This window comes from Streptomyces sp. CNS606, assembly GCF_000426325.1.
Window position 1 is genome coordinate 57340 of record NZ_AUFD01000005.1, and the last position, 114142, is coordinate 171481.

Below are 114142 nucleotides of genomic sequence, written 5' to 3' on the forward strand. Positions count from 1 at the left end.
GCCGAAGCTCGCGCGCGTCCCGTACGCCACCGCGCATCCGGCCGTCTACCTCTGCTCCTCCGCCACCCCGCCGGGACCCGGCGTCCACGGCATGTCCGGTCACCACGCCGCCCGGGCCGTCTGGCGTCGTCTGGCGCTCGGTCGCTGAGAACCGCCCCCGTATCCCGGCCCGGCCCGCACAGCCGCCTCGGCCGCGTCCTCCCGCGGGGCGAGAGGCTGCCACCCGGCGGTGTGCGGGGGTCCCGGGGGCGAGGATCAGGCCACGCAGCCGCGCGGGATGAACGCCCAGGCGATGCCGCCGGCGAAGCGCTCGCCGTGCCACTTGGCCATCACCCACTGGCGGTCCTTCGTGGTGTAGCGGACGTCGATCTGTGCCCCGGCCGGGACCGTGCCGAGGACGTGGCGCGGGGCGGCGGCGCCCGAACCGTACGCGGCGGCCGCGCCGATGTTGCCGTAGACGGTGCAGGCGGCGGTGGAATGGGTGACCTTCAGCCCGCCGCCCTTGTTGGTGCTCCAGACGCCGTACGGACTGCACAGGTGGTCGACCGCGTTCTCCTGGCAGAAGACCCGCTCGGAGTGCCACCAGCGCAGCTGGTCCGGGGTGCCGTCGCCGTGGCTGGAGCCGACCACGTTCGGGCCGCCCGCGCAGCTGCCGGACATGAAGCCGCTGCGCTTGATGGCGAACTTGCTGGTGCCGTACGCGTAGGCGCAGCCGTCGAAGCTGCCGCCGGCGAAGCCCCACGGCCAGCGGTCGATGCCGGGGTTGCCCGCGCTGCCGTCGCCGGTGTCGCGGATGTCCATGTGGTCGGGGCCGGGCTTGATGCTGCCGTCCGCGAAGCGGAAGTCCTCCCCGAACAGGTAGCCGACCATCGGGCCGTTGGCCTTGTAGCTGAGCAGCACCCAGCCGGGTCCCATGCCGGTCTGCGCATGGCTGTCCTCGACGGCGCTCTGCACGCGGTTGACGCCGTAGCCCCACGCCCCGGCGGGGGAGGAGACCAGCAGCGTCAGCAGCGCGGCGAGCGCGAGCGCGACGAGGGGCGGGATCCACGGGGTGGGGCGGGCTCTTCGGGGCATGGGGACTCCTTGTCCGTGTCCGGGGGCCGTCACCTCGGCGACCCCCGGACACGGACTATCCAAGACATGTACGCGTCAAACTGGGGAGGATCCCGGTCCCGGCCCGTCCGAGGACCGAGCCTCAGGCGGCCTTCCCGCCGCGCGCGTCCGCCCGCACCAGGTCGCGCGTCGCCCCCGGTTCGACGCCCAGGCGCTCGAAGAGCTCACGGGTGAGCCGGTCGTCGGAGCGAAGCAGCCCCATCACGATGTGCGCGATGCCGATGTGCTTGTCCTCCGCCGTGATCGCCTCGCGCAGCGACAGCTCCAGCGCCTTCTTGGCGCGCGGCGTGAAGGCGATGTGCCCTGCGGCGTCCGCCGGACGCCCGCGGCGCCGGGTCCGGCCGAGGAGGAAGCCCCGCCGCGGCCGTCCTCCGATCGGATCGGCGGGCCGGTCCAGTGCTCCCTTCCCGAACGCCGCGTCCGTGTGCCGCCGGACGGCCTCCAGGTCGATGCCGAGCGTCCGCAGCGCGTCCGCGTCCTCGGGGCCGAGCGCGTCCGCGTCGCGCACCACGAGTGCGCGCACGGCATGCCGGCACCTCTCGGCCGTCACGCCCATCCGGTTCAGCGTCGCCGCGCCGGGCTCCTGCGGGCGGCGCAGCACGGCGAGCAGCAGGTGCTCGGTGCCGATCCAGTCGTGGTCGAGGTCGCGTGCCTCTTCCTGGGCCCGTACGACCACCTCGCGGGCCTGCCGGGTGAACCTCTCGAACATCTGCCGCCTACCTCCCTGAGTGCTTCTTGTGCACGGCCTGCCTGCTGACGCCGAGGGCGGTCCCGATCTCCTCCCAGGACCAGCCCCGGGTGCGGGCGTTGTCCACCTGGAGCGCCTCCAGGCGCTCCACCAGTCGCCGCAGCGCGGCGACGGCCCGCAGGCCGACGCGCGGGTCGCGGTCGCCCGCGGCCTGTGCCGCGTCGAGCGCGCTGCGGGCCTCCTGCCCTTCGGGCGCGTTCCGCGCCTCCGTTCCCTCGGTCATGGTGTCAACGTAGGGTGACACGGCCTCATCTGTCAATGTCAGTTGACATGCCTGGTCGGCGGAGGGCGGTGCCGGATAGGGTCGGGGACGGCGCGACTGCCCGGTTCGAGAAGCAAGGGACGACACTCAATGGCTGCAACAGGGCGCGTGCTGATCGCTGCCGACAAGTTCAAGGGCTCCCTCACGGCCGTGCAGGTCGCCGAGCACGTCACCGCCGGACTGCGCCGGGCGCGGCCCGGCCTCGAAGTGGAGGCGCTCCCCGTGGCCGACGGAGGCGACGGCACCGTCGCCGCGGCCGTCGCGGGCGGCTTCGCGTGGCGCGAGGTCCGCGTGACCGGGCCGCTCGGCACCCCGGTCACGGCCGCGTACGCGCTGCGCGACGGCACCGCCGTGGTGGAGATGGCCGAGGCGTCCGGCCTGCAACGGCTGCCCGACGGCGTCCTCGCGCCGCTGACCGCCACCACGTACGGCACCGGCGAGATGCTGCTCGCGGCGATCGAGGCCGGTGCGCGGACCGTCGTTCTCGGCGTCGGCGGCTCCGCCACCACGGACGGCGGCGCGGGCATGCTCGAAGCCCTGGGGGCCCGCTTCCTCGACCTGGACGGCGACCCGCTCCCGCACGGCGGCGGGCCGCTGCGGGAACTGGACACCGCCGACCTGTCCCGCCTCGACCCGCGGCTGCGGGACGTCGAGGTGGTGCTCGCCGGTGACGTCGACAACCCGCTCACCGGCCCCGAGGGCGCGGCCGCCGTCTACGGGCCGCAGAAGGGCGCCTCGGAGACCGACGTGGCGGCGCTCGACGCGGGACTGGCCCACCTCGCGCAGGTGCTGGCGGAGGCGGCCGGACCGGAAGCGGGCCCAGACGTCACCGCCGCGGCCCGGGCCCCCGGCGCGGGCGCGGCCGGCGGCATCGGCTTCGCCGCGCTGGTCGGCCTGGGCGCCGCCTTCCGCCCCGGCATCGAGGTCCTGCTGGACGTGCTGGGCTTCGCGCCCGCCCTGGAGCGGGCCGACCTGGTGATCACGGGCGAGGGGTCGCTGGACGCGCAGACCCTGCACGGGAAGGCCCCGGCCGGGGTCGCGGCGGCGGCGCGGGCGGCGGGGAAGCCCGTGGTCGCCGTGTGCGGGCGTCTGGCGATCGACGACGCGGCGCTGCGCGGCGCCGGCATCGAGGCGGCGTACCCGCTCACCGCCCTGGAGCCCGACCCGGCCCGCTGCATGGCGGAGGCGGGCCCCCTGCTCGAACGCGCCGCGGAACGCCTGGCCGCCGACCACCTGTAGGACGTCCGGTCCGCGCCGGGCGCTTCGACATCATGGGCGCTCGGCACCGGAGCCCCTTCCGGCGCGGGAACGCCGCACCGCGACCTCCGCCCGGCGCGACCGCAGCTCCGGGCGGGCACCGCGACGGCGAGCCGGTCCTCGGGTGTGGGCCCGGCGGGTATGTCGCGGCGCGCACCCAGCCGCCCGGGACGTCGGCGCCGGCCCGGCGCCGACCGGCGGTGTCGACGGCGGCAGTCGGGGCCGTCCGGGAGGCCGGAGGCTGGACGACGGCCGCACCCGCCCCACAGCGCCGTGGACAGCGCGAGGGCCCGGGGCTGTGAGCCCCGGGCCCTCGCGGCGCGTGTGTGCCGGCGCGTCCCGAACCGGACAGGCCCTAATTCTGCGCGGCGGCCCGCGCCTCGCGCCGGTTGTCGCGGAAGGCATGCACCCGCCGGGCGGTCGCGAACAGCGGGATCACCGCGCCGAGCACGACCTGGAGGGCGCAGCCGGTCTGGAGCAGCAGCTCGCCTCCCGGGGCGTCGAACGCCCACGCGGCCAGCAGGCCCATGCTGAGCACGATCCAGCTGAGCATCGCCACGGCGAGGCGCCCCCGCGGCTTCGGGTACTCCACGCGGCTCACCATCAGCCACGCCACGCCGAAGATGGCCAGCAGCGTCGGGATGAACGGCAGCCCGAGCAGCACGATGGACACCACCGTCAGCGCCCCGAAGGGGCTGGGCATGCCCTGGAAGATGCCGTCCCGCAGGGTGACGCAGGAGAAGCGGGCGAGCCGCAGTACGACGGCCAGCATCACCACGACCGCGGCCACCACGGAGACCCGTTGGTGCGCGTCGGAGGCGACCATGCCCCAGACGGCGACGAAGTAGGCGGGGGCCAGGCCGAAGCTGATCAGGTCGGAGAGGTTGTCCAGCTCCGCACCCATCGGCGAGCTGCGCAGCTTCCGCGCGACGAGGCCGTCGAAGAGGTCGAAGACCGAGGCCAGCAGCATCAGGATGACGGCGGTCGCGGCCGAGTGGCGGGCCATCCCGCCGTCGTCGTTCCCCATCAGGTGGGGGATGAGCACGCCGGTGGTGGTGAAGTACACCGCGAGGAAGCCGCAGGTGGCGTTCCCCAGCGTCAGCGTGTCCGCTATCGACAGCCGCATCGACAGCGGCATCTCGTCGTCGTCGGCCTCGGGCACCCAGGCGGCCTGGGTGTCGGGATCAATCACGGTCAAGACGTGTCACCCCCGCGGTAGTCGCCTGGCCCACCTCGACGGCGGGCTCGATGCCCTCCGGGAGGTAGACGTCCACCCGCGAACCGAAGCGGATGAGACCGATGCGCTCGCCCTGCTCCACCTTCGTGCCCTCCGGCACGTAGGGGATGATGCGGCGCGCGACCGTGCCGGCGATCTGGATCATCTCGATGTCGCCGATCTCGGTGTCGAAGTGCCAGACGACGCGCTCGTTGTGTTCGCTCTCCTTGTTGAACGCCGGGACGAAGCCGCCGGGTACGTGCTCCACGGAGGTCACCGTGCCGGCCAGTGGTGCACGGTTCACGTGCACGTTGAGCGGGCTCATGAAGATCGCCACTCTGGTGCGGCCGTCCTTCCACGGCATGATGCTCTGCACCACGCCGTCGGCCGGGGAGATCACCCTGCCCTGGGTGATCTCGCGCTCCGGGTCGCGGAAGAACCACAGCATTCCGGCGGCGAGCGCGGTGGCCGGCACGGCGACCGCGCGGGCCCGGCCGGAGCGGCGGGAGCGGAGGAGGCTGACCGCCGCGGTGGCGACGGTCGGCAGGAGCCACGGCGACGCTCCGCGCGCGAGGCGGACTCGACCGCTGGGTGCAGAGGACTGGCTGTGGGGCATGGAAGACCTTCGTAGCTTCTCTAGGTGCCGCGTTCGGTTCGGGGGACGGCGGCTTTCCGGGATGCTACCGGTTACTGGGGGCAACTGGGCAAGCCAGAGCGCCAGTCGGAGCCGGAACCCCTGGTCCGGATACTTCCCCGGGCGTGCCGGACGCACACCCGGGCGTACCCGGACCAGCGGCTCCGTGGACGCGTCAGCCCTGGAGGCGGTACTCCTCCAGCAGCCGGCGTCCGACGATCATCTTCTGGATCTCGGCGGTTCCTTCACCGATCAGGAGCATCGGCGCCTCCCGGTACAGGCGCTCGATCTCGTACTCCTTGGAGAAACCGTACCCGCCATGGATGCGGAAAGCGTCCTCCACGACCTCCTTGCAGTACTCCGAGGCGAGATATTTGGCCATCCCCGCCTCCAGGTCGTTGCGTTCGCCGGAGTCCTTCCTGCGCGCCGCGCCGACCATGAGGGCGTGTGCCGCCTCCACCTTCGTGCCCATTTCGGCAAGTTTGAACTGAATGGCCTGGTGCTGGGCGATCGGCTTGCCGAAGGTGTGCCGCTGCTGCGCGTAGTCGATGCCCAGCTCGAAGGCACGCTGGGCGACCCCGCAGCCACGCGCGGCGACGTTGACGCGGCCGACCTCGACGCCGTCCATCATCTGGTAGAAGCCGCGCCCGGTCTGCCCGCCCAGTACACGATCGGCCGGAATGCGCAGGCCATCCATGATCAACTCGGTGGTGTCGACCCCCTTGTAGCCCATCTTGTCGATCTTGCCCGGGATGGTCAGCCCCGGACGGACCTCGCCGAAGCCGGGCTCCTTCTCCACCAGGAACGTCGTCATCGACCGGTGCGGCGCCGTCCCCTCCGGGTGGCCCTCGTCGGTCCGGCACAGCACCGCGACCAGGGTCGACGAGCCGCCGTTGGTCAGCCACATCTTCTGGCCGGTCAGCACGTAGTCCTCGCCGTCGCGGACCCCCTTGGAGGAGATCGCCGAGACGTCGGAGCCCAGCCCGGGTTCCGACATGGAGAAGGCGCCGCGGACCTCGCCGGTGGCCATCTTCGGCAGGAAGTGGTCCTTCTGCTCCCGGGTGCCGTGCTGCTTGAGCATGTACGCCACGATGAAGTGAGTGTTGATGATGCCGGAGACGCTCATCCAGCCGCGCGCGATCTCCTCCACGCACAGCGCGTAGGTCAGCAGCGACTCGCCGAGCCCGCCGTACTCCTCGGGGATCATCAGGCCGAAGACGCCCAGGTCCTTGAGGCCCTCGACGATCTCGGTCGGGTACTCGTCCCGGTGCTCCAGTTCGGTGGCGACCGGGAGGATCTCCTTGTCGACAAAACCACGGACGGTGGAGACGATCTCCCGTTGGACGTCCGTCAGGCCCTCGGTCTGTGCGAGCCGTCCCATGTCACTTCGCCCCCTTCGGTGCCGGCTCCCGCAGTTCGGGACGTCCGGGCTGTTCGCCGCCGCGCGCCTCGACGTAGGTCGCGGTCGGCACCATCACCTTGCGGCGGAAGGTGCAGACCAGTGTGCCGTCCTGGTTGTGGCCCCTCGTCTCCACGTGCACGATGCCGCGGTCGCTCTTCGACCTCGACGGCGTCTTGTCCAGCACGGTCGTCTCGCCGTAGAGCGTGTCGCCGTGGAACGTCGGCGCGACGTGCCGGAGCGACTCGATCTCCAGGTTGGCGATCGCCTTGCCCGAGACGTCCGGCACGGACATGCCCAGCAGCAGCGAGTAGACGTAGTTGCCGACGACGACGTTCCGGCCGAAGTCGGTGGTCCGCTCCGCGTAGTGGGCGTCCATGTGGAGCGGGTGGTGGTTCATGGTCAGCAGGCAGAAGAGGTGGTCGTCGTACTCGGTGACCGTCTTCCCCGGCCAGTGCTTGTAGACGTCGCCGACCTCGAACTCCTCGTAGGTGCGCCCGAACTGCATGATCAGGCCTCCGGAGGCTGGAAGGCGGACGTACGGGTCATGCCGGCGGCGCGGCCCTTGCCCGCGACGACCAGCGCCATCTTCCGGCTGGCCTCGTCGATCATCTCGTCGCCGAGCATCGCCGAGCCCTTCTTGCCGCCCTCCTCGGAGGTGAACCACTCGTAGGCGTCGAGGATCAGCTCTGCATGGTCGTAGTCGTCCTGGGACGGGGAGAAGATCTCGTTCGACGCCTCCACCTGGCCCGGGTGCAGCACCCACTTGCCGTCGAAGCCCAGGGCCGCCGCACGGCCGGCGACCTCGCGGTAGCCGTCGACGTTCTTGATCTGGAGGTAGGGGCCGTCGATCGCCTGGAGGTCGTTGGCGCGCGCCGCCATCAGGATGCGCATCAGGATGTAGTGGTAGGCGTCGGCCGGGTAGCCGGGCGGCTGCTCGCCCACCACGAGGGACTTCATGTTGATGGACGCCATGAAGTCAGCCGGGCCGAAGATGATCGTCTCCAGCCGTGACGAGGCGGCCGCGATCTCGTCGACGTTCACCAGACCGCGCGCGTTCTCGATCTGCGCCTCGATGCCGATGCGGCCGACTTCCAGGCCGACGGTCCTCTCGATCTGGGTGAGCAGCATGTCCAGCGCCTGCACCTGCTGAGCGTCCTGCACCTTGGGCAGCATGATGCAGTCCAGGTGCGCGCCGGCGCCCTCGACGACCGTGATGACGTCCCGGTAGGTCCAGTGCGTCGTCCAGTCGTTGACCCGCACCACCCGGGTCTTCCCCGTCCAGTCGCCCTCGTTGAGGAATTTCACGATCGTGTGCCGTGCGTCCGGCTTCGCCAGGGGCGCGCAGGCGTCCTCCAGGTCGAGGAAGACCTGGTCGGCGGGGAGGCCCTGGGCCTTCTCCAGGAAGCGCGGGTTGGAGCCCGGCACCGCGAGGCAGGAGCGGCGCGGGCGGAGCGGCTTCGCAGCGGTCTCCGGGGGACCGGCGGGGGCTGTCATGCGGGAACCTCCAGTGGTTCGAGCGTGTTCGCGGACCGGATCTCGTCGACGATACGGCCGATGATCTCCGTGATCCCGAAGTCCTTGGGTGTGAAGACGGCGGCCACTCCGGCGGCCTTCAGAGCGGCGGCGTCGGCCGAGGGGATGATGCCGCCGACGACCACCGGGACGTCGTCGGCGCCGGCCTCGCGCAGCCGCCGGAGCACGTCCGGCACCAGCTCGGCGTGCGAGCCGGAGAGGATGGACAGGCCGACGCAGTGCACGTCCTCGGCGACCGCGGCGGAGACGATCTGCTCCGGGGTGAGCCGGATGCCCTGGTAGACCACCTCGAAGCCGGCGTCCCGGGCGCGTACGGCGATCTGCTCGGCGCCGTTGCTGTGGCCGTCCAGCCCCGGCTTGCCGACCAGCAGCCGCAGCCGCCCGCCGCCCAGGTCGTCGGCCGTGCGGCTCACCCGGCGACGCACCTCGGCGAGCGTCGAGCCCTCCTCGGCGGTGACCGCCACCGGGGCGCCGGACACGCCGGTGGGGGCGCGGAACTCGCCGAAGACCTCGCGCAGCGCGCCGGCCCACTCGCCGGTGGTCACCCCGGCGCGGGCGCACTCCAGGGTCGCCTCCATCAGGTTGGCGTCCGTGGTGGCGGCCTTCTTGAGCAGCTCCAGCGCCTTCGCCGACGGCGGCCCCACGTTCCCCCTCGGCCCGGGGGCCCGGGAGGTGCCCCCAGGCTCGTCCCGCGTCCGCCGCCAGTCCTCGACCGCCTGGACGGTGCGGGCCTCGGTCGCCGGGTCGATGGTGAGGATCGCGGCGTCCAGGTCCGCCGTGAGCGGGGAGGGTTCGGTTCCCTCGTAGCAGTTGACGCCGACGATCCGCTCCTCACCGGACTCGATCTTCGCCCGCCGCTCCGCGTGGGAGGAGACCAGCTGCGACTTCAGGTAGCCGGACTCCACGGCCGCCATCACGCCGCCCATCTCCTCGATGCGCTCCATCTCGGTCAGCGCGTCGGAGACCAGCGACTCCACCTTCGCCTCGACGACGTGCGAACCGGCGAACAGGTCGTCGTACTCCAGCAGGTCGCTCTCGTGGGCGAGGACCTGCTGGATGCGCAGCGACCACTGCTGGTCCCAGGGCCGGGGGAGCCCCAGCGCCTCGTTCCAGGCGGGCAGCTGCACGGCCCGTGCGCGGGCGTCCTTGGAGAGCGTGACGGCGAGCATCTCCAGCACGATCCGCTGCACGTTGTTCTCCGGCTGCGCCTCGGTCAGGCCGAGCGAGTTGACCTGCACGCCGTACCGGAAGCGGCGCTGCTTGGGGTCCTCGATGCCGTACCGCTCGCGGGTGATGCGGTCCCACAGTCGGGTGAAGGCCCGCATCTTGCACATCTCCTCGACGAACCGGACGCCCGCGTTGACGAAGAAGGAGATGCGGCCGACGACGTCCCCGAACCGTTCGGCCGGGATCTGACCGGAGTCGCGCACCGAGTCCAGCACGGCGACCGCGGTGCTCAGCGCGTACGCGACCTCCTGCACCGGCGTGGCCCCGGCCTCCTGCAGGTGGTAGCTGCAGATGTTGATCGGGTTCCACTTCGGCAGGTGGTTGACCGTGTACGCGATCATGTCCGTCGTCAGCCGCAGGCTCGGCACCGGCGGGAACACGTGCGTCCCGCGGGACAGGTACTCCTTGACGATGTCGTTCTGCGTCGTGCCGGACAGTTTCGAGACGTCCGCGCCCTGTTCCTCCGCGACCACCTGGTAGAGCGCCAGCAGCCACATGGCGGTGGCGTTGATGGTCATGGAGGTGTTCATCTGCTCCAGCGGGATGTCCTGGAACAGCCGCCGCATGTCACCGACGTGGGAGACCGGTACGCCGACCCGGCCCACCTCCCCGCGGGCCAGGACGTGGTCCGGGTCGTAGCCGGTCTGCGTCGGCAGGTCGAACGCCACCGACAGGCCGGTCTGTCCCTTGTCCAGGTTGCGGCGGTACAGCTCGTTGGACGCCTCCGCCGTGGAGTGGCCGGCGTAGGTGCGCATCAGCCACGGCCGGTCCTTCTTCCGCTCCGTCATGTGCGGACCTCCGTCACACGTTCCGGCTGCGGCCGTCGGTTCGCCCGCCTTCGGCGTCGCGGAACAGATTGATGGCCTCTTCGTGCCGTGCCCGCTTCTCCTGGTCGCGGACGCCCATGCCCTCCTCGGGTGCCAGGCAGAGCACGCCGACCTTGCCCTGGTGCAGGTTCTTGTGCACGTCGTACGCGGCCTGGCCGGTGTCCTCCAGCGCGTAGCTCCGGGAGAGTGTGGGGTGGATCTTCCCCTTGGCGATCAGCCGGTTGGCCTCCCACGCCTCCCGGTAGTTGGCGAAGTGCGAACCGACGATCCGCTTCAGCGACATCCACAGGTAGCGGTTGTCGTAGGTGTGCTCGTAACCCGAGGTGGAGGCGCAGGTGACGATCGTGCCGCCCTTGCGCGTGACGTAGACGCTCGCGCCGAACGTCTCCCGGCCCGGGTGTTCGAAGACGATGTCCACGTCCTCCCCGCCGGTGAGTTCGCGGATGCGCTTGCCGAAGCGCTTCCACTCGCGCGGGTCCTGGTGGTGCTCGTCCTTCCAGAACCGGTAGCCCTCCGCCTTGCGGTCGATGATCGCCTCGGCGCCCATCTTCCGGCAGATCTCGGCCTTGTCCTCGCTGGAGACGACGCAGATCGGGTTGGCGCCGCCGGCGAGCGCGAACTGGGTGGCGTAGGAGCCCAGACCGCCGCTCGCGCCCCAGATCAGCACGTTGTCGCCCTGCTTCATCCCCGCGCCGTTCTGCGAGACCAGCTGGCGGTAGGCGGTGGAGTTGACCAGGCCCGGCGCGGCGGCCTCCTCCCAGGAGAGGTGGTCCGGCTTGGGCATCAGCTGGTTCGTCTTGACCAGGGCGATCTCGGCCAGTCCGCCGAAGTTGGTCTCGAACCCCCAGATGCGCTGCTCGGGGTCGAGCATCGTGTCGTTGTGGCCGTCCGCGCTCTCCAGCTCGACGGAGAGGCAGTGGGCGACGACCTCGTCGCCGGGGTGCCACTTGTTGACCCCGGGGCCGGTACGCAGCACGACGCCGGCCAGGTCGGAGCCGATGATGTGGTACGGCAGGTCGTGCCGCTCGGTCAGCGGCGACAGGCGCCCGTAGCGCTCGAGGAAGGCGAAGGTGGAGACCGGCTCGAAGATCGAGGTCCACACCGAGTTGTAGTTGACCGAGGACGCCATCACGGCGACCAGGGCCTCGCCCGGACCGAGCTCGGGAACGGGCACCTCGTCGAGGTGGAGGGACTTGCGGGGGTCCTTCTCCCCGCTGGGCAGCCCCTCGAACATCCCTTCGTCCTCCTTGTGCACGGTGACCGCGCGGTAGGACTCCGGGAGCTCGAGTGCGGCGAAGTCTTCGGGCGTCGAGTCGGATGCGAGGATCGCGTCGAGGATCTTGTTCACGGTAATGCCTCCGGCGAAGCGCGTAACGGGAGAACGCTCGAGGGAACGTCGGTGCTGAGGCAGTGCCGTCGGTTCGGCGGATGTTCGGCGGTGCGCCGTGGTGGGCGCGGGGGTGCCTGTGACGCAGGCGTCCGGGAGCGCGTGGCGGGTGCGCCGTACGGGACAGCGCGCCCGGACCCCTTCACCGTATGACACCCAGTGCCAGCACACAAGGCACTAGGTGCCATGATTTTCTCTCACGTGTCACCTCCGGGGCACACCTGAGCGGGCTCTGGGCCGTGCGCCGGAATGTGTCCCCGGTCCCGGCCTCTCCCGAAACCGGGGGCCGTCCGCAGGGGGAGCCGTGGGGAGCGGAGGACTCAGCGGCGGTCGCGCAGCGCCGCCTCGATCGACGTCATGATCTCCGCCGGCGATGCGTCCGTTCGGGCGACGGTGACCAGCACGTCGCCCCGCCCCGGGCCTCCGGCCGCGGGCCGCACCGTCGCCGCCGGGCGGTCCGCCGCGAACCCGGTGCCGAACGTCCGCCGGACGATCGCGAAGGCGTGGTCCAGTTGCGCCTCCACGTCTCCCACGGCCCCGCCCCGCAGCCACCGCCGCAGTACGTGGTTGTGCGCGGTGACGACGGCCGACGCCGCGACCTCGGCCAGCAGCGGCTCGTCGAAACTCGTCGCGCCGTCCCCCGCGTCGCGGTGCGCCGCCTCGTCGAAGTGGCCGAGCAGGTAGCGCGTGAACAGCCGCTCGTACCGCGCCACGGAGGCGATCTCCCGTTCGCGCAGCGCGGGCACCTCGCGCGTCAGCTTGTACCGCTCGACGCTCCCCTGCGGGGAGGCCGCGTACATCTTCATGACCTCCTTGATGCCGCGGCACACCGTGTCCAGCGGGTGCTCGTGCGCCGGCGCGGCCTCCAGCACCGCCTGCGCCCGCACCAGGGTGTCGTCGTGGTCCGGGAAGATCGCCTCTTCCTTGGAGCGGAAGTGCCGGAAGAAAGTCCGCCGGGCGACCCCGGCCGTGGCGGCGATCTCGTCGACGGTCGTCGCCTCGTATCCCTTGGTCGCGAACAGCTCCATCGCCGCTGCGGCGAGTTCACGTCGGATCTTCAGCCGCTGTGTCGACGCGGCGGGGGTGCGGGCGGGCTTCACGGACTCCGGCATGTGGTGCACGTTACACCGTGTGACCTGCGCGGAAGGCGGGCCTCCCGGGGGTTCCAGGAGGCCGCCCCAGCCCGGGCTCACCGTGACGCGTACTCACGGAAGCCGCGGCCGGACTTCCGCCCCAGGCAGCCCGCCGCGACCAGGTGCTCCAGCAGCGGCGCGGGTGCCAGCCCCGGGTCGCGGAACTCGTCGTGCAGCACCCGCTCGATGGCGAGCGAGACGTCCAGCCCGACGACGTCCAGCAGTTCGAACGGTCCCATCGGGTAGCCGCCGCCCAGCCTCATCGCGGCGTCGATGTCGTCCAGCGACGCGTAGTGCTCCTCCAGCATCTTCACCGCGTTGTTCAGGTACGGGAACAGCAGGGCGTTCACGATGAAGCCCGCCCGGTCGCCGCAGTCGACGGGGTGCTTGCGCACCTTCGTGCACACCTCCCGCACGGTCGCGTGGACGTCGTCCGCGGTCAGGACGGTGCGCACGACCTCGACCAGCTTCATCGCCGGGGCCGGGTTGAAGAAGTGCATGCCGACCACGTCCTGCGGGCGTTCGGTGGCCCGTGCGCAGGCGACCACCGGCAGCGACGAGGTGGTCGTCGCCAGCACCGCCCCCGGCTTGCACACCTTGTCCAGGGCGCCGAACAGCTCCCGCTTGACGTCCAGGTCCTCGGCGACGGCCTCCACCGCCAGGTCCACGCCGGCGAGCGCGTCCAGCGTGCCGGCCGGGGTGATGCGGGCCAGCGCCGCGTCGCGGTCCGCCTCGCCGAGCCGCCCCTTGGACACCGAGCGCCCCAGGGACGTGGCGACCCGCGCCTTGGCCCGCTCCGCCTTCTCCTCGCTGCGGGCGGCGAGCACCGTCGGGTACCCGGCCTTGGCGAACACCTCGGCGATGCCGGCCGCCATGGTGCCGGACCCGATCACGCCGACGCCGTGCACCGGCCGGCCGGCGCCCTGACCCGCGCCGGGGTCGGGAGTACGGGCGTCCGGGACGACGGCGGCCGAGCCGGGGGCCTCGTAGGTGTAGAAGCCGGCGCCGGACTTGCGGCCCGTCAGGCCCGCGTCGCTCAGCTGGCGCAGGATCGGCGCCGGGGCGTGCAGGCGGTCGCGGGACTGCGCGTACATGGCGTCCAGCACGGTGCGGGCCGTGTCGATGCCGATCAGGTCCAGCAGCGCGAGCGGCCCCATGGGCAGGCCGCAGCCGAGCCGCATCGCTGCGTCGATGTCCTCGCGACCCGCGTAGTGCGACTCGTACATGGCCGCGGCCTGGTTGAGGTAGCCGAAGAGCAGGCCGTCCGCGACGAACCCGGGACGGTCGCCGACGGCGATCGGGTCCTTGCCCAGGTCCCGGGCGAGCTGGGTGACGGCGGCGACGGCCGCGGGGGACGTCAGCACCGAGGAGACCACCTCGACCAGCTTCATCGCCGGGGCCGGGTTGAAGAAGTGCAGCCCCAGGACGCGTTCGGGCCGGTCGGAGTCCGCCGCCAGCCGTGTCACGGACAGCGCGTTCGTACCGGTCGCCAGGATGGTGTCCGGCCGCACCACGGCATCCAGGGCGGCGAAGACCTGGCACTTGGTGTCGTAGTCCTCGGGCACGACCTCGATGACCAGGTCGGCCTGCGCGGCCGCCTGGAGGTCGGGGAAGGTGCGGAAGCGGGACAGCGCGTCGCGCCGCTCCTCCGCGGTCATGCGTCCGCGCTCGACGGCGCGCGCGGTGGAGGACTCCAGCGCGGCCGCCGCACGGCGGGCGGCCGCCTCGTCGGTGTCGATGCCGACGACCTCGCGGCCCGCGCGGGTCAGCACGTCGGAGATGCCGGTGCCCATGGTTCCCAGGCCGACGACGGCGATGGTGTGCAGAGATGGACGGTCCATGACGGACTCCCAGGTGACGACTGCTGAGGGTGCCGCCGCGCAGGAACGCGCGCGCAGCGGGGGAAGGGAGCCGGCGGCCCTGTCCCGGGGCCGCGCCGGCTGGAAGAAGGTTGCCGAACCGACTGCACTCTCGGCGGCTGCGTCACCAGGCCGCCTGAGCGGGGGTGCCGCTCTGATGAGCAGGCTAACTCGCCGGTAACAAGAACGCCAGAGGGGAACGGCAAAAACTTGGCACTGAGTGCCACCCGGATTCGGCCGGTTCCGGAGGGTTGCCGCGGGTGCCGCCGGTCAAGGCTTCCGGCAGGTCCGCCGGCCCCGGCCTGGACCGCACCGACCGGCGGGAGGAACGGCCGCAGTGACACGTCTCCGGGACGACGCCCCCTTCACCGACCTCGAACGGCGGGCCAGGGCGGAGGCGCGGGGGCCGGACGCGGCCGGCGAGTGCGAACGGCTGCTCCGGCTCGCCCGCGCGGCCGTGCCCGGCGCGCGAGCGGCGGGTACCGGGGCGGCCGGTACCGGGGCGGGCGAAGGGCCACCGGAGGCGGGCGACGCACTCGCTCGGGTCCTCGGCGAGACGGGACGCCCGCTGTGGGCGCTGGAGATCGCCGCCTTCGCCCTCGGCTGCGCACGGGACCGCCGGGCCTTCGAGACGCTCGTCTTCCTGCTCAACTACCGGGACCCGGTGCGCGGCGGCACCGCCGCCCACGCCCTGGTCCGGCTCGGCGACCCCAGGACCGCACGCGCCGCCGCCGCGCTCGCCACGAACGAGCTGCGCACCGCCTACGCGCTGCATCCGGTCCGGTTGCTGGTGGCACTGCGTGCCCCCGAGTCGGTCCCGACGCTGGTCGCGGTGCTGGACCGCCTGCTGGAGCTGCCGGATCCGCACGGGCCGGTGGCGCTGGCCTGTGTCGAGGGACTCGGCCGCATCGGTGACCCCCGTGCCCGGCCCGTCCTCGCTCGCGCCGCCGCGCAGCACCGCCTCCGGCCCGCCGCCGAAGCGGCTCTCGCCCGCACCGGCGGCTGAAGCGCCGTCCCCGTCGTCCGTCCGGGCGTCGTGCACGCAGGCGGCACCGGCCCGCGCCGGGCCCTGCACGGCTGCGCGAGAGGGGTGGGCGCGGCAGGGAAGCCGCCCGCCTCCCCCGGAGGCCCGTGCCGCCCGCCGGTCACCCGCCGGAGGCTAGTACGCGTTCCACTCGTGGCGCTGGTACTCCAGGACGGTGGGGTCCATGAGGGTGCTGGGGCGCACGTCCCGGGAACGGCGGTCGACGGGGAAGACCTCGGACGCCTGGAGCACCGCCTCGTCCAGAAAACGCAGTTCCGGTGCGTCCGGCGCCAGGCGCAACTCCGGCGCCTCGCCGTGCGCCTCGGCGGCCGGCCGGGCGAGCAGGAAGCCCCAGTTGCCGAAGCTCGGTACGTCCACGTTGTACGGCGTGGTGGCGAACCCGGCCGCCTGCAGCGTCTCGTCCACGGCCCAGAAGGTCTTCGGCGCGAAGAACGGCGAGCCGCCCTGCACCACCAGGTTGCCGTGCGGGGCGAGGGCCCGCGAGACCAGGCTGTAGAACTCCACCGAGTACAGCTTCGCCAGCGCCGCGGTGTCCGGGTCGGGGAAGTCGACGACGATCGCGTCGAACCGCTGACGCGCGTCCCGCAGCCAGTTGAAGGCGTCGGCGTTGACCGCCGTGACGCGCGGGTCGGACAGCGACCCGTCGTTGAGGCGGCGCAGCGGCTCGAAGTCGCGCGCCAGGCGCGTCATCGCGCGGTCGAGGTCGACCAGGGTGACCTTCTCCACGTCGTCGTACCGCAGCACCTCGCGCAGGGCGAGCGCGTCACCGCCGCCGAGCACCAGCACGGAGGAACGCTTCCCCGACAGCGCCGGGTGGACCAGCGCCTCGTGGTAGCGGTACTCGTCGACGGAGGAGAACTGCAGGTCGCCGTTGAGGAACAGCCGCATGTCGCCGTCGCCTGCGAGCGTCGGCGACTCGGTCACCACGATCTGTTGGTACGGCGTCCGTTCGGCGTGCACGACCGGGTCGCGGTAGAGCTGCTGCCGGGCCGTCACCTCGATGTCGTCGGCCAGCGCGTACGCGCCGCCGAGCACCGCCAGCACCGCGGCCATGCCGGCCAGCAGGCCCGTCTGCACCACCCGCCGGAGCTGTCTGCGGAAGATCCACAGCACGACCACCATGCCGGCCAGCGCGTTGACGCAGCCGACCACCAGGGCGCCCTTGATCTGCCCGAACGTCGGCAGCAGCAGCAGCGGGAAGCACAGACCGCCGATCAGCGCGCCGATGTAGTCCACGGCGAACATGTCGGCGACCGCACTGCCCGCCTCCTGCCTGCGGATGCGCTGCAGCAGCGTCATCAGCAGCGGGATCTCCGCGCCGATGAGCACGCCGACCACGAAGGCGATGACCACCACGCCCGGCGTGTAGATCCGCAGCCAGGCATAGGCGATGTACAGGATCAGCACCGAGAGCCCGCCGACGAGCGCCAGCAGGCCCTCGACCAGGGCGAAGGCGCCCGCGGCGCGCCGCCGCAGCGGCTTGGCCGCGAGCGAGCCCACGCCCATCGCGAAGACCATGACCGAGAGCACGATCGAGGTCTGGAGCACCGAGTTGCCGATGAGGTAGCTGCCCAGCGCGGTGAGCGCGAGCTCGTACACCAGCCCGCAGGCGGCGCAGAGGAACACCGCGAACAGCAGCAGGAAGCGCGGCAGGCGGGAGGTGGCGACGGGAGGTTGTGCGTTCACGGGCTTCGAATCGGTCGTACGGATCGGGCGGGGCCGGGTCTCGTGCGCGCGCGTCAGGTCAGCGCCGCGCCGATCATCAGGGCGGTCCCGAGATACATGGTCGCCTGCACCCACGCCGCCGGGTGCGGACGGCCGCCTTCGTCGTCGAACACCGTCGCGCCGAGCCTGCCGGGCGTGAGGACGGCGACCATGACGAACACCAGCGTCATCATCACGACGCCCGCGGCGCCGTACAGGAAGGTGCTGAACAGACCCTCGGCGAGACCCGCCTCGGACTCGCTGGCGCCTATCGCCTGCGCGATGACCCAGCCCAGGCCGAGCATCTGGCCGCCGAGCACCACGGCCGCGCCCTTGTTGCGGTCGGTCCACACCACGGCGGCCAGCTTGCCGGGCGTCAGCAGGTCGAGGACGACGAAGCCCGCCACCATGACGACGAAGCCCACCAGGCCGTACAGCAACGCGATACCGGCCGACTCGAAGATGAATCCCACTGTTCTGCTTTCCTTCCGGGTGTCCTACCGGGCGTTTACGGGTGGTGCGGGGTGGTGCGGGGATCTGCGTGCGGGGCGGTCGTGCGCCGCGCGGTCACTTGCCGAGGCCGGGGCCGCCGCCGCGGAAGCTGCCGCTGCCCGGGGCCGGCCACTTGCTGCGCACGTGGCTGCCCCAGCGGTCGTAGCCGTCGTCGTAGTCGTCGATGTCGATGACGCTGCCGGAACCGGAGGTCCGGGGGCTGATCGCGACCATGTCGTCCTCGTAGCGGAGGAACACCATGCCGTCGTCGCTCAGGCGGTCGGCGGCCGCGGTGTGCCCGTCGATCTCGTCGGCGACCTTCCGCGGGGCGTCGGAGGGGTCGACGTAGTCGCCCAGCTCGTACTCGTACGTGCTGGAGATCCACTGGTCCGGCACCTCGTTCGGGGCGCTGCTGGAGCAGCCCGTAGCGAGGATGCCGACGGCCGCCGCCATCGCCACCGAGGCCGGCGCGATCCGCTTCATCTCTTCTCCATCCGGGTGTGCGTGGCCACCACGTGGCCGGTCTGGGGGTACGTGTGCCAGGTGCGCCAGCCGACGCCGGGGCCCCGGTCCATCGCCAGCGCGGTGACCGCGTCGGCGTCGCCGGGGAAGACGCCGCACAGCGCGTCGGCCCGTCCCTGCGCCGTCGCACGCACCTCGGCGACGCGGCGCGCGAACTCCGTCTGCGGGTGGTGCTCGACGCGGGCGGTGAAGTGGTAGACCCAGCCGGGGAACTCCTCGGTCACGGTCTCCGGGAGTCGCCGCGAGCCGCCCGGCAGGCAGGCCACCGTCTCGCGCACCGGTCCGGCGAAGACCTGGTGCGAGGCGCCCAGCAGTCGCAGCTCCACCGTGAGTCCGGCGGTCGTCTCGACTTCGGTGACGGCGAGCGCGTCGTGCGCGGAGAGGCCCAGGGCGAAGGAGAGTTCGTCGGCGCTGGTGTCCAGATACGGTGCCGCGAGGGGTATGCCGGTCACGCGTCGCTGCCCTCGCGAGGTCTCGGTCCGGCCTCGGCTCCCATGACTGCGTGTCCCCGTTTCCCTGCTCGCGATGCGTCGCCGGCGGCGGGCGCTTCCCGGCGGACGTCGGGCGAGTATGGCACAGGCCACAGCGGACGGCGGTGTCGGGGGCGTGCACATGTGCGAGTGATACGGGGGCGGTTCGCGTGCGGGAGCGTGAACGGCGCGACCGCCGTTCCCTTCCGGGAGGGCGGCCGCGCCGGTCGCGGGGCCGGCCGGCGCGCAGGACGCCGGCCGGCCCCGGGTCAGCCGAAGGGCAGGTGCAGCACGGAGCGGTCGCCGGTGCCCAGGGTGCTGGAGCCGTTGCCGATGGCGTTCCACACCTCCACGCGCACCGTGCCGCCGTCCATGTCGCCGTGGGCCCCGCTCGACGACTTCAGCCCGCGGCCCTCGGTGTAGTGCTCGAAGCCGGGAGCCGGATCGGTGGCGAAGTAGTGGTAGGTCTCGCTGCGGTCCCAACTGCCGTCGCCGGTGCGGTCGTAGGAGATCCGGACCTGCTGGCCGTTGCCGACCGCCTCGCCCGCGTCCACGAACAGGTCGAACCGGGTCTCCCCGCCGTCGTAGCTCCCGTCCACGCCTTCGAGGGTGAACGTCTGCTGCCGGTGCGGGTTCCCGTCGTGGTTGCCGCCGCCCGCCGGGTCCAGGGTGACCGTGCCGGGGGAGGTCGTCCCGGAGTTCAGCCCGCCGTCGGCGCCCAGGTAGACGGTGGAGGCGTCACCGCCGGGAGGGTCCGTCGGGTCGCCGGGGTCGCCGCCGTCGCCGCCGCGGGTCCACACCGCGACGTAGTCGACCAGCATCGAGTGCCCCGGCTCGGTCGCCGCGGTCGGGGTGGCGTGACCGGCCACACCGTCCGGGAACGCGCCGCCCATCGCCACGTTCAGCAGGATGAAGTAGCCGGCGTGGCTGGTCATGTCCGACCAGGCCGACGCGCCGATCTGGCCCTCCGTCACGCTGTGGTACTCCTGCCCGTCCACGTACCAGCGCAGCTCCTCCTCGGCGCCGCTGCGGTCCCACTCGAAGCGGTAGGTGTGGAAGTCGGCCTGGCAGGCCGGACCCGGGCAGACCCGGCTGGCGCCGAGGCCGTTGGTCTCGTTGCACGGACCACCGGGGTTCACGCCGCAGTGCAGCACGCCCCACACGCGGTTCATCCCGTTGACGTTCTCCATCACGTCGAACTCGCCGATGGCAGGCCAGTTCCAGTAGTTCCCCCGGTACGGCGCGCCCAGGGCCCAGAAGGCGGGCCAGTACCCCAGGGCCTTCTCGCCCGTCACGTCCGGCATCCGCACGCGTCCCTCGATGCGCAGCGTGCCGCCCTCGGGCGCCTTGAAGTCGGCGCGCTTGGTCTCGATGCGGGCCGAGGTCCAGTTGCCCGCGCCGTCGCGCAGCGGCGTGATGCGCAGGTTGCCGCCGCCGTCCAGGGCGATGTTGTCGGTGGAGTCCGTGTAGTTCTGTATCTCGCCGGTGCCCCAGTTGGCCGGGCCGCCGGGGTAGCCGTGGCCGAGGTCCAGCTGCCAGTTCTGCGACGACGGAAGGGAGCCCGCGGCCCCGTCGAAGTCGTCGCTCCACGCCAGGTCCCAGCCGGGCGCGCCGGGGACGTCGCCCCGGGCGGGTTGTGCGCCGAACGCGGAGGCGAGCAGGGCGCAGACGAGGGCGACGGCGCCGAGCGCGGCGTACAGCGCGGCCCGGGGGCGGCCGGGCCCGGATCTTGCGGAGAGCGGTGGGGCGGTACTGCTGGTCGTGCTCATGAGGGAGCACCTCCTGCGGAGTGGGGGCCATGACGAACGTGAGAGCGCTCTCAGAGTCTTATAGATGGAGCCGGAGAACGCGTCAATGGCCCCGGCCTCGCCACTTCTTGAATGCGTGGGGCAACGATCCGTCGGCCGAGGGCGGCATCCTGGCGCCTCCTCAGCCGGGCGCGCGCACGTACCGCAGGTCGGTCAGGGTCCGGCCGCCCGCGTCGAAGTCCTCCCGCCCGCCGTCCGGGACGAACCCCGCCCGCTCGTAGAAGCGGCGCGCCCGGGCGTTCCCCTCCACCACCCACACGTACAGCCGCGGAGCCGCCGACCTCAGGGCGCGCTCGCGCGCCGCCGAGGTCAGCGCCCGGCCGACTCCCGTGCCGATCACGTCCGGTCGTGCGTACAGGGCGTAGAGCTCCGCGTCGGACGTACGCCGCTCACCGTCCCGGTACGGGCCGCCCGCCGCCCAGCCGACGATCTCGCCCTCGGGGTCCTCGGCGACCAGATCCCACAGACCGGGAGCGGGCGAGGCCAGACGTGCGCGGTGGCGGACGGCGTCCTCGGCCGCGTCCATCGCCGACAGGTGTGCCGGGGGCATCAGTCCCGCGTACGCGTACCGCCAGCCGGCGATCCGCAGGGCCGCCACCGCCCCGGCATCGGCCTGAGCCGTCTCCCGAATCCGCATCGCGCCATGGTCGCACCGCGCACGCCCCGCGTCGCGGGGATCTGTCGGACCCACCGGGCACCATGAGGGGATGACGACGAGTTGGGGAGACTTCGAGGAAGAGGCACCTTCGCTGGCGGCGACGGTGCGGGAGCGTTTCGGCATGTACCGGCACCACGTGCTGGCCACGCTGCGCGCGGACGGCGCGCCGCGCGTGACCGGCCTGGAGGCCGGCTTCGGGCACGGCGAGCTGTGGCTCGGCATGATGCCGAACTCGCGCAAGGCGCTCGACCTGTTGCGCGACCCGCGCTTCGCGCTGCACGCCAACCCGGGGGAGGGAGCGGAGATGGAGCACGGCGACGCGCGCGTCTCCGGACGTGCGGTGGAGGTGACCGACCCGGCGAAGCTCGCCGAGTACGCCGGTGAGCAGCCGGAGGGAGAGGTGCCGGAGGTCTTCCACCTCTTCCGCGTCGACCTGACGGAGGTGGTGCGCACCTACCTCGACGTGCCCGACATGTGCATGGACGTCTGGCGCCCCGGCGTCCCGGTCCGGACGCTCCGGCGCGGCAACGACGACACACCGCCGAGGGAGGAGGAGGTGTAGCCGGCGGCCGGCTGCGACTCCGGGGCCGGTCACGGCAGCGGGCGCAGCGCGGTGCCGTCCGTCAGGCGTGCGGTCACCCGGGTCCCGGAGGGCGTGCCGTCGCCGTCGAGGGGCACGGCGAGGTAGCGCCCGTCCCGTACGGCGCGCACCTCGCCCGTCACGCGCAGGCCGGTCACCTCCCGGCTCCCCGCGACGAGCAGGTAGGGCTCGTCGTCCGGCGCCCGCCACGTCGTCCGGGCCACGAGATGCTGGCCGAAGCGGCTGCACAGCGCGGTGTCCTCGGCCACGGCGACCTCCCGGCCGGGGTCCGACACCTCGCGTGCGGGCGGCAGGAAGCGCACCGAGACCGACGCCCGCCCGGCCCAGGTGTCCGTGCGCCGGCACACCCAGGCCGCTCGTCCCGCTCCCTGCGGCAGCTCCTGACGGCCGAACTCCCAGTTGTTGACGGCCCGCACCCCGCTGTCCCGCAGGTCCGCCAGGGCGCACGCGCTGCGCCCCCACACCCGCCGCGCCTCCGCGCTCACCGCCTCGCGCGGCGCCCGGGCCGGCTGACCGCTCTCCGGCGGCGGCGTGTAGGTGAGATGTGCGGGCGTCACTTCGCCGAGGTCCGTGACCAGGAAGGCGTGGCTCTCGACGATCCGTTCGGAGGACCGCAGCCACAGCACCGGCCGGCGTGTGCACGCGCCGGCCCGGGGCACCGGCAGGGAGCCGGTGACGCCCGCCTCCGAGCGCGCCAGCCGCTCGGGTGCGCCGTCCGGGTCGAGCAGGTCGAGGGTCGCGGTCCCGGCGATCCAGGGCGCGGTGAGGTAGCGCAGCGAGGTCGCCGTGCGGTGGACGACGACGGCCGCGGCGGTCGTGACGTCCGCGTCGTCGGCGCGGGCGACGGTCAGCATCGGACGGGACGCGTCCGGCCCTTCGGTGTAGCGGGCCAGCCGGCGGCCGTCGTGCAGCAGCACCACCGCCGCGCCCTCCACCTCCCCGGCGAAGAGGAGTTGCGGCGGGTCCGGCGGTGCGGCGGCGGACGTGCCGGGCGTGACCGCGACCCGTACGTCTCCGTCCCCGTCGGTCCCCGCCCCCTTGCCGTCGGTCCCCGCCACGGCCCAGGCGTCGAGCGCCCTGCCGAGCAGGGCGGCGTCCCCGGTGCGGTCGCCGCGGGCGGGCCAGGCGCCGAAGTCGACGCGGGAGGTGTCCGCCCAGTACTCCGCCGGCGTCCGCCGCAGGTCCGCCGGTGCGATCCGCGCCCCGGCGGACCCCTCCCGGCCCGGCGCGGCGGGCCCGGCCACCGGCTCCGTGCCCGGCCCGGACGTCCCGTCCCCGGCGAGCGCCACGGCGACGAGCGCGAGCAGCAGCGCCCCGGCCGCCAGCGTCGCGGTGCGCGCGAGCGCGCGGCGGCGCAGCAGATCGGTCGGCCGGGTCTGCACGGCGTGCGAGTCGAACTCCGCGGACGCCAGCAGAGCCGACGCCCCGTCACGTTCCCGGCCGAGGCGGTGCGCGGCGGCACAGGCGGCCCGCGCGTCGGCGTCCCCGGCGGCGTGCAGCAGCGCGCGGACGTCCGGCTCGGACAGTCCCTCCAGGTGACGCAGCACGAACGCCGCCCGGGCACCGGGGGACAGGTCCGCCAGTTCACGGTCCAGCGCGGCCTCCTCGGGCCCCGCCGCCGGGGGGAAGAGCCGCAGCCCCCACACCACCGGCAGGCCCGGCCGGAGCCGCCGTCCGCGCCGTCGGGCCTCCCCGGCGCGGTCGGCCCGGGGCGCCTGCCGGGCCTGCCGGAGCGCACCGCGCAGCACCGCGGCGCGCACCTCGCCGTACGCCGTGTCCGCTGCGCCGCCCCTGGGGCCGGACGGCGGCACCGCCCGCGACCGGCGGCGGCGCCCCCCGCGGGGGAGGGCACGCTGCACGGCACGGTGCGCCGCCAGCACCCGGCGGTGCCGCCCCATCTCGGCGGGCAGCACCAGGTAAGCCAGCCGGACCAGGTGCGGGTAGTGCTCGACGAGCGCCGCCTCGGCGTCGGCCACGGCGACGGCCGGGGCGCCGACCGGCCCAGGCCCCCCGTCGCGCGGTGCGTGCTCGTCGTGGTCGTGGTGCTGCATGGCGGGACCGTCCCCTCGCCCGTACGTGGCGGCCTGCCGGCCTCGTCCTCACGTCAAACGAGTGAATCCTGGGACGGTCACACCCCTGCGCGCCTGCGCGCCCGCGCGTGCGGCCTACGGCCGTGCCGCGCGGCTCCGCCGTACGGGCTCCCCAGGACCCGCGGGGTGCCCCGCCGTTCCCCGGAACGGCCCGCTCCCGCGGCTACCGTGAGACGGTGCACGCTCTTCGCCGTTCCCTGCGGTTGCGCCTGTCGTGGACCGTCGTCGTCCCCCTGCTCGCCCTCGCCGTGCTGGCCCTCACCTGGGGACGCGACCTGCCGGTCTTCTGGGTCGTGGTCGTCGCCGTCATCCTCGCCGGCGCGGTGCTCGCGGCCGTGCACCACGCGGAGGTCGTGGCGCACCGGGTCGGCGAACCGTACGGTTCGCTGGTGCTGGCGGTCGCCGTCACCGTCATCGAGGTCGCCCTGATCGTCACCCTCATGGTCTCCGGCGGCTCCGAGACGGAGACGCTGGCCCGTGACACGGTGTTCGCGGCGGTCATGATCAGCACCAACGGCATCGCGGGCCTGGCGTTCCTGCTGGGGTCGCTGCGCCACGGCCTCGCGCACTTCAACCCCGAGGGAACCGGCGCCGCACTGGCCACCGTCGCCACGCTGGCCACTCTCAGCCTGGTGCTGCCGACCTTCACCAGCGAGCCGGGGCCCCAATTTTCCCCCGCCCAACTGGGGTTCGCCGCGGCCGCGTCCCTCGTGCTCTACGTCCTCTTCGTCTTCACCCAGACCCGCCGTCACCGGGACTTCTTCCTTCCCGTCACCTCCGGGGGACGCGCCGCCGAGGAGGGCGACCACGCGCCCCCGCCCTCGCGCCGGGCGGCGCTCGGCAGTCTCGCCCTGCTGCTGGTGGCGCTCGTGGCAGTGGTCGGCCTGGCCAAGGTCGAGTCACCCGCGATCGAGTCCGGCGTCGAGGCGGCGGGCTTCCCGCACGCGTTCGTCGGCGTGGTCATCGCCCTCCTGGTGCTGCTCCCCGAGACGCTCGCCGCCTCCCGCGCCGCACTCCGCGGGCGCATCCAGATCAGCCTCAACCTCGCCTACGGCTCGGCGATGGCCAGCATCGGGCTGACCATCCCCACCATCGCGGTCGCGTCCCTCTGGCTCGACGGCCCGCTGCTCCTGGGCCTCGGCACCACCCAACTCGTCCTGCTCCTGCTGACCGCCTTCGTCAGCGGCCTCACCGTGGTGCCCGGCCGTGCCACCCGCCTCCAGGGCGGCATCCACCTCGTCCTGCTCGCGGCGTTCCTCTTCCTCGCCATCAACCCCTGACCCGCCGTCAACCCCCGAGACCCTGCGGCGGGGGAGGGGCGAGGTGCCGCTCTCCGCTTGCGTTCCCCTGCGGCTGGGCGGTTACGTTCCCGGACACCCGACGGAGGAGAAGAGGATGACCCCGCAGACCGACGACGTCGACCACGAACTCGTCGAGGCCGCGGCCCACGTGGCCCGCACCCGCTGCCGCGGCGACAACCACACGATGGCGGCGGCGGCACGCGCGCGGGACGGCCGGATCGTCACGGCGGTGAACGCCTACCACTTCACCGGCGGTCCCTGTGCCGAGCTGGTCCTCGTCGGTGCGGCGGCCGCCCAGGGCGTCGACGAGCTGGACACCATCGTCGCCGTGGGGGACCGGGAACGGGGGGTGGTGCCTCCGTGCGGCCGGTGCCGCCAGGTCCTGCTCGACTACTTCCCCGCGCTCCGGGTGATCGTCGGCGGAGGCGGCCGGACCCGCACGGTTCCCGTCACCGACCTGCTGCCGGAGACCTACGTCTGGGCCGACCACCAGCTCGACCCCGAATGACCCACCCGCGCGTCGGCCACCGCCAGCTCCGGTGCGCGTCGATCCCCGTCCGTGGCGGGTGAGTCCGTCGCGGGCGGGTGTGCGAGGGCCCGGTGCCATGGACGGGTCCTCTTGTGCACGGGCCGTGCACTGTCCATGCTCGAACTTGACTGCATGTCAGGGTCATGCCATCAGCGGCCGGGCCGGAGCAGGACACGAAGGAGAAGGACATGTCCACCTCGCGCACACCCCTACGAAGAAGCCCGTCACGACGGAAGGGCCGGCTGGTCGCCGTCCTCGCGGGCCTGCTGGCCGCGCTCACGGTGTGGGCTCCCGGCGCCGTCGCGGAGGCCGGACCCGTACTCGCCGGTGGTGGGCCCGCCGGGACGACGGCTGCCGACGCGGCCACCCCGCAGGGCGACCGGGGCCGGGACGCGTCGTCGCAGACCATCTCGCCGGGGGACCCGATCTTCAGCGGCGGAGCCCGCTGCACGGCGGGCTTCAACGTCACCGACGGCACGGACGTCTTCATCGTGACCGCGGGCCACTGCACCTCGGTGGGCTCCACCTGGTACGCGGACCCGCAGCTCACCATTCCGATCGGCCCGACGGTCTCCTCGTCGTTCCCGGGCAACGACTACGGCCTCATCCGCTACGACAATCCCGATCTGACCCCCGAGGGCGGATACAGCCTCGGTTCCCCGTCCGTGGGCCAGCAGGTGTACATCAGAACGCCGCAGACCGGTATCCACAGCGGCACCATCACCGCCCTCAACGCCACCATCGACTACGGCCCCGACGGCATCATCTACGGCCTCATCCGGACGAACATCTGCCTCCCCGTCGGCGCCGGGGGCGGCACTCCGCTGTTCGGCCAGAACGACCAGGCGCTGGGCATCGCTTCCGGCGGCTCGGGCTCGTGCTCCTCCGGCGGCACGAGCTACTTCCAGCCCCTGAACGAGGTGCTGTCGACGTTCGGTCTCACGCTGTACTGACCGTCCCGCACCACAGCGCGCCGGGCGGGCTCGGCGCCCCCTCGGGCCCGCCCGACCGAGCGTCGAAGCCGTCGCCGCCAAGTTCGGCGTGCCGACGGTGACCGGCGGGGGCCGGGAAAACCGGGTGCGCGGCCCGGGCGTCGCATGCCACCCTCCCGCCGTGGACGACCTCCTGACGGAACGCCTCGTACTGCATCCGCTCAGCCCCGCCGAAGCCGGACGCGTCTCCTCCGGTGCCGCGGTGCGGCAGGCGCACTGGGCTCCCGAGTACCCGGGCCCGGGCGACGCCGCCGGCGCGCGGCTCTACCTGGAGAACCGCGCCGCGTCCGGTGATCCGTCTCCCTTCGGCACGTACGAGATACGGCGCCGCGCGGACGGCCTCGCCGTGGGGAGCCTCGGCTTTCACGGCGCACCGGACGAGACCGCCGCGGTCAGCATCGGCTACGGCCTGGTCCCCTCCGCCCGCGGCAACGGCTACGCGGCCGAAGCGCTGCGCGCCCTGCTGGCGATGGCCCGCGCCCGTGGCGTGGCCGTCGTCAGGGGCGACGCCGACCTGGACAACACCGCCTCCCACCGCGTGATGACGGCCGTAGGCATGCGGCACGTCTCCACCGACGACGGGCAGCTTCACTTCGAGAGCGTCTGGCCCACCCCCTGACGGCGCGGTGTGCCCCACGCGGTGCGTGCGGGTGGCGTCAGCTCGTCAGGAGGTGGGGCGCGTGGTCGCGGACGGTGGCCAGCAGGCGACGCTTGGAGGGGTTGACCAAGGGGTGGCCCGCGACGTCGACGGTCGGGACCGTCTCGTTGCCGTCGGCGACGGACCGCACGTAGGCGGCGGCCTCGGGGTTCTGCCAGATGTTCACCTCGCGGTACGTCAGCCGGGTGCGGCGCAGCCGCAGCCGCAGGGCGATGCAGAACGGGCATCCGGGCCGCCAGTAGACGACCACCTCGTCGCGCGTGTCGGTCATGCCTCCCGGCTACCCGACGGCCCGGACGCGTGAACACCCGGGAGGGAGGGATCGCCGCCCCCGATGAGTTTCGCCGGCCGGGGCGGTCTACCCGTACGACAGCGTCCGCACGGGTAGGCAGGAGCCGCAGCCATGCAGAAGATCACCACTTTCCTCTGGTTCGACACCGAGGCCGAGGAGGCCGCGCGGCACTACGTGTCCGTCTTCGGGAACGGCTCGCGCGTCGTCGACGTGCAGCGCTACACCGAGGCGGGGCCGCGGGAGCCGGGGTCGGTCATGACCGTCACCTTCGAGCTCGCCGGGCAGCGCTTCATCGCGCTCAACGGCGGCCCGGAGTTCACCTTCAGCGAGGCGATCTCGCTGCAGATCGACTGCGACACGCAGGACGAGGTGGACCACTACTGGTACAAGCTCGGCGAGGGCGGTCAGGAGGTGCAGTGCGGCTGGCTCAAGGACCGCTACGGCCTCTCCTGGCAGGTCGTGCCCCGGCAGCTGACCGAGCTGACGGGCGATCCGGACCCGGCGAAGGCGAAGGCCGTGTTCGCGGCGATGCTCGAGATGAAGAAGCTCGACATCAAGGGCCTGCAGGCCGCCTACGCCGCGGCCGGCTGACGGGGCGTGCCGTCGGGCAGGACAGGGCGGCGGGTCAGACGATCGCGAACGCCTCGATCTCCAGCAGCAGGTCGGGCCGGACCAGCGCGGCCACCTGGACCGCCGAACTCGCCGGCGGGCGCCGGCCGGCCCCCAGCGCCTCGTCCCGCGCCTCCCGGACGGCCGGCAGATGTGCGACGTCGGTCACGAAGTACGTCAGCTTCACCACGTCGTCGAAGGTCGCCCCAGCGGCAGCCAGGCAGCGGCGCAGGTTCTCGAACACCTGCCGCGCCTGCGCGGCGGGGTCGCCCGCGCCGACGAGCGCCCCGTGTGCGTCGAGCGCGATCTGCCCGGAGACGGCGACGAACCGCCCGGCGCCCCACACCACGTGGTCGTAGCCGGAGGCGGGGGCGACGCCCTCGGGCGCGGCGATGTGCGTGAGTTCGGCCATGCCCGCATGGTGCGGCACACGCCGGCGCCCGCGCGATGCGATTACGGGCCGGTCCGCCGCACCAGGTCGAGGGACTCCTCGTGCAGCGCCGCCAGCGCCAGCTCGACCAGCGGGTGGGTGCGGCTGCCGCGCCGCACCGCGGCGAACACCCGGCGCGTGGGCCGGTCGCCCTCCAGGGGCCGGATCACCGCACCGCCCAGGTCGATGCCGCGCAGCGCCGTGCGGGGCACCAGCGCGACCCCCGCCCCGTTGGCGACGAGGGCGCTCACCGCGCGGAAGTCGTCGGACAGCGAGTCGACACGTGGCCGGAAACCGGCCTGCACGCAGGCGTGCAGCACCACGTCGTGCACCGGGTTGCCGGGCCAGGGGGTGATCCAGGGATCGTCGGCCAGCTCGGTGAGCGGCACCCGGTCCGCACCGAGGAGTCGGTGCCCCGGCGGCAGCACCGCGTCGAACGGCTCGGCGTACAGGGGTTCGCGCAGCAGCCTGCCGTCCCCGGCGGCGGCGCCGTCGCTGAGCGTCTCCCGGTGCTCCACCGCGACCGCGACGTCCGCGTCGCCGTCGCTCAGCAGGCGCAGGCTCGCATGGCCCTCGGCGTCCTTGACCTGGAACGCGACCTGCGGCGTCCGCCGCCGGAGCACGGCGACCGCGGGGGCGACGATCTCGGTGATCGCGGTCGGGTAGGCCGCGAGCACCACCTCGCCGACCAGCCCCGCCGCGCAGGCGGCCAGGTCCGCCTCGGCCCGTTCCAGCTGTGCGGCGATCGTGGTGGCGTGCGCGGCGAGCACGGCGCCGGGCGCGGTCAGGCGCACGTTCCGGCCGTGCCGTTCCAGCAGTGGCTGGCCCGCCTCCGTCTCCAGTGCGGCGAGCTGCTGGGAGACGGCGGAGGGGGAGAGGTACAGGGCCTGCGCGGCGGCGGTGACCGTACCGTGGTCGGCCAGTGCCCGGAGCACCCGCAACCTGCGCGGATCGATGGTCACACGGCCAGTGTCGCACGATCGTGAAGCTCGCCTTCACGATCAACCTCCGAAATCGCTGATGGACTGCACAGCCCTCGGCGAGGGACAGTATTCGGCCATGAGGGCATTGGTGAAGACGGCCGCCGCACCCGGCCTGGAGCTGACCGACGTGCCGACCCCGGAGGCGGGGGACGGCCAGGTGCTGATCAAGGTGCTGCGCACCGGCATCTGCGGCACCGACCTGCACATCGACGGCTGGGACGCGTGGGCGGCCCGCTCCGTCGAGCCGCCCCGCGTGCTGGGCCACGAGTTCGTCGGCGAGGTCGCCGCGCTCGGCGCGGGCGTGACCGGCGTGCAGGTGGGCGACCTGGTCAGCGGAGAGGGCCACCTGGTGTGCGGCACCTGCCGCAACTGCATGGCCGGCCGCCGCCACCTGTGCATCCGCACCATCGGCCTCGGCGTGCACACGGACGGCGCGTTCGCCGAGTACGTGGTGCTGCCGGAGGAGAACGTCTGGGTGCACCGGCACGAGGTCGACCTCGACATCGCCGCGATCTTCGACCCGTTCGGCAACGCCGTGCACACCGCCCTCGCCTTTCCCGTGCTCGGCGAGGACGTGCTCATCACCGGCGCCGGCCCGATCGGCATCATGGCCGCCGCCGTCGCCCGGCACGCCGGTGCCCGCAGCGTCGTCATCACCGACGTCAGCGAGTACCGCCTCCAGCTCGCGCGGAAGATCGGCGCGACGCTCGCGCTCGACGTGAGCACCGCGTCGATCAAGGACGTCATGCCCGAACTGTCCATGACCGAGGGCTTCGACATCGGCCTGGAGATGTCGGGCCGCACCGAGGCGCTGCGAGACATGATCGCCGCGATGCGGCCCGGCGGCCGGATCGCGGTGCTGGGCCTGCCCACCGGCAGCGGCGACGTGCCGGTCGACATGGCCACCATCGTGCAGCGCATGCTCACTCTGCGCGGCATCTACGGCCGCGAGATGTACGAGACCTGGTACTCCATGTCCGTCCTGCTCCAGGGCGGTCTCGACATCGGCCCGGTCGTCACCCACCGGTTCGGCTACGAGGAGCACGCGGACGCGTTCGCCGCCGCCCGTTCCGGCCAGTGCGGCAAGGTCGTCATCGACTGGACCCAGCCCCTCGCGGGGCAGTCCGCCGGCCGCCGGCCGCTGACCGCTGACCGCTGACCGCTGACCGCTGCCCCCGGCCGCCGACCCGCCACGAACCCCAGGAGGACACCGAAGTGTTCGGAACCATGCGCGACGACCTGCGCAGGACGCTCGACGAGATCCGCGAAGCGGGCCTGTACAAGTCGGAGCGGGTGATCGCGAGCCCGCAGTCGTCCGGCATTCGCGTCGGCGACGAGCAGGTCGTCAACTTCTGCTCCAACAACTACCTCGACCTCGCCGACCACCCGGACGTCATCGCCGCCGCCAAGCAGGCGCTGGACGACTGGGGCTTCGGCATGGCGTCCGTCCGGTTCATCTGCGGCACCCAGGAGCCGCACACGGTGCTCGAGCGCCGCATCTCGCAGTTCCTGGGGACCGAGGACACCATCCTCTACAGCTCCTGCTTCGACGCCAACGGCGGCGTGTTCGAGACCCTGCTGACCGCCGAGGACGCGGTCATCTCCGACGAGCTCAACCACGCGAGCATCATCGACGGCATCCGGCTGTCCAAGGCCGCCCGCCACCGGTACCGGAACCGCGACATGGCGGACCTGGAGCGCTGCCTGAAGGAGTCGGCGAGCGCCCGGCACCGCCTCATCGTCACCGACGGCGTGTTCTCCATGGACGGATACGTCGCGCCGCTGGACGAGATCTGCGACCTCGCCGAGCGCTACGACGCCCTGGTCATGGTCGACGACTCGCACGCCGTGGGCTTCATGGGCGACGGCGGCCGCGGCACGCCCGAACTCTTCGGCGTCGCCGACCGGATCGACATCGTCACCGGAACGCTCGGCAAGGCGCTCGGCGGCGCCAGCGGCGGCTACGTCGCCGCGCGCGCCGAGATCGTGGAGCTGCTCCGGCAGCGTTCCCGCCCGTACCTGTTCTCCAACTCCCTCGCGCCGTCCATCGTCGGCGCCTCGCTGCGCATCCTGGACCTGCTCGAGACCTCGGGCGACCGGCGTCGCACGCTGCGGGAGAACACCGCGCTGTTCCGCTCCGAGATGACCGCGGCCGGATTCGACATCCTGCCGGGCGACCACCCCATCACCCCGGTGATGGTCGGCGACGCCGCGCTCGCCGCCGAGATGGCCGCCGCGCTGCTGGAGAAGGGGATCTATGTGATCGCGTTCTCCTACCCGGTGGTGCCGCAGGGCAAGGCCCGCATCCGGGTCCAGCTCTCCGCCGCGCATTCCACCGAGGACGTGCGGCGCGCCGTCCGCGCCTTCACCGAGGTCCGCGACGCCGCGCAGGCGGCCGGCTAGCGCCGGCCGGGCGGCACCCGCCGCGAGAAACGCCCGCCGGCGCATTCCCCCTCCTGTCCGGTGGTCACAGCAGCGTGAGCTGCGTGGCCTCCGGGCCCGGCGCCGGCGGGTCCTCCTCGGCGTGCTCCGGTGGCAGCCGGTGCGCGCCGGGGGAGGAGGGGCCTATTCCGTACTCCGCGGCCAGTTCGTGCACCTGTCCGGTGATGCGGCGCTGGTACCACTTCGGCGCGTAGGCGCCCGCCGCGTACAGCGCCTCGTAGTGCCGCACCAGCTGCGGGTGGTGGGCCTGCAGCCACTGCAGGAACCACTCGCGGGCGCCCGGCCGCAGGTGCAGCGTGAGGGGCGTGACGGACGTGGCGCCGGCTGCGGCGATCGCCCGCACGGTGGTGCGCAGCTGTGCCGGGGAGTCGCCCAGGAACGGGATCACCGGCGCCATCAGCACGCCGCACGGGATGCCGTGCTCGCTCAGCGCGCGCACCACGTCCAGCCGGCGCTGCGGGGCGGGCGTGCCGGGTTCGACGGTGCGCCACAGCTCCTCGTCGGTGAAGCCGACGGAGACCGAGACGCCGACGTCGGAGACGGCCGCAGCGGACCGCAGGAGTTCCAGGTCGCGCAGGATCAGCGTGCCCTTGGTGAGGATCGAGAACGGGTTCGCGTAGTCGCGCAGGGCGGTGAGGATGCCCGGCATCAGCCGGTAGCGGCCCTCGGCGCGCTGGTAGCAGTCGACGTTCGTGCCCATCGCGATGTGCTCGCCGTGCCAGCGGCGTCCGCCCAGCTCGCGGCGCAGCAGCTCCGGGGCGTTGACCTTGACGACGATCTGGGTGTCGAAGCCGGTCCCGGTGTCCAGGTCGAGGTAGCTGTGCGTCTTGCGGGCGAAGCAGTACACGCAGGCGTGCGTGCAGCCGCGGTAGGGGTTCACCGTCCATTCGAACGGCATCCGGGACGCCCCGGGCACCCGGTTGACGATCGAGCGCGCCCGCACCTCGTGGAACGTCACCCCCCGGAACTCGGGCGTGTCGAACGTCCTGGTCACGACGTCGGTACCGAAGAGGCCGGCCGGACCGTCCCCGTTCAGATTCTCCCACCGCATGAAGTCCTCCTCCGTCGCGCCGCCGTGCCGGGAGCTCGCGTCCCCTAGGAATAGAACACCTGTTCCCTTCTGTTCTGTCAACCTGGATTTGGGCCCCCGGCGCGAGGGTGGTTGGCTGGCCGTGGAGACCGCCGCGGCGCCCGCGGACGGCTCCTCGAAGCGACCGAAGTGCACACCACAGGAGGACCCATGGCGCAGGTCGAGGCCGTGACGCGGCGAGAGGTCGCCGCGAAGCCGGACGACGTGTTCGACGCGCTCGCCGACTACAGCGGCACCCGGCAGAAGCTGCTGCCCGAGCACTTCAGTGAGTACGAGGTCCGCGAGGGCGGGGACGGCGAGGGCACGCTGGTCCACTGGAAGCTCCAGGCGACCAGCAAGCGGGTCCGCGACTGCCTGCTGGACGTCACGGAGCCCGCCGACGACGAGCTGGTCGAAACGGACCGCAACTCCTCCATGGTCACCACCTGGAAGGTCACCCCCGGCGGCCGTGAGGACACCGCCGTCGTCGTGGTGCGCACCGTGTGGAACGGTGCGGGCGGCATCGGGGGCTTCTTCGAGAAGACGTTCGCCCCCAAGGGCCTCGGCCGGATCTACGACGCGATGCTCGCCAACCTCGCCGCCGCGACGGAGAAGTAGCCGCCGCACTCTCACCGGAAAGAGTGGACTTCGAGGCCCGCCAGGATGTGCCCGGCGGGCCTCGGGTATGGCGTCCCCGGGGCCGAATCTCCTGATGGGGCGCCGACGAACGCCCCGGGCAACGGAGTTGAGCGGCCCCGGTGCTTCGCCGTGTGCGCGTGGCGCCGACTTGCCCACCCTTGTCGCCGAATGCACAGAATGCTCCCCATGAGACGTCCGGGCCGTGCCAACGGCCGGAACGCGGGCGGCGCAACGGGGCGAGAGGCGGACGGGATGAGCGGGTCGACGCTGAGCGGCGTCCGTCGGGGCGGCGCGCCCGCCGGGGTCGAAGTCACCGTCGAGATCCCGTCGTTCGCCGCCGAAGCCGCTCCCGCCCTGGCCACCGCAGCCACCGCCACCACGGCGACCGCCGAGGCCGTGGAGCCGCCCGCACCGCCCGCCGACGGGGCGCCGCCTCCTCCCGGAGCACCCGGTTCCGGGGCACCCGGCACGGGGCAGGCGCCGCTCGGCCCCGCACGCGTCCGCCTGGTGTTCACCGGCCTGATGCTGGCACTGCTGCTCGCGGCGCTGGAGCAGACCATCGTCGCCACGGCGCTCCCCGAGATCGTCGGCGACCTGCACGGCCTGGACCGCATGGCCTGGGCCGTGACCTCCTACCTGCTCGCCGCCACCATCGGGCTCCCCGTCTACGGCAAACTCGGCGACCTCTACGGCCGCAAGAGCGTCTTCCTCTTCGCCATCATCGTCTTCGTCGCCGGCTCGGCACTCGCCGGCTGGTCGCGCTCGATGGACGAACTCATCGCCTTCCGCGCCCTCCAGGGCCTCGGTGCGGGCGGACTGATGATCGGCGTTCAGGCGATCATCGCCGACCTCGTCCCGGCCCGCGAACGCGGCCGGTACATGGGGCTGATCGGGGCCTCGTTCGGCCTCGCCTCGGTCGCGGGGCCGCTGCTCGGCGGCTGGTTCACCGACGCGCTGTCCTGGCGCTGGTGCTTCTGGATCAACGTCCCGTTCGGCCTGCTGACCCTGCTGGTCACCGCGTTCGTCCTGCGCCTGCCCCCACCGCCGCGCCGCCGCCGGCGGCTCGACGTGCTCGGGGCGCTGCTGCTCACCGCCTTCTCCACCTGCCTGGTGCTCCTCACGACCTGGGGCGGCACCACGTACGACTGGGACGACCCGGTCGTGCTCGCCCTCGGCGCCGCCTCGGCCGCCTCGGCCGTGCTCTTCCTGGTGGTCGAACGGTTCGCCGTCGAGCCGCTGATGCCGCTGCACCTCTTCCGCGACTCCGTCTTCAACGTCACCGGCCTGGTCGGGGCCGTCGTCGGCGTCGCCCTCTTCGGCGCCGCGAGCTACCTGCCGAGCTTCCTCCAGATGGTCGACGGGGCGACCGCGACCGAGTCCGGTCTCCTGATGCTGCCGATGATGGGCGGCATCGTCTGCGCCTCCGTCGCCTGCGGCCAACTCGTCTCCCGCACCGGCCGGTACAAGGCGTACCCGGTGCTCGGCTGCCTGGTCTCCGCCGTCGGCATGTGGCTGCTCTCCCTCCTGGACGCCGGCACCGCCCGGACGACGTACAGCGTCTGGATGGCCGTGCTCGGGGCGGGCATCGGCATGGTGCTGCCGGTGCTGATCGTCGCCGTGCAGAACTCCGTGCGCCCCGCCGACCTCGGCACCGCCACCAGCGCCGGGAACTACTTCCGGCAGATCGGCGGCAGCGTCGGCGCCGCCGTGTTCGGCACCCTGTTCACCCACCGGCTCGCCGACGCGCTGGCCCGCGAGGTTCCCGAACCGCCCCCCGGCGTGCGGCTGCCGCCGCCCGAGGCGATCACCCCCGACGCCGTGCACGCGCTGCCCGCCGCGCTCCGCGACGGCTACGTGCTGGCGTACGCCGACGCCATGCCGCGGATCTTCCTCTACCTCGTGCCGGTGCTGGCCCTCGGCTTCCTGCTCGCCCTGCTCCTCAAGGAGAAACCCCTGGTGACCCCCGAGCTCTCCGTCCCCGAAGCCCGCACCGCCGAGGCGCCCGCCCGCGCCACGGGTACCGCCGACCCGCTGCCGCACCCCGCGGGGGTACCGGTGTGCGGCAGCGTGCGTCACCCCGACGGCAGCACCGTGCCGCGCGCCGCCCTCACCCTCATCGACACCACCGGGCGGCAGATCGGGCGCGGCGCCACCGGTGAGGACGGCCGCTACGCGCTGAGCACGCCCGGCGCGGGGGCGTACGTGCTGATCGCCGCCGCCGGCGGGCATCAGCCGCAGGCCGTCAGCGTCGCGGTCGGCGAACGCGCCGTGGAACTCGACCTGGTCCTCGGGGGTGCCGGGCGGCTCGTCGGCACGGTGCTCACGGCCGACGGCACCCCGGTACGGGACGCCGCGGTCACCCTCACCGACGCGCGCGGGGAGGTCGTCGCGGCCTGCCGCAGCGACCGCGAGGGCCGGTACGCGATGCCCGACCTCGTGGCGGGCGAGTACACCCTCGCGGTGAGCGCCCCCGCGTACCGCCCGGTCGCGCTGCCGCTGACGGTCCAGGCGTCCCGCGAGACCTGCCAGGACGTGGAGCTGGCCGGCGGCGCCGTGCTGCGCGGGACGGTGCGCGCCGGAGGCGGCCGTGCCGTGGAGGACGCCCGGGTGACGCTGATGGACGCGGCCGGAAACGTCGTCGACACCGCGGTCACCGGCCCGGACGGCGTCTTCCGGTTCGTCGACCTCGCGTCGGGCGAGTACACGGTCGTCGCCGCGGGCTACCCGCCCGTCGCCACCGTCCTGCGGGTCGCCCCCGGCACCCGCACCGACCGCGACCTCCAGCTCTGCCACGGCGACTGACGCCCGTCCGGGTGGCCACGGACGAGCCTTCCACCGGCGGAAATCCGTTGCCCGTGCGCGGCGCCGCTGACACGCTGCCGCCATGCCCGCCTTCGCCGCTCCCGACGGAACCGCACTCGTGCACCACGTGTCCGGGGCGGGCGCGCCCCTGGTCTGCCTGCCCGGCGGTCCGATGCAGGACTCCGCCTACCTCGGCGGCCTCGGCTCACTCGCCGCCCACCGGACGCTGATCCGGCCGGACCTGCGCGGCACCGGCGCGTCCGCTGTGCCGGAGGACCCCGCGTCCTACCGTTGCGACCGGCTCGTGGGCGACGTCGAGGCGCTGCGGGAACACCTCGGCCTGGACCGGATGGACCTGCTCGCGCATTCCGCGGGCGCCAACCTCGCGGCCCTGTACACCACCCGCCATCCCGAACGCGTCTCCCGGCTGGCGCTCGTCACACCGAGCGTCGTGGCCCCCGCCGTCGCCGTGACGGGAGAGATGCGGCTGGAGCGGGCGCGGCTGCGCCGTGACGAGCCCTGGTTCCCCGCGGCGTACGCCGCGCTGGAAGCCGTCGTCGCGGGCAGGGCGACCGACGAGACCTGGCAGGCCATCGCCCCGTTCGCCTACGGGCGCTGGGACGAGACGGCCCGTGCCCACGCCGCGGCCGCCGACCGGCAGCGGAACCGGGAGGCCGCGGCCGTCCACAACGAGGCGGGCGCGTTCGATCCCGACGCCACCCGCGCGGCGTTCGCCGCCCTCACCGCACCGGTGCTGGTGCTCGCCGGGGAGTTCGACCTGAACTCCCCGGCACCCGCCATGGCCGAACTCGCCGCGCTGTTCCCCCGGGCGGAGTGCGTGGTGCAACCCGGAGCAGCCCACTTCCCGTGGCTGGACGACCCGGAGCGGTTCACCGCCGTCGTCACCGCGTTCCTGCGGTGACGTGACGACCGCACGTCAGCCGGCCCGCCGGCCGGCCCGGAAGCGGCGCAGGCGCAGGCTGTTGCCGACGACGAAGACCGAGGAGAAGGCCATCGCCGCACCGGCGATCATCGGGCTGAGCATGCCCGCCGCGGCCAGCGGGAGCGCCGCGACGTTGTAGGCGAACGCCCAGAAGAGGTTGCCCTTGATGGTCGCCAGGGTGCGGCGGGACAGGCGGATCGCGTCCGCCGCCACTCGGAGGTCGCCGCGCACCAGGGTGAGGTCGCCCGCCTCCATGGCGGCGTCCGTGCCCGTGCCCATGGCCAGCCCCAGGTCGGCCTGCGCGAGTGCTGCCGCGTCGTTCACCCCGTCGCCGACCATCGCCACCGAACGCCCCTCGGCCTGAAGCCGCTTGACGACGTCGACCTTGCCTTCGGGCAGGACCTCCGCGACGACCTCGTCGATGCCCACCTCGGCCGCGACCGCCTCGGCGACCGCCGTGTTGTCACCGGTGAGGAGTACCGGGGTCAGCCCCAGGCCCCGGAGCCTGCGGACCGCCTCGGCGCTGGTGTCACGGACCGCGTCCGCCACTTCGAGCAGCGCGCGCGCCCGGCCGTCCCAGGCGACCGCCACGACCGTACGGCCCGCCCTCTCGGCCTCGTCCCGGGCGGCGGCGAGTTCGGCCGGCAGCGCCACCGACCGGTCGCGGAGCAGCCGCGCGCGGCCGACGAGCACGGCACGGCCGTCCACGACGCCCCGCACGCCGAGTCCGGGGATGTTGGCGAACTCCGCGGGAGCCGGGAGGTCGCCCACCCGTGCGGCCGCGCCGGCCGCGACGGCGCGGGCGACGGGGTGCTCGGAGGCGTGCTCCAGCCCGCCGGCCAGCCGCAGCACCTCCTCCTCGTCCTCGCCCCCGGCCGTCCGCACGGCCAGCAGGGTCATCCGGCCGGTGGTCACGGTGCCGGTCTTGTCGAGCACGACCGTGTCCGCACGGCGGGTGTTCTCCAGCACCTCGGGCCCCTTGATGAGGATGCCGAGCTGCGCGCCGCGCCCGGTGCCGACCATCAGCGCGGTCGGGGTCGCCAGTCCCAGCGCGCAGGGGCAGGCGATGATGAGGACCGCCACCCCGGCGGTGAACGCCGCCGTCACCGACCCGCCGACGGCCAGCCAGACGCCCAGTGTCGCGAGGGCGAGAAGGATCACCGCGGGCACGAACACGGCGGAGATGCGGTCGGCGAGCCGCTGCGCGGCCGCTTTGCCGTTCTGCGCGTCCTCCACCAGCTTCGCCATGCGTGCGAGCTGCGTCTCGGAGCCGACGCGGGTGGCTTCGACCACCAGCCGCCCGCCCGCGTTGAGGGTCGCACCGGTCACCGGGTCGCCCGCGGCGACCTCCACCGGCACCGACTCGCCGGTGAGCAGGGAGGCGTCGACGGCCGAGGAGCCCTCGACCACCGTGCCGTCGGTGGCGATCTTCTCGCCGGGGCGCACCGTGAAACGGTCGCCGACGGCCAGTTCGCCGACGGGCACGCGCTGTTCACGGCCGTCCCGCAGGACGGTGACCTCCCGCGCGCCCAGCTCCATCAGCGCGCGCAGCGCCGCGCCGGCCCGCCGCTTGGCGCGGGCCTCGAAGTAGCGGCCCGCGAGGAGGAAGGCGGTGACGCCCGCCGCGGCCTCGAGGTAGATGGTGCCGGCGCCGTCCGTGCGGGAGACGGTGAACTCGAAGGGGTGCGTCATGCCCGGCATGCCGGCCGTCCCGAGGAACAGCGCCCACACCGACCACAGGAAGGCCGCGCCCGTACCGACCGACACCAGCGTGTCCATGGTGGCCGCGCCGTGCCGCAGGTTCGTCCAGGCGGCGCGGTGGAATGGCCATCCGGCGTAGACGACCACGGGCGCGGCGAGGGTGAGCGAGAGCCACTGCCAGAAGGTGAACTGCAGTGCCGGCACCATCGCCATCACGACGACCGGCACCGCGAGGACCACGGCGGTGAGCAGCCGCAGGCGCAGCGGACGCAGCTCGTCCCGCTCCGCCTCCGCCGGTGCGCCGGGCTCCCGAGCGGACGGGGAGCGCGGCGGAGGAGGCGGAGCGGCGGTGTAGCCGGTGGCCTCGACGGTGGCGATCAGGTCGGCCACGGCCAGGTCCTCGGTGTAGCTGACCCGCGCCTTCTCGGTGGCGTAGTTGACGCTCGCCTGCACGCCGTCCATGCGGTTGAGCTTCTTCTCGACACGCGCGGCGCACGCGGCGCAGGTCATTCCGCCGATGGCGAGTTCGACCTCGGCGGTGCGCGGCGTGGGCGTGGTGGTGGTCATCTGCGTGCTCCTCGGGCGCATGGTATCCGGGGCGGCCGGCCCTCCCGGAGTCTATACCCATAGGGGGTATCTCACGTTCTCCTTTATACCCCCATGGGGTAAGAGGGGCAAGTGTGGCCCGGGTGTCGCGGAGTCCGGTCGAGTGGTGTAGACCACTGGCTGTCCACAGGGCTTTCTCCGCTGTTCGCGACGGCGTAACGTGACGCTTCATGAAGATCTTGATCAGCGCGGACATGGAAGGCGCGACCGGCGTCACCTGGCCTGCGGACGTGCTTCCGGGCACCCCCCAGTGGGAGCGCTGCCGGCCGATGTTCACCTCCGACGTGAACGCCGCGGTCACCGGATTCCTCGAAGGGGGCGCTGACGAGGTCCTCATCAACGAGGCCCACTGGACCATGCGCAACCTGCTGCTGGAACGACTCGACGACCGGGCCCAGATGCTCACCGGGCGCCACAAGTCCCTCAGCATGGTCGAGGGCGTGCAGCACGGCGACGTCGACGGCATCGCCTTCGTCGGCTACCACACCGGCGCCGGCGCCGAGGGCGTCCTCGCCCACACCTACCTCGCCAACTCGCTCACCGGCGTGTGGGTCGACGGCACCCGCGCGAGCGAGGGTCTGCTCAACGCCCTGGTCGTCGCCGAGTACGGCGTGCCCGTCGTGCTGGTCACCGGCGACGACCGCACCTGCGAGGACGCCAAGGGCTACGCCCCGCAGGCCCGTACGGTCGCCGTGAAGGACTACGTCTCCCGCTACGCCGCCGTCTGCCGCACGCCCGCCCGCACCGCCCGGGACATCCACGCGGCGGCGCGCGAGGCCGTGGAGCTGGCCGTGCGCCACGAGCCGCTCACCGCCGGGCCGCACGAGGTGGCGCTCGAGTTCGACGCAGAGCACCTGGCCGGTGCCGCGACCGTCGTGCCCGGTGTCGAGCAGACCGGCGAACGGCGCGTCGCCTACACCGCGCCGACCATGTACGAGGGCATCCGCTGCTTCAAAGCGGTCACCACCGTCGTCTCGTCAGCAGTGGAGGAGCAGTATGGCTGAGGCACACATCGACACCAGGGCGCTGGACGAGGCGGTCACGTTCACCTCCCAGCTCATCCGCATCGACACCACCAACCACGGCGGCGGCGACGGCGTGGAGCGCCCGGCCGCCGAGTACGTCGGGGAGCGGCTGAGCGAGGCCGGGCTGGAGCCGGTCTTCCTGGAGAAGGCCCCCGACCGGACGAACGTCGTGGCCCGCATCGAGGGCACCGACCCCTCCGCCGACGCCCTGCTCGTCCACGGCCACCTGGACGTCGTGCCCGCCCGGCCCGACGACTGGACCGTGCACCCGTTCTCCGGCGAGGTGCGGGACGGCGTGGTGTGGGGCCGCGGCGCCATCGACATGAAGAACATGGACGCGATGGTGCTGTCCGTCGTACGGGCGTGGGCGCGGGCCGGCGTCCGGCCGCGGCGGGACATCGTGCTGGCCTTCACCGCCGACGAGGAGGACAGCGCCGAGTACGGCGCCGACTACCTCACCGAGAAGCACGCCGAACTGTTCGACGGCTGCACCGAAGGCATCAGCGAATCCGGCGCCTTCACCTTCCACGCCGGCGACGGCCTGCGGCTCTACCCGGTCGCGGCGGGCGAGCGGGGCACCGCGTGGATGCGCCTCACCGCCCGCGGGCGCGCCGGCCACGGCTCCAAGGTGAACCGGGAGAACGCGGTGAGCCGGCTCGCCGCCGCCGTGCACCGGATCGGCGAGTACGCCTGGCCGGTGCGGCTGACCCCGACCGTGCGCGCGGCGCTGATCGAACTCTCCCTCGCCGCCGGAGTGGAGCCCCCGGACCTGGACGCCGCCGACTTCGACGTCGACGCGCTGCTGGAACGGCTCGGCCGGTCCGCCGCCCTGGTCGCCCCGACCGTCCGCAACAGCGCCAACCCGACGATGCTGAACGCCGGTTACAAGGTCAACGTCATCCCGGAGCAGGCCACCGCACAGGTCGACGGCCGGATGCTGCCCGGCGCGGAGGACGAGTTCACCGCCACGATGGACCGGCTCACCGGCCCGCACGTCGACTGGGAGTTCCAGCACCGCGAGGTGCCGCTCCAGGCCCCGGTCGACGCGCCCGCCTTCGCCGTGCTGCGCGAGTCCCTGGAGCACTTCGACCCCACCGCCCGGGTGGTGCCGTACTGCATGTCCGGCGGCACCGACGCCAAGCAGTTCTCCCGGCTGGGCATCCAGGGCTACGGCTTCTCGCCGCTGAAACTGCCGGAGGGCTTCGACTACCAGGCCATGTTCCACGGCGTGGACGAGCGGGTGCCCGTCGAGGCGCTCCACTTCGGCGTCCACGTCCTCGACCGCGCCCTGCGCGCCCTGTAGAGGCGCCCGGCCGGAGCTCCCGACTCCGTTTGCGCCCCTCGGCCCGGCCGGGGGACGTCCCCACGACCACCCACCCCGCCCCACGCACCCCGGACCGCGACGCGCCGCGCCAGACACCCCCCGACCCACGGAAGGCCGCTGCTCATGCCGCACCGCACCGCCCCCTACGGCAGCTGGCCGTCCCCCGTGGACGCGCGCCTCGTCGCCGCCCACGACGGACGCCCCGAATACCTCGGCGCCGTGGGCGACGAACTGTGGTGGACCGCTCCCCGCCCCGAGGAGGGCGGCCGTCGCGCGCTGATCCGGCAGCGCCCCGGCGCCGAGCCGGAGTCCGTCCTCCCGCCGCCGTGGAACGTCCGCAACCGGGTCATCGAGTACGGCGGCCGGCCATGGGCCGGCGCTCCCGGCGCCGAAGGCCCGCTCGTGGTCTTCACCCACTTCCCCGACCAGCGCCTCTACCTGCTGCGCCCCGACTCGGCCCCCGACGGCGACGCCACCGGCGCGGCCGGCCCCGGCGCACGTGCGGAGCCGGTGCCGCTGACGCCCGTCTCGGGAGCGGGCGGCGGCCTGCGCTGGTGCGACCCCGTCGTCCGGCCCGCCCACGGGGACGTGGTCTGTGTGCTCGAGGAGTTCACCGGCGACGGCCCCACCGACGTCCGCCGCACGCTGGCCTCCGTCCCGCTGGACGGCTCGGCCGCCGACGACCGGACCCGCGTGCGCGAACTCACCGACGACGCACACCGTTTCCTCACCGGCGCCCGCTTCTCCCCGGACGGCCGCCGGGTCGCCTGGCTCGCCTGGGACCACCCCGCCATGCCCTGGGACGGCACCCTGGTCCGCGTCGCCGACGTCACCGGCGACGGCGCCTTCACCGGAGCCCGCACGCTCCTCGGCGGCTCCGAGGAATCCGTGGCGCAGGTCGAGTGGGCGGCCGACGGGCGGACCCTGCTGGCGGCCACCGACCGCACCGGCTGGTGGAACCTGCACCGTGTGGACCCCGCCACCGGCGAGGCGGTCAACCTCTGCCCGCGCGAGGAGGAGTTCGGCGGCGGCCTGTGGAAGATCGGCCTCCGCTGGTTCGCACCGCTCCCCGGCGGACTCGTCGCCGTCCTGCACGGCCGGGGCGGCCAGGCGCTCGGCCTGCTCGACCCCGCCACCGGCGAACTCGCCGACGCACCCGGGCCGTGGACGGAGTGGGCGCCCGCGCTCGCCGTCGCGGACACCCGCGTCGTGGGCATCGCCGCCGGCGCGCACAGCGCGTACGAGATCGTCGAACTGGACACCGGCAGCGGGCACGCCCGGGTCGTCGCCGAGGAGCACCGGCCCGCCGTCGACCCCGCCCACCTCCCGCAGCCGCAGGCGCGCACCTTCACCGGACCCGGCGGGCGGGACGTGCACGCCCACGTCTACCCGCCCCGGCACCCCGACCACCAGGGCCCGCCCGGCGAACTGCCGCCGTACGTGATCTGGGTGCACGGCGGCCCCACCAGCCGCGTCCCCATGGTCCTCGACCTGGAGATCGCCTACTTCACCTCGCGCGGCATCGGCGTCGCCGAGGTCGACTACGGCGGCTCCACCGGGTACGGGCGCGCGTACCGGAACCGGCTGCGCGGCCAGTGGGGCGTGGTGGACGTCGAGGACTGCGCCGCCGTCGCCCGTGCGCTGGCCGACGAGGGCACGGCCGACCCGGCACGGCTGGCGATCCGCGGCGGCAGCGCCGGCGGCTGGACCAGCGCCGCCTCGCTCACCTCGCCGGCCGGCGAGGTCTACGCCTGCGCCACCATCACCTACCCGATCCTCGACCTGGAGGGCTGGGCCACCGGCGAGACCCACGACTTCGAGTCGCAGTACCTGCGTTCTCTCGTCGGCGACCCGGAGGCCGACGCCGACCGCTACCACGACCGCTCGCCCGTCCACCACGCCGACCGCGTCGACCGTCCGTTCCTGCTGCTCCAGGGGCTGGACGACGTGATCTGCCCGCCCGTGCAGTGCGAGCGCCTCCTGGAGCGGATCGCCGGCCGCGGCGTCCCGCACGCCTACCTCGCCTTCGAGGGCGAGGGCCACGGCTTCCGCCGCGCCGACACCATCGTCCGCGCGGTCGAGGCGGAACTCTCCCTGTACGCCCAGACGTTCGGCATCGAGCGGGACGACGTGCCCACGCTCGCCCTGAAGGAGGACACGTGACGGACGCCCCCGGCCGCGCCGAACCGTCGCACCGCCTCGCCGACCCGCGGGAACTGCTCGCCGGCCAGCTCGACTACTACCGGGCCACGCTGCTGCACAAGCTCGACGGCATGCCGGACGCGGAGCTGCGCGCCGCCCGGCTCCCCTCCGGCTGGACGCCGCTGGAGCTGCTGCGCCACCTCACGCACGTCGAACGGCGCTGGCTGTGCTGGGGTTTCGCCGCCGAGCAGGTCCCCGACCCCTGGGCCGACGACGGCCCCGACGGCCGCTGGCACGTGCCGGACGGCGTCACCGCAGAGCAGCTGCGGGCGGAGTTCACCGCCCAGTGCGCACGGTCAACGGCGATCGCCGCGGGGGCGGGGCTGGAGGACCGGGCCGCCGTCGGCGGCCGTTTTCCGACGGCGGAGGACGCGCCGACGCTCGGCTGGATCCTGCTGCACCTGCTCCAGGAGTACGCTCGCCACGTCGGCCAGCTGGATGTCGTCCGCGAACTGGCTGACGGAGCCGTGGGGGAGTGACGGCGGTCCCGCCCACGCGGCACCACCGCCCAGCGCCGGACAGAGGACCCAGCGCCGGACAGGAACTAGCTGTGGGCGTAGACGTTCTCCACGAACGTCGCGATCTGGTCGTCGGTCAGGTGATGTGCGAGATCCGCCTCGCTGATCATGCCGACCAGCCGCTTGTTCTCCACGACCGGGAGCCGGCGGATCCGGTGGCTCTGCATCTCCTCCAGCACCTGCGACACGTCGGCGCTCGCCTCGATCCAGCGCGGTGTGCCGCGCGCCATGTCGCCGGCCGTCACGCGCGACGGGTCCCGGCCCTCGGCGACGCAGCCGATGACGATGTCCCGGTCGGTCAGAATGCCGCACATCCGCTCGTCGGCGTCGCTGATCGGCAACGCGCCGACGTCCAGGCGGCGCATCAGCTGGGCCGCGCGGTCCAGTGTCTCGGTGGCGGGAATCCACTCCGCGCCGGGGTGCATGATCTCTGCAGCCGTGGTCATGGCGACCTCCCGAACAGGGGGACGGGGTTCGTTCCACCGTCGCGGGTCACCGCCGCACGACGGGGGAAACCACTCCGTCCTCCCACCCCGTCCGCCCCTCCCGCAGCGCACGCCGCGGGTCGCCGCAGGCCATGGCAGGCCGTCGAAGGGCCCCGTCGGCGACCGCCGGTCACCGCACCCTCACAGGCCGGCGAGGCCGGCCAGCAGCCGGGCCTGCCGCATCAGGTCGACGCTGCGACCGAGGTCCTCGTCCTCGACCACTGACCACAGCACGTACTCCACGTGCCGGGCCACCGCCCACGCCCGCACCCGCTGCGGGTCGAGCCCCAGCTCCCCGGCGACCAGCGCCGTGCGGTGCGCCAGCACCCCGGCAGGGTCCGCCGCGGCGAACGGGTCGTCGACCTGCTCGACGAGCGGCCACAGGTCGTACGCCGGGTCGCCGCGCATCGGCTTCGGGTCGATGGCCAGCCACGGCCGCCGCCGCGCGGTCAGCACGTTGCCCGGGTTGAAGTCGCCGTGCAGCAGCACCTCCCGGCCGGCGCTCCCGGGCAGTTCGCGCAGCAGCCCGGCGCCCAGCGCGAACAGGCCGGTGTCGATGCCCGCCGGCCACCGGCGCGCGGCCCGCTCCTCGGCCAGGTCCGCCCATCGGGCCGTCACGTCCGCCAGCCCCGGCAGCACGGGCCCCTCCGTGCCGGCGGCGGGCAGCGGTGCGGCCCACAGGTCCCGCAACACGTCCGCCCCGTGCACCAGCCGCTCGTCCGCGGGCAGACCGTGCGACCGGCCCAGCTCGCTGCCCGGCACGCAGCGTTCCAGCAGCAACGCCTGCCGTTCCGCGTCGTAGGCGTGCAGGCGCGCCGCCCCGCGGCCGTCCCACAGCGCCAGCCCCGGTGCCTCGGCGAGCGCCTCGGGATGCGGCCACGTCACCTTCAGCACCAGCGGCTCCCCCGCGCCGGGGCCGGCTTCCCGCCGGACCGGTGCCGCCCACGAGCAGCTTCCGCCGTGAAACGGCTCCTCCAGCCGCAGCTCCCACATCTCCCGGAGTGCGCCGAGCATCCCCGGCAGCGCCTCCAGCCATTTCCGGCCGCTCTCGTGCTGCCCCATCCCGGCCACACACGGCAGGGAGGCCGGTACCCGCACGCTTCGCACCATGCCGGAATCCTCGCACCCTCGGGCAGAATGCGGTCATGTCCCGCAGCCTCGTCCTGATCGACGCCCCCTCCAACCTCGGTCTGCGCGCCCCGGTGCCGGGGGCCGTTCCCGGCTGCCACAAGCTGGCCGGCGCGCTGCGCGAGCAAGGGCTGCTGCGGCGCCTCGGCGCCCGGGAGGGCGGCGTCGTCGTGGCGCCGCGGTACGACCCGGGCGACTGGCGGCCGGGGGACGGGGTGTTCCACGCCGACCGGATCGCGGCCTACTCGCGCCGGCTCGCGGACCGCCTGGAGCAGCACGTGCGGGCGGGCGAGTTCCCCGTGGTGCTCGGCGGCGACTGCTCCATCGCCCTGGGAACCGCCCTGGCGCTGCGCCGCATCGGACGCTTCGGGCTCGCCTACTTCGACGGACACGACGACTTCCGCCACCCCGGCAACGCCCCGGCGGGCGTGGGCGCGGCGGGCGGCGAGGACGTCGCCCTGGTCACGGGCCGCGGCCAGCGCGACCTCACCGACCTGGAAGGGCTCGGTCCGTCCCTCGCCGACGAGGACGTGTGGCTGCTCGGCCTGCGCGACCCGGCGAACGAGCCGGACAGCGCCCAACCCGAGCTGGACCGCCTCGGCATCGGGTACGCCGCGGTGGCCGACGTCCGGCGCGACGGCCCGCAGGCCGTCGCCCGCGCCGCTCTCGCCCGGCTCGCCGACCACGAACTCGACGGCTTCTGGCTGCACATCGACGCCGACGTCCTCGATCCCTCGGTGATGCCCGCCGTCGACAGCCCCGACCCCGGCGGTCTCACCCTCGACGAACTGCGCGCCCTGCTGGGGCCGTTGGCCCGCTCGCCGCGGTGCGCGGGCTTCCAGCTCACCATCTACGACCCCGACCTGGACCCGGACGGGCGCTGCGCGGCCCTGCTGGCCGACCTGGTCGTGGACACCCTCGCCGGCTGAGTACCCCTGCTGCCCCAGGGGAGACCGCCGCCGAGGCGCCCCGATCCCCGCGAGCCCCGGGGGGGCGCCCCGCGAACCCCCGCGCCGCCCGAACGGGCGGAGAACGGGCACGCCTCTGCCCGAAACGGGCGCCATCCGGGCAGCGCTCCCCGCATCCGCCCCGGTAGAGCGCTCTCAGCGCCGCCCCCGAACGGGCGAAACCGGTCAGCATCCCTCCCGTGCCGAGCCTGGTTGCGGCCCGTCCGGACCGGTAGAACTCTTCCCACAGGCCCGAACGGTCACCTCGATGCCCGTTCGGCAACCCCACGGGAGAGGGGCGCGGAGCCCGATGAGCGCGGAGGAACGGCAGCGGGAGATCGTCGGTACGGCCCGCCGTACCGGTTCGGTCGAGGTCGGCGCGCTCGCCGCCTCCCTCGGGGTGGCACGCGAGACCGTGCGCCGCGACCTGCGCGTCCTGGAGTCCCACGGTCTCCTCCGGCGTACGCACGGCGGTGCGTACCCGGTGGAGAGCGCGGGCTTCGAGACCACCCTCGCCTTCCGCGGCACCCTGCACGTGCCAGAGAAGCGGCGGATCGCCGCGGCGGCGGCCGACCTGCTGGGCGACGCGGAGACGGTCTTCGTCGACGAGGGCTTCACCCCGCAGCTCATCGCCGAGGCCCTGCCGCGGGACCGGCAGCTGACCGTCGTCACCGCCTCGCTCGCCGCCGCCGGAGTCCTGGCCGACGTGGACACCTTCACCGTGCTCCTCCTCGGCGGCCGGCTGCGCGGCGGCACCCTGGCCACGGTCGACCACTGGACCACGGCCATGCTCTCCGGATTCGTCATCGACCTGGCGTTCATCGGAGCCAACGGCGTCTCCCGCGAGCACGGCCTGACCACCCCCGACCCGGCCGTCAGCGAGGTGAAGACCCAGGCCATCCGCAGTGCCCGGCGGAGAATCTGCGTCGGCGTGCACACCAAGTTCGGCGCGGTGAGCTTCTGCCGCTTCGCGCAGATCGGAGACTTCGAGTCCATCGTCACCTCCACCGGCCTGCCCGCGCCCGAAGCCCACCGCTACTCGCTGCTCGGACCCCAGGTCATCCGGGTCTGACCGAGAACCCCCGACCGACCGCCCCGCATCCCCGGCACGACGAACCGGAGCCCCGCATGCGCACCCGCATACCCTTTTCCGCCTCGAAGCCCCTTGTGTCCCCCACGTCCCCTGTGCCCCGGTCCCGGCGCGGTGCCGCCCGCGCGGCCGTGGCCGCCGTCTCGGCGGCCGCCCTCCTCGCCGGCTGCGCCGGGGCGGGCGGCGGAAGCGAAGACGACCGTTCCATCAACGTCCTCATGGTGAACAACCCGCCGATGAAGACGCTGCAGAAGCTGACCGCCGAGCACTTCACAGAGAAGACCGGCATCACGGTCAACTTCACGGTGCTCCCGGAGAACCAGGTCCGCGACAAGATCAGCCAGGACTTCGCCAGCCAGGCCGGGCAGTACGACGTCGCCACCCTCAGCAACTACGAGACCCCGATCTACGCCGAGCGCGACTGGCTCTACGCCCTCGACCCGTACGTGCAGAAGGACGAGAAGTACGACCAGGACGACATCCTGACGTCCATGCAGCTCTCGCTCACGGGCGAGGACGGCAAGATCTACGCGGAGCCGTTCTACGGCGAGTCGTCGTTCCTGATGTACCGCAAGGACGTCTTCGCGAAGCACGGCCTGGAGATGCCCGAGAAGCCCACCTGGGACCAGGTCGCGGACCTGGCCGCCGACGTGGACGAGGCCGAGGCCGGGATGAAGGGCATCTGCCTGCGCGGACTGCCCGGATGGGGGCAGGTCATCGCCCCGCTGACCACGGTCGTCAACACCTTCGGCGGCACCTGGTTCGACGAGAACTGGGAGGCGCAGCTGGACTCGCCGGAGTTCACCGAGGCCACGAAGTTCTACGTCGACCTGGTGCGCGAGCACGGTCAGGCGGGCCCCGCACAGGCCGGGTTCGCCGAGTGCCTCAACAGCATGACGCAGGGCAAGACCGCCATGTGGTACGACGCCACCGCCGGTGCCGGTGAACTGGAACGCGACGACTCCCCGGTCAAGGGCAAGGTCGGCTACGCCCCGGCCCCGGTGAAGGAGACCGAGAACTCGGGCTGGCTCTACACCTGGGCCCTCGGCATGCAGAAGGCGTCCGACAACCCCGACGACGCCTGGGAGTTCATCTCCTGGGCCACCGGCAAGGAGTACGAGCAGCTCGTCGGCGAGCAGGTCGGCTGGACCAGCGTCCCCGCCGGCAAGCGCACGTCGACCTACGACGACCCGCGCTACCAGAAGGAGGCCGGCGCCTTCGGCGACGACGTCTTCCAGGCCATCGAGAACGCCGACCCCCGCGACCCGGGCGTGAAGAAGCGGCCCTACTCCGGCATCCAGTTCGTCGGCATACCCGAGTTCACCTCCCTCGGCACCGACGTCTCCCAGGAGATCAGCGCCGCGATCGCCGGCCGCCAGTCCGTCGAACAGGCCCTCGCCGACTCGCAGAAGCTGGCGGAGAAGGTCGGGGAGGAGTACCGGAACCGATGACCGCCACCCCGGCGACCGAGTCCCCGTCGGACGCCGCCACCCGCGCCCCCCGGCCGGCCGGATCACCGGCCGGGGGCGCCCGGCGGCTGCGCGACTGGGCGACCCGCGCCCCCCTGATGCCCGCCCTCGTCTTCCTCGTCGTCGTCACCCAGCTCCCGTTCGCGGCGACCCTCGTGATCTCCCTCTTCGACTGGAACTCCCTCTATCCCGAGGACCGCGAGTTCGCCGGCCTGTCCAACTTCGGGACCGTGCTCAGCACCCCCGAGCTGCGGGACGCCGTGCTGACCACGGCGGTGCTGACCGCCGCCGTCGTCCTGGTGAGTCTCGCGCTGGGCCTGGCCGTCGCCCTGCTGCTGGACCGCTCCTTCCGCGGCCGCGCGCTGGTGCGCACCATGCTCATCGCACCGTTCCTGCTGGTGCCGGTCGCGGCGGCGCTGCTGTGGAAGCACATGCTGCTCAACCCGGAGTACGGCCTGGTCAACGGCGTGATCAACGCACTCGCAGGACTTTTCGGCGTGGACGACCCGCCGCAGCCGGTGTGGATCTCCGAGATGCCGCTGATCGCCGTCGAGGCGGCGCTGATCTGGCAGTGGACGCCGTTCATGATGCTGATCCTGCTGGCCGGGCTGCAGAGCCGCCCGCTCGACGTCATCGAGGCCGCGCGCATCGACGGCGCGGGAAGCTGGCAGATCTTCCGTCACATCACGCTGCCGCACCTGCGGCGCTACCTGGAACTCGGCGCCCTGCTCGGCTCGATCTTCATCGTGCAGAACTTCGACGCCGTCTACACCCTCACCTCCGGCGGACTGGGCACCGCCAACCTGCCGTACGCCATCTACCAGACCTTCTACAAGTCCCACGAGTACGGTCTCGCGTCCGCCGCGGGCGTCCTCGTCGTCATCGGCTCCATCGCGCTGGCGACCTTCGCGCTGCGCGTGGTGTCGTCCCTGTTCAGCGAGGAGGTGTCCCGCGGATGAGCACACTCACCGCCCCCGCGCGCACCCGCCGTCCGAGGACGCCGGTCCCTGCGCCGGTGCGCCGGGCGCGCCGGCGCGGCTCCGCCCTGGCCCTGCTGGCCTGGGCGACCGGCATCCTGTTCTTCCTGCCGCTGGCGTGGATGGTGCTCACCTCCTTCCACTCCGAGCCGGACGCCGCGACCAACCCGCCGTCCCTCGCAGCGCCGCTGACGCTGGACGCCTACCGCACCTTCTTCTCCGCGGGCGGCGCCGACGGGCCCTGGCCGCCGCTGATCAACTCCATGACGGCGGCGCTGTGTTCGACACTCCTGGTGTTGCTGCTGGCCCTTCCCGCGGCGTACGCGCTGTCCATCCGGCCGGTGCGCAAGTGGCGCGACGTGATGTTCTTCTTCCTGTCCACCAAGATGCTGCCGCTGGTCGCCGGCCTGCTGCCGGTCTACCTGTTCGCGAGCAACGCCGGACTGCTGGACAACATCTGGCTGCTGGTCGTCCTCTACACGGCCATGAACCTTCCCATCGCCGTGTGGATGCTCCAGTCCTTCCTCGCCGAGATCCCGGTCTCGGTCATCGAGGCCGCGCAGATCGACGGCGCCCGGCTGCCCACCGTGCTGCGTCGGGTGATCGCCCCCATCGCGGGGCCCGGCATGGCGGCAACCGCGCTGATCTGCTTCATCTTCAGCTGGAACGAGCTGCTGTTCGCCCTTGTGCTCACCGGCGTGCGGGCGGAGACCGCGCCGGTCTTCCTGACCAGCTTCATCACCAGCCAGGGACTGTTCCTGGCCAAGGTGTCCGCCGCATCCCTCGCCATCTCCCTTCCGGTGCTCGTCGCCGGGTTCGCCGCCCAGGACAAGCTGGTCCAGGGCCTGTCGCTAGGAGCCGTGAAATGAAGGCCGCCCTCGTCGAAGCCCCCGGCAAGGTCTCCCTGACCACGGTGCCCGACCCCGCGCCCGGGCCCCGGCAGGTCGTGGTCGACGTCGCCGCGTGCGGGCTGTGCGGGACGGACCTGCACATCCTCCAGGGCGAGTTCGCCCCCACACTGCCGGTGGTGCCCGGCCACGAGTTCGCCGGCGAGGTCGTCGGCGTCGGGAGCGAGGTGACCGAGCTGGCGGTCGGCGACCGGGTCGCCGTCGACCCCTCGCTGTACTGCTACGAGTGCCGCTACTGCCGGGCCGGTCACAACAACCTCTGCGACCGCTGGGCCGCGATCGGCGTCACCACGGCCGGCGGCGCCGCCGAGTACGCCGTCGCCCCCGTCGCCAACTGCGTGAAGCTCCCGGACCACGTCCGCACGCAGGACGCCGCACTCATCGAGCCGCTGTCCTGCGCCGTGCGCGGCTACGACGTGCTGCGCAGCAGCCTCGGCTCCCACGTGCTGATCTACGGCTCCGGCACGATGGGCCTGATGATGCTGGAACTGGCCAAGCGCACCGGTGCCGCCAGCGTCGACGTCCTCGACCTCAACCCGGCACGGCTGGCCACCGCGCAGCAGCTCGGCTGCACGGCCGCCGCCGCCCGCGCGGAGGAGCTGGACCGCCCGCAGGGCTGGGACCTCGTCATCGACGCGACGGGCAACGCGGCGGCCATCCAGGACGGCCTCGGCCGCGTCGCCAAGGCCGGCACCTTCCTCCAGTTCGGCGTCGCGGACTACGCGACCACGGCCACCATCGACCCGTACCGCATCTACAACCAGGAGATCACCATCACCGGCTCCATGGCCGTCCTGCACAGCTACGAGCGGGCCGCCGAACTCTTCGCCGCCGGAGTTCTCGACCCCGACGTCTTCGTCTCCGACCGCATGCCCCTGGCCGACTATCCCGCCGCCCTCGACCGCTTCGCCGCCGGCCAGGGGCGCAAGATCCTCGTCGTCCCGTAGCCCCACCCGCTAGCCCCACCCGCGGCGCCCGACTGCCGGGCCCGGGGAACCCGGGCGCCGTCAGCGGCCGTGGCGGCCCTCGCCCGCGGCGAAGCGGGCGGCGCCCGCGAGGGCGCCGGGGAGGACCGCCACGCCGTGGGCGAACTCGCGGGCCAGAGCGGCCTCCTCGGCCTCGGCGGCGCCTTCGGCGCCTTCGGCGCCTTCGGCGTCGAGGAGGGCGGCGCGGTCGCTGCGCAGACACGCCTGGGGGAGGGCGGCGAGCTCGTGGGCCAGCCGTTCGGCGGCGGCGCGCGCCCCGCCGGTCGGCACGACGCGGTCGGCGAGGCCGATGGCGTGCGCCTCCGGTGCCGCGACCGGGCGTCCGGTCAGCACCATGTCGCGCGCCCGGCCCGCCCCCACCACGCGCGGCAGCCGCACCGTGCCGCCGTCGATCAGCGGCACGCCCCAGCGGCGGCAGAAGACGCCGAACACCGCGTCCTCCTCGGCCACGCGCAGATCGCACCAGAGCGCGAGTTCCAGGCCGCCCGCGACCGCGTGGCCGGCGACCGCGGCGATCACCGGCTTGCCGAGCCGCATCCGGGTCGGCCCCATCGGGCCGTCGCCGTCGGCGGCGACCCGGTTGCCGCGCGGCGTACCCATGGCCTTGAGGTCCGCGCCGGAGCAGAACGTGCCGCCCTCGCCCCACAGCACCGCCACCGACGCCGACGCGTCCGCGTCGAAGGCGCGGAACGCCTCCGCGAGCGCCGCCGCCGTCGGCCCGTCGACCGCGTTGCGCGTCCGGGGCCGGGCCAGCACGACCGTGGTGACCGGCCCGTCCCGTTCGACGCGGACGCTCACGCCCGCGCCCGTTCCAGTACGCCGCCCAGGTCGGTGCCCGGTGGCAGCGTGCCGTAGGCGTGGCCCCACTCGCCGCCCAGCCGGGAGGCGCAGAACGCGTCCGCCACCGCCGGCGTGCTGTGGCGCACCAGCAGCGAGCCCTGCAGCACCAGCGTCAGCCGCTCCGCCAGCCGCCGGGCGGCGAGTTGCGCGGCGGCCGGGTCGGACAGCACCGCCAGGTCCTTGCGCAGGTCCGCGACCGCCGCGTCCAGGTGCCGGTCGGCGCCCGCGGCCGCGTCCACCTCGGCCAGCAGGGCGTCCAGCGTGGCGGGGTCCTTGGCCACGGCCCGCAGCACGTCGAGCGCGGCGACGTTCCCGGAGCCCTCCCAGAGGGACAGCAGCGGTGCCTCGCGGTACAGCCGCGGCATCCCCGACTCCTCCACGTAGCCGTTGCCGCCCAGGCATTCCAGGGCCTCCCCGACGTGTGCCGAACCCCGTTTGCACACGTGGTACTTGCCCGCCGCCAGGCCCAGCCGCCGCAACGCGGCCTCCCGTTCGTCGCCCCCCAGCGAACGGTCCAGCGCGGCCGCCAGCCGCAGCCCCAGCACCGTCGCGGCCTCCGACTCGACGGCCAGGTCGGCCAGCACGTTCCGCATCAGCGGCTGCTCCAGGAGCGGCGCGCCGAACGCCCGGCGGTGCCGGGCGTGGTGCAGCGCCTGCCGCAGTCCGGCGCGCATGGCCGCCGCCGAGCCGAGGACACAGTCCAGCCGGGTCATGTTGACCATCTCCACGATGGTCCGTACGCCGCGTCCCGCCTCGCCGACCCGCCACCCCACCGCGTCCTCGTACTCGATCTCCGAGGAGGCGTTGGAACGGTTGCCCAGCTTGTCCTTGAGGCGTTGCAGCCGCAGCGCGTTGCGGCTGCCGTCGGGGAGCACGCGGGGGAGGAGGAAGCAGGTCACCCCCTCCTCGGTCTGCGCGAGCGTCAGGAAGAGGTCGCTCATCGGCGCGGAGGTGAACCACTTGTGCCCGGTGAGCCGGTACGTGCCGTCGTCGCCGCCGTCCGGCACCGCGCGCGTGGTGTTGGCGCGCACGTCCGACCCGCCCTGCTTCTCGGTCATCGACATGCCCGCGATGAGCCCGGCCTTGCCCAGCGGCGGGCGCAGGCCGAAGTCGTAGACGCGCGAGGCGAGCAGCGGCTCGTACAGCGCGGCCAGTTCCGGTGCGGCACGCAGCGCGGGCACGGCCGCGTACGTCATGGAGACCGGGCAGCCGTGCCCGGCCTCGGCCTGCGACCACACGTAGAACTTCGCGGCCCGCAGCAGGTGTGCGCCCGCACCCGGTTCCGCCCAGGGCGCGGCGTGCAGTCCGTGGCGCACGGCGGTCGTCATCAGGCTGTGCCACGCCGGGTGGAACTCGACCTCGTCGATCCGGTGGCCGTACCGGTCGTGGGTGCGCAGCCGCGGCGGGTTCTCCTCGGCCTGCCGCGCCAGCTCCTGAGTCCCCGCGGACCCGGCGAGCTCTCCGAGCTCCCGCAGCTCCGCCTCTCCCGCGCCCGCGCCGTCCCGCCGCACGGCGTCCAGCAGGGCCGGCTCGTCCGCCGCGGTGAAGCCGGTCAGGGGCGGCGCCTGGTTGAAGACCTCGTGGGTAGCCATACCCCTGACATTACGCCTGTCGTGCACGTGGCGAGAAGAGGTAACCCGGTGCGTCCGCGCCCGATAGACTTCAGCAGCCGATGAACGACACCGCACCTGCGCACACGACCCTCGGGCTCCGTCCGCTGACGGCCCGCTCGATCGTCCTGAGCACCCTGCTCGGGCATCACCCGCCCCGGCTGCCCGCCCGCGTCCTGGTGCGGGTCGGGGAACTCTTCGGGGTCGCCGAGGGCACCGTGCGCGTCGCCCTGTCCCGCATGGTCGCCGCCGGAGACCTCGACCAGGACGGCCAGGGCTACGGTCTCACCGCCCGCCTGCTGCGCCGCCAGGCGCGCCAGGACGACAGCCGCGCGCCCCGGCTGCGGACGTGGGACGGCGACTGGGAGATCGCCGTGGTCACCGCCGACCGCCGCCCCGCTGCCGAACGGGCCGCGCTGCGCCGCACCATGGCCCGCCTGCGTCTCGGCGAGCTCCGCGAGGGCACCTGGGTGCGGCCCGCGAACCTGGACCGCGCGCTCGACGCGGACGTCCTCGGCCCCTGCACGGTCTTCACCGGTGCCGCCCCGGCCGGGGAGGACCCCGTCGCGCTCGCGGCCCGCCTGTGGGACCTGCCCGGCTGGGCCCGCCGCGCCGGCGAGCTCGCCGCCGCCCTCGACCGTGCGGAGGACCTCGCCGACCGGTTCACGGTCTCGGCCGCGGCGCTGCGTCACCTCCTCGCGGACCCGGTGCTCCCCGCCGCCCTGCTGCCCGGGGACTGGCCGGGCGCCGGTCTGCGGCTGCGCTACGACACCTTCGAAGGCGAACTGTGCGAGGTGCTGCGCCGCCACGTCACCTCCGCGGCGGACACCCGGGGAATGAGCGCCGCGCCCCGGGTCGTTCCCCGGGCATGAAGGCAATCGTCACGAACGGCTACGACGGACCCGACGGCCTGGAGCTCAGCGAGCAGCCCGACCCGAAGGTCGCCCCCGACCACGTTCTCGTCCGGGTGAAGGCCGCGGGAGTCAACCCCGTCGACTGGAAGGTCGCCTCCGGCGGCCTCGACGCGCTCTACGAGACCCGGTTCCCGCTGATCCCCGGCTGGGACGTCTCCGGCGTGGTGGAGGCGCTCGGTGTCGACGCCACCGAGTTCGAGGTCGGCGACGAGGTCATCGGCTACCTGCGCAAGGACGAGATCGGACACGGCACGTACGCCGAACTCGTCGCCGCGCCGGTCCGGGCACTCGCCCGCAAGCCGTCCTCGCTGAGCTGGGAGCAGGCGGCCGGTCTGCCGCTCGCCGGCCTGACGGCCCACCAGGCGCTGCACCGCCTGGGGGTCACCGGCGGCGACACGGTCCTCGTGCACGCCGCGGCCGGCGGCGTGGGCTCCATGGCCGTGCAGATCGCCGTCGCCCTCGGTGCCCGGGTCATCGGCACCGCGAGCGAGCGGAACCACGACTACCTGCGGAGTCTGGGCGCCGAACCCGTCGCCTACGGCGACGGACTCGCGGAACGGGTGCGCGCCCTCGCCCCGGGGGGCGTCGACGCGGCGGTCGACTTCGTCGGCGGCGACGCCGTGGAGGTCTCCCGGCAGGTGCTGAAGAAGGCCGAACGGGTGCTGTCCATCGTGGATCCGCAGGTGCGCCAGGATGGCGGCCAATACCTGTTCGTTCGGCCCGACGCCGCCGGTCTCACCGCGCTGGGCGACCTCGCCGACGCCGGGCGCCTCGCCGTCCACGTGGACCGGGCCCTTCCCCTCGCCCAGGCCGCCGAGGCGTGGCGGGCGAGCCGGGAGGGGCGCACCCGCGGCAAGATCGTCCTCCAGGTCTCCTGACCGGTGGCGGTCCCCTGCCCCGGAGGCGCTCACCCCGGGGCGCGGGCCCGGGCGGCGGCCGGGGAGCGGGCCCGGGGGACCGGCCCGCTCCCCGCGCGGCGTCAGATCCCGACGATGCGCCAGGAGGTGTTGAAGTGGCACTGGCCCGACATCGGGTTCGTCTGGTCGATGACGAAACCGGTGAGCGCGTCGCCGTTCCAGCCGCAGATCCACTGACCGCTCTGCGGAGCGGCGACCAGGTGGCCGGGGTAGTTGCCGCCGCACCGGTACGGGTCGATCTGGAGGGACACGTACCCCGCGGGGATGCCGCTGCACGACCAGGTGGCCTGCATCCCGATGCTCTCCGGGGCCGCCGCCGGCGCGGCCTGGGCGACACCGCCCGGAAGGACGACCGCCAGTGCGGTCACCGCAGCTGCTGCGAAGGCCCGCGTACCGAATCTCGCCATTGCTCTCTCCTTGTGGTTGGCGTGTACGCGACGAACGCTACGGGCGGCCGCACCCCGGCGTGCAGTACCCGCCTGTCTCACACCGCTCTCATCCGGTCGCGGCGAGATGTGCGGCGAGGCGCTCCACCGCTTCCGTCAGACGCCGGAAGTAGGTGGCCTTGCTGATCGCCAGCGACCGGGAGATCGCGGCGGACGTGGCGCCCGGTTCGAGGTACCGCTGCGCCAGAACGGTCCGGAGCTGCTCCTCGCGCCGCCCCTCGCCGAACGCCGCGGCCACGCCGTCCCGCAGCACCGTGCGCACCGACTCCGCGCGCTCCTCCACCCCGGCGCCGGAGGCGAGCGGGTGCCGGGCCAGCTCGGCCGCCACGGTGTAGTGCTCCAGCGCCGTCCGCACCTCGTCCACGGTCGGGGCCGGCCGCGGGGCGGAGGCCCGGCCGAGCTCGCGCAGGACCAGGGCGCGCTGGTGCCCGTGCAGCCCTCCCGGCCCGTAGTCGATCCAGTAGGCGCACACCGGCCTGCCGTCCACGACCGTGTCCAGCTCGGGCACCAGCGTGCCGCCCGCCGCGAGGCAGAACGCGTGCAGCCGCTGGTGATGCTGGAACAACGGCACGACGGCGTGCCGCGGGTTCGCCACGTCGGCGCGCAGCGCCACCGCGATGTTGAGCATCGCCAGCGCGCTGCCGGTCTCCGGAGCCTCGCCGGTCAGGTCGACGCTGTCCCGCCACACGACCACCGCCCCGGACCCGCAGGCCAGCTCGGCGAACCGCAGGCACCCGCGCCCGAAGGCGTCGTCCGCGAGCACCGAGGACGGCGCCGACCCCGGAGTCAGCCAGATCGCGTACCCCACGGGCGCGCCCCCGGCGTCCCGCGCGACCACCACGTTGCGCGGCGACAGCCGGTGGTACGGCTCGCTGGCCGCCCACCACTCCCGGTAGCCCCGTCCGGCGAGAGCGGCGCCGAGCACCTCCGCGTCGCCCGCACGGATCCGGTCCGCGTGGTAGCGGGAACTGCCGTCCCAGCAGTACGCCCACCGCAGCTCCGGGCTCCGCAGCAGATGCGCCAGGTCGGTGATGACCGTCCGGTCTCCCAGCAGCGCCCGCCGGTGCAGGTGCTCGGCCACCCGGCCGCGCAGCGCCCGTTCCCTGGCCGGCCGGGCGCCGAGCAGGCTGTCCCGCATGGGTTCCCGGACGGCGTCGTGCAGCGTCACCGTGTCGCCGACCCGGTCGACGAAGGGCAGCCCCGCCAGCCATCCGAACGAGCCTTCGGCGTCGCCGCCCTCGTCCAGGGTGTCCGCGAGCAGTTCCACCGTCGTCCGCCTTGCGATGGAGCAGGCGGCGAGCGCGTCGTAGTGTGTGGTGTCCCACTCGACGGCGGTCGTCAGCCGGACCAGCGTGGTCACCAGGCCCGGCTCGGGAGCCACCTGGCCGTGCCGGTGGTAGGCGCCCGCCGCCAGCACGAGGGCGAGCGGCGAGCCCGCCGTCCACCGCGTGATCTCCCATGCCGGCACGGCCGGAACGCCGTGCTCGGTGAGCAGTTCGACGGAGGCCTCGGCGCTCAGTTCGGCCAGTTCCACCACGAGGGCGACCTGCGCCCAGCCCCCGCCGAACCAGCCCGGGTCCGGGCTGCTGCGCCCGGCGATCACCACGACGACGTCGCCGGGCAGCCGGGGCAGCACCTCCTCGCGCAGCTCCTTCGCCCCGGCGGCGATGCGTTCGAACCCGTCGAGGAACACCACCGTGCCGGGGGCGACGTCGTGCAGCACGGCCGCCAGCGCGGCGGGAAGAGGGTCGATGGTCCGGGCGTCGACCCATCGGGTCGCCCGCCCGTCGGCGCGGGCGGCGACCGCCACCGCGTGCAGGAGCGTCGTCTTGCCGATCCCGCCGGGGCCGTGCACCAGGAGCACGTTGCGGTCGAGCGTCCCCGCCAGCACCCGGCCGAACAGCTCCAGTTCGCGGCCGCGCCCGACCAGGCGGCCGGCCCGCCGGGCCACGCGGTCACCGATCGTCCTACCGTCCATCCCCACCCGTTCCCCGTCACCCGGTTCCCTGTGTCCGGGGCTCGGGAGAAACGGTACGGAAGGCGCCCCGCCGTGGGTACCGCCGGCGGCGGGGGGGCCGGGCTACGGGCGGGCCACCGGTGCGCGGTCGACGTACTCGAAGACGGCGCCGTCGGGGTGGCGGGCGACGACGTTGCGGCCGGCGGGGGTGGACTGGGGACCGGCGATGATCTCCGCGCCCACGGCGCCGAGGTCGGCCAGCGCCTCGTCGACGTCCGCGACGGCGATCGTCGCGGCGATCTTCCGCAGCACCTCCAGGTGGCCCTCGGGCCCGCTCATCAGGAAGAAGGGCCCCACGGCGGCGACCGACACCGGCCCGGTGGTGAAGCGGTGGGCCTCGGCCCCGGTGAGCTTCTCGTACACCGGAATGGCGGCGTCCAGGTCGTCGACGCAGATCCGAAGCGAGGTCCCGTGAATCTCCATGCACGGCAGCCTAGTTGTTCCCGGTCAGCACCGACACCGCCCCGGCCCGCAGCGTGCGGACCGGGGCGGTTCGGTGGCCGGGAACCGTTGGGCGGCCGACGGTCAGGCGGCGCCGGGCTCCTGGTCCTGGCCGGTCGGCGGGCCGCCGTAGGGCCAGCGCAGCAGGGCGCCGAGACCCCCGACGGGCAGGCCGTCCGGGACGTCGGGCTCCAGGTCGCCGCTGCGCACGCACAGCACCTCCGCGCCGGTGGCCGCGGCCGAACGCAGCAGTGCGTCGTCGGCGCGGGCCGCCGACGGCTGCGGGTCGCCCAGATACCGGCTGTCCGCGCGGCGTACGGCGATCTGGTCCGGCGCGTCCCCGACCCAGACCTCGCGGTGCCGTTCCGCGCCGTCCGGGCGGATCAGCAGCACTCCGATGCGGTGCTCGCGCGCCGCCTCGACCAGCGTGGGAACGCCTTCGGTGGCGGAGGTGCGGCCCTCGCCGTCCGGGACGCGCCCGGCGCGGAAGCGGTCCATGGCCCGGGCGACCTCCTGCTGTGCGTGCCGCTGCCGGGCACGGTCGGTCTCCTCGGCGAGGAGCTGCTGTCCCTTCTCCGCGTCGCCGCCCTGGTCGTGGTCCTCCCGTCCGCCGTGCTCCGCCTCCACGGCGCGCTCGCCCAGGTGCTCCGGCAGCGCGTCGTGCACGGCACGCACCATGCGGCGGTCGCCGGCGAGGACGACCAGCTCGGCGCCGGACCGTTCGTAGCTCTCGCGCACCTCCTCGGCGACCGCCGAGGCGTTCTGCTCCCAGGTGTTCTCCACGGAGTTCTGGAACTTCCGCTCGGACCAGTCACCCGACGCCGTGCGGTGCACGGGCCAGTCCCGGCCGTGCACGCGCCCGGCGTCCCCGCGGCCGCCGAAGGAGTCCTGCAGCCGCAGTTCGGCGCCCGTGCGGTCGACGCGTGCGACCAGCGCGGCCGGCAGCCCGGCCGCCAGTTCCGGCAGTGGCCCCACGTGCGGCAGCGCCGACCAGCACACCTGGGGCCCGCCCGGCGGGACCGAGGCCAGCGGCACACGCAGGACGACCTCTCCGTCCGCGGCGAACACGGCGTGGCCGGGCGGGGCGGCCGACCGGGGCAGCGCGTCGAGCGCGCCGTGGACCGCCCGGCAGGTGGCGGCGTCGGCGCCCTGCTCGTGCAGCCGGTCGGAGACGGCGCGGGCGTTCAGCTCCTGGCGTGTCGCGGCGTCCTCCGTGGCGACGTCGGTGCCGACGTGGACGGACGCCCACGGGCCGGGACGGTCGTACAGGGGGTCCAGGAATGCGAGCTTCATGTCTCCCTCCTTGTAACGGCGCGGAACGGGTACCCGTGGGCCGCCGGACGACACGGGACCGGTGTGCACGAGGAGGGTGCCATGGGTATCGATCCGCGGGAGCTGTCGGACGCCCAGCTGCTGAAGGAGCTGGAGACGATCCACCGGACCCGTCACGACGCGCTGCTGCACGGTTCCCCGGACGCGCTGAGCGCCCACAACGCGCGCATGGCGGAGCTGGAGGGCGAGTACCTGCGCCGCAACCCGCAGCGGCCGGTCGCCGCGGGCCGTACGCGCAAGGGCGCACGGGAACGGGGGCGGGAGGACTGCTGAGCGGCCGTCCTCCCGCCCGCCGCCCGGCTCACCCGGCCCCGTCCCCCACCCGGGCCGGCGCCGGCGGAGCGCCCGTCACAGCGGCTGGACCCGGATGTCGCGGAAGGTGACGACGTCCGAGGTGCCGTGCGTCTGGAGCCCGAGATGCCCCGTCGGGTGCTGCCGCCCGTCCGTGCCCGGGTCGTCGCCGCGCGGCGGGGAGAAGAGCTGCCCCGGCGCGTTCTCGAACGTGTTGATCAGGCGCCCGTTGCGGTGGACGGTCCAGTGCCGGCCGACGACCCGGATCTCGTAGTCGTTCCAGACGCCCTTCGGCATCACGTTCGACTCGCCCCGGGTGACGAGGTCGAAGCCGTAGACGGACCCGGTCTTGTACTGGTCGCCGCCGGCCGCGTCGTTGATCTGCACCTCGTGCCCGTACCTGATGGCCACCCACTCCGGCCGCGGCTCCTCCGGGTGGTCGTGCACGCCGGGGAAGCGGACGAAGACGCCGCTGTTGGCCCTCCGGTCGCCGGGTGCGTCGTCGCGGAACTGGAGCTTCAGCGAGAAGTCGCCGTACGGCTGCTCGGGGAACCACAGCATGCCCATCCCGGGGACGCTGCCGCTGGAGGTGATCGAGCCGTCGGAGTTCCGCGTGAAGGCGCCGCCGCCGACGTGCTCCCACCGCTCGAACGACTCCCGGCTGCCGTCGAGGAGCGCCCGGTAGCCGTGCGCCCCCTCGCGGCCGACGCCGGAGCGCCGCGCGGCCTCCATGATCGCCGCGCGTTCCTCCCGGTCGATCACGCCGTCCTCGCGGAGCTGCGCGAGGACTTCGCGGACGTGGGTCCGGAAGGCCTTGCGCCCGTCCCAGTGGGCCTCGTCCTCGATCAGCTCGTTGACGGTGCAGCCGCCGGGGGCCTCGCGGTTGGGCACGCCGGTGAAGCCGCTCGCCTCCGCCCCGACCACCACCAGCGGACGGTCGTCGCGCTCCGGGCAGCCGGGGTCCGGTTCGCCGCCGTCGTCGCCGACCACGGTGAAGGTGACGGTCGAGGTCTGCGAGGTGTTCCCGGCGTGGTCGGTGGCGCGGTAGGCGACCGAGTGCTCACCCTCCGCGTGGAACATCACCGGTTCGGTGTACGGGCCGAACGCGCCGCCGCCCACGGCGTACTCCACGCCCGCCACACCCGAGTCCTCGTCCTGAGCCCGGAGGGAGAGGGTGGCCAGGGCGAGGTAGTCGCCGTCGGGGTTCTGTTCGCCGTCCACGGTGGCCGTGACCTCGGGCGGGGTGGTGTCGCCCGGCGGCGGCCCGGCGACGGTGAACGTCACGGACCGCTCCTGCGAGACGTTGCCGGCCTTGTCGGTGGCCCGGTACCGGACGGTGTGCTCGCCGGGGGCGTCCACCAGCACCGGCGCCTCGTACGCCGCCCAGCCGGCGCCGTCGACGGCGTAGTCGACGCGGTCGACGCCGGAGGAGTCGTCGGTGGCGGCGAGGGTGACCGTGGCGCCGCCGAGGTAGTCGCCGTCGGCGTTCTGCTCGCCGTCCACGTCGGCGGTCGCCTCCGGCGGCGTGGTGTCCTCGCCGCCGCCCCCGGTGACGACCAGCTCGCCCTGCATCTGCCCGTGGCCCGGTATCGCGCAGTAGTAGTGGTAGACGCCGGGGGAGAGGTCGACCGTCACCTCGTGCCGGCCGCCGTTCGCGTCGCCGGGGTTGGCGAGGATGTTCACCGGCACGTCGGAGTTGTAGTCCGGGTCGGACGTGGTGAAGGTGAGCGTGTGCGGCATGCCGGTGGTGTTGCCCGTGGCGGCGCTGTTCTCGAACACCAGCGTCGCCTCCCCGGCCACCGCCCGGGCGGGCGCCGAGGCGTAGGCGGTGATGTCGTCGCCGGCGGTCCAGGTGAGCACCTGCGCGGCCGCCCGGTCCCCGCCGCCGGGCCCGGCCGCGGGCGCCGGGGGCTGCGCCTGCGCGGCCGGCAGCACGGTCAGCGACAGCACCGCGGCGAGCAGCGCCACCAGCAGGGCGAACGGCCGTCCGCGTCCCCGGGCGCGGATGTGTGCGGGTCGGTGCATGGCGTTACCCCTCCTGTGCGTGACGGTCGCCGACGAGGTCGCCGGGCAGCGGGGTGGGCGGACCGCCCTCGTAGGTCACGCGCCACAGCGCGGACTTCTCGTGCGCGGTGAAGAAGCCGCGGCCGTAGTCGAGGACGTACAGGGCCCCGTCCGGGCCGAACTTCCAGTCCATGAGGTTGCGGATGCCGTCCTCGCCCTCGGGGACGATCCGCTCCAGGCTCTCCGCGTGCACCGGCAGACCGCCGCCGCCGGCGTTCGCCGGGTCCATCACCAGGGCGTGCCGCGGCTGCTCGCCGTCGTAGAAGTCGCCGACGAACCACTTGCCGTCCCAGTACGCGGGCCACCTGGTCCCACTGTTGCTCCCGGCGTCGTAGCGGTAGACCGGGCCGGTCATGGCCGCCTGGCCGCCGCCCTTGAGCCAGGGCAGCCGGAAGGTCTGGTCGTCCGTGCGGTAGGTGGGAACGCCCGCGTCGTTGCGCGGGTAGTCCGGGGCACCGCCCTGCGGCGCGTACCACACGTTGTTGTTCCGGGCGGGCGGGATGTCGACCAGGCCGGTGTTGTTGGGCGAGGTGTTCCTCAACGCGTCGCAGTCGTACCAGTCCTGCGGCTGGGCGGGGTCGGGCAGCGTGCGGTCGCGGTACGGCTGTTTGTTGCCCATGCAGTACGGCCAGCCCTGGTTCCCCGCCGAAGTGATGACGGCGAAGGTGTCGTACTTCGCCGGGCCCCACACCGGGCTCGGCTCGGCGGCGTCCGGGCCGACCCAGCCGGCGTACAGCCAGTCGGTCTCCTGGTCGACGAAGATCCGTGCCGGATTGCGGACGCCCATGACGTAGATCTCCGGACGGGTCTTGCCGCCGCCGGCCTCGTCGCCGGTGAAGAGGTTGCCCTCCGGGACGCTGTAGGTCCCGTCGTCCTCCGGCCGGATGCGCAGGATCTTGCCGTTGAGGTCGTTGGTGTTGCCCGCGGTGCGGCGCGCGTCGGCGAACGAGACGCCGCCGAAGTCCGGCTCGGGGTTGTTGCCCGAGTAACCATCGCTGAACCGGGAGGAGTTGGTGTCGCCGGTGGCGACGTAGAGATTGCCCTCGCTGTCGAAGTCCATGCCGCCGCCGGCGTGGCAGCAGCTGTGGATCTGCACCGGCCAGCTCAGCAGCACCTTCTCCGAGGACAGGTCGAGCGTGCCGCTCGTCCGGTCGAGGGTGAAGCGGGAGACGCGCCGCTGCGCCATGTGCCTCTCGCGGTCGATCCCGGAGTGCGGCGTCCAGTGCAGGTAGACCCGGCCGTTGGTGAGGAAGTCCGGGTCGAGCGCGATGCCGAGCAGGCCCTCCTCGTTCTTGACCAGTTCGTCGCCGCCGCCCTTGTTGCCGAACACCTCCAGCGTCCCGGCGCGGGTGACCTCCCCGGTGTCCGGGTCCCACACGTGCACGGTGCCCTCGCCCAGGCCGATGCGCGGGTCGTCCCAGTCGGTCACCACCGGCGAACCGGGCATGCCGCCGCCGCGGCCGATGGAGAAGACCCGCCCGTCCTCGGCGATGTCCAGGCCGTGCGGTTCGCCGATCCGGTCCAGCGCGTCGGGCCGGTTGGGCTCGGTCAGCCGGGTGGCCTCGTAGTTGCCGGTGACGGTGGCCCCGCAGTCGGCGCGCACCAGCCGGGTGGCCCACAGCAGCGCGCCGCGCAGGTGCTTGCGGAAGTTGGCGCCGTCGTAGCCGGCGGCGGTGCCGCCGAGACCGGTGTAGAACGAGCGGCCGCCGTCGTAGTCGCGGCACCAGGAGACCGGGTGGTCCCATCCGTTCGCGCTCTCACCCGGTGCGTAGGACCGTTCCCGGACGCGGGCGACGGTGTGCACCCGCCCGCTGGGGTTCTCCCGCCAGTTCAGCCACACGTCCTCGCGCGCCCACTCCAGCGGCAGCCCGTCGGTGGCGGGGTGCACCCGGTCGCCGACCTCCACCACCGCGCGCTGCGCCGCCCCCGGGCTCTGCGCGGCCGGCCGGGCGCCGATCAGGCCGGTGAACCAGGCCGACTCCGGCTCGGCGCGGGCCGCGTCGTGCAGCCCGACGAAGCCGCCGCCGGACCGGACGTAGGCGCGGAAGGCCGCCTCCTGGGCGTCGGTCAGCAGATCGCCGCCCGACGACAGGAACACCACCGCGTTGTACCGGCGCAGCGACGCGCCGCTGAACACCGCGGCGTCGTCGGTGACCCGGGTGCGGAAGCGGGTCTGCGCGGGCGCCTCCCGGCCGATCCGCCGTACGGCCCGCGCGCCGGCCGCGGCCAGGTCCTCGGGCGCGTCGGGGGCGTGGAAGACGAGCACCCGCACGTCGTCCCCGCCCGGCATCGGGTCCGCGGCGTCCCGGGCGTCGCGCGCGCTCGCCTGCGTGCCCGCCAGCAGCGAGACGGTGAGCGCGGCGGCCAGCGCGAAGACGTGCGGGCGGCGGAAGGTGACGGGCCGCCGGCCCCCCGGGCGGCGTGGTCTGCGTCGCATGGTCGTACACCTCTCGCGTAGGTGACAGCAACGCCCAGGGAAGCTAGACGACTTTGCCCGGTCCGCCAATGGCTATGACCGAAAGAGGCGGAACTTTGTCCAGGGGGTGGGCAAACTCCCCGCGGGTTCCTAGCATGAACGGCCGTCAGCTCGTGACAGCTCGTGAACGACGACCCGTGAACGGTGACCGAGAAAGGCATCCGCATGTCGCGATCACGTTTCTCCCGGCGGACCTTCACCAGCGGAGCCGCCCTCGCGGCGCTCGCTCCCACCGGCCTCGCCGCCGCCGCGAGCACCGCGGCCGCCGCACCGCGCCGCGACGACGCGGAGGGCGGCTCGGTCCGGCTGATCACCCTCTACATGGAACGGCTCGCGGACGGGCGGATGGGCTACGGACTCGAACCGGGCAAGGCCACCGTCCCCGGACCGCTGCTGGAGATGTACGAGGGCGACACCCTGCACATCGAGGTCGTCAACATGATGGACGTCGCCGCCAGCCTGCACGTGCACGGCGTGGACTACGCCATCGACAGCGACGGCACGCACCTGAGCGACAGCGTCGTGCCGCCGCAGAAGACCCGGCTGTACACCTGGACGTCGCACCGGCCGGGCCGGCGCGGGGACGGCACGTTCCGGCCCGGCAGCGCGGGCTACTGGCACTACCACGACCACGCGGTGGGCACCCATCACGGCACCGGCGGCGTCCGGAACGGGCTGTACGGCGGGCTGATCGTCCGCCGGGCGGGCGACGTGCTGCCCGACCGCACCTTCACCGTCGTCTTCAACGACATGACGATCAACAACCGGACGGGACAACCCGGCGACGAGGCCCCCGACTTCACGGCCCGGGCCGGCGACCGCTGCGAGTTCGTCATGATCACGCACGGCGAGTTCTACCACACGTTCCACGTGCACGGTCACCGCTGGGCGGACAACCGTACCGGCCTGCTCGCCGACGAGAACGACCCCAGCCGGATCGTCGACAACAAGATCTGCGGTCCCGGCGACTCGTTCGGCTTCCAGGTGATCGCGGGGGAGGGCGTCGGACCGGGCGCGTGGATGTACCACTGCCACGTCCAGAGCCACGCGGACAGGGGCATGGCGGGCCTGTTCAAGGTCACCGACAAGCACGGCGACCTCCCCTGACCTGCCGGTTCCGCCCGTGCCTCGATCCGCCGGGCGTCACCGGTTTGGCTCCCGGCGTGCCGGGCACGCGGACAGAAGTGCTTCGGACCCGTAGGCACATCCGCGGAAGCGCGACCCACTGTGCGTCGCCCCGCCCGTGCCTCGCAGCTCCCGCGGTGACCGCCCGTCCCGCCCACTCAGGGAGCGCCGCAGGTATGACCAGCACGCAGCACGCACGGGAGCCCCGCGACCGGCCAGCCCGCCGGTTCCACGACGACGCGCCCGACACCGCCGCCGCCTTCCGCCGCATGCTGGAGCTGGCGGACGGCCCCGAGCGGGACGAGATCCGGCAGCGCATCGTCACCGCCTGGATGCCCATGGCCCACCGGCTGGCCCGCCGGTTCCGCAACCGCGGCGAGGCGCTCGAAGACCTCCAGCAGGTCGCGGACCTGGGTCTCTTCAAGGCGGTCACCCGCTACGACCCGGACCGCGGCCACGCCTTCGAGAGCTTCGCCGTGCCCACCATCGTCGGCGAGATCAAGCGCCACTTCCGCGACCACATGTGGGACCTGCACGTCCCGCGCCGGGTCCAGGAACTCCGCAACAAGGTGCGCACCAGCAGGCGCGAACTCGCCCTCGCCACCGAGGGGCCCGCGCCGACCGTCGCCGAGATCGCCGAGCACAGCGGCCTCAGCGAGGAGGACGTCCTGGTCGGCATGGAGGCCCTGGAGAGCTACCGCACCCTCTCCCTCGACGCCGAACTCCCCGGCTCCGACGACGGGTACGCCCTGGTCGACACCCTCGGCGACTCCGAGCCCGGCTTCGACCTGGTGCTCTACCGGGAGGCGGTCAAGCCCGAGCTGGAACGCCTGCCCGAGCGCGAACGCCGCATCCTCTACCTGCGCTTCTTCCAGGACATGACGCAGAGCAGGATCGCCGAGCAGCTCGGCATCTCGCAGATGCACGTCTCCCGGCTCATCAGCCGCTCCTGCCACCGCATCCACGACCACCTCGAGGAAGAGGAGGCGAAAGCGGACGCGGACGCGGACCGCCTGCGCGCACCCGCGCACGCGTAACCGCGCACGCCGCCCGGTGTGGCGTCGCCCCCGCCCCCGCCCGCCGCGCTCGCGCGCCCGGGCGACGACCGCGCCGGTGTCTGTGAGAGTGGAGGCCATGCGCCACACCGACGGGCACGGCGGCCCGCACCTGACCGCGCTGCGCGACGCCGCCTGCGCGTACTGGCACCGACGCGGCCTGCACACCGGCCCCGGCCAGGTCGTCGCCGCGCCCGGCGCCCCGCTGCTGCTCCTCGCCCTGCTCTCCGCGGGCGACCCGGCGGGCGGCGGGGTGCTGCTGTCCCGGCCCGCCGCCGACTGGCACGCCGTTCCCGCCCGGCTGCTGGGGCGCCCCGTCCACCGGGTGTCCGCCCCCGCCGACTGCGGCGGCGTCCCCGACCCGTTCGTCCTGCTGGAGACCGTCCGGCGCGCCCGGTCCGCCGGGGACGACCCGCGGACGCTGGTCCTCTCCGTCGCGGACGACCCCACGGGTACGGCCGTCCCGCCAGAACTGCTGCACGAGGTGTGCGAGGCCGCCTCCGGCGAGGGCCTCCTCGTCGTCAGCGACGAGAGCGAGCGCGACACCTCCCACGACCCGCACGGCACGGTGGTCGTCAGCCCCGCGGAGATGCTCGGCGCCGCCCACTCCGGCTCCGTCGTCGTCCTCACCGGTACGCCGTCCGTCGCCCTGGGCCGCTTCCCCGACACCGCGCGCGGCCACGGCCTGGCCCGCGAGGTCCGCGCCGTCCTCACCGCGCTGCACGCCCGGGTCTCCGAGGAGGCCGCGCTGGGCGGGGCCCAGTGGTTCGCGGAGCCCCCCGAACGGCGCGAACGGCGTGCCGCGGAGGCCGTACGGCAGGGCGTGCTGGCTCGGGCGCTGCACGACGCGGTGACGGAGGCCGGCGCACTGTGCCGGCCTCCGCAGGTTGGGCGGCACGTGTACGTGGACCTCGAACCGGCCCGCGGCGCGCTGGCCGCGCACGGCGTCGAGAACGCCGCGGAGCTCGAGGCGGAGCTGGTGCGGCGGCTCGGGGCCGGGGCCGACGGCGGCCACCGCTACGGCGACGAGCCGGGTGCGCTGCGGGTGCGTCTGTCGACGCTGCTGCTGACCGGCGCCGACCATCCCGAGGCCCCCGACCCCCTGCGCGCGCCGCACACCGCCCACGCGCTGCGCGTCCTCCGCTCCACGCTCGCCGCCCTCACCGCCACACCCTGATCCCTCTCCCGGCCCCGGGCACACCGCCGCGGCGAAGGCTTACGCGTCGCGCACGCGGGGCCCGCGGAAGCGGCGCCACACCGAGGGCACGAAGCTGACCAGCAGCGCCAGTCCCACGGCCGCCGCCACGCCCTCCCACGGCTCCGGGAACAACGACCCGCCCGCCACCCCCACCAGCTGGTACGTCGCCGCCCAGGCCAGGCACGCCGGGAGGTTCCCGCGCACGAACGTCCGCAGCCGCATGTGCGCCAGCAGGCACGCCAGCATCACCGGTATCCGCCCCGCCGGGACGAGCCGGGAGACGACCAGCACGGCCACGCCGTGGCGTTCCAGACCCCGCCGTGCCCGTTCCAGCCGGTCCGGCGGCGCCTTCTGCCGCAGCCGTTCCAGCCACACCGAGCCGCCCTTGGAGCGCAGACCACGGCTGCCGAGCCAGTACAGCGCGACGTCCCCGGCGAACGCGCCGAGCGAGGCCACGGCGAAGACGAAGAACAGCGGCACCACCGGCATGGCCTGGTGGAAGGCGACCACGGCCACGCTGCTCACCAGCGCGCCGGTCGGCACCACGGGGACCAGCGCGCCGAAGGCGATCAGCACGAAGAGCGTCGGGTAGGCGATGATCCGCTGGGTGTCCAGCGGCAGCGTGCTCGCCGCCGAGGCGAGCTGTCCGAGCCCGGAGACCGCATCCGTCGTCATCGGTGCGCCCCCAGCCGAGCCGTCTCCCCGTGCCGCAGGCGGTGCACGGCGACGCCGGGCGCGAGCCGCCCGGCCAGCCGGGCGAACTCGTCGCCCGGCGCGTGGAACTCGTGCGGCCGCACGGCGTCCATGCCGATCGGCCAGTACGTGCCGTAGTGCACCGGCACCGCACTGGCCGGGGACAGCCGCTTCAGGGCCTGCGCCGCGCGCCGCGCGTCGAGGTGGCCGTCGCCCAGGAACGGCCCCCAGCCTCCGACCGGCAGCAGCGCCACGTCCACCGGCCCGACCGCGTCGGCCATGCCGGCGAAGAGGCCGGTGTCGCCGGCGAAGTAGGTGCGGGCCTCGCCCTCCACCACGTAGCCCAGGGCACGGATCTGCTGCGGCCCGTAGGGCAGGCGGCGGCCGTCGTGGGCGGCCGGGACGGCGCGGACCCGCACCCGTCCGGCGGGCACCTCGTCCCCGGCCGCGACCTCGACCAGATCGAGCCAGGAGGAGCCGAGCCTGCGCAGGCCGGCCACCGCGTCGGGCGCGCCGCGCGGCACCACGACCCGTGTCCCGGCCGGGAGCCGGGACAGCGAGCCCAGATGCAGATGGTCGGCGTGCAGATGGGACACCAGCACCACGTCCACCGTCGTCACCGAGGGCGGCGGCAGCGCTCCGCGGCGCCGCCGCAGGTGTGCGAGCCGCTGCACGAGCACCGGGTCGGTGAGCACCGAGACACCGGAGTCCCGCACCGTCGCCGTGGCATGGCCCCACCACGTCACGTCGACCGGCACTGGCGCTCCTCCCACTGGGCTGACTCGGCTGAGTCGTGGGTACCCGGTGCGGCGACGCCGCACCCCTCCGAGCGTATGTCCGGCGACGGCATCCCTGCCCGGTCGGGAGCGCACTGTGAAAAAGTGGAGAATGTCGTGCACGCGCAGGGGGCGGTGCGCGGCGGCGAAGTGAGGAGGGGACGGCGTGCGGGTTGTGTTGCCCCCGTGGCGCGGGCTGGGCGCCGCGGCACTGCGGGTCCTCGCGGTGTGGGCGGTCAGCACCGTCACCATGCTGATCCTCGCGGGAGGTCTCCCCGACTTCCGCATCCAGCAGCCCGGCGGCGACAGCGCCACCCGTACCGCGGTCACCGCCGCGCTCGGTGCGGGGGTGTTCGGCCTGCTGAGCGCCCTGGTCTGGCCGTTGCTGGTGCGGGCGCTGCTGCTGGTGCCGGCCCTGGTGCTGGGAATCCTGGTCTTCTTCCTCAACGGTTCGCTCCTGTGGCTCGCGCTGGTGCTCATTCCCGAGCGGGGGGACGCGGATCCGGAGACCGCGGTTGTCGTCGCGGCGGCCATGTCCGCGGCCTCGTCCGCGACCAGCGGTTTCCTCGCCGTCCGGGACGACGGCGCCTACCGCCGCCGGCTGGCGCGGCTCGCCGACCGACGGCGCCGGCGTGCGGGCGCCCGGCCGCCCGGCACCCCGGGGATCGTGTTCGTGCAACTGGACGGGCTGGGCCACGACGTGCTGCACGAGGCGACGACCGGCCCGGAGCCGGTGATGCCCACGGTCGCCGCCATGGCCCGCACCACGCACCGGCTCACCCCCTGGCAGACCGACTGGTCCAGCCAGACCGGCGCCAGCCAGCTCGGCATCCTGCACGGCAGCAACGACGACGTCCCCGCCTTCCGCTGGTACGAGAAGGAGACCGGCGAGGTGATGGTCACCAACCGGCCGACCGGCGCCGCGGAACTCCAGCGCCGCGCGGTGGAACGCACGGGCGACCACGGCCTGCTCGCCTCCGACGGCGCCAGCCGCGGCAACCTCTTCAGCGGCGGGGCGCGCCAGCTCGCCCTGGTGCTGTCGGTCGCCGCCCGGCGCGGCCGGGACACCCGCTCCCGCGCCGGGTACTTCGCGTACTTCTCCGACCCCGCCAACGCCACCCGCACCGCCGTCTCGTTCTTCGCGGAGCTGTTCCGGGAGGTGGGCCAGTCCGTACGGGCCCGGGTGCGCGGCGACCGGCCGCGGGTGGGGCGCGGCGGCCTCTATCCGTTCATCCGCGCCTTCGCGACCGTCGTCGAGCGCGACGTCGTCGTCGCCGCCGTCATCGGCGACGTGCTCAACGGGCGGGCCGCCGTCTACGCGGACCTGGTCGGATACGACGAGGTGGCGCACCACAGCGGACCGCGCGGCGGGGACACCCGGCAGGTGCTCCGCGCCCTGGACCGGGCGATCGCGCTGATCGCGAAGGCCGCCGACCATGCGCCGCGCCCGTACCGGCTGGTGCTCCTCTCCGACCACGGGCAGAGCGGTGGAGAGCCGTTCCGCAGCGCCTACGGGCTGACGCTGGAGGACCTGGTGCGGGCGGGCTGCGGCGTGCCGGTGTCCCGCAGTGCCCGTGCCACGCGCAGCGGTGCGGAGGCGCGCGCCGCGGCCCGTGCGGCGCTGCACCGTCCCGAGGACGGGTCCACACCGGACGGCGGAGAGCTGCCGCGCAAGGCCGCCGAGCCGGTCGTGCTCGCCTCGGGCAACCTCGGCCTGGTCTCCTTCCCCGACGTTCCGGGCCGGATGAGCCGGGAGGCGATCGACGCACGCCACCCGGCGCTGCTGCGCGCGCTCGCCGACCACCCGGGCATCGGCTTCCTGCTGGTCCACAGCGAGGAGCACGGCCCGGTGGTGCTCGGCCCCGGTGCCTGCGAACACCGGCTGGACACGGGCGACGTGGTCGGCGAGCGTGACCCGCTGGCGCCGTTCGGCCCGAACGCGGCGGACGTGGTGCTGCGCTCCTCGCGCTTCCCGCACACCGCCGACATCATGGTCAACTCCTGCGTCGCACCCGACACCGGGGATGTGCACGCCTTCGAGGAGCAGATCGGTTCGCACGGCGGCCTCGGCGGCGAGCAGAGCCGGGCGTTCCTGCTCTCCCCGCTCGCCCTGACGGCGCCGGTCACCTCGGACGAGGACGACCTGGTCGGCGCCGAGCAGGTGCACCTGGTGCTGCGGCGCTGGCTCCGGGAGACCCGGACGCTGGGCGAGCGCTGGTCCGCCGTGCCGACGGGTACCGGCGCGACCGCCGTGCGGGCCGCCGGTGACGCGGCGGCGGACGGCGACGGCAGGCGCCTGCGCGGCCCGGGCGGGCCCCGCCGTTCCCGTCCCGGCCGGCCGGACCGCGCACCCCGCCCCGATCCCGCCCGGGAGGCCGGGGCGGGGGAGCCGGTGGGCGACACCACCTCCTGAGCCCGCCGCCCCGCCCGTCCGAGGTGCCGCTCCGCACCTATCCGTCGGTCCGCGCCGAGGCGTCCCCCGCGCGCAGCGGCACGCCCACGTCCCGCAGGTGCCGCAGCGCCTCCCGCCAGGACTGCACCAGGCCGGTCTCGTGGTACGGAACGCCCAGCTCCGCGCAGTGCTCCCGGACCAGCGTCCGGGCCCGGCGCAGGTTCGGGGCGGGCATGCTGGGGAAGAGGTGGTGCTCGATCTGGTGGTTGAGCCCGCCCAGCGCGACGTCCGTGAACCGCCCGCCACGCACGTTGCGGGAGGTGAGCACCTGCCGCCGCAGGAAGTCGGGGCGTTCGGAGCCGCGCAGCGTGGGCATGCCCTTGTGGTTGGGGGCGAAGATGCAGCCCAGGTACACGCCGAAGACCGCCTGGTGCACGAAGAGGAACGCCAGCGCCGTGCCGGGCGGCAGCATCAGGAACAGCGCCGCGAGATAGCCGCCGAGATGGGTGAGGAGCAGCGCGCCCTCCAGCACCGGCCGCTTGGTCTCCGGCCGGCGCAGCGCCCGCACGCTCGACACGTGCAGGTTGAAGCCCTCCAGCGTCAGCAGGGGGAAGAACAGCGCCGCCTGGTGCCGTCCGACGAAGCGGGGCAGCCCGCGGGCCGCCCGCGCCTGGTCGCGGGACCACACCAGGATGTCCGGCGCCACGTCGGGGTCGAGTTCCTCGTGGTTGGGGTTGGCGTGGTGCCGGGTGTGCTTGGTCATCCACCAGCCGTACGACATGCCGATGCCGAGGTTCCCGACCAGTCGCCCCGCGGTCTCGCTCGCCCTCCGGCCGGTGAACACCTGCCGGTGCGCCAGGTCGTGTGCGGCCAGCGCCAGTTGGCCGAAGACCAGGCCGAGGAACGCGGCGACGGCCAGCTGCCACCAGGACGCGCCGAGCGCGGCGAAGGCGGTCCAGCCGCCCACCAGGGCGGCACCGACCAGGACGAACCGCAGGGCGTAGTGACCGGGTCGGCGTTCCAGCAGTCCGGCTGCGGAGACCTTGCGCGCCAGCCGGGCGAAGTCGCTGCCGCCCACCCCGGCGGTCTGCTCGGAGCGGGAGTGTGCGGGAGGCGGTACGGCGACCGCGGAAGTGGGTGTCGTCATGCGTCGAGCCTCGTCCGGCGGGGCTCCCGCGGACAGCCGCGCAGGCGGTGTCCCGCAGGAGGGGCGCGCCCGCCCCTCGGGGTGGGGCCGGCCACACCCGCGCGGGGTGGGGCGCCCCCGCGCGACGTGCCGGGGGTGCGGCGTTCGCACGGCAAGGCGTGGCACGCTGGAACCGGCGGCTCCGTGCGGACCGCCGTCACGGCCCTCGCCACCGACGAAGGGAACGCCCGCCATGGCACCCGAGGCCCTCTCCCGGCAGCAGATCGACGAGGCGCTGTCCGGGCTTCCCGGCTGGCAGGCCGACGGCGACACTCTCGCCCGCACCTACGCGTTCGACACGCACCTGCCCGCCGCCGCCATGGCCCTGCACGTCGCGATGATCCAGGACGAGCTGAACCATCACGCCGAACTGACCCTCGGGTACAACCGGCTGGGCATCGCGGTGAACACGCACAGCGCCGGCGGGCGGATCACGGAGCTCGACACGGCACTGGCCCGCCGGATCACGGAGATCGCGGCGGGCCACGGCGCGCGCTGACCGGCCGGCCCCGTCGGGGCTGGCCGGTCGCGGGGGTCACATCTTCGGCATCAGCACGCCGTCGATGATGTAGACGGTCGCGTTGGCGGTCTGCACGTTGCCGCAGACGACGCCGGCGCTGTCGTTGACGGTGAAGTCCTCACCCGAGCCGGAGACGGTGAGCTTCTCCTTGGCCAGGGTGTCGTAGCTGCCGTCCTCCAGGTCCGCCGGGGTCAGCTTCTCGCCGACCACGTGGTAGGTGAGGACCTTGGTGAGGGCCTCCTTGTCGTTGAGCAGCGCGTTGAGGTCCTCCTCCGGGACGGCCTCGAAGGCGGCGTTGGCCGGCGCGAACACCGTGATGTTCTCGGCGTTGTTGAGCGTGTCGACCAGTCCGGCCTTCTTCACGGCCGTGACCAGCGTCGACAGCGCCGGGTTGTTCGACGCCGCGGTGGCGACCGGGTCCTTCGCCATGCCGTCGAAGGAGCCGGCGCCGTCCTTCGGCACCGACTGGCAGGCCGGGCCGAACGGGCCGTCGGCCTGGGTCGCGCCGCCGGTCTCCTCGTCCTTCTGGCCCTGGTCCTGCTTCTTCTCCTCGGAGGAGGACGAGCCGGAGCCGGAGCCGCTGTCCCCGCCGTCGCTGCCGCAGGCGGTGATGCTCAGGGGCAGGACGGCGGCGGCGACGGCGGCGATGGCGGCGCGGCGTACACGGGTGGCGTTCATGAGGGATGCTCCTTCTTCGAGGGTGACAACTGCGTACACATGTGGAGAAATAGTTGTTCGGTGGGCGCACGAGGTTCCGGTGCGCGGTGTCGAGGTCGGGCGGCCGGTGGCCGGCCCGCCCCGGTCAGCTCACGTCGACCACCACCGAGTGCCATCCGGTCGCGCCGTCGGGTACGGTCCCGGCGCGCTCACCGGTCTGTACCTCGCCGTCGCCGTCCGTGGCGCGGACCTCGAGGGTGTGCGACCCGGAGGTGGCGGGCCACTCCCACACCCACTGGCGCCAGGTGTCGACGCCGGCCTGCTCGGCCAGCCGCGCCTCCCGCCACGGGCCTCCGTCGACGCGGACCTCCACCCGGCTGATGCCGCGGTGCTGGGCCCAGGCGACACCGGCCACCGGCACGGTGCCCGCCTCCGGTGAGGCGAACGGCTTGGGGGTGTCGATGCGCGACTGGGTCTTGATCGGCGCCTTCGCCGCCCAGTTCCTGCGCACCCAGTAGGCGTCGTAGGCGTCGAACGTCGTGAGTTCGATGTCCTCGATCCATTTGCAGGCGGACACGTAGCCGTACAGGCCGGGCACCAGCATCCGCACGGGGAAACCGTTGTCGAACGGCAGCGGCTGTCCGTTCATGCCGACCGCCAGCATCGCGTCTCGGCCGTCCATCACGGTCTCCACCGGGGTGCCGATGGTCATGCCGTCGACCGAGCGGGCGACGATCTGGTCGGCCCGGCCGCCCTCGGACGGCGGCCGCACGCCGGCCTCCCGCAGCAGCGGCGCCAGGGGGACGCCGATCCACCGTGCGGTGCCCACGTAGCTGCCGCCCACCGGGTTGGAGACGCAGGTCATGGTGATGTCCCGCTCGATCAGGCGCCGCTTCAGCAGGTCCCGGAAGCGGTACGTGACCGGCTCGCGAACTCCGCGGCCGTGCAGTCGCAGACGCCACGTCGTGGCGTCGACCTTCGGCACCACCAGGGCGGTGTCGACGCGGTAGAACTCGCCGTTCGGCGTGGTGAACCGGCTCACCCCCGGCACCTTCAGGTCGGCGCCGGCGGGGATCGGCCGCGCCGCGTCGTCCGGGCGCGGCAGGCGCACCCGGCGCCGGGACGCGGCGGCCGAGGAACTGCCGCCCAGTTCGAGTCCCGCTGCGCCCGCGCCCGCGGAGGCCACCGCCGCGGTCGTCGCGGCGATCACGAAGCCACGCCGGTCGAAGTCCCACCGGCCTGCGCCCGAGGGGCGCATCACCGCGGGCTGCTCCGCCTCCTCCTCGGCCTCCTCGGGCGCCGTGCCCGGCCCGGAGGCCGCGGTACGGCCACCCGCAGCAGCCTCGGTCGCGTCGGTCGCGTCGGTCGCGTCGGCCGCCTCGGTGCCGAGGCGACCACTGAGCAGGTACAGCACTCCTGCCCCGGCGAGTCCGCCCAGCACCGACGGCAGCGCGTCGAGCGCGGCGGCGTCCGTCCTGCTGAGGGCCGCCGCGACCCCGACCACGCCGAAGAGCAGCACTCCCGCGGAGGCGAGCCGCCGGTGCCGCAGCGCCAGCAGGCCGAGTCCGACGGCGAACAGCCCGATCAGCGTGAGCGTGCCGATCTCCAGCACCAGCTTGTTGTTCGAGCCGAACGTGTCCAGGCCGAACTGGGTCACCGCCGGCGGCGACAGCTCGATCACCGCGTCGCCCACCGCGTTCAGCGGTGCCGCCTCCGGGCGCACGAACACGGCGGTGAACTGCGCCACGGCCAGGGCTGCGAATCCGGCCAGTAGGCCGCTCAGCGCGCCCAGCGCCGGACGCACGGTCCGCGGGGTGTCTCGATCTTCGCTCACGTCCGCCATTCGGCGCGGGGCCGCCCGGCGGATTGGTCCCTCATTCGAAAGAGTGGAATCCGGTCCTGTCTCCGGCGTTTTGCCGTCGCCGACCAATCCGCGGGCTCCTCTGCGCCGAACGCATCCGAGAGCGGTTCGAGCGCCGAACCGTCGGTGGAGGCGACGCCCCACCGCGAGGAAAGGAGCCAGATGGCGGAGCAACGGCGACGGACGGCCGTGGTCGGCAGCGGGGTGGCGGGACTCACCGCCGCGTACGTGCTCCGGCGGGAACACGAGGTGACGCTCTACGAGGCGGACGACCGGCTCGGAGGCCACGCCCACACCCACGAGCTCGCGGGAGGGGACGGCCGGCTCCACCACGTCGACTCGGGCTTCATCGTGCACAACCGGCGCACCTATCCGCATCTCCTCCGGCTCTTCGCCGAACTCGACGTGCCCACGCAGGAGTCGGAGATGAGCATGTCCGTGCGGTGCGAGGGCTGCGGGCTGGAGTACGCGGGAGCGCGCGGCGCACGCGGCGTCCTCGCGCAGCCGCGCAACGTCCTGCGCCCCGCCTACCTGCGCATGCTCGGGGAGGTGAAGCGCTTCCACCGGCGCGCCCGGGCCCTGCTCGCCCGTGAGGAACGCCCCGGCGACGACCCGGCCGAGCAGACCCCGCAGACCCTCGGCGAGTTCCTCGACGAGGGCGGCTTCTCCCGCTACTTCGTCGCCCACTTCATGACGCCCGTGGTGTCCTGCGTGTGGTCCTGCGCTCCCGGGACCGCGCTGCGCTACCCGGCCCGCTACCTGTTCCGCTTCCTCGCCCACCACGGCATGCTTTCCGTCTCGGGATCGCCGGTGTGGCGGACGGTGAGCGGAGGTTCCCGTACCTATGTGGAGCGGATCGCCAAGCAGGTGGAGGCGGTGCACACCGCCACTCCCGTCCGCGCGGTGCGGCGGCACGCCGACGGCGTGCGGATCACCACCGAGGACGGCGGCACCGCCGGGTACGACTCCGTCGTGCTCGCCACGCACCCCGACCAGGCGCTGCGCCTCCTCGCCGACCCGAGCGACGACGAGCGGCGCGTCCTCGGCGCCTTCCGCTACTCGCGCAACGAGACGCTGCTGCACACCGACGCGAGGCTGCTGCCGCGCAGCTCCGGCGCCCGCGCCTCCTGGAACTACCTGATGCCGTCCTGCCACACCCCCGCCGACCGGGTGCAGGTCAGCTACCACATGAACCGCCTGCAACGCCTGGACGCCGCCGACGACTACGTCGTCACCCTCGGCGCCGACGACCGCGTCGACCCCGGCCGGGTACTGGCCCGCATGGTGTACGAACACCCCGTCTACACACCGGAGTCGGTCACCGCGCAGGCCGGCCTGCCCGCCCTCAGCGGCCCCGTCACGGCCTACGCCGGCGCCTACCACGGCTGGGGCTTCCACGAGGACGGCTGCCGGTCCGGAGTGGAGGCAGCCCGCGCGCTGGGGGTGACGTGGTGACGCCTCACCTCCCCGCGCTCTATCCGTGCACGGTCGCGCACACCCGCACCCGGCCGTTCCGGTACGCCTTCCGCCACCGCACCTACCTGTGGCTGGTCGACGTCGACGACCTGCCGCGGCTGCCGCGTGCGCTGCGCCCGCTCGCCCGCTTCGACGCCCGCGACCACTTCGCCGGCACCGCGGGGGAGATACGGGACGGTCTGGAGCGCTTCCTGGCCGGCCAGGGCCTCGCCCCGCCCGCCGGGCGGGTGCTGATGCTGACTCACGCCCGCGTCCTGGGCTGGGTCTTCAACCCCCTCACGCTCTACTGGTGCCACGACGCCGACGACACCCTCCAGTACGTCGTCGCCGAGGTCCACAACACGTACGGCGAGCGGCACGGTTACGTGCTGCTGCCCGACGAGACGGGCGCCGCCAGAGTGCCCAAGGAGTTCTACGTCTCCCCGTTCTTCCCCGTCGACGGCTCCTACCGGATGCGGCTCCCCGAACCCGGCGCGGACCTCGACCTGACCGTCCAGCTGGAGCGGGAGGGAGGACGTCCGTTCACCGCGACCGTGCGGGGCCGGCGCCGTCCCGCCACCGCCGCCGCCCTGCTGTGCGCCGCGCTGCGGCACCGCTGGTCCACCCTGGCCGTCTCGGCCGCCATCCGGATGCACGGCATCCGTCTGTACCTGCGCGGTCTGCCCGTGCAGCCCCGTCCCCGACACCGTCCCCAGGAGGGCGTTGAGTGAGCGTGTCCACCTCGAGCTCGATCCCCGCGACCGACCCGGAGCGATGGCCCGACGTCGCCAGGGTGCCGCGCGTCTCCGGTCTCCGCAGCGCGATCGCCGCCCGCATCGTCCGCCAGGCCCTGGCCCGGCTGCCGTTGCGCGTGCGGTTTCCCGACGGCGAGAGCCTCGGACTCGGCGGTCCGCTGCTGGACCTCCACGACCCGGAGGCGTTCGTCGCGCGCATCGGCCACAGCGGGCTGATCGGCTTCGGCGAGTCCTACATGGCCGGGGAGTGGGACGCCCCCGACCTGGTCGGCGTGCTCGACGTGCTGGCCGGCAACGTCCAGACGCTCGTCCCCGCCGGACTCCAGCGGCTGCGCCGCGTGTGGGAGCTGCGCCGGCCCTCCGCGCAGCGCAACACCCCCGAAGGGTCCCGGGAGAACATCCACCGGCACTACGACCTGTCCAACGACCTGTTCGCGCTGTTCCTCGACGCCACGATGTCCTACTCCTCCGGCGTCTTCGAGGGCTTCCCCGCGTCCTGGCCGCAGCTCGCCGACGCCCAGCGCCGCAAGATCGACCGGCTGCTGGACCTCGCCGAGGTCGGGCCCGGCACCCGGCTGCTGGAGATCGGCACCGGTTGGGGCGAACTCGCCCTGCGCGCAGCCGAACGCGGCGCCCTGGTGGACAGCGTCACGCTGTCCCGGGAACAGCAGGAACTCGCCCGGCAGCGGATACGGGAAGCCGGGCACGAGGGCCGCGTCCAGGTGCGGTTGTGCGACTACCGCGAGGTCGAGGGCACCTACGACGCCGTCGTCAGCGTCGAGATGATCGAAGCGGTCGGCGCCGAGTTCTGGCCGCGGTTCTTCACCACCCTCGACGACCGGCTGGAACCGGGCGGCAGGGTCGCGCTCCAGGCCATCACCATGCCGCACGACCGGATGCTGGCCACCCGCAACAGCTACACCTGGATCCACAAGTACATCTTTCCCGGCGGCATGCTGCCCTCGGTCGAGATCATGTCCCGCATCACCGAGCAGCGCACCGCGATGCGGGTCGCCCGCTCCGACGGCTTCGGCCCGCACTACGCCGAGACGCTCCGCCTGTGGCGCGAACGTTTCTGCGACCGCGCCGACGAGGTCGGCGCCCTCGGCTTCGACGACACCTTCCGCCGCATGTGGACCTTCTACCTCGCCTACTCCGAGGCCGGGTTCCGTTCCGGCTACCTCGACGTACGGCAGCTGCTGCTCACCAAGGACGGCGGGCGTCCCCGCACCACGAACGACAAGGAGACCGCGCACATGGCCACCGCCCCCACGGAGGACGCGGCGTGAACCGCCCCGCCCCCGGACAGGCCGCCCACCTGCTGACCGACCTGGCGACCGAGATGCTCGGCGGCCCGCCCCCGGTGAGGCTGCGCGCCTGGGACGGCAGCCTCGCCGGCCCCGCCGGCGCCCCAGTCGTCCACCTGCGGTCCCGCCGCGCACTGCGGCGCCTGCTGTGGCAGCCCGACGAACTCGGTCTCGCCCAGGCGTACATCAGCGGCGAGCTGGAGATCGAGGGAGACCTCACCGGGGCGCTGCGCACCGTGTGGCAGGCGGCCCGCGACACCGGCATGCGCCCGCCGAAGGCCGGCCTCGCCGACCGGGCGCGCGCCGCCGCCGTGCTGCTGAAGCTCGGCGCCGTCGGCCCCCGCCCACCCGAGCCCTCCGCCCCCTCCGCGCGGCTCGGCGGCAAGCTGCACAGCCGCAGCCGCGACCGGGCCGCCATCAGCCACCACTACGACCTGTCCAACGACTTCTACGAGCTGCTGCTCGACCCGTCGATGGCCTACTCGTGCGGCGTGTGGACCCGCCCGGACGATCCGGAGTACGGCCTCGCCGACGCCCAGCACGACAAGCTGGAGATCATCTGCCGCAAGCTCGCGCTGCGTCCCGGCGCCCGGCACCTGGACGTCGGCTGCGGCTGGGGCTCGCTGACCCTGCACGCCGCCGAGCACTTCAAGGCACAGGTCACGGCCGTGACCCTGGCTCGCCGTCAGGCCGAGTTCGTCCGCGCCCGGGTGAAGGAGCGCGGCCTGGAGGACCTGGTCGAGGTGCGGCTGTGCGACTACCGCGACATCGACGGCGGCGGCTACGACGCCGTCTCCACCGTCGAGATGGGCGAGCACGTCGGCGACGCCGAGTACCCCGCCTTCGCGCGGACGCTGCACGGGAAGCTGCGGCCGGGAGGCCGGGTCCTGGTGCAGCAGATGTCCCGCGGCTCCCACGCCCCCGGCGGCGGCGCCTTCATCGAGTCCTACATCGCCCCGGACATGCACATGCGGCCGCTGGGCCGGACGCTGGCGCTGCTGGAGGACGCGGGCCTCGAAGTCCGGCACACAGAGTCGATCCGCGAGCACTACGTCCGCACCATCCGGGCCTGGCACGACACCCTCGAAGAGCGGTGGAGCACCTTCACCGGCCTGGTCGGCGAGCACACCGCGCGGGTGTGGCGGCTGTACCTGGCCGGGGGCGCCCTGGCGTTCGAGGAGCGCCGGATGGGCGTCGACCAGCTGCTCGCCGTCCGGCCCACGACGGAGGGGGACGCCGACATGCCGACCACGCCGCGCGCCTGGTACGCCGCCGAAGGGCTGAGGTGAGGCGAGAGGTGAACGACTTCCCCTGGGACGCCTTCGCCGTCAACCTCGCGGTCGCGGCGGGAGCCTCACTCGCCGTCCTCCTCGCGACCTTCGCCCTGGCCCTGGTCAAGGGCGTGCACCGGATCGTGGACGTCGCCTGGGGCGCCGCCTTCGCCGCGGTCGCCGTCGCCTCCTTCGCGACGGCGGCCGCCGGCGGCCACGGCGACACGGGACGGCAACTGCTGCTGACCGCGCTGACCGTGGTGTGGGGGCTGCGGCTGGCCGTGCACATCGGGCGCCGGGGCGCCGGGCACGGCGAGGACCCCCGCTACGCGAAGATGCTCGCCAAGGCGCCCGGCGACCCGGCGCTGTACGCGCTGCGCATGGTGTACCTGCTCCAGGCCGCCCTGGTGTGGCTGGTCTCGCTGCCCGTCCAGGCCGGCCAGTACGTGCCCGCCGGTCCCGGATGGCTCGCCGCCGCCGGCGTCGCCCTGTGGGCGACCGGCATGTTCTTCGAGGCGGTGGGGGACGCCCAACTGCACCGCTTCAAGTCCGACCCGGCGAACAAGGGCCGGCTGATGGACCGCGGCCTGTGGTCCTGGACCCGGCATCCCAACTACTTCGGGGACTTCTGCGTGTGGTGGGGGATCTTCCTGGTCGCCGCGGGCGACCCGGGCGTCGCCGCGCTGTGCGCGATCGCCCCGCTGGTGATGAGCTACCTGCTGATCTGGGGGAGCGGCAAGCGCCTGCTGGAACGCCACATGGCCGAACGCCCCGGCTACGCGGCGTACGCCCGTCGCGTCAGCGGCTTCTTCCCCCGCCCCCCGCGCCGGTCCGAGCGCTAGGACCTGCCCGGCGCGTCATCGTGCCCCGGGCCCGTGCCCCGTGCCCCGGGCCGGGGGCTCCGTCGGCCCGCCTCCGTCGCTCCCGTGGCCGCTAGGGCTCCCTGCAACGACGGAGGCGGGGCGGACGGCTCCCCCGAAGAGGTCGTCCGCCCCGCCCCGTCCGGGAGGGCCGTCAGGCCGGCAGCTCCATCAGTGCCACCGGTTCCGACGTGGGCTGCTCGGAGCCCCCCGCGGGCTCCACCGTGATGCCCATCCCGGTCGCGTCCCCGACCGGGCCCTCCATCAGCACGGCACCGGTCCGTTCACCGGACTCCATGAGGCCGGCCGGCCGCATCGTGCCGTGGTCGCTGAACCAGAGCTGGTAGACCTTGCCCTGGGGCGCCTCCGGCATCCCGGAGGCGAAGAACGCGGCCTTGTCCTCGCTGTGCGAGACCACGACCGAGCCGCTGGCGCCGTCGGGCAGCTTTCCGACCGCGACCCGGGCGTCCTCGGCCGCCAGCACCCGGGCGATGCTCTCACCGCGCTGTTCGGCCTGCTCGGCTCGTTCCTGCGCGTCCTGTGCGAGCTGGTACTGCCAGACGGAGACACCGCCGAGCGCCGCCGCCGCGGCGATCGACGCCGCGAGGGCGAACCGCGGCAGCCGCCGCACCCGGCTGGAACTCCCGCCCCCGGACCGCCGGTGCGACCGGGGGACCTCCGGCGGCTCCTGCCGCACGTTGGCGATCTCGGAGAGCACCCGCTCACGCAGCGCCGGCGGCGGTGTGAGCGCGGAGGCGAGGCCCAGCTTGGCGGCCGTCGCGCTCAGCTCCCGTACCTCCTGCGTGCAGGACTCGCACGCCCCGAGGTGCCGCTCGAACTCCTCGCGCTCGGCGTCCGGCAACGCATGAACGCTGTAGGCGCCCGTCAGCGTGTGCAGATCGGCCGTGGTCATACGCTCACCCCCAAGCAGTCGCGCAGGCGGATCAGTCCGTCCCGCAGACGTGTCTTCACCGTTCCCAGCGGCAGCGCCAGCAGCTCCGCCACCTCGCGGTAGGTATGGCCGCGGTAGTAGGCCAGGGTCACCGACTCGCGCTGGACCTCGGTCAGGGTCCGCATGCAGCGGCGCACCTGCTCGCGTTCCAGTCGCGCCTCCACCTGCTCGGTGACCTCGTCGAACTCGGGCGTACGGTCCAGCAGGGCCGCACGATGCTCCCGGTTGCTCGCCGCCTGCGCGGACCGTACGCGGTCCACGGCCCGGCGGTGTGCCAGCGTCATCACCCAGGACATGGCGCTGCCGCGTTCGGGCTGGTAGCGCGCGGCGCACCGCCAGACCTCCACCAGCACCTCCTGCGCGACCTCCTCGGACTGCGCCGGATCCCGCAGAATGCTGCGGACCAGGCCCAACACGGGCCCGGCCACGGCCTCGTAGACGGTGGCGAACGCCTTCTGGTCGCCCCGCGCCACCTGTCCCAGCAGCTCGGGCAGGTCGGGACCCGGCTCCCGGGGGGCGTCGGTGAGCCGCGCGTCGTGCCTCATGAAGTCCCGCCTTCCGGCCTGGCCGGTCGCGGCGGTCGGGGCGGAGCGGCAGCTGCCATGTTTTCCTCCGGGTTGCCGGCGGCCCTGGAGGGCGCCGAGTCCTGCGCGGTGACGTGCTTGATTCGTCGCCGCCGCCTGCGTGGATTGGTCGTCGCGGCAGCACGACGGCACGACCGCCGAGCGTAGCGGCGGCCGTGCCGCGAAGCAGGACCCGGGCCGGGGCGGGGCGGGCCGGCGGGGGTGGAGTCAGCCCAGCCAGTTCATGGTGTCCGGGTCCGGCCCCAGGCGGGCCCCCGCGTCCAGGGCGGCGATCCGCTCCCTGTCCTCCGCGTCCAGCTCGAACCCGAACACGTCGATGTTCTCCCGGATGCGGGAGGGGGTGACCGACTTCGGGATCACCACGTTGCCCGTCTGGAGATGCCAGCGCAGCACGACCTGCGCGACCGTGACGCCGTGCTTCTCCGCGATCCCGCCGAGCACCGGGTCCTGCAGCAGGTCCTTCCCCTGGCCCAGCGGCGACCAGGCCTCGGTGGCGATGCCGTGGTCGGCGTGGAAGGCGCGGGGAACGGGCTGCTGGAGCCGCGGGTGCAGCTCGATCTGGTTGAGCGCCGGCACGGTGGCGGTCTCGTCGATCACCCGCTGGAGGTGGGCCGGGTTGAAGTTCGACACGCCGACGGCGCGGGCCCGGCCGTCGGCCAGAATGCGCTCGAAGGCCTTCCAGGTGTCGACGTACCGGTCCTGCTCGGGCACCGGCCAGTGGATGAGGTACAGGTCGACGTGGTCCAGGCCGAGGCGGGCCAGGGAGGCGTCGAAGGCCCGGAGCGTCGCGTCGTAGCCCTGCTCGCTGTTCCACAGCTTGGTGGTGACGAACAGCTCCGCACGCGGAATGCCGGAGGCGGCCAGCGCGCGCCCGGTGCCCTTCTCGTTCTCGTAGATCGCGGCGGTGTCGATGCTGCGGTACCCGGCCTCGAGCGCGGCGCCGACCGCGTCGGCCGCCTCGTCGTCGGGCACCTGCCACACGCCGAAGCCGAGCTGGGGCATCTCGACGCCGTTGTTCAGGGTGAGAGTGGGGACGGTGGGGGTGGTCACCGGTTGCGTCCTAACGAGTCGGCTGTGCGTTCTCCTGGGGCCAACGATCACCGGCCGCCGCACATTCCCGCGCCCCGCACCCGTCACCCGCCGGCCCTCCGCCCGCACCGGGCGTGAGGTCACCCGTGGTACAGGGCCTCGATCTCGACCGCGTACGCCTTCTCGATCGCGTTCCGCCTCAGCTTCAGGGACGGCGTCAGCATGCCCTCCTCCTCGGTGAACTGCGCCGCCAGGATGCGGAAGGTGCGGATCGACTCGGGCTTGGAAACCTGCGTGTTGGCCGCCACCACGGCCCGCCGGATCTCCGTCTCCAGATCGGGGTCGCGCACCAGCTCCGCCGGGCCCATCAGCGGCTTGTGCCGCATGGCGAGCCAGTGCTCCACGGCCTCCGCGTCCAGGGTGACCAGCGCCGACACGTACGGCCGGTCGTTGCCCACCACGATGCACTGCCCGACCAGCGGGTGCGCGCGCACCCGGTCCTCCAGCGCGACCGGTGAGACGGTCTTGCCGCCGGAGGTCACCAGCACCTCCTTCTTCCGGCCGGTGATCGTCAGGTACCCGTCCTCGTCCAGGTGCCCGAGGTCGCCGCTGGCCAGCCATCCGTCGCGCAGCGTCGCGGCGGTGGCCTGCGGGTTGTTCAGGTAGCCACCGAAGACCTGGCCGCCGCGGAGCCACACCTCGCCGTCGTCCGCGACGCGCACGGTGGTGCCGGGAACCGGCCTGCCCACCGTCCCGAACCGGGTCTGCTCGGGCGGGTTCGCCGTCGCCGCGGCCGTGGTCTCGGTCAGGCCGTACCCCTCGAAGATGCGCACCCCCGCTCCGTCGAAGAACAGCCCCAGCCGCCTCTCCATCGCGCTGCCGCCCGACATCGCGTGCACGCACCTGCCGCCCAGCGCGGCCCGCAGCTTGGCGTACACGACCTTGTCGAAGAACTGGTGCTGCACCCGCAGCCCGGCGCCGGGCCCCGGCCCCTTGCCGAACGCGCGCTGCTCGGCCGCCTCCGCGTACCGGACGGCCACGTCGACGGCCTTGTCGAACGCCGTGGCCCTGCCCTCCAACTCCGCCTTCCGCCGGGCCGCTCCGAAGACCCGTTCGAAGATGTAGGGGACGGCGAGGATGAACGTCGGGCGGAACGCCTCCAGGTCGGGCAGCAGCGCGGCCGCGTTCAGGTTCGGCTGGTGGCCGAGCCGCACCCGCCCGCGGATCGCCGCCACCTCCACCATCCTGCCGAAGACGTGCGCGAGCGGCAGGAAGAGCAGGGTCGCCGCCTCGTCGCCCGGCCGGGAGCGGAACACCGGCTCGTAGCGGGTGACGATGTTGTCCGTCTCGGCCATGAAGTTGGCGTGCGTGAGCACGCACCCCTTGGGCCGTCCCGTGGTGCCCGAGGTGTAGATGACGGTTGCCACGGTGTCCGGGGTGAGCGCCAGCCGGTGCCGGTGCACCACCTCGTCGTCCAGATGCGCGCCGGCGGCCGTCAGCTCCGCCTCGGCGCCCGCGTCCAGCTGCCACAGCCGGCCCAGGCCCGGCAGCCGGTCCACCACCGACCCGATCGTCATGGCGTGGTCCTCGTGCTCCACGACCGCCGCGGACACGCCCGCGTCGTGCAGCATCCAGTACACCTGCTCCGCGGAGGACGTCGGGTACACCGGCACGGGCTGCGCACCGACCGTCCACAGCGCGAAGTCGAAGAGCGTCCACTCGTACCGCGTGCGCGACATGACCGCGACCCGGTCGCCGAACCGCACCCCCTGTGCCAGGAGGCCCTTCGCGAGCGCGAGCACCTGGTCGCGGAACGCGCCCGCGGTCACCTCGCGCCACACCCCGTCCTCGTCCTTGCGGGCCAGGGCGACCCGGTCCGGGTCCGTCGCGGCGTTGTCGAAGACGGCGTCCGCCAGTCCGCCGACCTGCGGTTCCGTCACCACGGCGGGGACGGTGATCTCGCGCAAGGGTTCCGCTCCTCCAAAGGGCAGGGCAGCACAGGCGTGGCGACCGTATCCGATACCCGACGCTCCGCGGGAGGAGCCGCGGAGCAGGGGGGTGGGGCAATTCTGGTCACTTCGGCCGGTGCACTGCCAGGGCGTTGCCGCTCCCCGACCACATCTGCACCGAACCTCCTCCATGCGGTCCGGACCAGCGATGCATCCCGGCCACCCGGGCTCGGGGAGGGGCGCGCCCGCCGTCCCGGGACCGGCCGGTGCCGGGCCGTCGCGGGGCGGACGGCTGCGGGACGCCGTACGGCCGTCTCTCCGACACCGTCCGTTCGCCCGCATGCCGTGGGATGGCGGGCACGAGGGGTCCCACGGCCAGGAGGGCCGCGGAGAGGGACGCCGAGCCCCCGAAGGCGGGGCCCGGCCCCGTCCCCGGCAGGACGTTCACTCCAGGAAGGCGCCAGCAGCATGCGGGACCCGCGCACACAGATGGTCGGCAAGGGACTGCGGCGCCGGGGCCGGCTGCTCGCCGAGGCGCTGCGGCCCCCGGCCGGGGCAGCCGTACGGCCCCGGCCCCCCGCCGCCCCCGCCCGCCCCGACCGCGAGGAGAAGGGGTACGTCGCGCCGCACGCCGGCCGGCTGGTCCCGTCGCCGGTCTTCCTGCTCTCCCCGGTGCGTTCGGGCTCCACCCTGCTGCGGGTCCTGCTCAACAGCCACTCGCGGATCCGCGCCCCGCACGAGATGCACCTGCGCACCGTGCACGTGCGGATGGGCCGCGACTTCACCCCGGGCGCGATGCGCGAACTGGAACTGGACAAGGAGGAGCTGGAGCACCTGCTGTGGGACCGCGTGCTGCATCTGGAGCTGGAGCGCAGCGGCAAGAGCCTGATCGTCGACAAGACCCCGCCCAACACGCTGATCTGGCCCCGACTGGACCGTTGCTGGCCGCAGGCGCGCTACCTGTTCCTGCTGCGCCACCCGGCGGCGATCGTCAGCTCGCTGGTCAACCGCCGCCAGGACCCGGACCCGGCACAGATCCACGACGAGGTCCTCGCGTACGCGGAACGGCTGGAGGAGGCCCGGCAGAGCCTCACCGGCCTGACCGTGCGCTACGAGGAGCTCACCGCGGAGCCGGAGAAGGTCACCCGGGAGATCTGCCGGCACCTCGGCGTCGAGTGGGAGGCGGGCATGCTCGACTACGGAAGCCGCGACCACGGCGCGTTCCGTCCGCACATCGGCGACTGGAGCAGCAACATCCGGTCCGGGCGGATCCAGCCCGCGCGCGGCGGCGCCACCCTCGACGGCCTGCCGCCGCGGCTGGCCCGCCTCGCCGAGACCTGGGGCTACGGGCCCGGCGACTGAACCGGCAGCGGCTCCAGGCGTCCGGCACCGGCGTACACGTTCATCGAGCTGCCGCGCAGGAAGCCGACGAGGGTCATGCCCGTCTCGTCCGCCAGCTCCACGGCCAGCGACGAGGGTGCGGAGACGGCCGCCAGCGCCGGGATGCCCGCCATCACGGCCTTCTGCACCAGCTCGAACGACGCCCGCCCGGACACCATCAGCACTGCTCCCGCCAGCGGCAGGAGCCCTTCGCGCAGTGCGCGGCCGACCAGCTTGTCCACCGCGTTGTGCCGGCCCACGTCCTCCCGCAGGTCCAGCAGCTCACCGGCGGGGGAGAACAGCGCGGCCGCGTGCAGCCCGCCGGTGCGGTCGAAGACGCGCTGCGCGGAACGCAGGGTGTCCGGCAGGCCGCTGAGGACCGCGGGCGTGAGGTGCAGCGGCGCCGCCGAGCCCTGCTCGGGCCGCCAGCGCGCGGTGGTGCGCACGGCCTCCAGGCTCGCCTTCCCGCACAGGCCGCAGGAGGAGGTGGTGTAGACGTTCCGTTCCAGCGAGACCTCCGGCACCGGGACGCCGTCCGCCAGCCGTACGTCGACGACGTTGTAGGTGTTCGCGCCGTCCTCGGTCGCGCCCGCGCAGTAGCGGATGTGCGCGACCTCGCCCGCGGCGGCGACCACGCCCTCGCTGACCAGGAAGCCCGCCGCCAGCGCGAAGTCGTCGCCGGGGGTGCGCATGGTCACCGCCAGCCGCCGCCCGTTCAGCCGGATCTCGAGCGGCTCCTCGACCACCAGCGTGTCCGGCCGTTCCGAGACGGCGCCGTCCCGGATGCGGACGACGCGGTGTCGTGCGGTGACCCGTCCCATGCGGCGGTCCTCCTCCTCGTGCGGCCTGCGGTCATTCTCCCGCACGGGTGCCCGCGCCCGCCCCGCGGCGAACCGGAACGCCCCGGTTCGCGCGGTGCGCCGGACCGCCGCGGTGGACCGGGGCGCGGTGGACGGGGGCGGCGGCTAGTCTGGCCCGATGACGGAGAAGCGGCCGCTCGCGGTGTTCGACCTGGACGGCACCCTGTCCGACACCCGGCACCGGCTGCACCACGTCGCCTCCGCGCCGCGCGACTGGGACGCCTTCTTCCGCGCCGCCGTGGACGACCCTCCGCTGCCCGACGGCATCGCGCTCGCCCGGGACTGGGCCGAGCGCTGCGACCTCGGGTACGTCACCGGACGGCCCGAGCGCTGCCGCCGGGACACCGAGGACTGGCTCGCCGCGCAGGGGCTGCCCGCCGGCGAGCTGTGGATGCGCGACGACACCGACCGCCGCCCGGCCCGCGTCACCAAGCCGCGGCTTCTCCAGCGGGTGGCGCGCCGCCGCACCGTCGAGATCGTCGTCGACGACGACCGGCTGGTCTGCGACGCGTACCGCCGCGCCGGGTTCACCGTCGTCCTCGCCGACTGGATGCCGCCCTCGGAGGCTCTGGAGGAGGCCCAGGAGGACACCGGCCGCACCTGAGCCGCCCCGCGCGCCCCGTCCGGGCCACCGCGTCACGCGACGGCCCCCACCTCCCCCACCTCCCCCGACTCCCTCGGCTCTCCCGGCCGGAGCGCGTCCCGCAGGCGACGCGCCTCCCGCACCCGGCGCGACGACCCGCCGGCGGAGGCGACCGCGTCCAGCCCCACCACGGTGTCGCCCGCCGGACGACAGCGCTCGGCGCAGTCCGCCGCCACCTCCAGCAGCTCGCCCGCACCGCGGTGCGGCACCTCGCCCGCCAGCACCACCGGCAGCACGGGCCGCAGCACCGACCACGCCGTGCGGTAGGCGCCCGTCTCCGCCAGCGAACGCAGCGCCGACGTCAGCCGGTTGCCCTTCACCGCCCCGATCCCGACCAGCGTGCCCAGCTCGCCGCCCAGCGTCTCCGGGTCCAACTGTCGCCGTGCGGCCAGGACGAGCAGCGCGTCCACCGCCGCGAGGCGGTCCTCCGCATGCCGCGCGCCCAGGCCGTAGGCCAGCGCGAGGTGCAGCGCGACCCCCGCCGTACCCTCGGGGGCCGCCTCCGCCTCGGCGAGGGCCGGCAGGTCCCGGGCGGTCGTACGGGCGCCGCTGTCGGCGCATGCGGCCAGCGTGGCGAGCCGCCGGGCGGCGACGGCCTCGCGATGCCACGGCAGGACGCCGAGCCACGCCGCCGACTCCGCCCCGTGCCCGTAGTGGCCCGCGGCCGAGGGGGTCGCGGCGCCGATCCGGCCGAAGACCTCGTGGAAACCGTCGCCGCGCCCGGTCGGCAGGCCCTCGTCCCGGACGAGGATGCGGCGCGGACTCACCTCCGTGTACCACTTGGTGCGCCAGTGCGCCCGTTCCGGCTCGTCGACGCGTGCGCCCACCGGCGCCGGGAGCCCGCCGTTCGCCAGCCAGGCGGCCAGCCGTCTGCCGGGCCGCCCGCCCAGCTCGGCGGCGGGCGCCGCCCACCGGGTGTCCGGACGCACCCGCAGCAGCGCCTGGTCGAAGTCCGCGGCGCCGGGCCGCAGGCCGAGCCGCCGGTACGTCCGCAGCCGTTCCAGCAGGGTCTCCGGTTCCAGGACGCCGTTCTCCCCGTCGGGAGCGGCCAGGAGCATCGGCATCCCTCCCGTGAGGATGCCGGCGGCGGCCTCGCGCACCCGCACGGCCCGTACTGCGGTGGGGGCGTCGTAGTGCCCCGCTCCGGTGGCGGGTTTGCGCAGGTCCCGGCGGGAGAGTTCGCCGACGACGGCGGCGACCGCGTCCGCGACGCCCCAGCTCCCGCCATGCCGCAGCAGCCATTCGCGGGCGATCGGCTGCCTCGCCCAGACCGGACGCAGCGCCTCCGCCAGCCCCGCCCGGTCCCGGTGGGCGTGCCGCACGAGGCCGTCCAGCACGCGCTCGAACGCGGGGACGCCGGCCGGCGTCCAGCCGCGGTTCGACGCGGCCGCGACCTCCTCGACCAGTTCGTCCACCGTCTCCGGCGCGGGGGCCGCGCGGGCGGGTTCCGGCGCGGGCGGCAGCAGCTCCTCGTACGGTTCCTCCTCCGGTGCCGCCGCGACCCCGCCGAACTGCTCGGCGGCGCGGCGGCGGAGCGACGGGCCCAGCAGCGCGGCGGCGGACGCCACCTCGGACCGTGCAGCCTGGTCGGCCTTCCGCCAGTGCCGGGCGGCCAGCCCCAGCGCCCGCTCCTGCACCTCGGCGTCCGGGTGGCCGAACGCCTCGGCGGTGACGGGGAGCAGTACGTGCACGGCCTCCGGGTCCCGGCTCATCGCCTTGCCCAGCAGCACCAACTGGGCGCGCACCAGCTTCCGTTCGCTGCGGAAGAGCACCCCGCGGGACGCCTCCGCCAGCGGCTCCGCCGCCAGCCGGCCGGCTTCCCACAGCCGCCGCAGCGTCCGCTGCGCGTCGTCCGCCACGGCGGCCGGCGCGTCGGCCGCGAGCCGCACCCAGTCCCGTTCGCGCGCGGCCAGTTCGTCGTCGTCCGGGGCCATCGCGGTGAGCAGGTCGCGGAAGAACCGCAGGTTCCCCGGCCGGTCCCCGCGCAGCAGGCGGGCCACCGCCCCGTCCAGCAGGGCCGCACGGTCCAGCACGCCCTCACCCGCCAGCGCGGCGAGCGGCTCGGACCATCCGAACTGCGCCAGTACGGCGCCCGCGTCCTGCGCCTCGAACAGCCGGGGCACCAGCACGGTGAGGAACGGGTCGAGGCGCAGGCGTGCCGTCAGCGTGTCCCCGGTGTCGCGGCGGCGCACCGACGACCGGCCCCGTACCCAGCCGCGGACGAACCCGTCCGACGTCGGCGGCGGGCCGCCGGACAGCCGGGTCAGTTCCGCGACGAGGGGGAACAGCTCCTCGGCGCGCGAGGGGCGGTCGGCGAGGCGGTGGGCGACGTCGGCGTACCAGGCGGCTTCGCGGCCCCGCATCGCCGCGACCAGATGCTCGGAGCAGCCCCGTCCGCTCCACGCGAAGTCGCGTGACAGCAGCCATGCCGTCGCGCCGGAGGCCGCCGAGTGGCAGCCGGTGCCGGCGACGTAGAGCGCCGTGCGGCGCTGCCACTGTCGGAAGTCCCCGCGCATCGCGCCGCGCAGCGCCTTGAGTTCCGGCAGGCACGCGCGGCGTGCCGCGTCGTCCAGCGGCTCCAGCACGGCGAGCACCTCGTCGACGGGACGGCCCTCGCGCACCGCGTCGAGCAGTTTCTCCGCGGTCATCGCGTTCCCCGTGGTCATCGCGCGCCTCCGCCCGTCCGCACGGCCGGGGCGGCGTCCGCCGCGCTCGCGCCGCGGCGCACCATCCGCACGGCCAGCGCGTGCTTGCACGGTCCGCGCCCGCCCCGGTACTTCGCCCACCAGGGGCAGGTGCAGCTCGGCACGCCGGCCGCCTGGCGCACCCGGTACGGGTGCCCGTCGGACAGCACGGTCGCCGTCTCGCCGTCGCCCGGGTCCAGGGCCACGGCTCCGGACGCCACCAGGGCGCGTGCCGCGCGCAGCCTGGGGTTGTGCTGTTCGGCGCGGTCGGCGTCGTAGGGGAGTTCACGATGGAAGTAGGCGGCCTCGGCGGTGTCGTAGCCGATCCGGCCGGCGGTGCCCAGCCGGGTCAGAGCAGCGCGTGTCCGCTCGGGCGGCAGCCCCGCCTGGTCGGCCAGGTCGGCCACGTCGATCCGCGGCTCCCACGCCAGCAGCACCGCGACCAGCTCCGCGTCGGCCGCCGCTTCGTCGGTGGCGAGGGCGTCCAGCACGGCGCCCTCGCCCGAGAAGCCGCGGGAGGCGTCGGGGGAGAGGGTGAGGGTCAGCCGCATCCCCGGCAGCACGACCTCCCACGCGGCGGCGAGCGGTCCGGTGCCCGCCGCGACCGGCGGCCCGTAGACACGCAGCGCCTCGGCGTGCCGCAGCACCCGCTGGAGCGCCACCAGCCGCTCCGGGCCCGGCAGGCAGACCGCGCCGGGCACCGGCCGGGTGGTGGGCCGCAGCGTCCGCCCCGCCGGCACCACCCAGCGGGGCGGTGCCGCGCGCCCGGCGCCGCCGCGCGGCAGCGACCGCAGGAACCGTACGGCCTCGCCCGCCGGCAGCTCGGCCCGCAGGTCGAAGCCGGCCGCTATCACCTGCGTCTCGGCGAAGCCGCGCAGCCAGCGTTCCGGCAGCGGCACCTTCTTCTCCAGCACCGGGCCGTCCAGCGTGGTGACCGCCAGCTCCTCCGGCCCCACGCGCAGGTGCAGCGGGTCGCCGGAGCCGGTGCGGGACAGCGCCTCCCGCAGCGGGTTGTTGACATCCACGTTGGTCGTGCCGTGGCCGGTCTCGCCACCGTCCAGGCCCTCCCGCAGCACGTCCAGCCGGGCGTAGACGCCGCAGCACCCGGAGAAGGACTCGAAGCGCAGCCGGTCGCCGTTCCCCGTCACCACCGGATCGAGTGACGCCGGCGACAGGCGCTGGTAGTAGCGGGCGGCCGCGACGTCGGCGACGGCCAGCAGCGCGTGCGCGGCGGCCTGGGGATGCGTCAGGAAGCCGCGGAAGAAGCCCGGATGGGCCTCGGCGCCGCGCGGGGTCAGCCCGCCGGAGGTCTCCAGCCCCAACAGGCCGCCGGCCGGGCCGGATCGCACGGACGAAGCTCGAAGATAGGCGTACGCCTGGGTCGTTCGCGTCATGATCGGAACGCTAGGGCCCGGGACTGACAACGCCCCTTTGTCCATTCGGGGGAGAAAGTCTGACGGATTTCTGCACGACTTCTTCCCTCCCCGGGGAGCCGCTGCTACGTTTCCTGGGAAATCCGGCCCCGAGGCCCGCTCGCGGAGCGGGAGGGCCACCGAGTGACCGGAGTTCCCCATGCCGGAGACCAGGGGAGGGAGAGGCAGCGTGAGGCGCATGACCGCTCGACCGGGCAACGCCCATCAGGCGCGGCTGCTCGGCCTGCTGCGCGACGGCGGCCCCAGCTCCCGGGCGCAGCTCGGGGACGAGGTGGAACTCTCCCGCTCCAAGCTGGCCGTCGAGGTCGACCGGCTGCTGGAGACGGGCCTGGTCGTCGCCGACGGTCTCGCCGCCTCGCGCGGGGGCCGCCGGTCGCACAACATCCGCCTCGCGCCCGGACTCCGCTTCCTCGGCATCGACATCGGCGCCACCTCCGTCGACGTCGCCGTGACCAACCCGGAGCTGGAGATCCTCGGCCACCTCAACCACCCGATGGACGTGCGGGAAGGGCCGGTGGCCGTCTTCGAGCAGGTGCTGACGATGGTCGGCAAGCTGAAGGACTCCGGGGTCGCGGAGGGCTTCGACGGCGCCGGCATCGGCGTTCCGGGGCCGGTCCGCTTCCCCGAGGGAGTGCCGGTCGCCCCGCCGATCATGCCCGGCTGGGACGGCTTCCCGGTCCGGGAGGCGCTGAGTCAGGAACTCGGCTGCCCGGTCATGGTCGACAACGACGTGAACCTGATGGCCATGGGCGAGCAGCAGGCCGGAGTCGCCCGCCACGTACCGGACTTCATCTGCGTGAAGATCGGCACCGGCATCGGCTGCGGCATCGTCGCGGGCGGCACGGTCCACCGCGGCACCACCGGCAGCGCCGGGGACATCGGCCACATCCAGGTCGAACCCCGCGGCCGGCAGTGCGCCTGCGGCAACCGCGGCTGCCTGGAGGCGTACTTCGGCGGCTCCGCCCTCGCCCGCGATGCCGAGTCGGCGGCCCGGGAGGGCCGTTCGGCCGAACTCGCCAGCAGGCTGGAGACGTCGGGCAGGCTGACGGGAGCCGACGTGGCCGCCGCCGCGGCCGCCGGCGACGGCGCCTCGCTGGACCTCATCCGGGACGGCGGAGCCCGCACCGGTCAGGTCATCGCCGGCCTGGTCAGCTTCTTCAACCCCGGCCTGGTCGTCATCGGCGGCGGGGTCACCGGCCTCGGCCACACGCTGCTCGCCAGCATCCGCACTCAGGTCTACCACCAGTCCCTGCCTCTGGCGACCGGCAACCTCCCCATCGTCCTGGGCGAACTCGGCCAGGTCGCGGGCGTCACCGGCGCCGCACGGCTCATCAGCGACCACCTGTTCTCCCCGGCCTGACGGCCGGGCCGCACGTACAGCGCCACCGGAAACCACCCGCCCGACCCGGCACCGCCCTCGCGGAGCGCACGCCTCCGCGAACCCGTGAACCGTGAACCCGTGAGAGCGCTCGCACCCGCGGCGCCGCCCCGCGTGGCGCCGTACCCGCCCGGCACGCACGTCCCGTACGGCTCCCTGCCCGCACGCACGTAAGGCCCGCGCATGGCACCCCTGCTGACGATGTCCGGCATCACCAAGACCTTCCCCGGCGTCCGCGCCCTGGACGGCGTCGACCTCGACGTCGAAGCCGGCGAGGTGCACTGCCTCCTGGGCCAGAACGGCGCCGGCAAGTCCACCCTGATCAAGGTCCTGGCCGGGGCCCACCAGCCCGACGCGGGCCGGATCACCTGGCGCGGCGAGACCGTACGGCTGCCCACCCCGGTCGCCGCGATGCGCCTGGGCATCGCCACCATCTACCAGGAACTCGACCTGGTGGAGCACCTCTCCGTCACCGAGAACGTCTTCCTCGGCCACGAGATCACCCGCGGCGGCCTGGTGCGCCCCCGCGAGGCACGCGCCCGCACCGCCGACCTCCTCTCCCGCCTCGGCCACCCGGAGATCGACCCCGGCACCCTGGTCGGCCGGCTCCCCGCCGCCGGGCAGCAGATCGTCTCCATGGCGCGGGCCCTGTCCCACGAGGTGCGGCTGATCGTCATGGACGAGCCCTCGGCCGCCCTCGACCCGGACGAGGTCGAGAACCTCTTCCGCATCGTCGGAGCCATGACCTCCGCAGGCGTCGCCGTCGTCTACATCTCGCACCGGCTGGAGGAGATCCGGCGCATCGGCGACCGCCTCACCGTCCTCAAGGACGGCTCCACCGTCGCCCGCGACCTGCCCGCCCGGACCACCGCCACCGCCACGGTCGTGTCGCTGATGACCGGCCGCGACTTCGCGTACGCCTTCCCCGCCCGCCCCGACGTCCCCCCGGCGCCGGCGAAGGACGCACCGCCCCCGCTGCTGCGCGTCGAATCCCTCTCCCGCGCGGGGGAGTTCGCGCCCCTGGACCTGGAGGTGCGCCCCGGAGAGATCGTCGGACTCGCCGGGCTCGTCGGCTCCGGACGCTCCGAGATCCTGGAGACGGTGTACGGCGCCCGCCGCCCCACCACCGGCCGCGTACGGGTCGGGGGACGGCCGCTGCGCCCCGGGTCGGTCCGTTCCGCCGTCCGCGCGGGCATCGGCCTGGCGCCCGAGGAACGCAAGGCGCAGGGCCTGCTGATGCTGGAGTCCGTCACCCGCAACGTGTCCGTCTCCACGCTCTCCCGCTTCGCCCGCGGCGGCTGGCTGGACCGCCGCCGCGAACGCGAGGCGGCCCGCGCCCGCACCCGCGAACTGTCGCTCGCCCCCGACGACCCCGACCGGCCGGTGCGCACCCTGTCCGGCGGCAACCAGCAGAAGGTCGTCCTCGCGCGCTGGCTGCTCCGCGAATGCCGGGTCCTGCTGCTGGACGAACCCACCCGCGGCGTCGACGTCGGCGCCCGCTCCGAGCTGTACGCCCTGATCCGCCGCCTCGCCGACGCGGGCGTGGCCGTCCTGCTGGTCTCCAGCGAGGTTCCCGAAGTCCTCGGCCTCGCCGACCGCGTCCTCGTCCTGCGCGAGGGCCGCGTCGTCCACACCGCGCCCGCGCGGGAGCTCGACGAGCACCGCGTCCTCGACCTCGTCATGGAAGGAAGCCCGACGTGCTGAGCACCGTGTCCAAGGGGGGACCGGCCCCCGCACCCCCGGAACCGGCCCCGTCCCGGACGCGTGCGGCGGCCGGACGCGTCGACATGCTGCACGTGTCCCTGCTCGCCGTCCTGGGCGTGCTCGTCCTGGTCGGCGGCATCACCCGGCCCGAACAGTTCCTCAGCCTGGACAACGTCGAACTGATCCTCACGCAGGCGTCCGTGATCGGCGTCGTGACGGTGGGCGTCACCTTCGTCATCATCGGGGGCGGCATCGACCTGTCCGTCGGCGCGATCGTCGCCCTCGCCTCCGTGTGGGCGACGACCGTCGCCACCCAGTCCTACGGCCTGGCCGGCATCCTGTTCTGCGCCGTCGTCGTGGGCGTCGGCTGCGGCCTGGTCAACGGCCTCCTGATCGCCTACGGGCCGATGGTGCCGTTCATCGCCACCCTGGCCATGCTCGCCTCCGCCCGCGGCCTCGCCCTCCAGATCAGCGAGGGCCGCACGCAGATCGTCGAGGTGCAGTCCGTCCTCGACCTGGGCCTGCCCGACAGCCACGTGCTCGGCGTCCCGCCGCTGGTGCTCGTCTTCCTGACCGTCAGCGTCGTCGGCTGGCTGGTGCTCACCCGCACCACCTTCGGACGGCGCACCGTCGCCGTCGGCGGCAACCCGGAGGCCTCCCGGCTCGCCGGCATCGACGTGCGGCGTCAGCGCCTGATGCTCTACCTGCTCTCCGGCCTGTGCTGCGGCATCGCCGCCTTCATGCTCATCGTGCTCACCGGCTCCGGCCAGAACACCAACGGCAACCTCTACGAACTCGACGCCATCGCGGCGGCGATCATCGGCGGCACGCTGCTCAGCGGCGGCCGCGGCACGATCACCGGCTCGGTCCTCGGCGTCCTCGTCTTCACCACGATCACCAACCTGTTCGCTCTGAACAACCTCCAGAGCGACGTCCAGCAGATCGCCAAGGGCGCCATCATCGTCGCCGCAGTCCTGGTCCAGAAGGGTCGGTCCACCTCATGAGAAAGCTCCCCCGCGTCCCCGCCGGCACCGACGCGCCGCCGCTGGCCTCCCGCCGCGGCGTCCTGCTCGGCACCGCCGCGGCCGGCGCCCTGTTCGCCGCCGGCTGCACCAGCAACCAGAACAACGAGGACCCGGACACCGGACGGCAGCCCGCCGGTTCGGCCGACGACGAGCCCGGCAAGGAGGTGACCATCGGCTTCGCCGGCCCGCAGGCCGACCACGGCTGGCTGAACGCCATCAACGAACAGGCCCGGAGTCGCGCCGAAGCCTACGAGGACGTCACCCTCGTCACCACCGAGGGCTCCAACGACATCGCCCAGCAGAGCGGCCAGATCGAGACCCTCATCAACAAGAAGGTCGATGTCCTGGTCATCCTCCCCGCCGACGGCAAGGCACTGACCCGCATCGGTCTCAAGGCCATGCGCCAGGACATTCCGGTGGTCAACCTCGACCGCGTCTTCAACACCCCGCAGGCGTACCGCTGCTGGATCGGCGGCGACAACTACGGCATGGGCCTGAACGCCGGCCGGTTCATCGGCGAGCGACTGAAGGGCAAGAAGAACGCCAAGGTCGTCGAGCTCGCCGGGATGGACAACCTCGAACTCACCCAGGAGCGCACCCGCGGCTTCGACGACGCGCTGAAGAACTACCCCGGCATCGAGAAGGTCGCCCGCCAGGCCGCCGAGTTCACGGTGGAGTCGGGGCAGAAGAAGATGTCCGCGCTGCTCCAGGCCGTCCCCGAGTTCGACGCCCTGTGGAACCACGACGACGACCAGGGCGTCGGCGCGGAGCGTGCCATCGAGCAGGCCGGCCGCGACGAGTTCCTGATGGTCGGCGGCGCCGGCTCGCGGCACGCGATGGACGCCATCCAGGCCGACGACTCCGTACTCAAGGCCACCGTGCTGTACCCGCCGACGATGGCCGCCTCCGCCATCGACCTCGCCCGCGCCCTCGGGCAGTCACGCGGCGTCGGCGGCCTCGCGGGCCTGGAGATCCCGGCGTCCCTCACGTGCTACTCGGCGGTCGTGACCAAGGACAACGTCGAGGAGTACCTGCCCACCGGCTTCAACTGACCGGTTCCGCCACCCCGACAGGAGGCCATCCATGTCGCACGACACCGCCGCGCCCGCCGCAGCACCGCAGGCAGACGCCGTGCCCGAGCCGGCCGGTACGCCCCCGGCGGGCGCCCGGCCGCTGCCCACCCTCGGCGTGGGCATGGTCGGTTACGCCTTCATGGGCGCCGCCCACTCACAGGGCTGGCGCACCGTGGGCCGCGTGTTCGACCTGCCGCTGAACCCGGCCATGGCTGCCGTGTGCGGACGCGACCCGGCCGCCGTACGGGCGGCCGCCGGGCGGCTGGGCTGGGCGGCGGCCGAGACGGACTGGCGGGCGCTCGTCGCCCGCGACGACGTCCAGCTCGTCGACATCTGCACCCCCGGTGCCAGCCACGCCGAGATCGCGATCGCGGCGCTGGAGGCCGGCAAGCACGTGCTGTGCGAGAAGCCGCTCGCCAACACCGTGGCCGAGGCGGAGGCCATGGTGCGGGCGGCCGCCGAGGCCCGCAGCCGCGGGCAGGTCGCCATGGTGGGCTTCAACTACCGCCGCACCCCCGCCCTTGCCCTCGCCCGCGACATGATCGCCCGCGGGCGGGTCGGCACGGTGCGGCACGTACGCGTCGCCTACCTGCAGGACTGGCTGGTCGACCCCGGCTTCCCGCTCGCCTGGCGGCTGCGCCGGGACCAGGCCGGCTCCGGTGCGCTCGGCGACCTCGGTGCGCACGCCGTGGACCTGGCGCAGCACCTCGCGGGGGAGCCGCTGGTGCAGGTCACCGCGCAGACGGAGACCTTCACCACGCGCCGGCCGGTGCCGGGGGAGGGGCCGGGCGTGCTCGGCGAGGTCACCGTCGACGACGCCGCGCTGTTCGGCGGCCGGCTGGCGTCCGGAGCCCTCGCCGCCTTCGAGGTCAGCCGCGTCGCCGCAGGCCGCAAGAACGCCCTGCGGGTCGAGGTCAACGGCACCGCCGGCTCCCTGGCGTTCGACCTGGAACGGCTCAACGAACTCCAGTTCCACGACCACACGCAGGACGCCGCAGAAGCCGGTTTCCGGCGCATCCTCGTCACCGAGGACACCCACCCGTACCTGGACGCCTGGTGGCCGCCGGGCCACGGCCTGGGCTACGAGCACACCTTCGTCCACCAGGCCCGGGACCTCCTCCGGGCGGTCGCGGACGGCACCGACCCGGCACCCTCCTTCGAGGACGGCCTGCGGGTGCAGCGCGTGCTCGCCGCCGTCGAGGAGAGCGCCGGCAAGAGCAGCGTCCTCATCCCCGTTCCCCAGACCTGAGACCCGACGTCCCGCGAGGAGTGCACGATGCCGCGATCCTTCACCCTCTTCACCGGGCAGTGGGCCGACCTTCCGCTGGAGGAGGTCTGCCGCCTCGCCCGCGACTTCGGCTACGACGGCCTGGAACTGGCCTGCTGGGGCGACCACTTCGAGGTGGACCGGGCCCTGAACGAGCCGGGCTACCTCGCGGGCCGCCACGCCCTGCTCGAAAAACACGGACTCCGGTGCTGGGCCGTCTCCAACCACCTCGTCGGCCAGGCCGTCTGCGACGCCCCCATCGACGAACGCCACCAGGCCATCCTGCCCGCCCGCATCTGGGGCGACGGGGAGGCGGAGGGCGTACGGCGGCGGGCCGCCGCGGAGATGGCCGACACCGCCCGCGCGGCCGCCGCGTTCGGTGTCCGTACGGTGGTCGGCTTCACCGGCTCCTCCATCTGGCACCTGGTCGCCATGTTCCCGCCCGTACCGCCGCACATGGTCGAGCGCGGCTACGAGGACTTCGCCGAACGCTGGAACCCGGTCCTCGACGTCTTCGACGCCGAGGGAGTGCGGTTCGCCCACGAGGTGCACCCGAGCGAGATCGCCTACGACTACTGGACCACCCACCGGGCGCTGGAGGCCATCGGCCACCGTCCCGCCTTCGGCCTGAACTTCGACCCCAGCCACTTCGTCTGGCAGGACCTCGACCCGGTCGGCTTCCTCTACGACTTCCGCGACCGCATCTACCACGTGGACTGCAAGGAGGCCCGCCGCCGCCTGGACGGCCGCAACGGCCGTCTCGGCTCCCACCTTCCCTGGGGCGACCCCCGCCGCGGCTGGGACTTCGTCTCCGCCGGGCACGGCGACGTCGCCTGGGAGGACGTGTTCCGCATGCTGCGCTCCATCGGCTACGACGGGCCGGTCTCCGTCGAGTGGGAGGACGCGGGCATGGACCGGCTCCAGGGAGCGCCCGAGGCGCTGCGCCGCCTCAAGGCGTACGACTACGAGCCGCCGCAGGCGTCGTTCGACGCGGCCTTCGGCGGCGGCGACGACGGAAGCTGACACCTCGTCATTCTTTGTCCTGACAGGGGACGAAGACGGGCGATTTCTGTCGTCAAGGTCTTCCCAACCGGGCGGAAGGTGACTACGGTTCCTGACGTGTACGGACCAGCCTGACCCCTTGGCTCCCTTGGGTGGAAGCGCTCCCGGACACCCCTCGGGCCCCTTTCCCCCGGCCCTCGCAGCGCAGGCCCCGACAGCGCACGACCGTTACCGCCAGAGCGCCCCCGACGGTTCAGCGAAACCCGCGCCCCACCCGTGCCCCACTCACGCCCAGCCGCGCCCGGCCGTCCCGCGGCGACGCCCGCACGGCGTCGCCGTCGCCCTTCCGACCCGTCGCCCGCGATCCGAGGGGGGTCGCGGACGGCGCCAGGCGACGGACGGGGAGAACGCCGACTCCCCGTCCGTCGCCGCCACCCGAACCCCACCCCAGGGAGGCACCCGTGACCGCGCACGCGCACGACGAACGCACCGGTGTCTGGCTGATCGGAGCCCGCGGCTCCGTCGGCACCACCACCATCACGGGCTGCGCCGCGGTCGCCGCGGGCCTCGCCCCGCCGACCGGCATGGTCACCGAGAGCGCCGCCTTCCCCGACTGCGGCCTGCCACCGCTGCGCCGGCTGGTCTTCGGCGGACACGACACCGCCACCACCCTCCTGCCCAAACGCGCCGAGGCCCTCGTCGCCTCCGGAGTCCTCCCGCACGGCCTCCCCACCGCCGTGCTCGACGAACTCGCCGCCGCCGACGCCGCGATACGGCCCGGAGGCACACCCACCGCGGACGCCCGCGGTGAGGAGCAGCTCGTCGCCGCCTTCGCGGCCGACCTGCGCGCCTTCACCCGCACCCACGGCCTGGCGCGCACCGTCGTCGTCAACGTCGCCAGCACCGAACCCGCCCCCGTCGGCGAGGCGTTCCCCGCCAGCTCCCTCTACGCGGCCGCCGCGCTCCGCGCCGGCTGCCCGTACGTCAACTTCACCCCGTCCGCGGGCCTGCACCATCCGAGACTGCGGCCCGCCGCCGCGCGGTCCGGCCTCCCGCACGCGGGCCGGGACGGGAAGACCGGTCAGACCCTGCTGCGGTCCGTGCTCGCCCCGATGTTCGCGCAGCGCGCCCTCGACGTCCGCGCCTGGTCCGGCACCAACCTGCTCGGCGGCGGCGACGGCGCCTCCCTCACCGAACCCGGCGCCGCCGCCGCGAAGAACGCGGGCAAGGCCCGCGTCCTCGCCGACACCCTCGGCGAACTCCCCGACGGGGCGCTGCACATCGACGACGTCCCCGCCATGGGCGACTGGAAGACCGCCTGGGACCACGTCGCCTTCGACGGCTTCCTCGGCTCCCGGATGTACCTCCAGACCATCTGGCAGGGATGCGACTCCGCCCTCGCCGCCCCCCTGGTGCTCGACCTCGCCCGCCTCCTCGCCCGCGCCCACGCGGCCGGCCTCACCGGCCCGGTCGACGGCCTCGGCTTCTACTTCAAGGACCCCGACACCGGCCCCGGCGGCCTCCCCGAGCAGTGGCGCGCGCTCCTCACACTCGCCGAGCGGCTGCGGGTCGCCCCGTGACCCCCGGCGCCGCGCCACGCAGCGCCCGCAGCACCGCGCCGCGGCTCCGCACGGCGAGGGCGGCAAGGGCGGCCCGGACGGCCGGTGCGGTCCGCACGCCCCGCTCCGCCGCGCGCCTGCGCGCCTGGGCGGAACTCCTGCGCGTCTCCGCCCTCTTCAGCGTCCCCGGGGACGCGCTCGCGGGTGCCGCCGTCACCGGCCGCCGCCCCGGCCGCGGCACCGTGCTCGCCGTGGGGACGTCCCTGTGCCTGTACGAGGCGGGCATGGCGCTCAACGACTGGTCCGACCGCGAGGAGGACGCCCGCGAGCGCCCCGGACGGCCCCTGCCCTCCGGACGCGTCACCCCGCGCGCCGCCCTCACAGCGGCCGCCGCCCTCACGGGCACCGGCCTCGGCCTCGTCGCCCTCGCCGGGCGCCCCGCGCTGACCACGGCCACCGCCCTCGCCGGCACCGTCTGGGCGTACGACCTGGGGCTGAAGCACACCCGTGCCGCCCCCGCCACCATGGCCACCGCCCGCGCCCTGGACCTCTTCCTCGGCGCCCTCGCCGCCGGCCGGACGCCGGCCGGACGCGGCAGACGCACCCCGCTGCGCGAGGCGCTCGGTCCCGCGCTCGCACTCGGCACGCACACCCTCGCCGTCACCGCCGTCTCCCGCCACGAGACGACCGGCGGCTCCAGCGCCCCCGCGCTGCGCGCCCTCGCCACCGTCGCCGTGCTCGCCGGCGGCATCCCGGGCCGCCGCGCGCGCGGTCCCCGGGTGACGCCACGCCCGCACGACCGCGTGCTCGTCGCGACGGCGACCGCCGCCTACCTCGCCACCGCCGGCCGCCCCCTCGCCCACGCCGCCCTCAACCCCTCCCCGCCGCTCCTCCAGCGCGCCGTCGGCGGCGGCATCCGCGCCCTGATCCCGCTCCAGGCCGCACTGATCGCCCGCGCCTCCGGCCGGCACGGCGCCTCCGGCACCGCCACCGCCACCGGCGTACTCGCCCTGCTGCCCCTCGCCCGGCACTTCTCCCGAAAGGTCAGCCCCACGTGACGTCCCACGTGACACCCCACGGGAGCGCGAAGCCGCCCCTCCGCTACGCCTACGGCAGCAACGGCCTCACCGACCTGCGGCTCGCCGACGCCCTCGCGCTGCTCGCCGACCTCGGCTACGACGGCGTCGGCCTGACGCTCGACCACATGCACCTCGACCCCCTCGCCCCCGGGCTCGCCGCCCGCACCGCCGCCGTCGCCCGGCTCCTGGCCCGCCACGGCCTGACCGCCACCGTCGAGACCGGCGCCCGCTACGTCCTGGACCCGCGCCGCAAACACGGCCCCACGCTGCTGGACGACGCCCCCGAGGACCGCGCCGCCCGCCTCCGCCTGCTCCACACGGCGGTGCGCGTCGCGGCGGACCTCGGCGCACACGCCGTCCACTGCTTCAGCGGCGTCACCCCGCCCGGCGTGCCGGAGGAGACGGCCTGGCGACGCCTCACCGCAGCCCTGCCCGGACTCCTCGACACGGCGTCGGCCACCGGCGTACCGCTGGCGGTGGAACCCGAACCCGGCCACCTGCTCGGCGACCTGGCGGGCTTCCACCGCCTGCGCCGCGCCCTGGACGACCCGCCCGCCCTCGGCCTGACCCTCGACATCGGCCACTGCCTGTGCCTGGAGGCGGACCCGCCCGCGGACTGCGTGCGCGCGGCCGCGCCCTGGCTGCGGCACGTGCAGATCGAGGACATGCGCCGAGGCGTCCACGAGCACCTGCCGTTCGGCGACGGGGAACTCGACGCCCCACCCGTCCTCGCCGCCCTCCGCGACGCCGGATACGCCGGGCTCGTCACCGTCGAACTGCCCCGCCACTCCCACGCGGGACCCGAACAGGCCGCCGCCGCCCTGCCGTTCCTGCTAGCCGCCGAACGCGCGAGCGCGGCGCACTCCCCGGCGGGGGCCCGCCCGTGAACGGCGGCGGCGCCGACACCCGCGCCCTGCGCAGCACTCTCACCGGCCACCTCGCCCCCGCATCCGCCGCCTGGCTCGCCACCGCCCTCTGCGATGCCGAAGCGACGACGACGTCCCCCGGCGGCCTCCCCGCCTGGGAACAACACTTCGCCTCCGCCGGCCGCCACTGCCGCCCCGGCCCCGGGCCCGTCGGCGCAGGCGACGTCGCCGAGGCGGCACGCGTCCTGATCCTGCAGGCGGCCCGGCCCGGCGCACCCGCCCTGACCCGCCTCTACACCCGCGGCAGCGCCGCCGAACGCCGCGCCGTGCTGCTCGCCCTCCCGCTCCTGCCCCACCTGGGACCCGACGCCGTGCCGCTCGTCCAGGACGCACTGCGGGCCAACGACACCCGCCTGACCGCCGCCGCGCTCGGACCGTACGCCGCCACGCACCTTCCGCCCGACGCCTGGCGGCAGGCACTGCTCAAGTGCCTCTTCACCGGAGTCCCCCTCGCGGCAGTGGCCTCCCTCGCCGAACGTGCCGCAGGCGACGCCGAACTCGCCCGCATGCTGACCGACTACGCCGCCGAACGCACCGCCGCCGGCCGTCCCGTTCCCGGCGACCTGCACCACGCCCTCGCCCTCACCGGCGCCGCCGCGCCTCCGGCCCCGCCCGCGAAGGAGCCCTGAACGCCATGCGCATCTTCGACCCCCACATCCACATGACCTCGCGCACCACCGACGACTACACCGCCATGTACGAGGCGGGCGTACGCGCCGTCGTCGAGCCCTCGTTCTGGCTCGGGCAGCCCCGTACCGCACCGGAGAGCTTCTACGACTACTTCGACTCCCTCCTCGGCTGGGAGCCCTTCCGGGCCGCCCAGCACGGCATCGCCCACCACTGCACGCTGGCCCTCAACCCCAAGGAGGCCAACGACCCGCGCTGCACACCCGTGCTGGACGCGCTGCCGCACTACCTGCTGAAGGACTCCGTGGTCGCCGTCGGCGAGATCGGCTACGACTCCATGACCCCCGCCGAGGACACCGCGCTGGCCGCCCAGCTCCAACTCGCCGCCGACCACGAACTGCCCGCACTCGTCCACACCCCGCACCGCGACAAGGCCGCCGGCCTCGCCCGCACCCTCGACGTCGTCCGCGAGTCGGCGCTCCCCGCCGAACGCGTCCTCGTCGACCACCTCAACGAGACCACCGTCGACGCCGCCCTCGACAGCGGCTGCTGGCTCGGCTTCTCCCTCTACCCCGACACCAAGATGGACGAGGCCCGCATGGTCCGCATCCTCGCCGACCGCGGCCCGGACTGCCTGCGCCGCACCCTGGTCAACTCCGCCGCCGACTGGGGCCACAGCGACCCCCTGACCCCCCGCCGCTTCGGCGACGCCCTGCTCGCCGCCGGTTTCACCCCCGACGACGCCGACCAGGTCCTGTGGCGCAACCCCGTCGCCTTCTACGGCCTCAGCGGACGCCTCGACCTCGACGTCGCCCCGCCCGCCGCGACCCACGAGGGCAACTCCCTCCTCCGGGGCGGTGACTGACGGTGCGCTTCCGCCACCCCGACGGCTCCACCGTCCACCTCTCCTACTGCACCAACGTGCACGCCGCGGAGAACCTCGACGGCGTGATCCGGCAACTCCGCGACCACGCCGAGCCGGTCCGCCGCCGCCTGCACCGCGACCGCCTCGGCATCGGCCTGTGGCTGGCCCACGAAGCCGCCCGCGCACTGACCGAGGACCCCGCCGCACTCCGCCGCCTCCGCCGGGCCCTCGACGCCCGCGGCCTGGAGGTCGTCACCCTCAACGGCTTCCCCTACCAGGGATTCGGCGCACAGCGCGTCAAATACCGCGTCTACCGCCCCGACTGGACCGACCCCGCACGGCTGGACCACACCGCCGACCTGGCCCGCCTGCTCGCCGCGCTCCTCCCCGACGACGTCGACGAGGGCACCGTCTCCACCCTGCCGCTCGCCTGGCGCACCGGTTTCGACCAGGCCGCCCGCCACACCGCCCTCGCCGCCCTGACCACCCTCGCCCACCGGCTGGACGCCCTGCAGGAGACCACCGGCCGCTCCCTGCGCATCGGCCTGGAACCCGAACCCGGCTGCACCGTCGAAACCACCGCCGACGCCGTCGACGCCCTCACCGGCGGCGGAGCCCCACCCGCCCACCGCATCGGCGTGTGCCTCGACACCTGCCACCTCGCCACCGCCTTCGAGGACCCCGGCCAGGCCGTCGACTCCCTCGCCGCGGCCGGCATCCCCGTCGTCAAGTCCCAGCTCTCCGCCGCCCTGCACGCCGCCGACCCCGCCCGCCCCGCCGTACGGGCCTCGCTCGCCGACTTCGCCGAGCCGCGCTTCCTGCACCAGACCCGCACCCCCGGCCCGGACGGCGCCCTCCTGGCCACCGACGACCTCGACGAGGCCCTGGCCCCCGGCGCCCTGCCCACCACCGCACCCTGGCGCGCCCACTTCCACGTCCCGCTGCACGCGCCGCTCGCGCCGCCGCTCACCGCCACCCTCGACGTGCTGCACGCGGCCCTGGCCCGCCTCGTCGGCGGCCCCGCACCCCTCACCCACCACCTGGAGGTCGAGACGTACACCTGGCAGGCGCTCCCGCCCGGCCTGCGCCCCCGCACCCGTGCACAGCTCGCGGCCGGCATCGCCGCCGAACTCGACGTCGCCCGCGACCTCCTCACCGACCTGGGTCTCAAGGAGCTGCCATGACGGCCCCCGCCCCGGCACGCCCCCGGCCCCTGCTCGTCCTCGACGTCGTCGGCCTCACCCCGCGCCTGCTCGCCCACATGCCGCGCCTGAAGGCGCTGGCGGACGGCGGCTCCCGAGCCGCCCTGGAGACCGTCCTGCCCGCCGTCACCTGTGCCGCGCAGTCCACCTTCCTCACCGGCACCCTCCCGGCCGTGCACGGCATCGTCGGCAACGGCTGGTACTTCCGCGAACTCGGGGAGGTCCTGCTGTGGCGGCAGCACAACGCGCTGGTCGCCGGGGAGAAGCTGTGGCACGCCGCCCGCGACCGGCACCCCGGCTACACCGTCGCCAACATCTGCTGGTGGTACGCCATGGGCGCCGACGTCGACTGGACCGTCACCCCGCGTCCCGTCTACTACGCCGACGGACGCAAGGAACCCGACTGCTACACCCGTCCCCCCGCCCTGCACGACGAACTCACCGCCGAACTGGGCACCTTCCCCCTCTTCCGCTTCTGGGGACCCGGCGCCTCGCTGCCCTCCTCGCAGTGGATCGTCGACGCCACCCGCCACATCCTGCGCACCCGCCGCCCCGACCTCGCCCTCGCCTACGTTCCCCACCTCGACTACGACCTGCAGCGCCACGGCCCCGACGACCCCCCGGCCCACGCGGCCGCCCGCGACGCCGACCGCGTCCTCGCGCCGCTCCTCGACGACGCCGCGGCGGAGGACCGTACGGTCGTCGTGCTCTCCGAATACGGCATCACGCCCGTCTCCCGTCCCGTCGACGTCAACCGGGCCCTGCGCCGCGCCGGGCTGCTGGAGGTCCACACCCAGGACGGCATGGAGTACCTGGACCCCACCACCTCCCGCGCGTTCGCGGTCGCCGACCACCAGCTCGCCCACGTCTACGTGCGCCGCCCCGGCGACCTGCCCGCCGTCCGCGACCTGCTCGCCGGCCTGCCGGGCGTCGCCCTGCTCCTGGACGACGACGGCAAGAAGGCCCACGGACTCGACCACCCCCGCTCGGGCGAGCTGGTGGCCGTCGCCGCACCGGACGCCTGGTTCACCTACTACTACTGGCTCGACGACGACCGCGCCCCCGACTTCGCCCGCCTGGTCGAGATCCACCGCAAACCGGGCTACGACCCGGCCGAGCTGTTCCTGGACCCGCTCGACCCCTACGTGAGGCTGCGGGCCGCGGCCGCACTCGCGCGCAAGAAGACCGGCATGCGGTACCGGATGTCCGTCGTCCCGCTGGACCCCTCACCCGTGCGGGGCAGCCACGGCCGGCTGCCCGAGGACCCCGCGCACGGGCCCGTGCTGCTGTGCGACCGCCCCGGCGCCCTCCCCGGGCACGGAACCGTCGCGGCCACCGACGTCAAGGGCCTCCTCCTCGACCTCGCCCTGCCCCCGACCCCGCGCCCCGCCCTGCATCCCACCCCGCAGCCCGCGCCGCCTCCCACCCCGCCCTCCAGGCCGACGACAGGAGACTCCTGATGCCCCACCAGCCCGACCCCGGCCCCCTCGCCCGCCGCCTCCGGCGGCGCGGCCTCCTCGGCGTCGCCGCCGGCACGGCCGCCACCGCGCTGCTCGGCACCGCGACCACCCCGGCCGCCGCGGCGGGCGCCCGCGGACGGGGACGCCCGGTGCTGCCCCCCGGAAGGCTCGGCATCCAGCTCTACACCGTCCGCGACCAGGTCCAGGAGATCGGCTTCGCCCGCCTCTTCGAACGCCTCGCCCGCCACGGCTACAGCGAAGTCGAGTTCGCCGGCTACACCCAGGGCACCGGCGACCTCTCGCTCCCCGCCCTGCGCCGTCTGCTGCGCGACAACGGACTGCGCGGCGTCGGCAGCCACGTCGCCTACCACGCCGACGGCGGCGACCCGGACGCGTACAGCTTCGCCACCAGCCTGGAACGCGTGCTCGACGACGCCGAGGCCCTCGGCCTGCCCGCCGTCGGCACCCCCTGGGCCCCGAACCGCTACGGCGACACGGTCGACGCGTGGAAGCGCGCCGCAGACGACTTCCACACCTACGGCGCCGCCGCCCGCGCCCGCAGCCTGATGTTCTACCAGCACAACCACGCCGAGGAGTTCGGCTTCGCCGAGGACCGCCCGGACGTGCGCCTCTACGACCTGCTGCTCGCCGAGACCGAACCGGACCTGGTCCACTTCGAGATGGACGTCTACTGGGCGTACGTCGGGCAGTACCGCTTCAGCGTCCGCCCCGACGGCACGCCCGCCCCGTTCGAGCCGCTGGACTACGTACGGGCCGCCCCCGACCGCTTCCCGCTCTTCCACGTCAAGGACGGCGAGCGCGAGGACGGCACCCGCGACGGGTACCGCATGACCGACGTCGGCGACGGCGACCTCGACTACCGCCACTTCATCGACACGGTCGGGAGCCTCCCCCGGCAGCGGCGCCGCCACCACTGGCTGGTCGAGCGCGACGACGCCCCCGACCCCGTCGCCAACCCCGCCGGTTCGCTCAGCACGGCCCGCCGCTCCAGCCGCCACCTCCGTTCCCTCCGCTCCCGCGGAGACTGCAGCTGAGGCCCGCACACCACCCGGGCGGCCGGACCCGGTCCTCCCTTCCACTACGCCGCACGGGTGGACACGTCGATATCGACCCGGTAAACACACGAATGCGCCCTGTTGATGCGGTATATCCGTTGCTCACTTAGCGTCGTGGGGGCATCACCCCTCCGATCACACAGGAGCATCGACATGCGCGTTGTATCCCTCGCTGCGGCGGCCGCCCTGGGCGCCTCGGTCCTGCTGACCACCGTGGCCGCACCGGCCGGCGCCGACGCGATGGGCGGCGGCAAGCACAAGGTCACCGGCTGGGCCCACCTCGACGGCCGGCAGGAGGTCCCCGGCCCCGGCGACCGGAACGGCGAAGGCCGCTTCCGCTACAAGATCGAGAACGGCACCCTCTGCTACAAGCTGAGCGTCCGCCGCGTCGCCACCCCGACCGCCGCCCACATCCACTTCGGCCCCCGCGGCGAGGCCGGCCCGATCGCCGTCACCCTCAAGACCCCGCCGCGCAACGGCACCGTCTCGGACTGCATCCGCGCCCGCAGCTGGCAGAACCCGAACAACGCCGCCCGCGTCCTGACCTTCTGGGAGCTCGAGGGCATCAAGAAGGACCCGTTCTTCTTCTACGTCAACGTCCACAACGAGCGCTTCCCGGCCGGCGCCGTGCGCGGCCAGCTGATGAAGAGCCACCGCTGACGCCGAACCCGCGAACCACGGAGGAGGGCCCCCGCCCGGGGCTCTCCTCCGTCCCGGTTTACCCAGGTGAGGAGCACCGGGGATCCTTGGTATGGTGTTCCCCGTCAGCACGGCGCACGCCGTGCGGGACACCCTGTCCGGGTGGCGGAATGGCAGACGCGCTAGCTTGAGGTGCTAGTGCCCTTTATCGGGCGTGGGGGTTCAAGTCCCCCCTCGGACACCACGCGAACCCCAGGTCGGTGACCTGGGGTTTTCTGCTTGGGCTCCCTCGCGCACGAACGGTGCCGACCAGGGGGGAGCGCCGGTCACAGACTCGCCAGGAGGTCGTCGAGGGGCGCGGGCGTCCGGCCGCCGTCGAGGGCTCCGACCAGGAGTGTGCCGTAGCGGATCTTGCGGCCCTTCTTCGTGCCCAGGAAGCGCCGCAGCTGCTGCTCGGGCGACTGGCTGCGCTGGGCGGGCTGGCGGACGAAGGTCCGCCAGGCCCGCAGGTCGCCCTCGTCCTCCACGATCTCCTCGACCCTCGCCACGCCCAGCGCGCGGATCAGTTCCTCCTCCAGGTCCCGGACGCACACGAAGATCCCGTCGCGCGGCGCGCGGGCCCGGTCCAGCGCACGGTCGTAGTAGCCCCGCTCCCGCTCGTCGCACAGGCCGGTCAGCCGCAGCCCCAGCCCGGTGCGCCCGAGGATGCCTGCGTAGCGGCCGACGCTCATCGCCCCGCCCATCGGCACCACGCACACGCCCTCGTCCGCCAGGTCGCGGCCGCGGAGTGCGGCCAGCGTCTCGACGGCCGCGAGGTCGCTCGGCCCTTCCAGCAGCACCGCGGTCCGCACCTCCAGCTGCGCGGCCAGTGCGTGTGCGGGTTCGTCGGCGCCGCCCGCCGCCCAGTCGGTGACCGCGTCCCGGAACGCTCGCATGTCCGCCATGGGCCCGATTCTGCTCCGGAGCGGGGCGTCGGCGCACGGCCATTTCGTCCGGCGGGTGTGTATTGCTCGCTCCATGCTCCCGGTCCACGCCCCTGGAGCGGGAGCCCGGAGCGGTGGCGCCGGGGCGGACTGATGAAGTCCTCAGACATCCCCCGGGGCGGCACCCGTGCGGTGCGTGCGCTGGCATGCTGCGGCCATGTCGGCGTACCACGTGGCTTTCATGCCGCTTCCCGAGTTCGGACACGTCAGCCCGACGCTCCCCATCGTCGAGGAGCTCGTACGGCGCGGGCACCGCGTCACCTTCGCGACCACCCGCAGGTTCGAGGAGAAGGTGACCGCCGCCGGAGCCCGGGCCCTGTGCTACGAGTCGTGGCTGACGTCCCGGAAGCTGCCGGACACGATGGACGCCGAGTACATGGTCCACGAGCCCGTCCGGTCGATCGACGAGGGCATCGCCACCGTCCCCGTGCTCGAGGAGGGGTTCGGCGACGACATCCCCGACGTACTGCTGTACGACGTCAGCACGTTCGCCGCGGGCCGGGTGCTGGCCCGCAAGTGGAAGCGCCCGGCGATCGAGATGTTCGGGACCCTGGCGTCCAACGAGACGTACTCGCTCACCCAGCAGATCGGTTCGCTGTTCGCCGACGAGATCGATCCGCACCACCCCGCGCTGATCGACTTCTTCGTCAAGCAGGGACAGTTGCTGAAGGACCACGGCCTGGCACACGTGACCCTGGAGGAGTTCAACGCGCCCGCCGACGAGTCGAACCTGGTGTTTCTCCCGCGTTCCTTCCAGCCCGCGCAGGAGACCTTCGACGACCGGTTCGCGTTCGTCGGCCCCGCCGTGGGCGGCCGGGACGACGAGCCCGACTGGGACGAGCCGGAGCCGGGCCGGCCGGTCGCCCTGGTCAGCAGGGGCAGCATGCAGATCGACGGCCAGGCGGCGATCCTGCGCACCTACATCGAGGCGTTCGCCGGCAGCGACTGGCACGTGGTGGTCGCGGCCGCCGACCACGTCGACCGGGACGAACTCGGGCCGGTGCCCGACAACGTGCGGCTGATGAGCTGGGTGCCTCAGCTGTCGGTACTGCGGCGCGCCGACGTCTTCGTCTCCCACGGGGGGACCAACAGCGTGATGGAGGCGATGTACCTGGGCACGCCCGTGGTCGCCGTGCCCTACACGCCCGAACAGCACTTCATCGCCGAGCGGCTGGCGGAACTCGGCCTCGGGGCGCACCTGCCGCACGACGACGTCACGCCCGAGCGGCTGCGCACCGAGGTCGAGCGGCTCGTCGCCGAC

The 114142-nt window shown here is 73.9% G+C and carries 102 protein-coding genes, 1 tRNA gene and 1 pseudogene (2 of these 104 running past the window's edge); 56 read left to right on the top strand and 48 right to left on the bottom strand.

The window, feature by feature from the left end; genetic code table 11:
• Positions 1-148, top strand: the end of a protein-coding gene (locus K304_RS0100265; RefSeq protein WP_027762092.1) for a phytoene desaturase family protein. It extends 1280 nt beyond the left edge of the window; the window shows 148 of its 1428 coding nt (coding positions 1281-1428); the start codon falls outside the window, past its left edge; its stop codon occupies positions 146-148.
• Between the two features lie 107 nt (positions 149-255).
• Here K304_RS0100265 and K304_RS0100270 read toward each other — a convergent pair whose 3' ends face one another.
• The 4 genes and pseudogenes from K304_RS0100270 to K304_RS26550 all read right to left on the bottom strand — a co-directional run bounded on the left by K304_RS0100270 (position 256) and on the right by K304_RS26550 (position 2084).
• On the bottom strand, positions 256-1074 hold the full coding sequence (locus tag K304_RS0100270) for a hypothetical protein (RefSeq protein ID WP_027762093.1): 819 nt from the start codon (positions 1072-1074) through the stop codon (positions 256-258).
• A gap of 121 nt (positions 1075-1195) precedes the next feature.
• Entirely contained in the window at positions 1196-1669 is a 474-nt protein-coding gene (locus tag K304_RS0100275; RefSeq protein WP_486591547.1) for a Clp protease N-terminal domain-containing protein, read from the bottom strand.
• A gap of 6 nt (positions 1670-1675) precedes the next feature.
• A pseudogene (locus tag K304_RS33825) lies at positions 1676-1822 on the bottom strand (Clp protease N-terminal domain-containing protein); the annotation flags it as partial.
• A 7-nt stretch (positions 1823-1829) separates the two neighbouring features.
• A complete protein-coding gene (locus tag K304_RS26550) occupies positions 1830-2084 on the bottom strand; it encodes a hypothetical protein (protein ID WP_037788872.1) in 255 nt (84 codons plus the stop codon).
• Between the two features lie 129 nt (positions 2085-2213).
• Between K304_RS26550 and K304_RS0100285 the strand changes: the two genes are divergently transcribed.
• On the top strand, positions 2214-3362 hold the full coding sequence (locus K304_RS0100285; RefSeq protein ID WP_037788876.1) for a glycerate kinase family protein: 1149 nt from the start codon (positions 2214-2216) through the stop codon (positions 3360-3362).
• 373 nt (positions 3363-3735) lie between these two features.
• On the opposite strand, the gene pssA is transcribed toward K304_RS0100285, so the two are convergent.
• The 9 genes from pssA to K304_RS0100330 all read right to left on the bottom strand — a co-directional run bounded on the left by pssA (position 3736) and on the right by K304_RS0100330 (position 14580).
• Positions 3736-4578 (bottom strand): CDP-diacylglycerol--serine O-phosphatidyltransferase, encoded by an 843-nt coding sequence (gene pssA, locus K304_RS0100290; protein WP_027762096.1) that lies wholly within the window; start codon positions 4576-4578, stop codon positions 3736-3738.
• The gene (locus tag K304_RS0100295; protein WP_027762097.1) at positions 4565-5212 is read right to left on the bottom strand and encodes a phosphatidylserine decarboxylase; all 648 of its coding nucleotides are present in this window, start codon (positions 5210-5212) and stop codon (positions 4565-4567) included. The genes pssA and K304_RS0100295 overlap by 14 nt, the downstream gene beginning before the upstream one ends.
• Before the next feature lie 193 nt (positions 5213-5405).
• Positions 5406-6611: an acyl-CoA dehydrogenase family protein gene (locus tag K304_RS0100300; RefSeq protein WP_027762098.1), complete on the bottom strand. Its 1206-nt coding sequence runs from the start codon at positions 6609-6611 to the stop codon at positions 5406-5408.
• A gap of 1 nt (position 6612) precedes the next feature.
• On the bottom strand, positions 6613-7137 hold the full coding sequence (locus K304_RS0100305) for a MaoC family dehydratase (protein WP_027762099.1): 525 nt from the start codon (positions 7135-7137) through the stop codon (positions 6613-6615).
• Positions 7138-7139: 2 nt separating this feature from the next.
• The gene (locus K304_RS0100310) at positions 7140-8126 is read right to left on the bottom strand and encodes an HpcH/HpaI aldolase/citrate lyase family protein (RefSeq protein WP_027762100.1); all 987 of its coding nucleotides are present in this window, start codon (positions 8124-8126) and stop codon (positions 7140-7142) included.
• Positions 8123-10180 carry a protein meaA gene (locus K304_RS0100315; protein WP_027762101.1) on the bottom strand — a complete coding sequence of 686 codons (2058 nt, stop codon included), beginning with the start codon at positions 10178-10180 and terminating at the stop codon, positions 8123-8125. The genes K304_RS0100310 and K304_RS0100315 overlap by 4 nt, the downstream gene beginning before the upstream one ends.
• Before the next feature lie 13 nt (positions 10181-10193).
• On the bottom strand, positions 10194-11567 hold the full coding sequence (ccrA, locus tag K304_RS0100320) for a crotonyl-CoA carboxylase/reductase (protein ID WP_027762102.1): 1374 nt from the start codon (positions 11565-11567) through the stop codon (positions 10194-10196).
• 359 nt (positions 11568-11926) lie between these two features.
• The gene (locus K304_RS0100325) at positions 11927-12718 is read right to left on the bottom strand and encodes a TetR family transcriptional regulator (RefSeq protein WP_051307683.1); all 792 of its coding nucleotides are present in this window, start codon (positions 12716-12718) and stop codon (positions 11927-11929) included.
• Positions 12719-12795: 77 nt separating this feature from the next.
• A complete protein-coding gene (locus K304_RS0100330) occupies positions 12796-14580 on the bottom strand; it encodes a 3-hydroxybutyryl-CoA dehydrogenase (protein ID WP_027762104.1) in 1785 nt (594 codons plus the stop codon).
• 355 nt (positions 14581-14935) lie between these two features.
• Here K304_RS0100330 and K304_RS0100340 point away from each other — a divergent pair, with 355 nt between their 5' ends.
• Positions 14936-15604, top strand: coding sequence for a hypothetical protein (locus K304_RS0100340; protein WP_027762105.1), 669 nt, complete (start codon positions 14936-14938; stop codon positions 15602-15604).
• A gap of 153 nt (positions 15605-15757) precedes the next feature.
• On the opposite strand, the gene K304_RS0100345 is transcribed toward K304_RS0100340, so the two are convergent.
• The 6 genes from K304_RS0100345 to K304_RS0100370 form a co-directional block, all read right to left on the bottom strand.
• Positions 15758-17353 (bottom strand): polyamine aminopropyltransferase, encoded by a 1596-nt coding sequence (locus K304_RS0100345; RefSeq protein ID WP_037788955.1) that lies wholly within the window; start codon positions 17351-17353, stop codon positions 15758-15760.
• Positions 17354-17382: 29 nt separating this feature from the next.
• Complete coding sequence (locus K304_RS0100350) at positions 17383-17820, bottom strand: DUF350 domain-containing protein (protein WP_037788882.1); 438 nt, start codon at positions 17818-17820, stop codon at positions 17383-17385.
• A 94-nt stretch (positions 17821-17914) separates the two neighbouring features.
• Entirely contained in the window at positions 17915-18322 is a 408-nt protein-coding gene (locus K304_RS0100355) for a DUF4247 domain-containing protein (protein ID WP_027762108.1), read from the bottom strand.
• Entirely contained in the window at positions 18319-18813 is a 495-nt protein-coding gene (locus K304_RS0100360; protein ID WP_027762109.1) for a DUF2617 family protein, read from the bottom strand. The genes K304_RS0100355 and K304_RS0100360 overlap by 4 nt, the downstream gene beginning before the upstream one ends.
• Before the next feature lie 287 nt (positions 18814-19100).
• Positions 19101-20600 carry a glycoside hydrolase family 16 protein gene (locus K304_RS0100365; protein ID WP_027762110.1) on the bottom strand — a complete coding sequence of 500 codons (1500 nt, stop codon included), beginning with the start codon at positions 20598-20600 and terminating at the stop codon, positions 19101-19103.
• A gap of 160 nt (positions 20601-20760) precedes the next feature.
• A complete protein-coding gene (locus K304_RS0100370) occupies positions 20761-21276 on the bottom strand; it encodes a GNAT family N-acetyltransferase (protein ID WP_037788885.1) in 516 nt (171 codons plus the stop codon).
• A gap of 70 nt (positions 21277-21346) precedes the next feature.
• Between K304_RS0100370 and K304_RS0100375 the strand changes: the two genes are divergently transcribed.
• Complete coding sequence (locus tag K304_RS0100375; RefSeq protein ID WP_027762112.1) at positions 21347-21859, top strand: pyridoxamine 5'-phosphate oxidase family protein; 513 nt, start codon at positions 21347-21349, stop codon at positions 21857-21859.
• Positions 21860-21888: 29 nt separating this feature from the next.
• On the opposite strand, the gene K304_RS26555 is transcribed toward K304_RS0100375, so the two are convergent.
• Positions 21889-23949, bottom strand: a complete 2061-nt coding sequence (locus tag K304_RS26555) for a hypothetical protein (protein WP_037788887.1) — start codon at positions 23947-23949, stop codon at positions 21889-21891.
• A 215-nt stretch (positions 23950-24164) separates the two neighbouring features.
• On the opposite strand from K304_RS26555, the gene K304_RS0100385 reads away from it, so the two are divergent.
• The 4 genes from K304_RS0100385 (at position 24165) to K304_RS26560 (ending at position 27429) form a co-directional block, all read left to right on the top strand.
• Positions 24165-25268 carry an ionic transporter y4hA gene (locus K304_RS0100385; protein ID WP_027762113.1) on the top strand — a complete coding sequence of 368 codons (1104 nt, stop codon included), beginning with the start codon at positions 24165-24167 and terminating at the stop codon, positions 25266-25268.
• A 115-nt stretch (positions 25269-25383) separates the two neighbouring features.
• A complete protein-coding gene (locus K304_RS0100390; RefSeq protein WP_027762114.1) occupies positions 25384-25797 on the top strand; it encodes a cytidine deaminase in 414 nt (137 codons plus the stop codon).
• Positions 25798-26006: 209 nt separating this feature from the next.
• Entirely contained in the window at positions 26007-26771 is a 765-nt protein-coding gene (locus tag K304_RS0100395) for a S1 family peptidase (protein ID WP_027762115.1), read from the top strand.
• 160 nt (positions 26772-26931) lie between these two features.
• Entirely contained in the window at positions 26932-27429 is a 498-nt protein-coding gene (locus K304_RS26560) for a GNAT family N-acetyltransferase (protein ID WP_037788956.1), read from the top strand.
• A gap of 37 nt (positions 27430-27466) precedes the next feature.
• Here the strand turns inward: K304_RS26560 and K304_RS0100405 are convergent, their stop codons facing one another.
• Positions 27467-27739: a glutaredoxin domain-containing protein gene (locus tag K304_RS0100405; RefSeq protein WP_027762116.1), complete on the bottom strand. Its 273-nt coding sequence runs from the start codon at positions 27737-27739 to the stop codon at positions 27467-27469.
• Positions 27740-27871: 132 nt separating this feature from the next.
• On the opposite strand from K304_RS0100405, the gene K304_RS0100410 reads away from it, so the two are divergent.
• On the top strand, positions 27872-28351 hold the full coding sequence (locus K304_RS0100410; RefSeq protein WP_027762117.1) for a VOC family protein: 480 nt from the start codon (positions 27872-27874) through the stop codon (positions 28349-28351).
• Between the two features lie 34 nt (positions 28352-28385).
• Here the strand turns inward: K304_RS0100410 and K304_RS0100415 are convergent, their stop codons facing one another.
• Positions 28386-28781 carry a RidA family protein gene (locus K304_RS0100415; protein WP_027762118.1) on the bottom strand — a complete coding sequence of 132 codons (396 nt, stop codon included), beginning with the start codon at positions 28779-28781 and terminating at the stop codon, positions 28386-28388.
• A gap of 41 nt (positions 28782-28822) precedes the next feature.
• Positions 28823-29761 (bottom strand): LysR family transcriptional regulator, encoded by a 939-nt coding sequence (locus tag K304_RS0100420; RefSeq protein ID WP_486591533.1) that lies wholly within the window; start codon positions 29759-29761, stop codon positions 28823-28825.
• A gap of 97 nt (positions 29762-29858) precedes the next feature.
• Here K304_RS0100420 and tdh point away from each other — a divergent pair, with 97 nt between their 5' ends.
• Positions 29859-30941 (top strand): L-threonine 3-dehydrogenase, encoded by a 1083-nt coding sequence (gene tdh / locus K304_RS0100425; RefSeq protein WP_027762120.1) that lies wholly within the window; start codon positions 29859-29861, stop codon positions 30939-30941.
• A gap of 56 nt (positions 30942-30997) precedes the next feature.
• Entirely contained in the window at positions 30998-32185 is a 1188-nt protein-coding gene (locus K304_RS0100430) for a glycine C-acetyltransferase (protein ID WP_027762121.1), read from the top strand.
• 64 nt (positions 32186-32249) lie between these two features.
• Here K304_RS0100430 and K304_RS0100435 read toward each other — a convergent pair whose 3' ends face one another.
• A complete protein-coding gene (locus tag K304_RS0100435; protein ID WP_027762122.1) occupies positions 32250-33275 on the bottom strand; it encodes an Rv2578c family radical SAM protein in 1026 nt (341 codons plus the stop codon).
• A gap of 189 nt (positions 33276-33464) precedes the next feature.
• Between K304_RS0100435 and K304_RS0100440 the strand changes: the two genes are divergently transcribed.
• The 3 genes from K304_RS0100440 to K304_RS0100450 all read left to right on the top strand — a co-directional run bounded on the left by K304_RS0100440 (position 33465) and on the right by K304_RS0100450 (position 37656).
• The gene (locus K304_RS0100440; RefSeq protein ID WP_027762123.1) at positions 33465-33911 is read left to right on the top strand and encodes an SRPBCC family protein; all 447 of its coding nucleotides are present in this window, start codon (positions 33465-33467) and stop codon (positions 33909-33911) included.
• A 273-nt stretch (positions 33912-34184) separates the two neighbouring features.
• Positions 34185-36734, top strand: coding sequence for an MFS transporter (locus K304_RS0100445; protein ID WP_078528167.1), 2550 nt, complete (start codon positions 34185-34187; stop codon positions 36732-36734).
• Between the two features lie 82 nt (positions 36735-36816).
• Entirely contained in the window at positions 36817-37656 is an 840-nt protein-coding gene (locus tag K304_RS0100450; protein WP_027762125.1) for an alpha/beta fold hydrolase, read from the top strand.
• 15 nt (positions 37657-37671) lie between these two features.
• On the opposite strand, the gene K304_RS0100455 is transcribed toward K304_RS0100450, so the two are convergent.
• Positions 37672-39945 carry a heavy metal translocating P-type ATPase gene (locus tag K304_RS0100455; protein WP_027762126.1) on the bottom strand — a complete coding sequence of 758 codons (2274 nt, stop codon included), beginning with the start codon at positions 39943-39945 and terminating at the stop codon, positions 37672-37674.
• 209 nt (positions 39946-40154) lie between these two features.
• Here K304_RS0100455 and K304_RS0100460 point away from each other — a divergent pair, with 209 nt between their 5' ends.
• The 4 genes from K304_RS0100460 to K304_RS33830 all read left to right on the top strand — a co-directional run bounded on the left by K304_RS0100460 (position 40155) and on the right by K304_RS33830 (position 45014).
• Positions 40155-40988: a M55 family metallopeptidase gene (locus tag K304_RS0100460; RefSeq protein WP_027762127.1), complete on the top strand. Its 834-nt coding sequence runs from the start codon at positions 40155-40157 to the stop codon at positions 40986-40988.
• On the top strand, positions 40981-42312 hold the full coding sequence (locus tag K304_RS0100465) for a M20/M25/M40 family metallo-hydrolase (RefSeq protein WP_027762128.1): 1332 nt from the start codon (positions 40981-40983) through the stop codon (positions 42310-42312). The genes K304_RS0100460 and K304_RS0100465 overlap by 8 nt, the downstream gene beginning before the upstream one ends.
• 144 nt (positions 42313-42456) lie before the next feature.
• Positions 42457-44496 (top strand): alpha/beta hydrolase family protein, encoded by a 2040-nt coding sequence (locus K304_RS0100470; protein ID WP_027762129.1) that lies wholly within the window; start codon positions 42457-42459, stop codon positions 44494-44496.
• Complete coding sequence (locus K304_RS33830) at positions 44493-45014, top strand: DinB family protein (protein WP_027762130.1); 522 nt, start codon at positions 44493-44495, stop codon at positions 45012-45014. Before K304_RS0100470 ends, K304_RS33830 begins: the two co-directional genes overlap by 4 nt.
• Positions 45015-45079: 65 nt before the next feature.
• On the opposite strand, the gene K304_RS0100480 is transcribed toward K304_RS33830, so the two are convergent.
• Both K304_RS0100480 and K304_RS0100485 read right to left on the bottom strand, forming a co-directional pair.
• Positions 45080-45499 (bottom strand): CBS domain-containing protein, encoded by a 420-nt coding sequence (locus K304_RS0100480; RefSeq protein ID WP_027762131.1) that lies wholly within the window; start codon positions 45497-45499, stop codon positions 45080-45082.
• Positions 45500-45679: 180 nt separating this feature from the next.
• Entirely contained in the window at positions 45680-46648 is a 969-nt protein-coding gene (locus K304_RS0100485) for an aminoglycoside phosphotransferase family protein (RefSeq protein WP_037788888.1), read from the bottom strand.
• Between the two features lie 35 nt (positions 46649-46683).
• On the opposite strand from K304_RS0100485, the gene K304_RS0100490 reads away from it, so the two are divergent.
• The 6 genes from K304_RS0100490 to K304_RS0100515 all read left to right on the top strand — a co-directional run bounded on the left by K304_RS0100490 (position 46684) and on the right by K304_RS0100515 (position 53004).
• Entirely contained in the window at positions 46684-47595 is a 912-nt protein-coding gene (locus K304_RS0100490; RefSeq protein ID WP_027762133.1) for an arginase family protein, read from the top strand.
• Positions 47596-47923: 328 nt separating this feature from the next.
• On the top strand, positions 47924-48685 hold the full coding sequence (locus K304_RS0100495; protein WP_027762134.1) for a DeoR/GlpR family DNA-binding transcription regulator: 762 nt from the start codon (positions 47924-47926) through the stop codon (positions 48683-48685).
• A 56-nt stretch (positions 48686-48741) separates the two neighbouring features.
• Positions 48742-50154 carry an ABC transporter substrate-binding protein gene (locus K304_RS0100500; protein ID WP_078528170.1) on the top strand — a complete coding sequence of 471 codons (1413 nt, stop codon included), beginning with the start codon at positions 48742-48744 and terminating at the stop codon, positions 50152-50154.
• A complete protein-coding gene (locus K304_RS0100505) occupies positions 50151-51131 on the top strand; it encodes a carbohydrate ABC transporter permease (RefSeq protein ID WP_027762136.1) in 981 nt (326 codons plus the stop codon). The genes K304_RS0100500 and K304_RS0100505 overlap by 4 nt, the downstream gene beginning before the upstream one ends.
• Entirely contained in the window at positions 51128-52018 is an 891-nt protein-coding gene (locus K304_RS0100510; protein ID WP_027762137.1) for a carbohydrate ABC transporter permease, read from the top strand. Before K304_RS0100505 ends, K304_RS0100510 begins: the two co-directional genes overlap by 4 nt.
• Positions 52015-53004: a zinc-dependent alcohol dehydrogenase family protein gene (locus tag K304_RS0100515; protein WP_027762138.1), complete on the top strand. Its 990-nt coding sequence runs from the start codon at positions 52015-52017 to the stop codon at positions 53002-53004. Before K304_RS0100510 ends, K304_RS0100515 begins: the two co-directional genes overlap by 4 nt.
• A 60-nt stretch (positions 53005-53064) precedes the next feature.
• Here the strand turns inward: K304_RS0100515 and K304_RS0100520 are convergent, their stop codons facing one another.
• Together K304_RS0100520 and K304_RS0100525 are read right to left on the bottom strand one after the other, a co-directional pair.
• Entirely contained in the window at positions 53065-53841 is a 777-nt protein-coding gene (locus K304_RS0100520) for a crotonase/enoyl-CoA hydratase family protein (RefSeq protein ID WP_027762139.1), read from the bottom strand.
• The gene (locus K304_RS0100525; protein ID WP_027762140.1) at positions 53838-55475 is read right to left on the bottom strand and encodes an acyl-CoA dehydrogenase family protein; all 1638 of its coding nucleotides are present in this window, start codon (positions 55473-55475) and stop codon (positions 53838-53840) included. The genes K304_RS0100520 and K304_RS0100525 overlap by 4 nt, the downstream gene beginning before the upstream one ends.
• Before the next feature lie 80 nt (positions 55476-55555).
• Here K304_RS0100525 and K304_RS26565 point away from each other — a divergent pair, with 80 nt between their 5' ends.
• On the top strand, positions 55556-56365 hold the full coding sequence (locus tag K304_RS26565) for a PaaX family transcriptional regulator C-terminal domain-containing protein (protein ID WP_051307593.1): 810 nt from the start codon (positions 55556-55558) through the stop codon (positions 56363-56365).
• Positions 56362-57285 carry an NADP-dependent oxidoreductase gene (locus tag K304_RS0100535; RefSeq protein WP_027762141.1) on the top strand — a complete coding sequence of 308 codons (924 nt, stop codon included), beginning with the start codon at positions 56362-56364 and terminating at the stop codon, positions 57283-57285. The genes K304_RS26565 and K304_RS0100535 overlap by 4 nt, the downstream gene beginning before the upstream one ends.
• 101 nt (positions 57286-57386) lie before the next feature.
• Here the strand turns inward: K304_RS0100535 and K304_RS0100540 are convergent, their stop codons facing one another.
• The 4 genes from K304_RS0100540 to K304_RS0100555 all read right to left on the bottom strand — a co-directional run bounded on the left by K304_RS0100540 (position 57387) and on the right by K304_RS0100555 (position 61521).
• The gene (locus K304_RS0100540; RefSeq protein ID WP_027762142.1) at positions 57387-57731 is read right to left on the bottom strand and encodes a hypothetical protein; all 345 of its coding nucleotides are present in this window, start codon (positions 57729-57731) and stop codon (positions 57387-57389) included.
• Between the two features lie 88 nt (positions 57732-57819).
• On the bottom strand, positions 57820-59748 hold the full coding sequence (locus K304_RS0100545; RefSeq protein WP_027762143.1) for an ATP-binding protein: 1929 nt from the start codon (positions 59746-59748) through the stop codon (positions 57820-57822).
• 102 nt (positions 59749-59850) lie between these two features.
• Complete coding sequence (locus K304_RS0100550; protein ID WP_027762144.1) at positions 59851-60210, bottom strand: VOC family protein; 360 nt, start codon at positions 60208-60210, stop codon at positions 59851-59853.
• Positions 60211-60312: 102 nt separating this feature from the next.
• Entirely contained in the window at positions 60313-61521 is a 1209-nt protein-coding gene (locus K304_RS0100555) for a baeRF2 domain-containing protein (RefSeq protein WP_027762145.1), read from the bottom strand.
• Between the two features lie 81 nt (positions 61522-61602).
• Between K304_RS0100555 and K304_RS0100560 the strand changes: the two genes are divergently transcribed.
• Positions 61603-61833, top strand: a complete 231-nt coding sequence (locus K304_RS0100560) for a DUF6158 family protein (RefSeq protein WP_037788893.1) — start codon at positions 61603-61605, stop codon at positions 61831-61833.
• Positions 61834-61908: 75 nt separating this feature from the next.
• Here K304_RS0100560 and K304_RS0100565 read toward each other — a convergent pair whose 3' ends face one another.
• Positions 61909-63876: an OmpL47-type beta-barrel domain-containing protein gene (locus tag K304_RS0100565; RefSeq protein ID WP_051307595.1), complete on the bottom strand. Its 1968-nt coding sequence runs from the start codon at positions 63874-63876 to the stop codon at positions 61909-61911.
• A gap of 4 nt (positions 63877-63880) precedes the next feature.
• On the bottom strand, positions 63881-66352 hold the full coding sequence (locus K304_RS0100570; RefSeq protein ID WP_199779542.1) for a ThuA domain-containing protein: 2472 nt from the start codon (positions 66350-66352) through the stop codon (positions 63881-63883).
• A gap of 204 nt (positions 66353-66556) precedes the next feature.
• Between K304_RS0100570 and K304_RS0100575 the strand changes: the two genes are divergently transcribed.
• The 3 genes from K304_RS0100575 to K304_RS0100585 all read left to right on the top strand — a co-directional run bounded on the left by K304_RS0100575 (position 66557) and on the right by K304_RS0100585 (position 69748).
• Complete coding sequence (locus tag K304_RS0100575) at positions 66557-67498, top strand: multicopper oxidase domain-containing protein (RefSeq protein ID WP_027762149.1); 942 nt, start codon at positions 66557-66559, stop codon at positions 67496-67498.
• Positions 67499-67692: 194 nt separating this feature from the next.
• The gene (locus K304_RS26570) at positions 67693-68553 is read left to right on the top strand and encodes a SigB/SigF/SigG family RNA polymerase sigma factor (protein ID WP_051307597.1); all 861 of its coding nucleotides are present in this window, start codon (positions 67693-67695) and stop codon (positions 68551-68553) included.
• Positions 68554-68650: 97 nt separating this feature from the next.
• Positions 68651-69748: an aminotransferase class I/II-fold pyridoxal phosphate-dependent enzyme gene (locus K304_RS0100585; RefSeq protein WP_027762150.1), complete on the top strand. Its 1098-nt coding sequence runs from the start codon at positions 68651-68653 to the stop codon at positions 69746-69748.
• Positions 69749-69787: 39 nt separating this feature from the next.
• Here K304_RS0100585 and K304_RS0100590 read toward each other — a convergent pair whose 3' ends face one another.
• Complete coding sequence (locus K304_RS0100590) at positions 69788-70444, bottom strand: VTT domain-containing protein (protein ID WP_027762151.1); 657 nt, start codon at positions 70442-70444, stop codon at positions 69788-69790.
• The gene (locus tag K304_RS0100595; protein WP_027762152.1) at positions 70441-71220 is read right to left on the bottom strand and encodes an MBL fold metallo-hydrolase; all 780 of its coding nucleotides are present in this window, start codon (positions 71218-71220) and stop codon (positions 70441-70443) included. The genes K304_RS0100590 and K304_RS0100595 overlap by 4 nt, the downstream gene beginning before the upstream one ends.
• Before the next feature lie 184 nt (positions 71221-71404).
• Between K304_RS0100595 and K304_RS26575 the strand changes: the two genes are divergently transcribed.
• Positions 71405-73651, top strand: coding sequence for a phage holin family protein (locus K304_RS26575; RefSeq protein ID WP_078528173.1), 2247 nt, complete (start codon positions 71405-71407; stop codon positions 73649-73651).
• A 37-nt stretch (positions 73652-73688) separates the two neighbouring features.
• Here K304_RS26575 and K304_RS0100605 read toward each other — a convergent pair whose 3' ends face one another.
• Positions 73689-74777, bottom strand: a complete 1089-nt coding sequence (locus K304_RS0100605; RefSeq protein WP_027762153.1) for an acyl-CoA desaturase — start codon at positions 74775-74777, stop codon at positions 73689-73691.
• Between the two features lie 232 nt (positions 74778-75009).
• Between K304_RS0100605 and K304_RS0100610 the strand changes: the two genes are divergently transcribed.
• Positions 75010-75315, top strand: a complete 306-nt coding sequence (locus K304_RS0100610; RefSeq protein ID WP_027762154.1) for a 4a-hydroxytetrahydrobiopterin dehydratase — start codon at positions 75010-75012, stop codon at positions 75313-75315.
• A 36-nt stretch (positions 75316-75351) separates the two neighbouring features.
• Here K304_RS0100610 and K304_RS0100615 read toward each other — a convergent pair whose 3' ends face one another.
• Together K304_RS0100615 and K304_RS0100620 are read right to left on the bottom strand one after the other, a co-directional pair.
• A complete protein-coding gene (locus tag K304_RS0100615; RefSeq protein WP_027762155.1) occupies positions 75352-76014 on the bottom strand; it encodes a fasciclin domain-containing protein in 663 nt (220 codons plus the stop codon).
• 124 nt (positions 76015-76138) lie between these two features.
• Complete coding sequence (locus K304_RS0100620) at positions 76139-77836, bottom strand: molybdopterin-dependent oxidoreductase (RefSeq protein ID WP_078528176.1); 1698 nt, start codon at positions 77834-77836, stop codon at positions 76139-76141.
• Positions 77837-78016: 180 nt separating this feature from the next.
• Between K304_RS0100620 and K304_RS0100625 the strand changes: the two genes are divergently transcribed.
• Genes K304_RS0100625 through K304_RS0100645 form a run of 5 tightly spaced genes read left to right on the top strand, consistent with a single transcriptional unit; the run spans position 78017 to position 83484 of the window.
• Positions 78017-79309 (top strand): FAD-dependent oxidoreductase, encoded by a 1293-nt coding sequence (locus K304_RS0100625; protein ID WP_027762157.1) that lies wholly within the window; start codon positions 78017-78019, stop codon positions 79307-79309.
• Positions 79306-80040 carry a DUF1365 domain-containing protein gene (locus tag K304_RS0100630; protein WP_037788969.1) on the top strand — a complete coding sequence of 245 codons (735 nt, stop codon included), beginning with the start codon at positions 79306-79308 and terminating at the stop codon, positions 80038-80040. The genes K304_RS0100625 and K304_RS0100630 overlap by 4 nt, the downstream gene beginning before the upstream one ends.
• Positions 80037-81353, top strand: coding sequence for an SAM-dependent methyltransferase (locus K304_RS26580; RefSeq protein WP_078528178.1), 1317 nt, complete (start codon positions 80037-80039; stop codon positions 81351-81353). Before K304_RS0100630 ends, K304_RS26580 begins: the two co-directional genes overlap by 4 nt.
• Before the next feature lie 53 nt (positions 81354-81406).
• On the top strand, positions 81407-82660 hold the full coding sequence (locus tag K304_RS0100640) for an SAM-dependent methyltransferase (protein ID WP_078528279.1): 1254 nt from the start codon (positions 81407-81409) through the stop codon (positions 82658-82660).
• A gap of 8 nt (positions 82661-82668) precedes the next feature.
• Positions 82669-83484, top strand: a complete 816-nt coding sequence (locus tag K304_RS0100645) for a DUF1295 domain-containing protein (protein WP_027762160.1) — start codon at positions 82669-82671, stop codon at positions 83482-83484.
• 172 nt (positions 83485-83656) lie between these two features.
• On the opposite strand, the gene K304_RS0100650 is transcribed toward K304_RS0100645, so the two are convergent.
• From K304_RS0100650 to K304_RS0100665, 4 genes are all read right to left on the bottom strand, one after another.
• Positions 83657-84415 carry an anti-sigma factor gene (locus K304_RS0100650; protein ID WP_027762161.1) on the bottom strand — a complete coding sequence of 253 codons (759 nt, stop codon included), beginning with the start codon at positions 84413-84415 and terminating at the stop codon, positions 83657-83659.
• Positions 84412-84999, bottom strand: coding sequence for a sigma-70 family RNA polymerase sigma factor (locus K304_RS0100655; protein ID WP_027762162.1), 588 nt, complete (start codon positions 84997-84999; stop codon positions 84412-84414). Before K304_RS0100655 ends, K304_RS0100650 begins: the two co-directional genes overlap by 4 nt.
• 246 nt (positions 85000-85245) lie before the next feature.
• A complete protein-coding gene (locus K304_RS0100660; protein ID WP_051307691.1) occupies positions 85246-86040 on the bottom strand; it encodes an aldo/keto reductase in 795 nt (264 codons plus the stop codon).
• Between the two features lie 167 nt (positions 86041-86207).
• Positions 86208-88034: a long-chain fatty acid--CoA ligase gene (locus K304_RS0100665; RefSeq protein ID WP_027762164.1), complete on the bottom strand. Its 1827-nt coding sequence runs from the start codon at positions 88032-88034 to the stop codon at positions 86208-86210.
• Positions 88035-88484: 450 nt separating this feature from the next.
• Here K304_RS0100665 and K304_RS0100670 point away from each other — a divergent pair, with 450 nt between their 5' ends.
• Positions 88485-89378: a sulfotransferase family protein gene (locus K304_RS0100670; protein WP_027762165.1), complete on the top strand. Its 894-nt coding sequence runs from the start codon at positions 88485-88487 to the stop codon at positions 89376-89378.
• Here the strand turns inward: K304_RS0100670 and fdhD are convergent.
• A complete protein-coding gene (gene fdhD, locus K304_RS0100675; protein ID WP_027762166.1) occupies positions 89360-90217 on the bottom strand; it encodes a formate dehydrogenase accessory sulfurtransferase FdhD in 858 nt (285 codons plus the stop codon). The genes K304_RS0100670 and fdhD overlap by 19 nt on opposite strands.
• A 157-nt stretch (positions 90218-90374) precedes the next feature.
• Here fdhD and K304_RS0100685 point away from each other — a divergent pair, with 157 nt between their 5' ends.
• Positions 90375-90860 carry a phosphatase domain-containing protein gene (locus K304_RS0100685; RefSeq protein ID WP_027762167.1) on the top strand — a complete coding sequence of 162 codons (486 nt, stop codon included), beginning with the start codon at positions 90375-90377 and terminating at the stop codon, positions 90858-90860.
• Between the two features lie 32 nt (positions 90861-90892).
• Here K304_RS0100685 and K304_RS33190 read toward each other — a convergent pair whose 3' ends face one another.
• Together K304_RS33190 and K304_RS0100695 are read right to left on the bottom strand one after the other, a co-directional pair.
• Positions 90893-93565: a DUF6493 family protein gene (locus tag K304_RS33190; RefSeq protein ID WP_051307599.1), complete on the bottom strand. Its 2673-nt coding sequence runs from the start codon at positions 93563-93565 to the stop codon at positions 90893-90895.
• Complete coding sequence (locus tag K304_RS0100695) at positions 93562-94977, bottom strand: SWIM zinc finger family protein (RefSeq protein ID WP_027762169.1); 1416 nt, start codon at positions 94975-94977, stop codon at positions 93562-93564. The genes K304_RS33190 and K304_RS0100695 overlap by 4 nt, the downstream gene beginning before the upstream one ends.
• A gap of 217 nt (positions 94978-95194) precedes the next feature.
• On the opposite strand from K304_RS0100695, the gene K304_RS0100700 reads away from it, so the two are divergent.
• The 16 genes from K304_RS0100700 to K304_RS0100775 all read left to right on the top strand — a co-directional run bounded on the left by K304_RS0100700 (position 95195) and on the right by K304_RS0100775 (position 112142).
• Complete coding sequence (locus K304_RS0100700) at positions 95195-96376, top strand: ROK family transcriptional regulator (RefSeq protein WP_027762170.1); 1182 nt, start codon at positions 95195-95197, stop codon at positions 96374-96376.
• Between the two features lie 201 nt (positions 96377-96577).
• Positions 96578-98098, top strand: coding sequence for a sugar ABC transporter ATP-binding protein (locus K304_RS0100705; RefSeq protein ID WP_027762171.1), 1521 nt, complete (start codon positions 96578-96580; stop codon positions 98096-98098).
• Complete coding sequence (locus K304_RS0100710; RefSeq protein ID WP_051307601.1) at positions 98092-99102, top strand: ABC transporter permease; 1011 nt, start codon at positions 98092-98094, stop codon at positions 99100-99102. The genes K304_RS0100705 and K304_RS0100710 overlap by 7 nt, the downstream gene beginning before the upstream one ends.
• Positions 99099-100175 carry a substrate-binding domain-containing protein gene (locus tag K304_RS0100715; RefSeq protein ID WP_037788900.1) on the top strand — a complete coding sequence of 359 codons (1077 nt, stop codon included), beginning with the start codon at positions 99099-99101 and terminating at the stop codon, positions 100173-100175. The genes K304_RS0100710 and K304_RS0100715 overlap by 4 nt, the downstream gene beginning before the upstream one ends.
• 31 nt (positions 100176-100206) lie before the next feature.
• A complete protein-coding gene (locus K304_RS0100720; protein ID WP_078528180.1) occupies positions 100207-101445 on the top strand; it encodes a Gfo/Idh/MocA family protein in 1239 nt (412 codons plus the stop codon).
• Positions 101446-101472: 27 nt separating this feature from the next.
• A complete protein-coding gene (locus K304_RS0100725) occupies positions 101473-102486 on the top strand; it encodes a sugar phosphate isomerase/epimerase family protein (RefSeq protein ID WP_027762175.1) in 1014 nt (337 codons plus the stop codon).
• Between the two features lie 440 nt (positions 102487-102926).
• Positions 102927-104045 (top strand): inositol-3-phosphate synthase, encoded by a 1119-nt coding sequence (locus K304_RS0100730; protein WP_027762176.1) that lies wholly within the window; start codon positions 102927-102929, stop codon positions 104043-104045.
• Positions 104042-105082 (top strand): SCO3242 family prenyltransferase, encoded by a 1041-nt coding sequence (locus K304_RS0100735; protein WP_078528182.1) that lies wholly within the window; start codon positions 104042-104044, stop codon positions 105080-105082. The genes K304_RS0100730 and K304_RS0100735 overlap by 4 nt, the downstream gene beginning before the upstream one ends.
• A complete protein-coding gene (locus tag K304_RS26585; protein ID WP_486591534.1) occupies positions 105079-105990 on the top strand; it encodes a sugar phosphate isomerase/epimerase family protein in 912 nt (303 codons plus the stop codon). Before K304_RS0100735 ends, K304_RS26585 begins: the two co-directional genes overlap by 4 nt.
• On the top strand, positions 105987-106658 hold the full coding sequence (locus tag K304_RS0100745) for an EboA domain-containing protein (RefSeq protein ID WP_027762178.1): 672 nt from the start codon (positions 105987-105989) through the stop codon (positions 106656-106658). Before K304_RS26585 ends, K304_RS0100745 begins: the two co-directional genes overlap by 4 nt.
• A gap of 5 nt (positions 106659-106663) precedes the next feature.
• Positions 106664-107521, top strand: a complete 858-nt coding sequence (locus K304_RS0100750) for a TatD family hydrolase (RefSeq protein ID WP_027762179.1) — start codon at positions 106664-106666, stop codon at positions 107519-107521.
• Positions 107522-107523: 2 nt separating this feature from the next.
• Entirely contained in the window at positions 107524-108705 is a 1182-nt protein-coding gene (eboE, locus tag K304_RS0100755) for a metabolite traffic protein EboE (protein ID WP_027762180.1), read from the top strand.
• Positions 108702-110183, top strand: coding sequence for an alkaline phosphatase family protein (locus tag K304_RS26590; protein ID WP_078528186.1), 1482 nt, complete (start codon positions 108702-108704; stop codon positions 110181-110183). The genes eboE and K304_RS26590 overlap by 4 nt, the downstream gene beginning before the upstream one ends.
• The gene (locus K304_RS0100765; RefSeq protein ID WP_027762181.1) at positions 110183-111238 is read left to right on the top strand and encodes a sugar phosphate isomerase/epimerase family protein; all 1056 of its coding nucleotides are present in this window, start codon (positions 110183-110185) and stop codon (positions 111236-111238) included. Before K304_RS26590 ends, K304_RS0100765 begins: the two co-directional genes overlap by 1 nt.
• Positions 111239-111412: 174 nt before the next feature.
• Positions 111413-111919, top strand: coding sequence for a CHRD domain-containing protein (locus K304_RS31525; RefSeq protein WP_051307603.1), 507 nt, complete (start codon positions 111413-111415; stop codon positions 111917-111919).
• 135 nt (positions 111920-112054) lie between these two features.
• A tRNA-Leu gene (locus K304_RS0100775) sits at positions 112055-112142 on the top strand.
• Positions 112143-112224: 82 nt separating this feature from the next.
• Here the strand turns inward: K304_RS0100775 and K304_RS0100780 are convergent.
• The gene (locus K304_RS0100780; RefSeq protein WP_027762182.1) at positions 112225-112842 is read right to left on the bottom strand and encodes a TOPRIM nucleotidyl transferase/hydrolase domain-containing protein; all 618 of its coding nucleotides are present in this window, start codon (positions 112840-112842) and stop codon (positions 112225-112227) included.
• 196 nt (positions 112843-113038) lie between these two features.
• Between K304_RS0100780 and K304_RS0100785 the strand changes: the two genes are divergently transcribed.
• Positions 113039-114142: the 5' portion of a macrolide family glycosyltransferase gene (locus tag K304_RS0100785; RefSeq protein ID WP_037788903.1), read on the top strand. 102 nt of this gene lie beyond the right edge of the window; only the first 1104 of its 1206 coding nucleotides appear in the window; its start codon is at positions 113039-113041; its stop codon lies beyond the right edge, outside the window.

Coding starts and splice junctions, on each gene's coding strand:
- K304_RS0100725 (WP_027762175.1), top strand. CDS start 101,473: ATGCCGCGATCCTTCACCCTCTTCACCGGGCAGTGGGCCGACCTTCCG.
- K304_RS0100510 (WP_027762137.1), top strand. CDS start 51,128: ATGAGCACACTCACCGCCCCCGCGCGCACCCGCCGTCCGAGGACGCCG.
- K304_RS0100570 (WP_199779542.1), bottom strand. CDS start 66,352: ATGCGACGCAGACCACGCCGCCCGGGGGGCCGGCGGCCCGTCACCTTC.
- tdh (WP_027762120.1), top strand. CDS start 29,859: ATGAGGGCATTGGTGAAGACGGCCGCCGCACCCGGCCTGGAGCTGACC.
- K304_RS0100685 (WP_027762167.1), top strand. CDS start 90,375: ATGACGGAGAAGCGGCCGCTCGCGGTGTTCGACCTGGACGGCACCCTG.
- K304_RS0100545 (WP_027762143.1), bottom strand. CDS start 59,748: ATGGACGGTAGGACGATCGGTGACCGCGTGGCCCGGCGGGCCGGCCGC.
- K304_RS26555 (WP_037788887.1), bottom strand. CDS start 23,949: ATGCAGCACCACGACCACGACGAGCACGCACCGCGCGACGGGGGGCCT.
- K304_RS0100640 (WP_078528279.1), top strand. CDS start 81,407: ATGCTCGGCGGCCCGCCCCCGGTGAGGCTGCGCGCCTGGGACGGCAGC.
- K304_RS0100370 (WP_037788885.1), bottom strand. CDS start 21,276: ATGCGGATTCGGGAGACGGCTCAGGCCGATGCCGGGGCGGTGGCGGCC.
- K304_RS0100300 (WP_027762098.1), bottom strand. CDS start 6,611: ATGGGACGGCTCGCACAGACCGAGGGCCTGACGGACGTCCAACGGGAG.
- K304_RS0100550 (WP_027762144.1), bottom strand. CDS start 60,210: ATGGAGATTCACGGGACCTCGCTTCGGATCTGCGTCGACGACCTGGAC.
- K304_RS33190 (WP_051307599.1), bottom strand. CDS start 93,565: ATGACCACGGGGAACGCGATGACCGCGGAGAAACTGCTCGACGCGGTG.
- K304_RS0100395 (WP_027762115.1), top strand. CDS start 26,007: ATGTCCACCTCGCGCACACCCCTACGAAGAAGCCCGTCACGACGGAAG.
- K304_RS0100390 (WP_027762114.1), top strand. CDS start 25,384: ATGACCCCGCAGACCGACGACGTCGACCACGAACTCGTCGAGGCCGCG.
- K304_RS0100700 (WP_027762170.1), top strand. CDS start 95,195: ATGACCGCTCGACCGGGCAACGCCCATCAGGCGCGGCTGCTCGGCCTG.
- K304_RS26570 (WP_051307597.1), top strand. CDS start 67,693: ATGACCAGCACGCAGCACGCACGGGAGCCCCGCGACCGGCCAGCCCGC.
- K304_RS0100285 (WP_037788876.1), top strand. CDS start 2,214: ATGGCTGCAACAGGGCGCGTGCTGATCGCTGCCGACAAGTTCAAGGGC.
- K304_RS0100655 (WP_027762162.1), bottom strand. CDS start 84,999: ATGAGGCACGACGCGCGGCTCACCGACGCCCCCCGGGAGCCGGGTCCC.
- K304_RS0100525 (WP_027762140.1), bottom strand. CDS start 55,475: ATGGCTACCCACGAGGTCTTCAACCAGGCGCCGCCCCTGACCGGCTTC.
- K304_RS0100660 (WP_051307691.1), bottom strand. CDS start 86,040: ATGCCCCAGCTCGGCTTCGGCGTGTGGCAGGTGCCCGACGACGAGGCG.
- K304_RS0100555 (WP_027762145.1), bottom strand. CDS start 61,521: ATGAAGCTCGCATTCCTGGACCCCCTGTACGACCGTCCCGGCCCGTGG.
- K304_RS0100780 (WP_027762182.1), bottom strand. CDS start 112,842: ATGGCGGACATGCGAGCGTTCCGGGACGCGGTCACCGACTGGGCGGCG.
- K304_RS0100560 (WP_037788893.1), top strand. CDS start 61,603: ATGGGTATCGATCCGCGGGAGCTGTCGGACGCCCAGCTGCTGAAGGAG.
- K304_RS0100620 (WP_078528176.1), bottom strand. CDS start 77,836: ATGGCGGACGTGAGCGAAGATCGAGACACCCCGCGGACCGTGCGTCCG.
- K304_RS0100375 (WP_027762112.1), top strand. CDS start 21,347: ATGACGACGAGTTGGGGAGACTTCGAGGAAGAGGCACCTTCGCTGGCG.
- K304_RS0100540 (WP_027762142.1), bottom strand. CDS start 57,731: ATGGCGAGATTCGGTACGCGGGCCTTCGCAGCAGCTGCGGTGACCGCA.
- K304_RS0100535 (WP_027762141.1), top strand. CDS start 56,362: ATGAAGGCAATCGTCACGAACGGCTACGACGGACCCGACGGCCTGGAG.
- K304_RS0100720 (WP_078528180.1), top strand. CDS start 100,207: ATGTCGCACGACACCGCCGCGCCCGCCGCAGCACCGCAGGCAGACGCC.
- K304_RS0100505 (WP_027762136.1), top strand. CDS start 50,151: ATGACCGCCACCCCGGCGACCGAGTCCCCGTCGGACGCCGCCACCCGC.
- K304_RS0100310 (WP_027762100.1), bottom strand. CDS start 8,126: ATGACAGCCCCCGCCGGTCCCCCGGAGACCGCTGCGAAGCCGCTCCGC.
- K304_RS0100495 (WP_027762134.1), top strand. CDS start 47,924: ATGAGCGCGGAGGAACGGCAGCGGGAGATCGTCGGTACGGCCCGCCGT.
- K304_RS0100605 (WP_027762153.1), bottom strand. CDS start 74,777: ATGACGACACCCACTTCCGCGGTCGCCGTACCGCCTCCCGCACACTCC.
- K304_RS0100615 (WP_027762155.1), bottom strand. CDS start 76,014: ATGAACGCCACCCGTGTACGCCGCGCCGCCATCGCCGCCGTCGCCGCC.
- K304_RS0100515 (WP_027762138.1), top strand. CDS start 52,015: ATGAAGGCCGCCCTCGTCGAAGCCCCCGGCAAGGTCTCCCTGACCACG.
- K304_RS0100575 (WP_027762149.1), top strand. CDS start 66,557: ATGTCGCGATCACGTTTCTCCCGGCGGACCTTCACCAGCGGAGCCGCC.
- K304_RS0100765 (WP_027762181.1), top strand. CDS start 110,183: ATGCCCCACCAGCCCGACCCCGGCCCCCTCGCCCGCCGCCTCCGGCGG.
- K304_RS0100325 (WP_051307683.1), bottom strand. CDS start 12,718: ATGCCGGAGTCCGTGAAGCCCGCCCGCACCCCCGCCGCGTCGACACAG.
- K304_RS0100415 (WP_027762118.1), bottom strand. CDS start 28,781: ATGGCCGAACTCACGCACATCGCCGCGCCCGAGGGCGTCGCCCCCGCC.
- K304_RS0100435 (WP_027762122.1), bottom strand. CDS start 33,275: ATGCGGTGGGAGAATCTGAACGGGGACGGTCCGGCCGGCCTCTTCGGT.
- K304_RS0100295 (WP_027762097.1), bottom strand. CDS start 5,212: ATGCCCCACAGCCAGTCCTCTGCACCCAGCGGTCGAGTCCGCCTCGCG.
- K304_RS0100465 (WP_027762128.1), top strand. CDS start 40,981: ATGGCTGAGGCACACATCGACACCAGGGCGCTGGACGAGGCGGTCACG.
- K304_RS0100440 (WP_027762123.1), top strand. CDS start 33,465: ATGGCGCAGGTCGAGGCCGTGACGCGGCGAGAGGTCGCCGCGAAGCCG.
- K304_RS0100455 (WP_027762126.1), bottom strand. CDS start 39,945: ATGACCACCACCACGCCCACGCCGCGCACCGCCGAGGTCGAACTCGCC.
- K304_RS0100590 (WP_027762151.1), bottom strand. CDS start 70,444: ATGACGACGGATGCGGTCTCCGGGCTCGGACAGCTCGCCTCGGCGGCG.
- K304_RS31525 (WP_051307603.1), top strand. CDS start 111,413: ATGCGCGTTGTATCCCTCGCTGCGGCGGCCGCCCTGGGCGCCTCGGTC.
- K304_RS0100365 (WP_027762110.1), bottom strand. CDS start 20,600: ATGAGCACGACCAGCAGTACCGCCCCACCGCTCTCCGCAAGATCCGGG.
- fdhD (WP_027762166.1), bottom strand. CDS start 90,217: ATGGGACGGGTCACCGCACGACACCGCGTCGTCCGCATCCGGGACGGC.
- K304_RS0100480 (WP_027762131.1), bottom strand. CDS start 45,499: ATGACCACGGCTGCAGAGATCATGCACCCCGGCGCGGAGTGGATTCCC.
- K304_RS0100650 (WP_027762161.1), bottom strand. CDS start 84,415: ATGACCACGGCCGATCTGCACACGCTGACGGGCGCCTACAGCGTTCAT.
- K304_RS0100405 (WP_027762116.1), bottom strand. CDS start 27,739: ATGACCGACACGCGCGACGAGGTGGTCGTCTACTGGCGGCCCGGATGC.
- K304_RS0100330 (WP_027762104.1), bottom strand. CDS start 14,580: ATGGACCGTCCATCTCTGCACACCATCGCCGTCGTCGGCCTGGGAACC.
- K304_RS0100585 (WP_027762150.1), top strand. CDS start 68,651: ATGCGCCACACCGACGGGCACGGCGGCCCGCACCTGACCGCGCTGCGC.
- K304_RS26590 (WP_078528186.1), top strand. CDS start 108,702: ATGACGGCCCCCGCCCCGGCACGCCCCCGGCCCCTGCTCGTCCTCGAC.
- K304_RS0100470 (WP_027762129.1), top strand. CDS start 42,457: ATGCCGCACCGCACCGCCCCCTACGGCAGCTGGCCGTCCCCCGTGGAC.
- K304_RS0100275 (WP_486591547.1), bottom strand. CDS start 1,669: ATGGGCGTGACGGCCGAGAGGTGCCGGCATGCCGTGCGCGCACTCGTG.
- K304_RS0100270 (WP_027762093.1), bottom strand. CDS start 1,074: ATGCCCCGAAGAGCCCGCCCCACCCCGTGGATCCCGCCCCTCGTCGCG.
- K304_RS0100715 (WP_037788900.1), top strand. CDS start 99,099: ATGAGAAAGCTCCCCCGCGTCCCCGCCGGCACCGACGCGCCGCCGCTG.
- K304_RS0100750 (WP_027762179.1), top strand. CDS start 106,664: ATGCGCATCTTCGACCCCCACATCCACATGACCTCGCGCACCACCGAC.
- K304_RS0100485 (WP_037788888.1), bottom strand. CDS start 46,648: ATGGTGCGAAGCGTGCGGGTACCGGCCTCCCTGCCGTGTGTGGCCGGG.
- K304_RS0100315 (WP_027762101.1), bottom strand. CDS start 10,180: ATGACGGAGCGGAAGAAGGACCGGCCGTGGCTGATGCGCACCTACGCC.
- K304_RS0100445 (WP_078528167.1), top strand. CDS start 34,185: ATGAGCGGGTCGACGCTGAGCGGCGTCCGTCGGGGCGGCGCGCCCGCC.
- K304_RS0100355 (WP_027762108.1), bottom strand. CDS start 18,322: ATGAAGCGGATCGCGCCGGCCTCGGTGGCGATGGCGGCGGCCGTCGGC.
- K304_RS0100450 (WP_027762125.1), top strand. CDS start 36,817: ATGCCCGCCTTCGCCGCTCCCGACGGAACCGCACTCGTGCACCACGTG.
- K304_RS0100610 (WP_027762154.1), top strand. CDS start 75,010: ATGGCACCCGAGGCCCTCTCCCGGCAGCAGATCGACGAGGCGCTGTCC.
- K304_RS0100625 (WP_027762157.1), top strand. CDS start 78,017: ATGGCGGAGCAACGGCGACGGACGGCCGTGGTCGGCAGCGGGGTGGCG.
- K304_RS0100410 (WP_027762117.1), top strand. CDS start 27,872: ATGCAGAAGATCACCACTTTCCTCTGGTTCGACACCGAGGCCGAGGAG.
- K304_RS0100500 (WP_078528170.1), top strand. CDS start 48,742: ATGCGCACCCGCATACCCTTTTCCGCCTCGAAGCCCCTTGTGTCCCCC.
- K304_RS0100490 (WP_027762133.1), top strand. CDS start 46,684: ATGTCCCGCAGCCTCGTCCTGATCGACGCCCCCTCCAACCTCGGTCTG.
- K304_RS26565 (WP_051307593.1), top strand. CDS start 55,556: ATGAACGACACCGCACCTGCGCACACGACCCTCGGGCTCCGTCCGCTG.
- K304_RS0100695 (WP_027762169.1), bottom strand. CDS start 94,977: ATGACGCGAACGACCCAGGCGTACGCCTATCTTCGAGCTTCGTCCGTG.
- K304_RS0100670 (WP_027762165.1), top strand. CDS start 88,485: ATGCGGGACCCGCGCACACAGATGGTCGGCAAGGGACTGCGGCGCCGG.
- K304_RS0100705 (WP_027762171.1), top strand. CDS start 96,578: ATGGCACCCCTGCTGACGATGTCCGGCATCACCAAGACCTTCCCCGGC.
- K304_RS0100305 (WP_027762099.1), bottom strand. CDS start 7,137: ATGCAGTTCGGGCGCACCTACGAGGAGTTCGAGGTCGGCGACGTCTAC.
- K304_RS0100460 (WP_027762127.1), top strand. CDS start 40,155: ATGAAGATCTTGATCAGCGCGGACATGGAAGGCGCGACCGGCGTCACC.
- K304_RS0100565 (WP_051307595.1), bottom strand. CDS start 63,876: ATGCACCGACCCGCACACATCCGCGCCCGGGGACGCGGACGGCCGTTC.
- K304_RS26550 (WP_037788872.1), bottom strand. CDS start 2,084: ATGACCGAGGGAACGGAGGCGCGGAACGCGCCCGAAGGGCAGGAGGCC.